We start from the raw sequence: 115,343 nt of genomic DNA on the forward strand, positions 1-115,343 counted from the left end.
GGGTTTGTCTACGTTCTGAAGCATGCTCTCTAAAATAGAGAACATGCTTTCATTTTTATATTTATCTTCTTCTATTACGACTGCGGTTACGCAAGAAAGTTGGAATATCAAGCGTATCTGAATCAGCATTCGTGTAAGAGGTATTTCTTGATTCTTGGCTCTCTTCACGAGTTTGCCCTTGTTGAGACTGACTTTGCGGTTGAGATTGAGTTTGAGAAGAATGAGACGTATTAGAAGTAGGAGCTTGCTGCATTCTAGGGCGTTCAGCTCTTTGTTGGTTATTAACCATCTTCTCCGTTTCATCAAATCCAGTCGCAATAACTGTAACTAGGATCTCATCTTTTAGTTCTTCGTTAATTACGGAACCAAAGATCATGTTTACTTCAGGATCTGAAGCAGATGAAACGATATCTGCTGCTTCGTTCACTTCATAAAGACTCAAGTTAGCTCCACCTGTAATGTTCATCAATACACCTTTTGCTCCATCAATAGATGTTTCAAGAAGTGGAGATGAAATAGCTTTCTTTGCAGCTTCAGCGGCACGATTCTCACCAGTACCTACACCGATACCCATAAGTGCAGATCCACGTTCAGTCATGATTGTTTTTACATCGGCAAAGTCAAGGTTGATCAATCCTGGTACAGCGATTAGATCCGAAATACCTTGTACACCTTGGCGAAGAACATTATCCGCTTCACGGAAAGCTTCTAGCATCGGAGTATTTTTATCAACGATTTCAAGCAATCGATCATTTGGGATTACAATTAAAGTATCCACTTTCTCTTTTAATACAGAAATTCCACCAACTGCTTGAGTAGAACGTTTACGTCCTTCAAAAGTGAATGGTCTTGTAACAACTCCTACTGTAAGTGCGCCAAGATCTTTAGCGATCTCTGCAACTACAGGAGCAGCACCAGTCCCTGTACCGCCGCCCATTCCAGCTGTTACGAAAACCATATCAGCACCGCTAAGCGCTTCTTCGATCTGTTCACGGCTTTCTTCAGCTGCTTTTTTACCGATATCAGGGTTTGCACCCGCCCCAAGTCCTCGTGTTAATTTCGTTCCGATCTGCATTTTCACAGGTGCTTTAGAAAGATTCAAGGCTTGAGCATCTGTATTTACACAGATGAATTCTACACCTTGTACACCGTGTTCGATCATACGGTTAACGGCGTTGCTTCCGCCGCCACCAACACCAATAACTTTAATTGTCGCCAATTGATCCATATTCATATCAAACTCTAACATGAGCGTTCCTCCTAATGACTAGTTCCTTAATGTTATTCGAAAAATAAACCAAACCAGTCTTTGACTTTTGATTTCATGCCACCGGATTGTTTTTCTTGGCCCGATTTTTGGCTGGATTGTTGTTTCTTTTTAGGTAAAGGTTCTCCAGCGTTATCAACTAACGCAGTGGCAACTTCTTTTCCTTGAACTTTAATATTTTTGTGAGTGAATTGGATTAATCCAACCCCTGCTGTAAACTTTGGTTCTCTAACTCCGATATAATCTGGCAATGAAACGCGTACGTTCTGCTGGAAGATATCTTGAGCGAGTTCAAGTACTCCTGGAATTGCAGCAACACCGCCTGTAATAACAAATCCGCCAGGCAGTTCGGAATATCCACGCTGATGCAATTCATCATCAATCATCTCAAATATTTCAGCCATACGAGCTTCAATAATTAATGAGAGCTCGTACTGCGAGATTTCTTGTTCTTGTGAAGATCCAATTTGCGATACAGTAAATGTCTCATCTTTTGACGCATAATCCACGAAAGAATGACCATGCTTCAGCTTGATCTTTTCTGCATCTTCAGCAGATGTTCTTAACCCGATCGAAATATCTTTTGTTATAAAGTCTCCACCAATCGGAAGGACTGAAGTTAATTGCATCGTGCCTTGGTCAAATACAGAGAGTGTAGTAGAACCGCCACCAATATCAATAAGGGCTACACCAAGCTCCATCTCATCACGTGAAAGTGCAATCGATGATGTTGCCAATGGCTCTAAACAGATGTCTGCAACTGTAAGTCCAGCTCTTTCTACGCATCGTAATAAATTATGTAAGATTGTTTTGGAACCTGTTATCACTGTTCCTTCCATCTCAAGGCGGACACCTAACATACCTCGTGGATCAATAATCTCATCTGTACCGTCAACAATAAATTGTCGTGGGATCACATCGATAATTTCGCGTTCTGGAGGCACTGACATAACCTGAGCTGCCTCTATTACTCTAGCAATGTCATCATCACCAATTTCTCGGTCTTCTTTTGATACCGCAACTACACCGTGGCATGGCTGAAGTTGAATATGGTTTCCTTTTACACCTACAATTACTGCATTTATAGGAATACCTAACATTCTTTCTGCTTGCTCTACGGCTTTTCTTATGGAACGAACAGTTTCGTCAATATCTACAATGGAACCTTTTCTGATCCCAGCTGATTTTGCATGGCCAACACCAATAACATTAAAGGACTCACTAGTCATTTCTCCAATGATCACTTTAATATTGGATGTACCGATGTCTAAACTTACATAAATTTCATTGCTGTTCATTCTGTGGCACCTCCTTACCTTTCATCCAATAAATCTTCTTAAATTTTTAAAAATCCCTTAATTTGCACTTAATTATGGAATAAATTCCACAAACAACGGGTTATCCCTCTTTTTTTTTACCGTTTTTTCAAATTTTTTAGGCCTTTTTGCGCGAATCTGACCATTTAGAAATCATTAAGCGTCTAATAACTGCAATATTATTAAACAACCTAACACCAAATGCAAAAATTGCAGCTAGATACAGGTCAATACCAAGGTGTACCCCTAAGTATGCGAGCCCTGCAGCCAATAAAATGTTAAAGAAAAAACCTGTAATGAACACTTTATCTTCAAAACTGCCTTGAAGATGTGCACGTATACCTCCGAATAAGGTATCCAGTGCAGCTAAGACAGCGATTGATAGATAGTTTGCATATTCTGGAGGGACCCGAATATCAGACATGAATCCTAATAGTAGACCTAATAATAGTCCAAGTACCGGCAACCACATCTTACGTTTCCTCCTTTGCCGGTTTCATAAACTTCACCTTCATATCTTTATCGAAAGCTGGCAAAATAACTTTAGCTGTTTGTTTAGATTCGACAAGAAAATTTTCACGGATAAACTCCTCTACAGCTGGTGAAGCAATAATCTTTTGATGCAGTTTTTCATTGTTTTTTGCCAAAACTCTGATTTCAATCGGAAATGATGAAACAGGCTCATTGTTTATGTATATGTTTCCATTCACTTCACGGATTGGAGTTTTGGATACGACACGTTGTCCATCTATGCTGATCTCGTTTGCATCGTATCGGTTTAATTCATTTACAAGTCTTCTAAGCATATCAGGATCTATTTTAGGAACAGGTTGATCTACTCCAATTAGCTCTTCATTAAAAGGTTCGATCGTTATTACGATTCCTTGTCCGCTAATCGTGGTTAATCCTGCCTGTTTTTTTAAATCCCATAGCGCTTTTTCCATTGCTTGGATTTTTTCGTCTTTCCCGTCACCTTTATATTGGTTTAGGAGTTCACTATAGCGTTCAAATTCCTCATTAAGCTCCTGCTGACGCTGTTTTTCTTTTTCCAAATCGGCTCTTAATTCCCATAAATCTCTTGTATCCCGAACAACAGGATTGTTTGTGGTCTCAAATTGGATCGCCAGCATTCCGCCAAGTATGAGGGCAATTGATGCGAACATGAATTGTCTTTCTTTCAACTGACTCATCCCTCTTCTGTAATAAATGGCTCCATCTCGATCGCGCTTTCTTGCTCCACTCTTACTTCTACTCCATCATTGACAATTTTATCAACGATATATAGATTCAAAGATTTCTCTAGGGTTGTGGAATTCCCGATTGCTGTTATAACAAAGGGCGCAGGATATTGGTTACCATCCACAGAAACGACAGGTCCGATACAAGCGATATACGTATCATGAGAGATCCTTTGTCCGTTTATCGCAATTGCTTCTGCGCCTGATACGTGAAGTTCGTCTATGACACTTCTTATATGTTCTTCATGGACGATATAATCGTTAGGGTTCTCCCCTTCCGGTATATAGGAGGAGTCTTGAAGAGTAACTTCTACCCCCTCCCCTTTCACTTTTACGTTTCCTACTACCATTCTGAGCTCTTTTAAATCTTCTACTAGTTTAGAAGATATCTCCTCTTGATCTGCTAGCTTATTTTCTTTCTTCTCAACATTTTGCTGCAGACTTTGAAGGTCGCCTGCTATTTCTCTATTGGTTTTTTGAAGATTTAATATTTGGCTTCGCAATGAATCTTCTTTTTTCCATTCATTGTTCTGCACAACATTTTGCTTTTCGATCTGTGCTCTCTGATAGGAGAAAGATAATATGAACCCGGTAACGAGAAGGATTAAAGATAGAAAAAGATGCGTCCCTTTAATTTTGCTCATTACTTTCCTCCACTTGGTTGTATCGTTCAAAACGTGTGCTGATTCCTAAATAAAAAGTTCCCTTTTCGTCAGACTTTAGCTCGCTCACTAAAGATGGATAAGCTGTCAGCCTTTCTGAGAACTTTGAGATCGTTGTTACCACTTTGTTTCCATCCGTCATAAACAACGTTAGTTGGTTTGGACTATTGGATGAAGGTGTATGTGTGATCTCTGAAATACGATGAATGATTCCTTCAGGCAGCTTTTGCAGTTCCTGAGCCATCACCTCTAGTTGTTCTGGATCCCTCCAGCTGACAATTACAGGTGCATTTACAGGTCTCTCATTTTTCTTAAGAGGTTCTAACATCTTCCCGTTCTGAAGCATTGGGTAATATATGTTCTCTTTCCTGAAATAGCCGACACGTTGATATTCACTCACTTTTATTACAACTTGGTTAAAAAATTTCTTTTGGATGGATACGGAACTAACTTCAGAGATACCTTCTAGACGCTCCATGATTTCATCCTCAGATACATTTAAATACTTTGTACTTGTTGAGATTTTACTTTTTTCAAGAATCTCATTGTTGGTTACAAAATAGTTGCCTGAGACGGTAATTTTCTTCACATGACTAAGATCAGATTGAAAATAAACGACGACCAACAATAACAGGAAGAAAAAGGACAAGTAATAAATAAGACGACGATTTGCTTTTTGTTTGCGATGTTCTTTCAGCTTCGGAATTCGGTCCTCAATCTTGACAACCTTTACCTTGTCCATCCTCTTCCTCCGTTTTATAAGTTAGTACAAGAAGCATTAACAGTTGACAGAAATAAAAGAACTTGGCTGTTAGACGCCAAGTCTTCAAAAGGTACTGATAACAGTCCAACTGTCAGAAGATAACGAAATGTATGGTTCGTTTAAACGTCAAAAGTTAATTTTTTCTTGTTCTTTGTATTATAGCACGGATAAGCCGCAATTCAGCACTATTTATCCAATTTTTTGTTAATCATTTCTACCAATGATCTCAACTTCTGTATGAAGCTCAACCCCATGCTTCTCTTTGATCGTTTTTTGTATAAAGCTAATTAGATCCAGCACGTCTTTTGCTTTTGCATCTCCAGTATTCACAATAAAATTAGCATGCATCTCAGAAACTTGTGCACCGCCTACTTTAGTTCCTTTAAGCCCTGATGTCTCAATAAGATGTCCTGCATAATTTGGTAGCGGATTACGGAACACACTTCCACAGCATGGAAAGTTCCAAGGCTGAGTGTTTCTGCGATAATCTTTATTCTTTTTAAGCTCTGCCATAATGGTCTCTTTATCACCTTTATCCAAAACGAGGATAACTTCTACACAGATCCCACCTGTTTCTTGAAGGATAGAAGTTCGATAAGAGAAGTTCAGTTCTTCGTTAGAAAGCCATTTAAGCTCACCGTCTGGTAATAAAATCAAAGCCTTCTCAACAATCTTTGACATATCAGAGCCATGAGCACCTGCATTCATGAATACAGCGCCACCAACTGATCCTGGTATACCTGCCGCAAATTCAAGACCTGTATATGCTTCACGTGACATTAAAGTCGCAAGCGGTATAAGCGAATATCCTCCGCCGACTCTTATCGTGTTATCATCTTTTTCAAGGTGGTTGATCCCCTCCCCTACTTTAATGACAACACCTTCTATTCCTCCATCAGCAACAAGAAGGTTAGATCCTCTTCCGATTGCACGTATCGGTGCGTTCGCTTCTTTTATAAAACTTAATGCTTTCTTTAGACTTTCAATATCTTTCGGTTCATAAAAGAGATCAGCCGGTCCTCCAATTTTTAATGTAGTGTGATTTTTTAATGGTTCATTTACAAGGACAGTCCCTAGATCTTCACTTTTTAATTTCTCAGCTAATTGGCTATACATGATTAAAAACCCCCTACGTTCATACGCATCGTTCTATTTATATGCTATGCGTTAATCTTTTCCATGTTTTCATTGTCCTTAAACATCGACAAAGTAGTATTCGTCAGAACTAACGATTTTGTTTCTTATTTTTGAAAAACGACGTCTGATTACCGTTGTCGTTCTTGAATGTGGTTGATTTCCGTTACAGGATGCTCGCTTTCCGCGGGGCAGGCGGTGAGCCACATTCGTACGATTCTCGTATAAGTGTCTCACCTGCCTAGTTGCAGTGGCTAGCCCCTCGAGGTCAAAAGCTAATTGGTCCACAAGGCAAAGTACGCCTTGCTAGCCCATTCACCATTTGCTGGTCGGGGCTAACGAGCCACTTTCACTTTTAGGACTGCCCGCCTGTCCCGCAGGAGTCTCGGATCCTTGCACTACAATCAACTGTCTTTGGAGACAAGAATTTAAGAGCAGAGACTAGAGTATAAGAAACAATTACATTAAAAAACAAATACAGAAAAAGAAGTTACCCTGCCATAATTGACAGGGTAACGTCTTTAAATCGCTATTTTTAGAATAAGAGAATTTCCTTTGAAACTCAAGTATTAATACCTTGAATAACGGCTAATATTGAGGATTACTCCAATTGAAGCAAGCATCAGAGTTAATGAAGATCCTCCATAACTTAAAAACGGCAACGTAATTCCAGTTACGGGCATCAAACCTGTTACAACCCCGATATTAATCATTACCTGTATGGCGACCATCCCTATAATTCCTATCGCTAAAAAGCTACCGAAAAGATCTGGGGCACCTAAGGCAATTCTAATTCCACGCCATAAGAGAAGGCTAAACAAAATCAATACAAAAACAGCACCGATAAAACCGAGCTCCTCAGAGAGAATCGCAAATATAAAATCCGTTTGGGGCTCAGGTAGGTAACCGAACTTTTGTCTACTTTGCCCTAAACCTAATCCAAGCAATCCACCTGGTCCGAGTGAATAAAGAGATTGGATAATTTGAAATCCGCTTCCTAATGGGTCACTCCATGGATCGAGGAATGAAGTAATCCTCTTCATACGGTATGGAGCAGAAATAATTAATCCTGCAAGTCCGATAACACCGATTAAAGCCATACCTACAAAATGAGAGATTCGGGCACCTGCAACAAAAACCATCACGATACTTGTTCCGACCATCACGGCTCCTGTTCCTAGATCTGGCTGAAGCATGATCATGCCAAATGCAATCATCACTAATCCGAGAGTAGGTACTAAACCTTTTTTCAGGGAAGTGATCTTTTTCTGATGCTCTGATAGATACTTAGCTAAAAATGTGATCATGGCTAATTTCATAAATTCAGACGGCTGAATGGAAAAAGCACCTACACCAATCCAGCTTCTCGCACCGCCTCGAACCATTCCAATACCAGGGACAAGTACAGCGATCAATAAAACAAAACAAATAATCAGGAGAATCTTTGACCAGACTCTCCACGTCATATAATTGATGTTCATGATAAAAAACATCGCTGCAATACCTACACCGGCAAATAACAGTTGTCGCTTTGCAAAAAAGAACGCATCATTAAACTTGTATAGTCCTAAATCTGCACTTGCGCTATAAACCATTATGATACCAATCGATAACAACATTAGCGTAACTACGATCATAATAATATCAGGGGTTGATCTCGTTGCAGGCAATGGGAAACACCTCAACTCTTCTTATTTGTACAAACCTTATTTAAGTTTATGCACAGAGTTGATAAACATGTCCCCTCTTTGTTCGAATGTCTTATATTGATCCCAGCTTGCACATGCAGGGGATAATAAGATAACGTCTTCTTCGTCTGATAGACTATACGCAAGGGGAACAGCATCTTCCACATTATCAGCACGTTTTATCGTTTGTATTCCTGCTTGTTTCGCTGTTTCCGCTAATTTTTCTGCTGTTTGACCAAAAGTAACGATAGCTTTTACATTTTTGAGTGACGGAAGCAGGTCATCAAAAGAATTTCCACGATCAAGTCCCCCAGCTAGTAAGACGACTGGTTGTTCAAATGCAGACAACGCTGCATTCGTTGCTAATATATTCGTAGCTTTCGAATCATTGTAGAAACGTCTTCCGCTAAATTCTCCCACATATTGGAGACGGTGTTTAACCCCAGGAAACGAAGTTAGAACCTGATGAATTTGTTTTAAAGTAGCACCGGCCAATAGTGAAGCTGCTACTGCTGCCATAATGTTAGAGAGATTGTGTTTGCCGGGTAACACGATTTCACTCAACTCAATAACTTTTTGCTGTTGAAAATACAGCGCACCTTCTTCAACATAAACGCCATCCTCATATTTCTCTTTTACAGAAAAAGGTACATGTTGAGCCTTAGAATCCTTCATTAAACGAAAGACACGTTCATCATCTGCATTGTAGATCACATAATCAGAGGGATCTTGGTTTTCAGTAATTTTAGCTTTTGCTTTTCCATACTCATCAAGTGAACCGTGGTAATCTAAATGTGCTTCAAATAGGTTCAGAAAGACAGCAATCTGTGGCTTAAAACGCTCTGTACCCATTAATTGAAAACTCGAAAGTTCAGCTACTAATATATCATTCACTGTAGACTTTGCGGCAACCTCAGAGAACACCGTACCTATATTTCCAGCTACGATTGGTGTTTTATCACTGTTTTTTAACATATCACCGATTAAGGTTGTGGTTGTTGTCTTGCCGTTTGAACCTGTAATTGCAATAATTGATGCTTCAGAAATCATACCTGCTATTTCCACTTCTGTATAAACAGGAATGTTTCGTTTAACCGCTTCATCAATCAATGGGTTCTGATAAGGAATTCCTGGATTCTTAACAACGAAATCTAACTGGTCGTCTAGTAATGCCAACGGATGTTCTCCACAAACTACTTTAATTCCAAGCTCTTCAAGTTTTTCTGCTTCAACATTTCCTTCTCTAGGACTCTTGTCGTTCACCGTTAAATGTGCTCCAAAAGAATGAAGCAGTTTTGCACCAGCAAAACCGCTCTTGGCTAATCCTACGATTAATATCTTCTTATCATTAAAAAATGTAGTGTCTTTCATCTATACCCACACCTCTAAATAAATTCCTAATGCTGCAAATACCAATCCTACAAGCCAAAATGTAACGACAATACGCCATTCACTCCAGCCTGACAGTTCATAGTGATGATGAAGCGGGCTCATCTTAAACACACGCTTACGAGTTAGCTTGAATGATGCTACTTGAATCATTACAGAAAGCGTTTCGATTACAAAAACTCCACCAATGATAACAAGTAAAATCTCAAGCTTTGTTAAGATTGCGACCGCGCTAATAGCACCACCTAATGCGAGTGAACCAGTGTCTCCCATAAACACTTTCGCAGGGTGTGCATTAAAAACTAAAAAGCCAAGTACAGCACCAACTACAGCCACACAGAAAATAGCAGCTTCAAATTGGAGAATAGTAGAAGATAACACTGCAAATGCACCAAATGCAATAGCAGCTGTACCTGCTAACAATCCGTCCAATCCATCCGTAAGGTTTACCGCATTAGAAGCTCCGATTAACATGAATACTACTAATACTGGATAAAACCATCCTAGATCAAACGAAAAATCTGTCCCGGGAACTGAAATTTCAGTTGAGAAATCAATGGCTCTTAAACCAAAGAAGAAAAGAGCTGCAATTATCAATTGACCTACTAACTTCTGTTTAGATGTTAACCCAAGATTTCGTTTCTTAACTACTTTAATAAAGTCATCTAAAAATCCAATAAGTCCGTATCCTAAAGTAACAAGGATAAGTAAATGGGTTTCTGCTGTAACTGCAAAAAACTTCGCAGTCATCGCATATGTTGCGATTACAAGGGCTAAGACGATTACGATCCCGCCCATAGTGGGTGTACCTTGCTTTTTTTGGTGAGATTTTGGACCTTCATCACGTATGCTCTGTCCAAATTTTAATCTTCTTAAAAACGGTATAAAAAATGGTGAACTTAATACCGCGATTAAAAAGGAAGCAACTAACGTAAATAATAAGACTTGCTCAATCATTTTTTCGACTCCTGTTCTTCTTCTAAAAATTTCGAGACAAGGGTTTCTAATACCATCCCTCTTGATGCTTTAAAAAGAATAGCAGTGTCTTTTGATAATAAACTAGATATTGGTTCTTCCGCTTCTTCTTTTGTTAGACATTGAATAACTTCAAGGTCTTTACGTTTATGTTTTTTTAATTCATCTGCAATCCAAGCACCTTTTTGTCCCACACATATTACGTGTGAGATCGCATCGTCCACATGCTTAGCCATGTTACGATGCATTTCTTCCTCATTCGAACCTAATTCATACATATCCCCAAGAACAGCGACTTTTTGAGAATAATCCTTTAGTTCACCAAGTGTTTCTAAAGCAGCGATCATACTAGTAGGACTAGCATTATAGGCATCGTTGATAAGAAGAGTATCGTTCTTGCCACTTTTCATTTCAAGCCTCATGGATGTAACCTTAAGACTCTCAAGACCTTCTAATATTTTATTTTCTTCTATGTTCAAATAATGACCTACAGCTATGGCATATGCTGCATTTTTAATATTATGACGTCCTAGCATCGGAATGCGATAAACGGTTGTACCTTCTTCTAAAGTAAACGTTACTCCATTTACATCTGTCTTAAGGTTTGATAGCTTCAGTGTATTTGAATCACCGAATCCAACTTGCAACACGTTCTCACCTTTAACATGTGAAAGCAGCGGTTCATCACCATCGATGATAAACAACCCGCCTTGCTTTAGACCATCTGCAATCTCAAGTTTAGCTTTAGCGATTCCTTCACGACTACCAAGTTGTTCAAGATGACTTTCACCGATATTCGTGATAACAGCAACATCTGGCTCTGCGATCTTACTCAAAAGAGAAATCTCTCCATAATCACTCATACCCATTTCCAGGATTAGTACTTCTGTATTTTCTTCCATCGCAAGAATAGTTAGAGGCATTCCAATATGATTATTGTAGTTTCCCTGTGTTTTAAATGTCATAAAGTTTGCTGACGAAACACTTTCTATCATATCTTTTGTGGTTGTTTTTCCGTTACTGCCTGTTACAGCTACAACTACAGGGTTGATCTTCTTCAAGTAATATTTTGATATTTCTTGTAAAAACTTCACAGTGTCTGTTGTGTATAGAACTGGAAAATCCTCTGGTAATCCTTCTGGAAGGTCTTTACCTTCCTGCCAGACTGTGGCTGTACATCCTTGCTGAATCGCATTTAGTAAAAAATCATGACCATCAAATCGCTCGCCAGCTATAGGCAGGTATAATGCATTCTCACTCTTAAATCTTGTATCTTTTGAAACACCTTCTAATATAAGGTTCTCATACTTTCCACTCGTCCGATCTGCTAATGAGACCAGCTCTTTAAAATCTAACTTCATTTTTTCACCGCCTTAATTGCTTCCCTTGCTACGACTCTATCATCAAATTCTAATATGTCTTTACCTATAATCTGATATGTTTCGTGTCCTTTACCGGCTATAAGTATAACATCGTTTTCTCTAGCCTGTTCAACTGCATGTTCAATTGCTTTTTTACGGTCAGGAATGGTCACATAATTTCCTCCATCCACTCCCTCTTCCATATCTTTTAAGATTTGAAGAGGATCTTCTGTTCGCGGATTATCACTTGTGAAGATAGCTTGATCAGCTAAATTAGCTGCAATTCCTGCCATAATTGGCCGCTTTGTCTTATCACGGTCACCACCACACCCAACGATCGCCGTAATTTTTCCTGTAGCAAATTCTTTAATGGTTCGTAACACATTTTCTAAACTGTCTGGCGTGTGTGCGTAATCAACGATAACAGTAAAATCTTGACCTGCTATTACGGGTTCGAATCTGCCTGAAACTCCAGATACTTCTTTTAGACTTGTAAGAATTTGATCCAAATCTAATCCAGATAACAAACATGCTGTTGTTGCTGCAAGCACATTATAAACGGAGAACTTTCCGATCAGCTTCAAAGTAACATCTCTTGATCCGACCGGTGTATGGAGCTTAAACGTAGTCCCTTGAGAACCGATCGTTATATCGGTCGCTCGAACGTCGCTATCATTATCAATTCCATAAGAAATAACCTGTGCCGATGTTACTCTTTCAAACATTCTTGAAGCTGGATCATCGTTATTAAGAACAGCGACTTTACGATCTGATTTGTTATAAGTATTACCCATTTGAGAAAACAGAAGACTCTTTGCAAATTGGTATTCTTCCATATTTTTATGGTAGTCCAAATGATCTTGTGTCAAGTTTGTAAATACAGCGATATCAAAGTCACATCCCCATACTCTTCCTTGAACAAGAGCATGAGAAGAAACCTCCATAACAGCTGCCTCTACTTTTTCTTCGGTCATCTGATAAAAGGCATTTTGCAAGAATAATGAATCAGGTGTAGTATTAGCTACCTTAAAGCTTTGATCTTTTATTTTCATTTCAATCGTACCGATCATTCCGGTGCATTTCCCGGCATCGCTTAGCACTTTTTCAATGAGATGTGAAGTTGTTGTCTTCCCATTCGTACCAGTAATTCCGATCAAATGCAGTTTCTGAGAAGGATGTCCATAAAAGGCATCCGCTAAAACCGCGAGTGCTTTTTTTGTGTTTTTTACTTTGATAACAGGAATGTTAACATCGATATCTTTCTCTGCTAGAATAGCGGCAGCTCCGTTATTTGCTACTGTTTTGGCAAAATCATGTCCATCAAACAGAAGTCCTTCCATACACACAAAAAGACAGCCTTTCCCAGCTTTTCTGGAATCCATTTCAACGGAGGTAATTTCAGGATTGGCTTGGATATCCATTTCATAGTTCACTAAATATGTAAGAAGTTCTTTTAATTCCATTAATCCTGATCTCTCCTCTAATCATCGTTATGCCTATAATTTTAAAAAAGCGTTGTTATCGCATATGCTGTTGCTCATAGAAAAGGGCAATTCACCGTGTTAACTTCATTGGCTTTAAAGGGCTGAACGTAAGACCTTTCTAGAAAAGAGCTATAAATATGCATCTTTAAAGAAAATAAGCCAAGGCAAGAATCCGCGCTTGGCTATGTGTACACTCTTTATTTTAATCTTCCACTTCTTTTTTGTCACCCAAAAATAAACGGATCGTCTTGCCAGCTTCTAGCTTCACGCCAGCTTTTGGAGCTTGCTGTACGATATAATTCCCTTTTCCGGAAGTTTCAATCTTAAGATTATACAGCAAATTCGTTAATTCCTTCGTTTGTTTACCAACTAAATTCGGAACGACTACTTCAGGAGCATCAAGCCATGTTTTCTCTTTTTCAATCTGATCTTTTTGCTTTTTGACACCCATAGCAGAAAGACTGTCCTCTATAATATTTCCTACGATTGGTGCTGCGACTATTCCACCAAACTGAAGAGTTTCTTTTGGATTATCTATAGCCACATAAACTACGATCTCTGGATTATTTGCAGGAGCCATACCTATAAAGGATACGATATGGTTGTTCTTTAAATAAACGCCACCTTCTGCCTTCTGAGCAGTCCCTGTTTTCCCTCCGACACGATAACCATCTACGAATGCATTCTTACCAGTACCTTGAGCTACAACACTTTCAAGTGCTCGTCTAACTTCCTTAGACGTTTCTTCAGAGATCACTTTTCTCTTAAGTTTAGGTGTCTGCTTACTTACTACTTCTCCCGTGAGAGGATCAACTAATTCTTTAGCTATATATGGTTCGTACAAATAACCTCCGTTTACGGCCGCAGACACAGCAGCTACTTGTTGAATCGGAGTCACAGAAACACCTTGTCCAAACGCCGTTGTTGCAAGTTCCAGCGGTCCAACACGATCTAAGGAGAACAAGATTCCTTTTCCTTCACCCGCCAAATCAACACCTGTCTTTTCTCCAAACCCAAAATCTTTTATATACTCAAAAAGTTTATCCTTCCCTAAACGTTGACCAAGGATTACGAAACCGGGGTTGCAAGAGTTTTGTACGCCTTCTAAAAAGGTCTGACTACCATGCCCTCCTGCTTTCCAGCATTTGAGCTTCCTCCCTGCAACTTCGATAGAGCCAGGATCGTGAAAATGATCTTTATCTAAGTCAACTTTATCTTCCTCGAGTGCGGCTGCAAGCGTAATAATCTTGAAGGTGGAGCCTGGCTCATATTGAGCCCACACTGGCAGATTCCGATTGTATACTTCTGGTGAAACACGCTTGTACTCTTCTGGATCAAAATCTGGCCGAGAGCTCATTCCAAGAATTTCTCCAGTATTCGGATTCATAGCTATAGCTATCGCGCCATCAGGATCATAAGTAGCTTGAGCGATATCGAGCTCTCTTTCGATAATCGTTTGAACACGTGAGTCTGTCGTTAATCGAAGATCATATCCATCTTTCGGTTTTTCGTACTTGTCCGATAACGATGGCATTCTGCGCCCTCTTGCATCTGAGAAGAAGGATATATGGCCTTTTTCACCATTTAGTTGTTCATCGTAATAAAGCTCTAGACCTGTGAGTCCTTGACTGTCAATTCCTGCAAAGCCTAATACATGAGAAAGGTAAGATCCGTATGGATAATGCCTTTTGCTGTCTTCTGCAACAAAAACACCTGGCAGATTTAACGCTTCAACTTCTTTTGCTTTCGTATTGCTGATTTTCCGTCCACCGTTATCAATTCTAACGATGGAAGCTTTTTTAGTAAGCCTCTGGTACACTTCTGTTTTTGATATATTTAACAAGGCTGCCAACTTTTCAGCTGTTTCATTAGGTTCTTTAATCTGTCTTGGAACGACAAAAACGGTCGGAGCACTAATATTTGTAGCAAGTACCACATCATTACGGTCTAAGATCTTCCCTCTTTTTGGTTCAAAGGGAATGTCTCTGCTCCAAGAATCAAGAGCTTTGTCTGTCAACATATCTCCAAGCACAAATTGGACGTAGCCGAGTCTTAAAGAAATAACAAAAAAGAAAGCTATTCCAAAAACAAAAACAAAAATTAAGCGCCTGCGTACAGTTACATTCGAAACTCGCACACACAATACCTCCCTTGTATGTCTCGTTTCAAATATATGCTTGTACACAAGCGCCTAGAACATTTAGTCTGTTACCGGCAGATCTTCATCTTGGGACTTTTCTTCTGTAGATCCCGTTCCTTCCACATCCTCATCAACTTCGGAATCTGTTTCTGATTCTGTTACTTTAGGAGGTTCTAGTTGAACAACAAAGAAATCTCCTTCTTTAACGGGGTTACCAGGTTTAATGCTTTGCTTAACTGCAAATCCACTTCCCGTTATGGTTTCTTTCAACCCGAGAAGCTTACTGATTCTTAAGATATCCATGTAAGACCAGTCTTTTACATCAGGCATCTTAGCATCACCAGACGTTTTTAATATGACTCTTTCACCTTTCATCACGTAAGCACCCTCATAAGGTTCTTGGTTCGTTATTTCGTTACCTGAACCGATGACTGAAACTTCCATGCCGAGTTTTTCTAAGTCACTTTTTGCTTTCTCAGCAGACTGACCGGTGTAATTCGGCAATTCTTTACCGTAAGATTTTTTTACTTTTGTAGACTTATCTTTCACTTGGGCTTCAGGTTGGATATTTAAATATTGCAGCCCACTTTTCATAACGCTTGTAAAAATATTAGCAACAGGTGTAGAACCCATCTCAGGGAATTCAACCTTTGGGCGTTCAACAGCCACATAGACTAACAGTTTAGGATCATCTTTAGGCGCCATTCCTAAGAAAGAGAAAACATTCTCTCCCCAACCAGAAATGTACTTGCCGTCTTTTCCAACGATCTGGGCAGTTCCTGTCTTTCCGGCTACACTATACCCGTCAATCATATAAGGTTTACCTGTTCCATCTGTCACTACCGTTTCTAAAATATCTCTAACTTGTTTTGCAGTTTCTTCTGAAATCGGCTTGCCTGCAATTTTCGGTTCATTTGAAAGCACCGTTTTCTTCGTTTCTGGATCCATGATCTTATCAATCACGTATGGTCTCATCATCTTACCACCATTCGCAATAGCTGTAGCCGCTTGAATCTGTTGAATTGGTGTAATCGTTGTTCCTTGTCCGAACGCAGTCGTTACTTTTTCTATCTCATAGTTATATAGAATGGAACCGCTCTTCTCATTCGGCAAATCAATATTCGTCTTTTGGTCTAAACCAAATTTTGAGAGATAACTTCTATATTTCTCATACCCTAGCTTTTCGCGTACAAGTTTTGAGAAGGCAACGTTAGAAGAGTTTTGAACCCCTTCGTTATAAGTGATTGGTCCCCATCCTCTTTTATTATGGTCGTAGATCGGTCTTCCGATGTTCGGAAGCTTATACGATCCAGATTGGAACACTTCATTACCGTTATATTTACCTTCCTCAATGGCAGCTGCTAAAGTAAAGATCTTCATCGTCGATCCCGGTTCAAACGGATAAGAAACAGCAAAGTTAGTATAGTTTTTTATATCTTTTTTGTTCGGATTAAAACTAGGCGAATTACTCATCGCTAGAATTCTTCCCGTTTTCGGATCAGCAACAATTCCGGTAATCTTTTCAGGTTTATATTTCTTAGCAGCTTCTTGAACCGCTTCATCTAAATAAAGCTGAATCTTCTCATCTAACGTTAAATAGACATCTTGTCCATGCTTTGGTGGTGTGATTGATTCTTTATTTGCTGGAATTGCTCGGCTGAACGCATCACCAACAAAGGAGATCTTGCCATCCTTTTCTTGCAAATACTTGTCTAAAGATTTTTCAAGTCCCATCAGACCAGTCTGAACACCTTCTTCACCGTTCCCGGTGTACCCTAATACATGTGCAGCAAAACTTTGGTTAGGATAATATCTTCTAGATTCTCTTAAAAAATCAACTCCAGGAATCTTCATCTTTTCAATTTGTTCTTTTTTACGATAGGAAACCTTTCTACCAGCAGGAACCTCTACTTGAAACCTGTCTTCTTTACTCAAAAGCTCTTCTAAGTCTTCTTTGTCAGTATCCAGAACTTTTGATAGTTTTTCTGCAGCCTCTTCTGGGTCTTTAATATGGTTTGGATACTTTTTATCAAGGATCGCTATCACGCTGTATGATGGGATATCTTGAGCGATCACTTCTCCGTTCCGATCAAACATCGTTCCGCGCTTTGCATCTAAAACATCACTCTTCAACCATTTTCTTTTCCCGTATTCAATTAGGTCTACTCCTTCTGCTGACTGAGAAGAAGCCACGAGAAAGAATTTACTCGTTAATACAAAAAAGAGCAAGGTAAACACGACCATCAGAATACCTGCTCCAACGTTTTTTCTTTTTAACTTCATAACAGCACCTGCTTAGTCCTGAACCACTTTTACGTTCTTATCATCAAAGATGAATCCTTGTTTCTTTGCCAACTTCATAATGCGTTCAGGGTTGCTTAGTTCTGTCACTTGAAGGTGATAATCTTCAACGATTTTCGTTTCTGCTGTAAGGTCTTTTTGAATGCTCTCAACTTCAGCAGTAGCCTGATAAACAGATGCGTATAGAGAAATGAGCCAAATTAATCCTGCAATTAAGACGACCCCCATAGCTCCCCACAATACGACTTCACCTTTTGTAAATAATTTTCGGGATGAGTGTTGTACCGGCTTTGGGTTTCTTTCTGGCTGTAACTGAACTTGTTGTTTTTGAACTTGATAGGCTAAATTGCTCACTTTAGCTCTCCTCTCTATTTTTGTTTTTCAGCGACCCTTAATTTTGCTGAGCGTGATCTTCTGTTTTCGTCAAGCTCGTTGTCTGTTGGTACGATTGGTTTTCTTGTGATGAGTTTTAATTCTGGTTTGTATTCTTCTGGTATAACCGGCAGTCCTGGAGGGAGTTCCGGACCTGTACTTGCTTTTTTTAGTATATTTTTACACGCACGATCTTCTAAAGAATGAAATGTGATAACCGCAATCCTGCCACCGACATCTAATAGTTCAATGGAATCTTGCAGTGCATCTTCAAAAGCGTTCAATTCATCATTTACAGCAATACGAATGGCTTGGAACGTCCTTTTTGCAGGATGACCTCCTGTTCTTCTTGCAGGAGCAGGAATAGCATCCTTAATTATTTCGACAAGTTCTCCAGTTGTTTGAATATTTTTTTTCTCACGAGCCGCTTCAATCTTTCTAGCGATCTGTTTAGCGAATTTTTCTTCGCCATACCTCGAGATAATCTTCATCAACTCATTGAACGACCATTCATTCACAACTTCTTTTGCTGTAAGATCACTTGATTGATCCATTCGCATATCAAGTTCAGCATCATGCTGATAGCTAAACCCTCTATCCGCTTCATCTAGCTGCGGAGATGAGACACCTAAGTCAAAAAGGATGCCATCCACTTTATGTATGCCGCGTTTAGAAAGCTCTTCTTTTATATGGCGGAAATTGCTGCGAATAATCGTATACTTTCCTTCATGTTCCTTTAGTACCTGACGAGCGTTTTCAATAGCTATGTCATCTTGATCAAATGCATATAGATGGCCAGTTTCTAGTTGGGACAGGATTAATGCACTATGACCTGCACCACCTAACGTACAATCAACATAAATTCCATCTGGTCTCACGTGTAAAGCATCTACTGATTCTTGTTTTAAAACGGTTATATGGTCAAACATGGAAAATTCCTCTCTGCAATAAACTTAAGGGTTATAAATCAAAGTCCATCAGACTTTCTGCAATTTCTCCAAACGAGTCTTCTGATTTTGAGAAGTATTCTTCCCAAATTGATTTACTCCAAATTTCAATTCTATTCGACACACCTATCACTACGCAATCCTTTTCTAGTTTTGCATAGTCTCTGAGCGGAGAAGCAATGTTCACTCTTCCCTGTTTATCTAACTGACATTCAGCAGCTCCAGAAAAGAAAAAACGAGTAAATGCACGTGCATCCTTTTTAGTGAATGGCAAACTTTTCAGCTTTTCTTCGATGACCTTCCACTCATTTAAAGGATATCCGAATACACATTGATCCAATCCGCGAGTTAAGATAAACTCTGTGCCTAGTTCTTCACGAAATTTAGAGGGGATGATCATACGTCCTTTTTCGTCGATGCTGTGCTGATACTCTCCCATGAACATATGATCACCCCACTTTCTCCCCTAAATCTACCACAACGCTCCACTTTTCACCACTACAAGTATTATTCGTGTACAAAAAAAAAAATCCTGCTGTAGCACAGGATTTTTTCTAAAATATTTTATCGATATTATAAGTACACAATCTTATGTTTTCCGTTGAAATGATAAGGGTATTGTACAAGTTTATTTACAAGATCAGAACCTTCTTCATTTACAAACTGGTAGATGTTCCAAACCCTTTCTTGTAAAATCTCAGTCGGTTTTAATTGGAGCATGATCTCATCAAATTCAGCAAGTGGTTCTTTTACTTTTTTCCGAACTCTCTGTTCTAATTTGTTCTCCATATAGTCGATCTCTGAAAGAATTCTTTTTATATTTTGGTCTGCAACGGGAAGAAGCTTTGAATCAATATCTACTGCTAACTTTATCAGCTTATCATAAGAAGAAATGAATTCTGCTCTTACGGATTGAAATGTTTCAAAAGTCTCGATCGGCCGGTTTAAAGCAAACCACTCGCGTTTATATCCAGCGGTTCCATTCTCTAAAACTTGCTGTACCGTTATTTTCTTCGATTGAAGTAGTTCGTTTACTTGGTTGGTTACAAGTGTAAAGGATAGCCTTGGCGTCAAAATAGGCATCATTCTATTAAATCGACTGAAAACCTTTCCAAGTACTGCCCAGTATGCGATTTCACCAGGACCCGCAACAAAAGATAAAACAGGTAAAAGAAACTCTTGCATCAATGGCCTTGTCACTACATTATTGCTGAATTTTTCTGGGTGTTTAACCACTTCTTCAAGAAGTTCTGATTCAGAAATCGTAAAGTCTTTCTCTTTTGAAGAAAAACCATTTTCATCGCGATACAATAAGATCCGTTCTTGATTGTTTGTATAAAATAGATGAGCATTGTTTGCTTGAACTTCTATCGGTGCAGAATAACCACCTTGGCACAGTTCTTCTGTTCGATCATTAAATGCCTTATCAATCTCGCTGTTATGAACGATCATCTCTTTTAATATCGTGGATTGTAGTTTTTTATACTCTGGATCTCCAGAATCTAATAGGATTAGCCCCTCTTCATAAAACCATTTTGAAAGAAGCTTTGCGAAGAACGTGACGATAGAATCTGATTCGTCTAAGATACGTTCCGTTTCTGCGAGTAGATCACTTGTAAAAGCTGTTTCACCAAATGAACGAAATACATCCTTTAACCAAGGCTGAACATCATCTTTGTTCCATTTCCAAAGTGATGCTGAAGATTTAACACTGCTCGCTGACTTTAATGAAACTTTTTTAGCAGTATTATTTTTAGGGAGCATAACGTGGTTGATCTCATCCATATCGTGATCTTCACCAGCTATCCAAAAAATGGGTACAACAGGAACATTTAATTCTTTTTGTGCTTGTTTTGCTAGCTGAATCGTACTGATGCACTTATAGATCACTAAAAGCGGTCCGGTTAAAAGTCCCGCTTGCTGACCACCAACGACAGCTAAGCTATCATCTGCATTCAGCTTTTGAATATTTTTAATTGTTTTAGTTGAGGAACCAATTCTTTGATTATAAGAAGTCAGATATTCCGTAAGACCCTTTCTAGGAAACGAATAACGCTTCAATTCCTGTTGTCTTTTAGCCCATTCCTGTTTATCGTAGGGGGATTTATAATCAAAAAAACGGACAACCTCCGCATCTCCGTTGGAGTACCCTTCTATAAAAGGCGATGTATGAAGCTGCATTTCCTCCAGTCTCATTTATGAACTTCCTTTCTACGTATCAATTACATCCTTAACGAGTATAGCAAAGAAAGAATGAAGAGCATAAAAAATATGCTCTAAATGTCCAAAATCCGTGAAGTGATACCATATGTCAACAATGAAAAGTAACCGATTGACAAAACAAGGAACTGTAATCGCCAATTTAACCTAAGTATCTTCCTGATAGATAGATCCAGTTCCTTTTTCCAAATCACATAAGTAAATAGCAAACATCCCGATAAAAACAACAGCAGCAGAATCCAATAATAAGATTGTCCCCATATCTCAACTGTCATTCTTTCAATAGCAAGAAATAAAAAAAACGTTGTACAATCAACACCCGCCTTAAAGGCCTTTCTTCTTTTCTTCGTGAGCTTTAACAAACTCTTATTAACAAGAAAAAAAACAATATAAGGAACGGTTATTAGTGTAGCAATAATCGCACCTACAACACTAGCCAAGCATTCATCCTCTCCAATCCAATGAACTGATTGCTTCATAAGCAAAACGAGAATAAGGGGTTTCGATCTTCAATTCAATTCCTCGCTTAATGATCTCTCCCGTAATACTCTCAATCTCAGTTTGCTTTCCGCTCTCTACGCTCTTTAACATAGAAGATCGGTTTAATGAAGTATTTCTGCACAGGACTAACAATTCCTTCCATAATACTTCGCGCTGTTCTGTCATATTCAATACGGAAACAGCTTCTTCAAAAAGTTCTTTCATCATAGATAGTGCATGTGGATTCGTTAAAAGTTCTCCATTTGTTATTCTTAACAAAGCTGTAAGTGGATTGATGGATGCATTCATAATTAGTTTTTCATAAACCATTCGTTCCCACTCTTCCTCTATTAAAATTGGAAAACGAGTTGAATGAAGAAGATCGCACCATGTATGTTCAGAATCCCCTCTATAGGAAGAGATTTTAATCCTACCTTCTCCTAGATGATGAACTGTCGTAAATCCTTTTTTAATCGCTCCGTGCTCAACAACACCAATACTTATCTGTTTTTGTGGCATGCTTTTCAAAAAAGAGAGATGACTGATTCCATTTTGTAAAAAGAGAGAAGAAACTTCATTATATTTAATCAATCCCGTCAATTCCTTCATCGCAGTTTGTTTCACGGCAATAATACAGATTGACTCTTCAGCATTATATACAGCAAAAGGTTTAGCCTCGACCATTATGGTTGTCTCTGAACCTTTCATATCAATGTAAGTGAGTCCAGACTTACTTAGTTCCTCTGCTTGAGATAAGCTTCTTGTATAAATAACAGGTTCATTCCCATTCTGTTTTAAAAAATATGAAATCAATAACCCTATTGCACCGCCGCCAATGACACTTATTTTCATAATTAAGCTCACCTCTTAAATGTATAGCTCGATCTTATCATATTCTTAATCATACTAAAAAAACCTCCCAAGTTAGGGAGGTTCAAGCATTAGACAGGATAAACAGGGTGCTTGCGTTCACTGAATATCATTTCTTTGTTTTCATAGAATGCAAAACGGTTAGCAAGTTCATCTCTTAATGCTGAAGGTGAAACAATATCGTCGATAATCATTTCAGAAGCAAGCTTATAAATATCAATATGTTCTTTATATTCTTGCTGTTTTTGCTGAACAAATTGAATACGCTCTTTCACATCTTCAATCTCATTAATCTTATTAGAATATACTGCGTTCACTGCTGCTTCCGGACCCATAACCGCAATCTGCGCTGTTGGCAACGCAATGCAACAATCAGGTTCAAAGGCAGGACCAGCCATCGCATATAGACCAGCACCGTAAGCTTTTCGAACGATTACTGAGATCTTTGGAACCGTTACATCACTCATCGCTGCTATTAACTTTGCTCCATGTCGTATAATCCCAGCTCTCTCTACTTTCGTTCCAATCATAAATCCGGGAACATCTGATAAGAAAAGAAGAGGAATTGAAAATGCATCACAAAGTGTGATGAAACGTGCTGCTTTATCCGCAGAATCTACAAACAGTACGCCCCCTTTAACTTTCGGCTGATTTGCGATAATCCCAACTGGTTTTCCATCAATACGTCCAAAACCAGTCACGATTTCTTGTGCGAATAGTTTTTTCATCTCAAAAAAACTACCCTCATCAATGAGTCCTTCAATAAACTCATACATATCAAACGGGACATTTTGATTTTCTGGTACGATTGCTTCTAACTCTCTTCCCGCTTTAGGAGCCATAGCATCAGCAACCGGCGCTTTTAATTTATAGTTACTCGGGAAATAGGATAGATATCTTTTTGCTTCTTCGATGGCTTCTGTTTCATCCGCTGCCAAAACGTCACCGCATCCACTTACAGAGCAATGCATTCTTGCTCCACCCATTTCTTCAAGCGTCACTTTTTCACCAATTACTTTTTCAGCCATTCGTGGACTACCTAAGTACATCGATGCATTTTGATCGACCATGATCACGATATCACAAAATGCTGGGATATACGCTCCACCTGCCGCTGATGGACCAAAAAGTATACAAACTTGTGGAATCATTCCAGACATTTTTACTTGATTGTAAAAAATCTTACCCGCTCCGCGGCGGTTCGGAAACATATCAATCTGATCGGTTATTCTAGCACCTGCAGAATCGACAAGATAAAGCATCGGAACTTTCAACTTTTGTGCGGTCTCTTGTATGCGAATAATCTTCTCTACTGTTCTAGCTCCCCAAGATCCAGCTTTTACAGTTGAATCATTCGCCATAACGCATACTGTTTTCCCGCCAAGTTTTCCTATTGCAGTCACAACTCCATCTGCTGGTAGGTCTCCTGCTTGATTGTTTGCAAATTTAGCATCCTCTACACGGTATTCACCATTATCAAAAAGAAGTCTCAGACGGTCGCGGACGAACATCTTATTTTGAGAACTATTCTTCTCATGATATTTCTGTGCACCACCAGCTTCAATCTGGTCGATTTTTTCTTTTAATTGGCTTTCTAATTTTGCTACCATGATATACCTCCTTCAAGAGAGTGAGCGCTCGTTCAGATTGTTTGCATGTAAATTTTATTTCAGTGTAACGAGTACGTCTCCCTCATTCACAAAGTCTCCGGATGCAAACTTAATATTATCTACCGTTCCTGCATCAACAGCGTCAACGGGTATTTCCATTTTCATAGATTCTAAGATAATAACGGTTTGTCCTGCTGTTACCTCGTCACCTTCGCTAACCAATACTTGCCAAACTGTGCCTGCCATAGATGCTGTAATTTCTTTCATTTCTCTCTCTCCTTTGTTTGATTAGGGTTTTGAAACTTTTCTCTTACTTAAATAGCTAGTGGTATAGTCACCTTTTATAAAATCCTCTTCTTTTAAGATCATTTGAAAAAGCGGTGTATTCGTTTTTAGTCCGTTTATCGCTAAGCTATCAAAGAATTGAACCGCATTCTTAATACATCCCTCACGATTGGAATCGCTTACAATTATCTTCGCAATCATAGGATCATAAAAAGGTGTTACGGTGTTTCCACTTTCATAACCTGAATCAATCCTTACATTCTCAGATCTCGGCCAATTTAGCCCTTCAATTTTTCCTGGTGAAGGGAAGAATGTGATCGGGTCTTCTGCATATAATCTAAACTCTATCGCATGACCTTTACTCATAATCTCTTCTTGAGTCAATGGCAGCTTCTCACCTCTTGCTACTTGTATCTGCCATCTTACAAGATCCAGTCCCGTGATACTCTCTGTAACTGGATGTTCAACTTGAAGTCTTGTATTCATCTCTAGAAAATAGAAATCTCCGTTCTCGCTTACAACAAATTCAACGGTTCCCGCATTTACATAGTTAACAGCTTCAGCTGCTTTAACTGCCGAATCAGTAATTTTAGAACGAAGGCTTTCTGTTAGAAATGGTGACGGTGACTCTTCTACGACCTTTTGATTTCTTCGCTGAACGCTGCAATCCCTCTCAAAGAGATGTACGATATTTCCATGAGCATCACCCATGATTTGAACTTCTATATGCCTAGCATTCTCGATACATTTTTCGATAAACATTCTGCCCGATCCAAAATAGTTCTTAGCGCGCTGTTGAGATGAAACGAAATGTTTACGAAGATCATCACTGTTATCGCATTTTACCATTCCAATTCCGCCACCACCGCTGCTTGCTTTCAGCATTACAGGGTACCCGATTTGTTCGGCTAGTTTTACACCTTCTTCAACATCTTCAATCGGCTCGATTGTTCCAGGTACGATTGGAACACCCGCTTGCTGCATTGTTTTTCTTGCCATGATCTTATCGCCCATCCACTCGATGGTTTGAGGCGCTGGACCAATAAAAGCTATTCCAGCTTTCTCTATCTTTTTGGCAAAGTCATCATTCTCTGATAAAAGTCCATAACCCGGATGGATAGCGTCTACCTTATGTTTGAGAGCAACTTCTAGAATCACTTCACTCTGCAGATAGGATTTCGCTACTGGAGGTTCACCAATATGTACTGCTTCATCAGCAGCTTTTACAAAAGGGAGGTCTTTGTCTGCTTCAGAATATACTGCAACCGTTAGAATGTCCATTTCCTTACACGTTTTAATAATACGTAGTGCGATCTCACCACGATTGGCGATTAATATTTTTTTCATGTTCATCCTCCTTCCTGTTGTCAACATTACCTTTTTCGACATAAAAACCAAAAATCCTTTTTTGAAAGCGTAAACTAAACGAATATTTTATTTTTAAAGAATTTTTTGCATAATTAGTATATACTATAAATATAGAGAAAAGTACAGAAAGACTGGGGGAGATCATATGTTAAAGTATGAAGTAAAAAAATTATTAGTTAACTATAAAACGCTCGAAGAATTTAAGCAGTTCAAGGAGTACGGCGTACAAGAATTGTCAATGCTCGAGGATCTTCAGGAAAATATGATCGAAAACGACAGTGAGTCTCCGTTCTATGGAATTTATTATGGTGATAAACTAGTAGCACGCATGAGCTTATATCAGATTGAAGCTGCTTATGATCAATATTTTGATCCTCCACAAGATTATTTAGAGCTTTGGAAACTTGAAGTATTGCCTTACCATCAGACAAAAGGGCTTGGAAAAGCTTTAGTAGAGTTCGCTAAAACATTCCGACTACCTATCAAGACAAACGGCAGACAACAATCTGGCGGTTTTTGGGAGAAGATGGGCTTTGAAGCTGTAACATATAATCAAGACCGTGATCGTGGTCAGAATCCTTATGTATGGTATCCAACAGGCGTAAGTGAACAACGTCTTGCATAAAAAATAAAAAAGATGGCATCTGCCATCTTTTTTTAATTTCTCACAGGAACTTCTACTAATTTCCTCGCCCTGTCCATGATCTGCAATACATCTTTATAATCACGGTACACTGCCTCATATTCTTTGTTAACTTTGCTAAGTTTACTTTTCAGTGTTCCGTTTTCTTTTTTAAGGTTTTGGAGTTTCAATAACAAAGCTTTATTTTCAGCTTCTAAGTTCTTCGAAACCGGTTTTTCTGCTTGAAGTTGCTGTAAAAACAGGATGATATCATTTAAAGAGAGAGGTGTATCGTTTTTCGAGCTGTATGAAGGAGTATCGTGAAGTACCTCATTATGATTCTCAATGATTGAAGCAAACTGTTTAACTTTTCGCTTATTTCGCTCTTTACGTACTTTTTTAGCCTCTGTTATTGCTTTATCGTATTGTTTACGAATGAGTGAGTTCCACCTGAATCCACAGGCTGCTGGTGTTCTCGTCAGCTTCTCTCCTACCTCTTCAAAGGCAACCAGCTGTGTACTACCTTCTCTTATATGCCTGAGTGTTACCTCAGCAAGAATAGCATCTTCATCTTTTGTCCAGGCATCCTGGCGCAAATTTGTCATTTAGATCCCCCCATTTTAGTGGTTTGTAATATGAATATGCTAGTGCTAGATAAGATAGACTTTTTATTCTACTAAAATGGGGAAAACTTATTTATTTAAGAATGCCTCTACCCTTCTATGATGTTCATCTGACGCCCATAACTTTGCGCAGCGTTCGATCTCATTTTGCACGCTCTGCTTCACTCTCGCCTTATCGAATTGTTCAAGCTGAAGAGCTTTATAAGACTCGATGACACCAAGTGGTTGAGAGGTAAACCTACTCACATAGCGTTCAGTTTCTTTCAAGCCGTTTCCTTTAATGACGTATTGGATGAATCCGTAATCCATACCTTGCTTAGCTGTAACTGGAGTGGAACTATACAAGAGATCCATCGCTCTCGTAAGGTTTATTCTTTCTAAGAGGTAAGTTCCTCCTCCCCAACCCGTTGTAATGCCTAAACGACCTTGGATAAACCCTACTTTTGCTTCTGCTCGAGCAAGTCTGATATCACACGCTGATGCTATCTCACATCCGCCTCCAACTGCTGATCCATTTAAAAGAGCGACAGTAGGTTTTGGAAAAAAGAATAGATCATGAAGAATGTTTCCCATTTTTGATAACATGCCGTACGCTTGATCTTCAGTCTTTAAAGAATGAAAAGCACTGAGATCACCACCAGAGCAAAATGCTTTCGTACCAGCTCCTGTTATGATAAGAACTTTTACCTCTTCGTCCTTTTTTGCCAATTTTAAAAGAGCAGATAAATTCTTCATCACATCGTAATTAATGGCGTTACGAACAGAAGGGCGATTTAACGTTATCCAGCCTACCCCATTCTTTTTCTCCCATAATACAGGTTGCTCGTTCACTATATACACCTCCGATACATAAGAAAACGCTTTATTTATGTATATGAAAAAACAGGAAGCCTATAGCTTCCTGTTTCTCATTACTTGCTAACTACTTCTTTTCCTTTGTAAGATCCACACTCACGGCAAACGCGGTGAGATAACTTGTATTCTCCGCACTGTGGACACTTTACCATACCAGGCATGGAAAGCTTGTAGTGTGTACGACGCTTCGCTTGGCGAGTTTGAGAAGTTCTGCGAAAAGGTACTGCCATTTGTATCCACCTCCTTAAAGGTTCTAGAAAGAATCATTATAACCTATTCTTTCACTTTTTGTCTTCGTCAAAAAATTTAGCCAGACCTTCCAAACGCGGATCTATCCGGTTCTTCATGTCTTCGTCCGTAACCCTCTGCCATCCTTTTCCTTCTTTAGGAGCTGGACCATCTGTCACATCAGCAGCCGTAATTTTTAACGGTTTTTCAAGCAAAATATGCTCTTCGATGACAGGGAGAAGGTCAACGTAATGTCCTTCGACTTTGTGAAGGCTCTCTTCATCTTCGTATTCCGTATAGTTCGGATCGAAAATAAAAATTTCCGTCGTTTTTACCGAGAATGGAAATTCCACATCTACCAATGTGTTGGCACATGGCAACACCATTTTTCCTTTTATGTTTAAGTAAAAAGTGGCTTTTTGCTGAGTTACATCTGCATGTCCTTCTACGTGAACAGGATCAACGCTTCTGATCTCCGGGTCTTTTTCCATCACTCCGCTCGCATCAACATTTTGTTCAAACGTTAACGGTTTACGGTAAAAATTTTTAATTTCTTGTAGTGACCATTTCATGTCTTTATCACCTCAAGGCAACAGTAGTAATTATATCGGTCATCAAATAAAATGTCAATATTTTATCTTTACACTGATACTTTTGATTCTAAACTCTTTTTAGTACAATGTAAACAAGTATAATGTAACGTTTAAAAGGAAGTGGAACAGTTGAGAGCAACTGGTGTTGTTGTAGAATATAATCCGTTTCACAATGGACATTATTATCATTTACAAGAAACGAAAAAAGCTACAGGTGCAGATTGTGTAATCGCCGTGATGAGCGGTAATTTCCTTCAACGAGGAGAACCCGCTCTATTGTCAAAATGGAAAAGAACAAAGATGGCGCTATTAGGTGGAGCAGATATGGTCATTGAACTTCCTTATTCATTTGCCACGAGCCATGCGCCCCGATTTGCATTTGGTAGCATTTTTTTGCTGCAGTCCATAGGGGCAGAGACTTTTTGTTTTGGAAGTGAATCTGGTGATGCTGAACTTTTCAGCAATACTCATGAATCGGTTAACGCACAACAGGAAACCTACCAGGAATTTGTTCGTTCGTTTATGAGCAAAGGTCTATCCTATCCTTCAGCTGCTTCAAGAGCATACGAATCCCTTAATATTCCGTTAGCTCTCGATCTCAGTAAACCGAATAACATTTTAGGTTTTGAGTACGTAAGAGCAAGTCGTGAGTTAGGTTCTCATATCCGGCCATTGACGATAAAGAGAAAAAATGCTGATTATCATGATGTAAAGCTAGGAGAAGGTAATATCGCAAGCGCAACAGCGATTCGAGAAGCTATTTTCACAAAAGATCCTAGGCAAGCAGCATCTTATATGCCCAGGTATACACTTGAGTTATTAGATGAAGAACAAAGTGAAAAAGGTACTCTTATGAATTGGGAACGCTTCTATCCTCTTCTTCGTTATCAACTATTATCTACAAGTCCTAGTGAAATAAACCGCTATTATGAAGTTGAAGAGGGTTTAGAATATAGGATGATTGAAGCGATGAAGAGATCTGACTCATTTGAAACTTTCATGAAACATTTAAAAACTAAACGTTATACATGGACAAGACTGCAACGCGCGTGTTTACACGTTTTAAATAAGGTGCAGAAAGAGGAGATGTTGACTATTTTAGATTCATCCCCCTCTTACATTCGCGTGTTAGGGATGACAGCTACGGGCAGAAATTATTTAAGTACTGTTAAAAAATCTCTAGACCTACCTCTCGTTACCACTGTCTCTAAGCATGATTATGCTGGTTTGAAGATGGAAGCGAAGACATCTTTAGTCTATGCCCAAGGTGCAGCCCGGGATATTCTACGAGCTGAAAAAGAAGAATTTAATACTCCACCAGTCATGATAAGGTGATTGGAAGCTAGTACACGGAGACAGCGCTCGTATTTTTCATATGGCGCTCGTAGTAGCGAGCTTACAGCCGCTACGACAAGCAAAAAAGGATGCAGAAGCCAAATATGGCTTCTGCATCCTTTTTCTCTACAACTTTTCCAAATACCTCAGTGCATCGTTCAGTGTTTTAACAGGTACGATCTTCATTTTGGAGCCTATATCCTTCTGAGCCTTCACAGCATCAGTGTAATTATCTCCATCTACAGGGGCAAAAAAGATTTCAGCACCTGCTTCATCAGCTGCAACAATCTTTTGTTGTATGCCTCCGATCGGTCCTACATTCTTTTGAAGATCCATTGTTCCTGTTCCTGCAATTTTCTTTCCATGTGTAAGATCATCTGGTGTTAACTGATCCATAATTTCTAACGTGAACATTAACCCAGCTGAAGGTCCTCCGATCTGTGAAGTATCAATCTTCACTTTCGGGTTTGTTACGATTGATACATCTGCTACAGGAGAAGTGATGCCAAGTCCAGCTTTGGGTCCTTGATCTTGAACATATTTCTTTGGAAACTCCTCAATATTTATATTAACATTCAGCTTTTTATCGCCACGAAGTATTGTTAAATCTACCGCATCCCCTGCTTTTTTTGGTGCGAGAGTATCAAGAAGTTTCTTTGTTTCCATAACCGGATTACGGTCAACAGCAATAATTTTATCTCCAACTTTTAACTTTTTTTCTGCAGGCATTCCCGACATGATCCCGGTAACATAAACACCATGATATTCAATGTCTACTTTCTTTCCTGCCTCTTGAAAAGCAACAATCGTAGCAGCGTGCTGTGAATCTTCCATCATCTGAAGTTGTCTTTGGTTGTATTCTTCATCAGTCTCATCTTCTCCTCTGATCTGATCAGCAGGGATGACTTCACGATAATCACTCAGTTTTGCCCATATGTATTGTGGAATGTTTGCTGTACCTACGGATACTGTTGTCAGCATGAACACACCCTTATCGTCATCTCCTCCCTCTACGCTAATGATTGGATCTAATACTCTGGCATCACCAGGAGAGGTAATGTAGTAAGGGAGCGGATAGAATGCTATAAAAGCAAACACCAGTAAAAAAAGAATAATGAATTTATTTTTCGAGAAAAAGTTTTTTCGTTTCGTTGTTTTTTCAGCTGTCATGCATAGACTCCTTCCAGTTGTCGATCTTCTCTAAAATTTTTGGTATCTGTTTTCTTCCAGCTTCTTCTCCTATAGCAATTATATCATTTACATCTTTAAAAGCTGTAGAACTGAACTGTTCAACCATAGGTCGAATCATAATATCTGCAGAAATTTCATGCCAGCGAACCATTTCGCGCTGCATAATATCAATACTTTGAATGATAACATCAAAAATTGATGAAACTTGAAGCTCTGCTTTAAAATGAGAAATGTCTACTGCGATTACAAGGTCTGCTCCCATCTCCCTTGCAACAGAAACAGGTACACGGTCAATGACTCCACCGTCTACTAATAGTTTACCATCTATTTTTTCAGGAACTAATATACCAGGAATCGAGATACTTGCACGTACTGCATCTGCAATAGGACCGGTTCTGAAAACCACTTTTTCTCCTAGCATTAAATCTGTTGCCACGATCGCCAAAGGTATCTCCGTTTGTTCAATGTGTTTTTGTTTTGTGAGCAGCCTTACGAGTTCTTTAATTTTCTTCCCTGTAATAAATCCCATCTTAGGGACTGTGTAATCCATATAATATTTACGTTTGAAGAGTGTTGCCATACGGTAAAGGTTCTCATCGCTATGCCCCATACATACCATTGCACCGACCAAAGAGCCCATGCTGCTTCCGGCTATCATATCTATAGGAATCCCCGCATCTCTTATTGCTTTAACAACACCAAGATGAGCAAATCCTCTAGCACCTCCAGATCCTAGAGCAAGTCCGATTTTCGGTTCTTTCATGTTTTGCTCCTCCTTTAGAAGCACCGTCTTTTTTTAACATATGGTCTAAAGAGTTAGGCTATACGTATAAATAAGGATGAGGACAAGTAAGTTTAGTGGAATTTATGTGAGAGGAGCGCTCCCCTTATGAACAAAGCCTATTTCAAAACACTTCTACTGTCTGCATCAGCTATTATCATAGCAATATCAATAATAATATACCCAAAAGAAACATATATGGCATCAGTAAACGGATTGAAAATGTGGTGGGACGTTGTTTTCCCATCTTTAATGCCATTTTTTATATTATCAGAAGTATTGATGGGGTTTGGAGTCGTACATCTTATAGGTGTTTTGTTTGAACCTCTTATGAGACCGCTTTTCCGGGTACCGGGTGCAGGGGGATTCGTTTGGGCCATGGGCATTTCTTCAGGATTTCCTGCTGGCGCTAAGCTGACGGCACGATTATGGCACCAAAAACAGATCACGACCCTAGAAGCAGAACGCCTCGTATCTTTTACGAATTGTTCAAACCCTTTATTCATGTTCAGCGCGATTGCAGTAGGTTTTTTTCATAACGCTGCTCTCGGTATCGTTCTCGCTGTAAGTCACTATGTGGGCAACATTTTCGTTGGACTTATCATGAGGTTTCATGGCTGGAAAAAGGAACCTGTTAATAAGGAAGATCGCTATAGAGGAAAAGGACTGACCAATGCGTTCAAACATATGCATGAAGCTAGATTAGCAGACAATCGTCCCATCGGACAGCTTCTAGGAGATGCTGTTCAGCAATCTACAAAAACACTGCTTATGATTGGTGGGTTTATTATTCTCTTCTCTGTATTAAGTAAGATGATGGATCTTCTTCATGTGGCGGAACTTCTCTCAAGCTTTATCAATTATTTATTTATCATACTTTCCCTATCTGAACAATTAAGTCTTCCTCTGATTAAAGGAATCTTTGAGATCACTTTAGGAAGCAATTTAACGAGTCTCGCACAATCACCCCTTTTACAGCAAGCTGTTATCGTAAGTTTTATATTAGCTTTTAGCGGTTTTTCTGTTCAAGCACAAGTTGCTAGTATACTTGCTGATACAGATATCAAGTTCAAGCCTTTCTTTTTCGCAAGAATACTTCATGGATTTTTATCTGCGACTCTTTGTCTGTTAGTATTCCCTTATTTGTATCACGTTAAAAGCACTACTGCTCCAGCGTTTACATTTATTACTGAGAAAACCGTGCACATTAGTGAAATTGGAATGTTAGCCCTCATGCACAGCCATTATGTCACACTTGGATTCTTAATTCTTTCAATCCTGTTGTGGAATAGAAGCCTTACGAAAAAAAACAGCCTCCGTACTTAACGGGGGCTGTTGTATTTTTCTTTTAAAGCTTCTTCCACAACTTCCGGAACAAGATCTGAAACATTCGCATGATACTTTGCTGCTTCTTTAACGATGCTTGAACTCAGAAAAGAATATTGATTGTTTGTCATCATAAAAAATGTTTCGACTTCGTCATCTAATTTTTTGTTGATCGAAGCAATTTTCATCTCGTATTCAAAATCTGATACAGCACGTAATCCTCTAAGTATTACGTTTGCACCGATATTTTTTACGTAATCGATCAGAAGGCCATTAAACGAGTCTACTTTTACATTAGGAAACTGTTTCGTAACTTCCTTTAATAGCACGATTCTTTCATCAACTGTAAACAAAGGATCTTTGCTTTGATTATTTGCTACCACTACAATTACTTCGTCAAATACTGTTGCTCCACGTTTAATAATGTCCAGGTGACCACGAGTTACGGGGTCAAAGCTACCAGGACAGACTGCAGTTGCTGGCATTTTTTTCACCTCATACTTAATGTTAATCGCGTTTGTAGATTGTTATTGTAGTTGTCTTTCCGTACGTTTCTTGTCTGACTTGATAAAAGTTTCCGATCTCCTCAGGTAGTGTTACATCTGTACCATGTTCAGTCACTATACTTCCATTAGGAGAGAGAAGTTCCAGCTTGTCAATTTCCTCCATGTCTTTTAATAACATCTGTCTCGCATAAGGAGGATCAAGAAAAATCAGATCGAATTGCATCTCTCTTTTATGAAGCGCTTTCAATGCTCTTTTTGCATCGTTTCGAAAGACTTCTGTTTTGTCTTCGTAGTTGCATTGTTTGATATTTTCTTTAATTGTATGTATAGCTTTTTGATCCTTGTCAATGAAAATGAAGTGCTCCATGCCCCTGCTTAATGCTTCAAGACCCAATCCACCGCTTCCACCATATAAGTCGAGACCCGTTCCTCCTTCAAAAAAAGGGCCGATCATGTTAAATATAGATTCTTTTATCTTATCAGTTGTGGGTCTTGTGTTCATACCTGGCACAGCTTTAAGTGGTCTTCCTTTACATTCTCCAGCTATTACTCTCACGTTCTTCACTCAATTCTTTATCCGTTTTCCCTTACTTATCCTATCACAAGTATTCCTGTATTCAAACATCAAATCTTTTTCTTATAAGTATAAGTCAAATTAAATGCGGCCATACTATTTATAACAACATCAACGAACGATGTTGTTGCCAACCGCGGAGAAGACTTACTCCCCATAAGTTCTTCATCCGGTTTCTCCTCTCCCATCGCCTTTAAACAGAAGTGATTTTGTTTTAAAGGCAACCTGCAGTTTTTGCTGCAGGTTTTTTTTCATGTTTAAAAGCCTTTAAGCAGATACATGAATGTGCTACATTGGTGTATAGAAAGGGGATTGACCGATGATTCAACGATTTATTGAGCTTGGAGAAGGATATTCAGATCTTTATGAACTTCTTGAGATCATGGAAACAAACAAAGACCGTATTTCACAGTTATTATGTTTAAAAGTTAAGAAAGAAGATAAGATGTATGCGTCTCTAGTTGCGGTATTGCACCCTGCTTTAGAGGGGAAATTTCAGCCTTTATACATTTGCCGAGAAGGAGTACCCTATCCTTCTAAACGAATTGATCTATTCGAGGCAAAAGCCGCAGAATTAAATAAAGAAGTGATTACATTTGACGTAAAGCCATCCACTGATTTTGCTGAAACAGAACTCTTTTTCCACTATCTAACAGGGATTCTTCGATTAAATTATCTGATCCCTCCATTATCTTAGTTGGAAATAGCATAAAGAAAACAGGCAGCTATTTTTATTAGCGGCCTGTCTCTTAAATCCCCATCTTATAGTCATACTCTTTAGCTTTATCAACGATTTTACTTTCATATTCTGTTTTGATCTCTTGTTTATGAGACCTTTTTACTTCTTTTACGAAGTGCAAAGATTCAAGCTTTGCTGCGATTTCGTCTATCTTGTTTCCATCACAGTACAGAACAGCATATTTCAACCTTCTAGAAACATAATGTACATTACCATAGCGTCTTAACTGTTTTGAAAATTTTAATGAATGGAGAAAAACAGATAGCCCACGACGATTACCTATCATATATAAAGCCCCTTTTATATACTAAAATTAAACAAATAAATGAATACTCCCTATTAGGAAGTGATGTAGATTGGACTTAAACAACGTTTGGGAACAATTTTTGGATCGAATGAAACAAGATGCTTCAATCACTAATGTTGAAAAGAAAATAATGGCCGGAATCCCTTTCATATATGTAACGGTTTCTTCGCAGTTTTCAATCGATCACACAACTGATTCTGTAAAAAAACATGCCGTAAAAGCTATGAAAGGGAAACGGCTAACATTGAACCTTACATTTGTAAGATCAGAAGAAAATCTTCATGTGTACCGAATGCGTTTTTTAGTACCGCAAGAAAAAATGTTCTGTTGTGGAAACTTATGTTTTGACTGCATTCGGTTTAGAGATTGAGCTTATGCACAGCCACAGGATCCACCTGAACCGCACCCACCGCTACAAGAGCTCTCATCAAAGAACGGATTACCTGTAGGAACTTTAATCTGCTCAGATACGCTGTATGCGATGATTTTGCTGCATTCCATCAATAAATTTTCAAGTTCTTTTTCCGCTTTCTTAAATCGAGCTATATTTTCATGAAAATCAAGCTCTCTTTTAAGTGTTCGAACTTGTGTTGAAACGGTATGAAAATCAGGATGATATTTTCCAAATCGCTGTACTTCTTCATACTGATCTTTCATTTTAGAGAAACGAGCAATCATTTTTTGTGCTTCTACATCTTGCTCTAGGTTATATTTTGACTCTCTATATGCTATTGCAACACTGGAATCAGCTACCATCTCTGCTAATACTAACGATTCTTCCAGCAATGTACTTTGGTCTAAACTCATACGTCACACCTCCCTTTAGGTATGAGGTTTCTAATCTATTATAGCGGATATTGATTGGACTTAAAAGCATAGCAGACTTCTTACAAAAAATAAAACTCTTCATAAATTGAAGAGTTATCGAACTTGAACGACTATATTTTTCTTTAATCCGTAATTTGATCCATCCTTTTTCTTCAGCTGCAATGTGATCTTATGCTTACCAGGATTCATATTTTTTAAGATGAACATAGATTGATTAGCATTCATCTTCCACTTATTGTTTACAAAAACAGCAATATACCCATCCTTAGTTCCTGGTGTCTTCGTAAGACCGCCTTGGAAAGAAAACCTTGTAATAATATTTTCAAAATAGATTCGCTGCTTTTTCACATGATAATTGACTGCCCAGTCTTTATCCATTAAGGGATATGAAGCAGATACCTCTAATGCACTCGGTTCTTGTAGTTTGGACTCAGAAATTCCTTCGTAATATTTGGAAATCATAAATAGGGTGAGCACTGTTAGTACTAATAGACCACCTGCATAGATTCTTCTGTTTCTTTTTTTCATAAAAAAACCACTCCTTATAGAAGTAGTTTTTTCCTATTTAATTCTTATTATCCCTCAACCGTTGTTCAACGAGTCTGGCATCGGCTGAAAATCATTTGGTATCGGAGCATCGCTTCCCTTTACTTCATCACCCATTACAGAGATCAATTCCATTAACAAGCCAAAATTTTGTACCTGTTGATGAAATCGATCTACCCTTTGCCCGAAAGTACGTCCGTAGAACACTTTAGCACCCTCTTCCAGCTCTGAAACTGAAAAAGGGTTTCTGCTTAATTTTCTATACCACTCTGGTTTCTCCCTAATATAATATTTCAAGTCAGGTCTTGTATTTAAGTATTCGAGAATTTCTCTTCGCACACCGCACACATCCTTTTAATCCCTATAAGAAGGATAATCATTCATTCTATTTTCCGGCAGCTGGTTCGATCTGTCAGACTGATTGTTAAATTGTTGTAATAGTTCTTGAACCGCATCCATTAGACTACCAAATTGAGATAAATATTTTTGTACATCAGTGATTTGAAGTTTGCTTAAACCAGCAACAATATCCCCCACTGTAAGTTCTGTTCTTATCTTCTCAGATTTAGATTTCGCTCGATCTTCTTGTTTATTATTTTTATCCTTGTCTTTTGCATACTGATTCCAACTTTCATGTTCTTCTCCCAAAACAATCCAATCCTGATAAACTTCTTTCCAAGGCCTTTTATTCTTCTTCACTTCCTTAATTAATTCAGGATGTTTATGAACGAACTCCTTGAAACTTTCAATATCAGTCTTCACCACAGAATCCACCCCCAGCCATCCAAAGACGAATGATGTTTACTACATGATACATAAGTGCCCATAAATTGGTGCGCCCATTTTTTAAAATTTATGGCAAAGTTAATTCTGTTTACTTTATTCTCATCCGCCCAAAAAGGTACAATAAAAAGAAAAAAAGATCGAGGGAGAGACTATTGAATATAAAGGACGAGTGGAACGAGTTTTTTGAGACAAGTACTGAACAAGAGCAACAGATCATGAAACTTTTCTTGAACAGTTTAAAAACAAAAAGAGAAAAGCAGCATATAACACACATTGCTTCTTTATTAGATTTTAAAACGACCAGAATTAATGATCATACGCTAGAAATGGAGATGCCCAATACTCCCCTGCTTGATAATGCAATCGGAATTTTACACGGCGGCTTAACAGCAACTCTTTTAGATACGGCAATGGGCACAATGGCAAGTCTTGCTCCAGGTAACAAAAGAGGTGCTGTAACAGTTGAACTAAAAGTAGATTATTTAACACCTGGTGTTGGAGAGTTGTTCATATGTCGAGCAGAAGTTGTACATAATGGCAGACAACTGGTTCGTTTGGATGGAAAAGTACGTAACGAAAAAGGTACTCTAATCGCTTCAGCATCAGGGACGTTCTTTAAACTTGCCGACTAACAGAAAGTCACCTAAAAAAGGGCTGAACCTATCACTAAGGTTCAGCCCTACTAACTTCTATTTACTTCAAAGGAACTAAAAAATTCTGTGTGTAATACTTATTATCTACGCCTACTCCTAAATGAGTATATTCATTGTTTAACAGCGTATTCCTATGTCCTTCACTATTCATCCAGCCTTCTACTGCTGCTATACCATCCGTATAATTTGCGGCTATATTTTCTCCTGCTTGCAAGAACTTTACGTCTTTTTGCTTCAGCCTGTCTGAGAGTGTTCTTCCATCCTTACTCTCATGTGAAAAATATTGCTGATCTAACATATCCTTTGAATGCAAAAACGCTACTTCTGAAGTTTTATCATCCCATTCTAACGGATTTTTGTCGTATTTAAGTCGTATGATATTCGTTAACTCAAAAACTTGTTGTTCTTCAGATTGATCCACTTTATTCTGTTCCTCATCGCTTAATTGACCAAGCGGTGGAAGATCACCTCGATACACGATTGAATATGGTCTCTGTTTTAACAATACATCTGAAGTGGTATAACGTACACTTGAAAGCTTATTCGTAAACTTATCAAAATAAAGCTGTACCCAGACACTATTATTCAATTTAATAAGCGGACGTAGCATAACCTCTTGCTCAGACAGTTCAAATCTAAAGAAATCTTCGCCATCATTTATTGTGATGTCACTCTCGATCGGAAACTTCTGTATGATCGTGTTTGAATTTTCTCCGATTGTAAATGGTGAGGTGTTCACATCAGATCCAATGACGAACAACGTAACTACTTTACCGTTTTCAACACCTGCTTGAAGGTAACCTTTCGGGCTTTTGTTTCCATAAATATACCATTCATAGCCATAACTAGATGGATCGATCCTTTCAGGTTCTCCCCATTGCTTCTTAAATGCTGCTACATCTTTACCGATCCAGTTAGAAACAGCATCATCAGGAATCTTTAATGTTTCTTCTATGTACTCTACTTTTGTATCTGGCTTTTCTTTCTCGACCGTAAATTCTGGCAGAACATCATAAAAAAACAAACCAATCAAAATAAAAACGGATAGGAAAAAAGTAACCAATCCTCGCATAATGGTTCCCCCTATATCTTTCTTCTCTTCTTAGTTTAGCATAGAGGGTATGTGTTTGGATGACCGTTTAAAAAATAAAACAGCTCCACTTTATATGGAACTGTTTATACAATCAGTATCATTTATTGAATTTGATCTCGATGCTCTGAAACTTGTGTAAGGGTATGTCCTGCAGCAGAGTCACTCTCTTTAGCAAGCGATAGATCTCCTAAAGAAATAATTCCTACAAGCTTATTGTTCTCAACGATTGGGAGCCTTCTAATTTGCTTATCTGCCATAAGATCTGCAGCTTCTTCTGCTGTCATATCTAGAGAACCTGTATACAGCTTATCGCTCATAACATCTGTTACTTTTGTAGAGCCTGGACGTTTTTCAGCAACTCCACGAATGACAATATCTCGGTCTGTGATGACTCCAATGATCTGATCATTTTCACAAACAGGAATAACACCTACATTGTCCTGCTTCATTTTTACGGCTACTTCGAAAACATTGTCTAACGGTGTTACATAATCCACATTCCTCGTCATGATGTCACTTACCTTTTTCAAAAACATTACCTCCTTGTTAATGGGAATCTATTCTTCATTATGCTTTACGAAAGAAAAACAAATATACGCACTTCTGACAATGATTGCATCTTTAGCGCTTTCATAATATCATTAAGAAGTGATTATTATTTTTTTATTGAATTCCTAGGAGGTTTCACAATGAAATTTGAAGAAAGCGGCTTAAACGGGAAGGTTGTAGAGTTTTCACTTTTAGAACATGTGATGGAAAACCATAGCATGATCCGTGCTGGTCAATGGGATTATGAACGTATTACATATGATTACAAATTTGAAGACATGACCAACGGTGACGTTTACTACTTCCGTTTCCCTTGTCATGTTATTGAAGCAGAAACTGAAACTCCACATGCTAAAGTTGAACTTGGAACACCTTATGTTGGAAAGCATTATTACCCACACGGTGTAGAATACGACGAAGTATTTCCAAAACACGTTGTTAATCAATGCAACAAATTGATCGAAGCACTTCATACTGAATTGCACGTTTAAAAAAACCCCTCTATCATGAGGGGTTTTTTTCTTATTCAGCAGCTCTTTCTGGAGATTGAGACGAATACCCTTCAAATAGCCTGCCACCATATGGAGCAATCACTTCGTCAACGAATGTGATAACTTTTGATTTGGTACGATTGGAATAATAATCATCAAATACAGAGGCAAATTGTTCTGCAAAAGGTTCGCTATATTCTTTTAAAGCACGAAGAATCCATTTCCCTTCACCGATCCAGTGCCCATTTACACGTAATACAAATTCGTGTGTTCGATCTGCAAGCTTTGAAACGATAAATAAATCCTCTAATGCGTTAGTAGAACCTTCTAGGTCGTTTAATAGATCTGTTAAGAAATATCGTGCTTGCTCGATCTCAATTGTTTTCCAAGGTGTTGGCCCTGCTTTTAATAACTGTAATGCTTCATTCTTAATTCGAGAAGCTTGGCCGGTATCACGTAGAATGATTCCTTCAGCACACATTTGTGGAAGAGAGGGTCTTGCTCGATCAATATTCTGCTTAAAAAAATGTTTGTAAGTAAACATGTTGTGAACAAAAACCTCAATTGGCCAATCATACTCGGTTAGTGATTCTCGATAAGATTCACTAACCGAACTGTCGATAATGATTATATCTAGATCAGAGCTCTCTGTTTCTTCTCCCCTAACTACGCTACCTGCCAAATAGGCAACATCACAGTTTGGATAATAAGACTCTATAAATTTTTTAGCGGCTTGTCTGGCTCCGATTCTCATGATTTTTTCTTTCCTTTCTATTCAGCTTTCTTAATAATTCGACATCACTAGGGCAATTTCTTCTTTTTTAAAGTGTTTTTATTCCTCTATTGTAAGCTTTATTATTGCTAGGGATTGCTTGATGTACATACTAGATATTCACGTACTATGTAAGCAATAACAGCCATTTAAGGTCTAACGTGTGCTTTCTAAACAGCCTTAATCACGGTTTGCGACAAAAAAAATAACCTGCAATATGCCGGTTACTTTAATTCAGGGTTTAGTTGATTATTTTGTCTTTTTATTAACTCCAAGTCTGCTTTATCACGCAGTCGCTCTTTTTTTACCCATCTTGTGAAAATCAAACCGAGTACAAATGCGTAGATAATTTCCTGGAAGATTTTCATTGTGACTCCGCCTACGTGTTGATCTTCTTTCGGGGTCATCGTTTCAAACAATTGTGGTACGTTTCTGTAAGTTTCATATAACTGGAAATCAGCAAACATGATCAACGCACATGCTGGAGTCATTAGTACACCATTAGCAAACACGTATCCGATCTTTTTAATGTCTGACAACGTATCAAGCTCTCTAACCGGACAAAGAACCGGCCACCACATCGTATAAGCTGTTATTAATAATAAAGCATGATACCCATAATGAATAACAGGGTTTGAAACGGCTGCATCAAACACTAAAGGAATATGATACAAAGAAAATACTGCGTTAAAGATAAGCAATGCTAGCAACGGTTTAGTAAGGAAATGAAAAATCCGAGTAAGGATTGTTTTCTTACTTAACCAACTTTTCCATCTCACCTCAGGAATCCCAAGTATCATAAGAGGTGCGATCATTAAATAAAGAACAGCCATCTGTACCATGTGAACACTGAATAAATAATTATGTCCTAAAACCTGAACAGGCGTACCTTTTATAATGATCATCAACAAAAGTGAAGCGATCATTGAAGTCTGCTGCCATTTCGTCGCAAGCTTCTTACCCTGTTTATCTCTCGCAACAAACCTAAAATAAACGAACGCAAGAATGATGGCTAAAACATATATCGAAGGCGGAAAAAGCTCGTACCAGTTATAATCACTTAAACTAGTATGATGAACATGATGATTATGATGCATGTCTGTCATCTCCTTTATAAAAGTACCCATGAATACTATATCAATCCTAGCTGGTACTTGTACGGAATAATAGTGACAATTCTTAATATTGTAACAAATAAAAAGGGCTGCATACGAGATGCAGCCCTTCCTTGATTACGATGTCCAAATAAGTCCCATTAAGGAAGCTACTGTAATAGCTGCAACCAATATACCACTTGCCATACCCCAGATTGGGAAGTCATGTCCTTTGTGGCTTAAGTGCATCCAAACATATAGCTGGAAGAAAACTTGAACAACTGCCAGTGTTAGGATAAACAAAACAGCAAATGAATCACTAATTTTGTCACTCCAGATCGCAAAGAATGCAACGATCGTTAAAAGAATCATCATGACAAAAGAAACGTTATGATGCTTACGCTCCTCTTTCAAGGCAAGCTTACGCTGAATCTCTTCGTGACGATGAACGGTAGTTTCAGGGTTTTGTGTGTGATTAGCCATGAGTTTAGCCTACCTTTCCCATTAGATAAACAACGGTAAAAATGAATACCCATACAACATCGACAAAGTGCCAATATAGAGCAAACAAATAATATTTTGGAGCATTAGATAATGTAATCCCTCTGTTCCAGTTTCTTGCTAACAATGTTGTGATCCAAAGGATTCCAAACAATACGTGTGCTCCGTGGAAACCTACTAACGTATAGAAAGCTGAACCAAACGCAGAGCTTGTAAACGTATGTCCTTCGTGAACATAATGTATAAACTCATAAATCTCTAGACCTAAGAATCCAAGACCTAATAATAATGTTACGAGGAACCAGCCTTGCAATGAACGTACTTTGTTCTGCTTTAAAGAAAGTACTGCGTACACACTCGTAAGTGAACTAGTTAGTAGCAACATTGTAGCTAGAAATACTAATGGCAGTGAAAATAGTTCTTCCCCAGAAGGGCCGTCTAAATGCATATTTCTAAGACCAAGATATGTTCCAAAAAGCGTTGCAAATAATACCGTTTCTCCACCAAGGAATAACCAGAATCCTAAAAATTTGTTCTTACCTTCAAGGGTAGCTTTTTCAGGATGAGCAGGGAAATTCGCATCTGTTAAACGTTCTCCAGCATTCATTAAGCTCTACCCCCTTTAATGTCTGCTTCAACTTCTTCTTTATGAATATGATACCCGTGATCATCAATAATAGAACGTAAGAACATGGTGATCAATACAAGCCCTAGACCTGCTCCTGCTACGTACCAGTTCGAGTAGATAAAACCAAAACCAGAAATGAACATTCCTAAAGATAAAATGAACGGTAAAATTGATCCATTTGGCATATGAATTTCTCCTACAGGTTCTGCAGGTGTCATATCTCCATTACCAGCTGTCTTCTCAACATACAATGCATCTAGACCTCGTACTAGTGGTGTTTGAGCGAAATTGTATTCTGGTGTTGGAACTGGCATAGCCCATTCTAGTGTACGGCCATCCCATGGATCTTTTGTTGTTGCATATTTAGATGATGCAGAAATGATGATGTTGATTAAAAGTACAATGGTACCTGCACCCATAAGAATCGCACCGATCGTACTTACAAAGTTTGCTCCATCAAGATCTTGTCCAGACATATATGTATAAACACGTCTAGGCATACCCATTAGTCCTAACCAGTGCTGAGGGAAGAACGTTAAATGGAAACCGATAAAGAACAACCAGAAATTCCACTTACCAAGTGTTTCATTCAATACGCGGTTAAACATTCTAGGGTACCAATAGTATAACCCTGAGAACAATCCTAAAATCAAACCACCAACGATTACATAATGGAAGTGAGCTACTACGAAATAACTGTCATGATATTGGTAGTCAGCAGCAGGTACAGAAAGCATTACACCAGTAACTCCACCCATTACGAAAGTTGGAACAAATCCAACTGCGAAAAGCATAGCTGTAGAGAAACGAATCTGTCCGCCCCACATCGTGAAGATCCAGTTAAAGATCTTAACACCAGTTGGAATCGCGATTGCCATAGTTGCTACAGCAAAGATTGAGTTTGCTACAGGTCCTAAACCAACAGTGAACATGTGGTGAACCCAAACCATGAATCCTAAGAATCCGATAAGCACTGTTGCAAATACCATTGCGCTATAACCAAACAAGCGCTTATTTGAGAATGTAGAAATAACTTCAGAGATAATACCGAATGCTGGAAGAATTAAGATATATACTTCCGGGTGACCAAAAATCCAGAAAATGTGTTCCCAGATCAAAATGTTACCACCCATATCTGGATTAAAGAAATTAGCATCAAATACACGTTCGAACATCAGTAAGAAGAAGCCTACTGTAAGTGCAGGGAATGCGAAAAGAATAAGCCCAGAAGTAACAAATGAAGCCCATGTGAACAATGGCATACGCATAAATGTCATACCAGGTGCACGCATGTTGATAATCGTTACAAGGAAGTTAATTCCTCCTGCAAGAGTACCAGCTCCGGCAATTTGAAGACCAAGTACATAAAAGTCAACACCTGTATCTTCTGCTACAGTTGATAGCGGAGCATATGCTGTCCATCCAGCTTCAGGAGCTCCGCCTAAGAACCAACTTAAGTTCAATAGCACTCCTCCAAAGAAGAATAGCCAGAACCCGACTGCGTTTACATAAGGAAACGCTACGTCACGAGCTCCTAACTGTAAAGGAACGATCGCATTCATGAAACCAAAGATAATCGGCATGGCTGCCAAGAAGATCATCGTTGTTCCATGCATCGTTAATAATTGATTATAAAGTTCACCAGTGAAAATCTTGCTGTCTGGTTCCATAAGTTGAATACGCATTAAAACTGCTTCAAGTCCTCCGATTAAGAAGAAGAAGCCACCAGCCAAAAGATACAGAATACCGATCTTTTTATGGTCAACGGTAGTGAGCCAATCCATTAACCCACTTCTCTTTTTGTGACTTTCGTGAGTTGCCACGGTGTAACCTCCTTTTTTGCAATGCTTAAGACTATTTCAATTTAAGACCTAACAAGTAATCCGAAACGGCATCAATTTCCTCGTCAGAAAGATTTACTTTAGGCATGTTGTTGCCTGGTTTAACTTCTTGAGGGTCCTTAATCCACTTTTTCAGATTTTCTTTATCATGTTCTAAGATACCTGCTACACGGTCTTTATCCCCAAAACCAGTTAAGCTAGGTCCTGTGTTCCCGCCGTTTTGTCCAACAGCGTGACAAGATAAACAGTTCTTTTCAAAGACTTGTTGTCCATCAGCATTAGCAGAAGATTTATCGTCAGCCGCTTTATAGCCCGCAACCCAGTTCTTATAGTCTTCTTTAGAAACAACTCTTACTTTAAAGTCCATCAAAGCATGGGATGCACCGCAAAGCTCAGCACATTTCCCTTTGTACACTACATCTGTCTTACTTCCCGTATCAAACCACATGTAGTTCTTGTTTTTATCACCAGGGTTCGTATCAGTCTTACCTGCTAGTGAAGGAATCCAGAAAGAGTGAATAACATCAGCAGATGATAATTCAACATGTACTTTCGTATCCGCCGGAAGAACCAATTCCTGAGAAGTGATCAATTCTTCTTTCGGATATTCAAACTCCCACCAATATTGATGTCCAGTAACCTTAATGCTTAACTCGTTCTTTGAAGCTGGTTTCGCATCCGCAGAGAATTCAAACGTTCTCATTACAGTTGGTACAGCTAAGATGATAAGCAAAAGAATAGGAATAACTGTCCATAATAGTTCAAGCATGTGGTTACCTTCCACTTGCTTAGGTGTAGATTCGTCACCTTTTTTCTTTCTAAACTTTAATAATACGAATGCATAAAGAACGAAAACTACCACAAGTACCAGAATCATAATACTAATAGAGATCAGCATCAGCTGGAACTGTTTGTCAGCAACTTCACCTTGCGGAATTAAAGTTGATAGAGTCGGATCTCCGCACCCCATCAAAAGAAGAGCCAACATGGCAAATAAGGAAAGAAAACGCCCTTTTTGTAGCCATTTTTTCATCACTACATATACCCCACTTTCTCGTTGTAGTCTGTTTTGACTGAATGTTCTATCTATTCAATTCAAATAAATATGTTATTTGAATGGAAATAGCAAAAAGTAGATCTTACAAAATAAAACTTAACTTTTTTCTTTATACTACTAGGTGTTTCACTCTTAAGAGTGATTACAAAGATTTAGGCTTCATCTATACTTTTTTTATGAAAGCCCTTTTATGTAAAGGCGATTATAGGAACAGCACAATCGCGCTGTTCCAGTATAAAATCTATATGTTCACTAAGATCATCGCAACAAACATAATGGTCATATAATTCAAGGAATAAACGAACATCATACGAGCCCACTTCATGTCATCCTTTGTCTTTAACCCTGATAATGCTAGAATCAGCCATCCTGTTCCCAACACAGCTGCCAAGATCAAGTAGACGATTCCAAATTCAAACAGGTAAAGTGACACAGGAAGTAATGCGGCTACGTACCAGATCATCTGACGTTTCGTTAATGCGAAACCAGATACAACTGGAAGCATAGGAATTCCAGCTTTTCGATAATCTTCACACCTTTTCATAGCAAGCGCCAAAAAGTGTGGAGGTTGCCAAAGAAACATGATTAGGAATAAGATCCAAGCAACCCAATGCAGGTTTGCATCTACAGCTGCCCAACCAATTAACGGCGGTACTGCCCCAGAAATGCCTCCTACTACAGTATTAATAGAGTGCGTTCGTTTGAGCCACATCGTGTAAACGACAACATATACGAAAAGTCCAATCAATCCCATTACCGCTGCCGTTAAGGTAGTCATTGCAAGCATTACTGTTCCGATTGCGGAAAGAATAATACCTACCCAAAGTACTTGATTCGCACTGATCCTGCCGGTAACTGTCGGGCGCTCAATCGTACGTTCCATCAGCTGGTCTATATCTCTATCAATATAGTTATTCAAGCAGCAACCACCTGCGATAACTAATGCAGCACCTAAAATACAAAGAACTAAATCACCAATCTTGTCAGAAAACAAAAGATTGTTATATTTTAAAGCTAGAAAGAATCCAGCAAATGTCGTAATCAAGTTGCTCATAACGATTCCAAGTTTAGCGATGGTCAAAAAATCTTTCCAGGTGCCTGTAGGGTTCGCTTCAGATAGAGGTCCAGGTTCCATTACTTTGTTAGCGACTTCATATGCAGTTGGAGTTTTGCTCAACAGATACACCTCCTTTTAGAGTAAAATGTTCCAATTCTTGCTTTTGCTGTTATTTAAGCCCTCATTCATTCTATATGGGCTTGACTCTAAAATCAACGGTAAAAAAACGTCTTCATCTGTTCACAATATGTAAAGTAGAACGTTTTACCTATATGATAGGATAGTGATATATAAAGAAAATGTCCTTTAACATTATAAAACAAATCAAGTGCTTTGTATACTTCGACTAATATAGACACTATCTTATATTATTTGTACGATGGGATTGTCTGGAATACTTGTTGAAAATATTACAAATTTGTGAACGGTTATAGGACAAAAAAAGCAGGTGATTGAATTGAAAAGATTTTATCAGATTTATTCTATTATTACTTCACTAGGTATGTTGCTTGTATTACTGATGGGAGCTGTTGTAACAAAAACAGGCTCAGGAGATGGATGCGGTAACTCATGGCCACTCTGCTATGGAGAGATTTTGCCCACTGCGCCTAAACTAGAAACAATTATCGAAGTGAGTCACCGATTTGTGTCAGCATGGCTCGGCCTTCTCGTCATCATACTCGCTATTTGGGCTTGGAGAAGAGAACCACATAGAAAAGATATAAAGATCTTGGCTGGATCAGCTGTATTCTTTATTATCCTTCAAGGTCTTTTAGGAGCAGCTGCCGTTGTTTGGAGCCAATCTTCAGCCGTTCTTGCATCTCATTTCGGCTTTTCACTCGTTTCGTTCGCGAGTGTTCTCTTAATAGCGATTCTTTCTTTTGAAGATCCTGATCGTCCTTTTATCGCAAAAGTCTCACCCGCATTTAAAAAAAACATCTATTGGTTATTCACGTATCTGTATGCGGTTGTATACACAGGTGCACTTGTAAGGCATACAGGCTCGAGCATGGGGTGTGGTCCGGAGTTTCCTTTATGTAATGGGACCATTTTCGCAACGATAGGATCTCAAGCAAGCATTCATCTATTGCATCGTATAGCTGCTATCGTCCTGTTTATTTGGATCGTGTATGCTTGGTACCACGCTCGAAAATACTATAGCGATCAAAAAGTAGTAACAAAAGGTTTTCAGTTTGCTCTACTTTTCGTCATTCTCCAAGGTGTGTCTGGAGCATTGATCGTATATTCCAACTTAAATCTATTCGTTGCCCTAGGTCACGGATTGATCATTTCCTTCCTGTTTGGAACGTTAAGCTATCTAGCGCTGATCGTATATCGAAAATAAATAAAACCAAGGTGCTACTTTTGCACCTTGGTTTTATTATTTTGCTCTTTTCTAAATGATTGTTGCTTTTAACTTCTTGTCACCTTTGACAATTGATTGGAGTGGAAGGTGAGACACTTAAGAGTGAAACGTACGAATGTTGCTCACCGCCTGCCCCGTGGAAAGCGAGCATCCTGTAACGGAAATCAACACTTCCAAAAGCAAGAAAGTTTACGAAAACAGCCTTTTATTTTTACTTAATCAACTCTATTAAAAGATCACCAGCAGCGATTCCTTCTCCGTTTTGAACAGAGATCTCTTTAACGGTTCCATCGAATGGAGCTTGAACAGTTGTCTCCATCTTCATGGCTTCAGTAATCATCAGATGATCACCTTTTTTAACCTTTTCTCCTTTTTCAACTAAAACCTTGATCACAGTCCCTGGCATACTTGCACCAATTTGAGTAGGGTTTGAAGGATCTACTTTTTGTTTTGCAGAAACGGTTACTTTTGCACTTTCATCGATAACCACGATTTCACGAGATTGACCGTTAAGTTCAAAGTAAAGTACCCTAGATCCATCATTCTGTGCTTCACCGATTGAAACGAGCTTCACGATTAAAGTCTTTCCTTGTTCGATTTCGACTTCAATCTCTTCTCCTAGCTTCATTCCATAGAAGAATGTTGGTGTATCAAGAACGGAGATATCACCGAATTGTGAATACATTTTTTCACGATCTAAGAATACCTTCGGATATAGTGCATACGCCAAAACATCAAAACTTGTTACTTGGCGATTGATCTTATGGAATAACGTTTCCTTAATATCATTAAAATCAGCAGCTTCTAAGAGCTCTCCAGGCCTCACTGTCAGAGGTTCTCTTCCTTTTAAGATGATACGCTGCAACTCTCTAGGAAAACCTTCGTACGGCTGTCCTAGATACCCTTGAAAGAATTCTACAACAGAGTCAGGAAAATCCAAGGAATCTCCTCGATCATAAACATTGTCTTCCGTTAAGTTGTTTTGGACCATATATAGAGCCATGTCGCCCACGACTTTTGATGATGGAGTTACTTTAACCACATCGCCAAACATATCATTCACTCTGCGATACATCTGTTTCACTTCATCCCAACGGTCACCAAGACCAACTGCCTTTGCTTGTTGCTGAAGATTACTAAACTGCCCGCCTGGCATCTCATGCTCATATACTTCCGGATCTGGTGCAGCGGAATTACTTTCGAACCCTGAGTAGTATTTTCTGATATCTTCCCAATAAGAAGATAGGTCTTTAACATGATCAATGTTCAATTCAGGCTGTCTTTCGTTCCCTGCTAACGCATAATAAAGTGAATTTGCACTCGGCTGAGATGTTTGACCGGCCATTGAACTTACAGCAACGTCTACGATATCCACACCTGCTTCAGCTGCTTTCGCGTAAGTATAGATTCCGTTTCCACTTGTATCATGCGTATGAAGATGGATCGGGATATCAACCGATTCTTTAAGCGCTGAAACTAGGTCATATGCAGCTTGAGGTTTTAATAGTCCTGCCATATCTTTAATCGCTAGTATATGCGCCCCTTCTGCTTCAAGCTCTTTTGCTAGATTCACATAATAATTTAAATCATATTTTGTACGATTTGGATCTAAAATATCTCCTGTATAGCAGATAGCTGCTTCGGCGATCTTTCCTGTCTCACGAACAGCTCTGATAGCAACTTTCATACCTTCAACCCAGTTTAAGCTATCAAAGATTCGGAAAACATCTATTCCTGCCATAGCTGATTTTTTAACGAACTCTTCTACTACGTTATCTGGATAGTTTTTGTATCCTACCGCATTAGACGCTCTGAGTAACATTTGGAACAACACATTTGGAGCTTTTTCTCTCAGCTTAATTAAGCGGTCCCATGGATCTTCATTTAGGAATCGATAAGAAACATCAAACGTTGCTCCTCCCCACATCTCAAGAGAGAACATTTCCGGCCACAATCTTGCAGTCGGTTCAGCAATATGAAGAAGGTCGTTCGTACGAACACGGGTTGCTAGCAATGATTGGTGACCATCGCGGAACGTTGTATCCGTTAGTAAGAGTTTCTTTTGGTCCTTTATCCAGCGAGAGACTGCTTCTGGTCCTTCAGCATCTAACAATTGTTTTGTTCCGTTAGGGATTGGCTCAGACTGTTTGATCTTAGGAATCCTTGGTTTTGCAAAATTAGGTTTATCCTGCTTAGCAAGTCCAGGGAATCCATTGATTGTTGTCGCACCAATATACGAGAGCATCTTCGTACCTCTATCTTTTCGCTTAGGAAAGACGAAGAGCTCACTGCTTGTATCAATGAAAGAGGTGTCATAATCACCTGACAAAAACTTTTGGTGCGTTACAACGTTCTCAAGGAAAGCAATGTTTGTTTTAATACCACGAATACGAAACTCTTTTAAGTTTCTAAGCATTTTAGATGCAGCTTGCTCATATGATAATGCCCACGTTGAAACTTTAACGAGTAAGGAATCATAAAAAGGCGTGATTATTGCACCTTGAAACCCATTTCCGGCATCTAATCGAACACCAAAGCCTCCACCAGAACGATATGCCATGATTTTACCTGTGTCAGGCATGAACTGATTAGAAGGATCTTCTGTCGTTACACGTGATTGGATCGCATAACCGTGACAATAAATATCTTCCTGCTTTGGAATTCCAATCTCTTTCCCGTGCAACGGGTACCCTTCCGCGATTAGGATTTGTGATTGGACGATATCGATCCCAGTTACCATCTCAGTTATCGTGTGTTCTACCTGAACACGCGGATTCACTTCAATGAAATAGAATTTGCCGTCTGGCGTGACTAGATACTCAACTGTACCTGCATTGATATAGCCTACATGTTCCATCAAGGATACAGCTGATTCACAGATATCATGACGAAGCTTATCTGATAGCGAAACACTTGGCGCAACTTCAACAACTTTTTGATGTCTTCTTTGTACAGAACAATCACGCTCGTATAAATGCACTAGGTTTCCTTCATGATCTCCGAGGATCTGTACTTCAATATGTTTTGGGTTTTCTACAAATTTTTCAACATACACTTCGTCTTTACCAAAAGCCGCTTTAGCCTCTGATTTTGCACGATCATAGCTTTCTGCAAGGGAGTTTTCACTTCTGACGATACGCATTCCACGTCCACCGCCACCCATAGATGCCTTGATTATGATTGGAAAACCATTGCTCAGAGCAAAGTCTCTCACTTCTGAAAGACTGTTAACAGGTCCATCACTGCCTGGAATTACAGGGATGTTAGCATCAATAGCCGTTTGTCTAGCTTTGACTTTATCGCCGAAAACATCGAGGTGTTTTTGATTTGGACCGATAAAAATGATTCCTTCTTCATGACAACGCTCTGCAAATTCTTTGTTTTCCGACAAAAAACCATATCCAGGATGAACCGCGTCAACACCATTCGTTTTAGCGATCTCAATAATACCTTCAATATCCAGATAGGCATCGATCGGTTTCTTACCTTCACCTACAAGATAGGCTTCATCTGCTTTATAACGATGATAAGATCCCGTATCTTCTTTTGAATAAATAGCTACTGTTCGTATATCTAGTTCGGTACAAGCTCTGAAAATTCGAATTGCAATTTCTCCACGGTTTGCTACTAAGACTTTGCTGATTTTTCTACTCATTCAAGTTCCTCTCCTTTTACCGTTACATGATAGCTTTTATCTTTCTGTTTACTTCGGGCTTTCTATCTGGCACTTTTTTGTTCAGATTTACTTTTGCAGAAATATTTATAAGAATCCCCATCGATGTTAGAAACAAAAGAAGGGATGAGCCCCCATACGAAATAAATGGTAACGGAACACCAGTAATCGGTAATAACCCTACTGCTGCACCTAGGTTGACCACTGTTTGAATACCTATCATTCCAGCGATACCAAATGCTAATAAGCTTGAATATGTATCATTACTTTGCATGCCAATATAAAATCCTTTTAAAACGATATATCCTAACAAGGCGATAATTGAGAATACGCCAATAAAACCAAGCTCTTCTGCGATGATGGCAATTATAAAATCAGTGTGGGGTTCTGGGAGGAATCCATATTTCTGAATACTCTCACCTAATCCTGATCCTGTTATTCCACCTGCAGCGATTGAGATATATCCATTAACTAGCTGATAACCGTCGCCCGCAGGATCTTTAAACGGTGCAAATGCTGCGTCAAAACGGGAAAGTTGTTCTGGTGTCAAACGAAGGAATATACCTAAACCTACGATACCCGCTAATGCTGCCATTGAAAATATATGTTTGAATTTAATTCCAGAACAGAACAGGATAACTCCAGCAACACCTGAAACGATAATGCCTGTCCCTAAATCTGGCTGTCTCAAAATCAATAGAAACATAATGGCGAAAATCGTTAGTGGAGGAATAACACCTTTTTTGAAATCCTGCATCTTCCCTTGTTTCTTTGAATAGATTGCGGCTAAGTAGATAGCTAATGTTAGCTTAATAAATTCTGCAGGCTGAATACCGATCGGACCTATGTATAGCCAGCTTTTTGCGTTGTTCACTTCTCGTCCGAACAATAGGACAAATATCAATATGAGAATTGAAAAGACGACGATAGGCATCATTAACTTTTTGTAGATTTGAACATTGAATCTCATGGTAAAATACATGAGTCCTATCCCAACTAGCAGAAAGACAAGTTGTCTTGTAAAGAAAAAGCTACTGCTATAGTCGTATTTATTGATCGTTACCCCTATACTCGCGCTGTAGATCATGACTAATCCAGCACTGCACAATAATAGTACGGCTACTATCAAAGAATAGTCATAGGGTCTTACTGCTTTTTTCACGTTGTTCACCTTTCTCCTCTCTTAAGAAGTCTTGAAACTGCATCTTTATAATTATTAGATATTGTAACACATAAACCTTTTTTATTTATGATACAACACTACAGCTTCAGCTTCTTATAGTATTTCGAAGGATGTGTCGGCTTTTTGATGAACATCCTCTCATAATTGTAAATGTCATTCCTGAAATCCGGATCTTGTAAAAGAGATCAACTTTCACAAGAACATGCAATCAAATGTATGTATATAAAAAAATCCAGTCCAATTTACATTCTCGGACTGGGTGTCGATCATTTTTTCATTGAGGCATCGTGCAAAGCAGTTAGCTGCTTTTCAAGTGATTCTAACAATTTCTTACCTGCTTCTTCTTCAACCAGGTTTAAACGGACTGCAAAATCTATTTCACGGGATAAACCAAACATTTGCGTATCCAATACTTCCTCATAGAGGGGACATTGTGGCATTGTTAAGTTTTCCATTTGAACTTCAATTAGTTTCAGGATTTTGTCTGCATCTGCTTTTAATAAATCAAATGCCCTTTCCCGATGTCCAGTTGCCATCTCAGCTGACAATGATCATCCCTCCGTTCAACACGATTTCTACCTTTAAATATAAAGGTTTGCATAAAAAAAATCAACATATTACAGTATTCTTATAATCGTGCTATGCTTTTTATAGCGTTTTCAAATTCAAGGAGGTTTATATGGAATTCATCGTTGCATTAAACGGAAAAGTAAACTATCCCCTTACATTAGATCCAGGTGTATGGATTTTTGATGATAGAAAAGAGGATTTACACACATTGTTCGATTTAGATAAATCGCAGGAGAACGAGCAAGAAAAATACTTAAAAGAAGTTTCGGCACACTGGGACCGAGAACTACAAGAAGGCGCTGTTCCCCCTTCAGAACAAAAGAAACAAAGTTCAAAAGCGACATTAAAAGAAACATTGTTAACAAGTTCATTCGCGATCTCTCTATCCTATTTTATCTATAATGCACAACCGCACCCTGACGCTGAAAGAGTTAGGATAGAATCAGGGGACGGTAGCGTTGAAATCACACTTGAGGAAGCACAAAACGGTTACTTCGCTTTTTCTAACAACGGAAAACCGCTTAAGGAAGACGGACCTGTTCATTTTTATTACGGTGATGGTCGTAACAAAGAAAATCCGATAAGACACATTTCAGCAGTTACGATTCTTTAATCGATAATGTAGACAGCTCACAATGGGGCTGTCTTTTTTTTGTCGACTTTACGATGCTTATAATAGATCAGCAGCAATCTGAGCAAGTGATGAACGTTCTCCTTTTTCTAAGCGAACATGCCCACTCAATGCTTGATCTTTAAATTTCTCTACTACATACGTTAATCCATTCGTAAACTCATCTAGATACGGATGGTCGATCTGTTGAGGATCTCCTAAGAGAACGATCTTACTGCCTTCTCCGACACGTGTTAAAATGGTCTTAACTTCATGCTTCGTTAAATTTTGCGCTTCATCTATGATGATAAATTGGTCCGGCAAACTTCTTCCTCGAATATAAGTCAGTGCTTCAACATGAATCGAACCTATTCCCGCAAGGATTTTTTCAAGTTCACCTGATTTTTTTGTATTAAACAAGTATTCTAAGTTGTCATAGACAGGTTGCATCCACGGTTTTAATTTCTCTTCTTTTTCCCCAGGTAAGTATCCAATATCTTTCCCCACCGGAACGATCGGTCGCGCGATAAAAAGCTTTATATAATCCTTTAAGTCTTCTGTTTGAAGCAGCGCTGCCGCGAGCGTTATCAGTGTTTTTCCTGTTCCGGCTTTACCGATCAACGTCACGAGTGGCAAATCTTTTCTGAGAAGTAACTCAAACGCCATCTTTTGCTGAACATTTCTTGCTCGAATTCCCCATATTTGTTCTGAATCATATCGAAGCGGCTTTAACGTCTTACCGAATTCATCAACTTTTCCAAGAGCAGAAACCGAAGATCTGAACACATCTTTTAAGATTACAAATTGGTGAGGATGGAAGGAGTGTCCTGTCAACTCGATCAGTTGAAGTTCATTTTTTTCATAAAATTTATTCAACAGATCACCTTGTACATAAATTTCTTTATAGCCTGTATACGTTTGATCATTCTTGTCGATCACTCGATCGCTCAAAAAATCTTCTGCTTCAATTCCAAGTGCATCTGCCTTTACTCGAACGAGCACATCTTTAGAAACAAGAATAACTTTTATACCGCTTTTCTTCTCTTCTTCTTCTTGTTTTAAGTTTAAGGTAACGGCTAGTATTCGGTTATCGTTTGTCTGTTCAACAAAGGTTTCCTGAAGCCTTTTAAATGATTTATGATTGAGTTCCACTCGGAGCGTACCTCCGTTCTCTAGAGGAACTCCTTTATGAAGCTTGCCCTTTTGTCTTACTCTATCGATCAAGCGAGAAACTTCACGAGCATTTCTTCCAATTTCGTCCATGTAACGTTTTTTTGAATCGACTTCTTCTAACACGACTGCAGGAATGATTACTTCACTATCACCAAAAGATTGTATGGAATATGGGTCCTGCAACAGCACGTTCGTATCTAGGACGTATCGTTTATTCAACATTCAGCCTCCTGACTTAATGTGTTTTAGTCATTGTTCATTTAGCGTCTTTATGGACTGCCTATTAAAAATGTATGTACAAAGGAATAAAGTTAGAAGAATGTACAAAAAATAACGAAAATGAACTGGAAGGATGAATGTCATTGAAAACATTTCGTATAGTAGCCGTTCTTAGTGCAATTTTTGTATTGTTCGGCTGCATGAATAATGATAACGCTCAAAATGATCAGAACACTCCAAGGCTAACAAAAGTGAACCAAACGGCAAACAGTAAGAAGCCTCACCAGCCAAAAGGATCTCAAGAAATATCGAGACACCTAGTAGGACTCGCAACAGGTATTCCAGGCGTTGAAGATGCAACTGCAGTAGTATTAGGCCCATATGCAGTAGTAGGGATAGATGTAGATCGCAAGCTTGATAATTCAAAGGTTGGTTCTATAAAGTATTCTGTAGCAGAATCTCTAAAAAACGATCCAAATGGAAAGAATGCACTCGTTACAGCTGATCCTGATACGGTAGAAAGACTTCGTCAGATGGGCAAACAAATCCGACAAGGTCATCCAATCGGCGGAATTATGAAGGAGCTTGCAGGGATCGTTGGACGTCTGATGCCACAAGTACCTCACAGTATACAAACGAAAAAGCCATCTCCAACAGAAACAAACGATAGTCAATTATCAGAAAGAGAACAACAAGAGCTTAAAAACCAACAACAAAAACAAGAAAAATCAGATAAAAATCAGCCTCAACGATTGAATGAAACGTGATTTTTTGAGATATGTAAAAAAGACTCATGGCGCCTTAGCTCATGAGTCTTCTTTACACTTGTTAAACACAGATGTTTTTGTCGAAAATCGGATAAAAAATTTTATACTCGTAATTAATCAGAATTACCTCGTAATTAAGATAGCTTTCTACGGATAAAATACAAATTACCTCGTAAAAAACAATATGTGTTCGCTATAGAAAGACACTCGGTTAATTTTGTTCACCCCAGGGTTACGTACATTGCATTTTATCAAAAACGATCCGTTACATTACTCTCTACTCGCATCCCAAGCATCGTTCGTTTAATTTTCCAATTTCTTTATGGTATACTATTTGAAAGAGGTGAAATACGATGCGTGTAAAATGCGTATTATGCGATACGATCGAAGTAATTGAAAATGAATGCTCACTTGCAAAAAAATTAAGAAACCGTCCCATACACACGTTTATGTGCGAATCTTGCAGAGAACGCATAACGCGAAAAACCGCTCAGCGTGAAGCTACCGGTAATTTCACATTATATCGAAGTCCGGATACAAACAATGATTGGTAATAACATAAAAATTTTTTCATGGATTTTATTTGGAACCATTGCCGGCATTCTGCTGGCTTGTTTTTTTTACATTCCAGAAGTGTTTTTTGAAATCAAACTTTACACATTTTTATTAAATATTGACTTCCTTCCTCTTCCCGATTTTGTTATCTATAATGAACCTTTCCAATTTGTTCTTCACATTATTATCGCGATTTTTCTTGTTGCGTTCGTAGATTTGTTCTGTAAGATATATAAGCATCCGTATCAGATTTCGTTAATCATCAATGGAATCATGTCTTTAACTTTTTTTCCTCTATATAAATTAGCTGTTATAAAGCCATTTTCAGCCCCACTAACTATACCTTTTTTCATCTGGCTACTTGGCCACCTATTCTTCGGGATAATTATTGCATATTTCGTTACATTCCTAAACAAAAAAAAGGAGTACTGATTGATCAGTACTCCTCGTTAAATCTCGGTTCACTTTGAATTCCTTCGTATAAAGCATCAATACTATCGATAAAAAACTTTTCGGAGTTTTCAATGCCGTTAACTTCATACAAAACGACATAAAATGGACCCGAAGTCGATACAGTAGAGATGTTTACATGATGATCCTCTGTGAGAATCTCAGTAAAAAACTCAAAAGTCTCCTTAGCTGCTTGGTCTCGGGGTCTCTCTTCATGTACTTTCTTAATGCTCAACCAATTGGATAGAGCGTCAACAAGTTGCATAATGAACCCCCTATCAGCTTTTTTCTTTCTTGCTCTGATGAAGCCGGACTTTATAGATGATCAAGATGAGTGCGGCTACCATCAAACCTTCAGCAACAGGTAAACCGATGCCGAAAAATGCTAGTGGCAGACATCCGATAATCAAAAACAAATAGATGACTATCGCTTTTAGCGGCGGCAGTTTTTTTGCAAAACCTAACTTAAAAACAATGATACTTAACACTGTTATGATGAAATATAACAGCAGAAAAGCTCTGACAGGGTCGTTTTCAATTCCTAGCAGCAATGCCATGGAGGATGAATCTTCCCCTGTCGCTTTCATGATTTCTTGTTCCTCCACGATTCCCACTCCCGATCGTTTTGTTAAGAAATACGTTTAGCCTTGAGCAAGTTTCTTTTTCTTTTCTACTCTTTCACGCTCGTTCTTATCAAGTACTTTTTTACGAAGACGAATGCTTTCAGGTGTTACTTCACAATACTCGTCATCGTTCAAGTATTCTAACGCTTCTTCTAATGACATGATACGAGGCTTCTTCATGCTAACCGTTTGGTCTTTGTTCGCAGAACGCATATTTGTCATCTGCTTCACTTTTACGATGTTAACCGTAATATCATTCTCACGAGTGTGTTCCCCAACGATCATACCCATGTATACTTCTGTTCCTGGCTCAATAAAGATCGTACCACGGTCTTCAACACCCATGATTCCGTATTGAGATGCTTTTCCGTTTTCCATTGAAACCAGTACACCTTGACGACGTCCACCAACGTTTCCAGCAACCATAGGCTGATAGCTGTCGAACGTGTGGTTTAGGATTCCGTATCCGCGTGTTTGTGTTAAGAATTCAGTCGTATAACCGATCAAACCACGAGCAGGTACCATGAACTCAAGACGCACTTGACCAGAACCGTTGTTCACCATGTTCTTCATTTCACCTTTACGGTCTCCTAAAGATTCCATGATCGCACCTGTGTACTCTTCAGGAATGTCAATTTGAACATGTTCAACTGGCTCACATTTAACGCCATCAATTTCACGAACGATTACTTCTGGCTTTGATACTTGAAGTTCAAATCCTTCACGGCGAAGGTTTTCAATCAAGATTGAAAGGTGAAGTTCACCACGACCCGAAACTGTCCAAACATCTGGAGAATCCGTGTTTTCAACACGAAGACTTACATCAGTTTCAAGCTCAGACATTAAGCGCTCTTCAATTTTACGGCTTGTTACATATTTTCCTTCACGACCAGCGAACGGTGAGTTGTTAACTAAGAAAGTCATCTTCAATGTTGGCTCATCGATACGAAGAACAGGAAGTGCTTCTTCTTGACCTTCAGGACAAACTGTTTCCCCAACGTTGATCTCTTCCATTCCAGATACAGCGATTAAGTCTCCAGCTTTTGCTTCATTGATCTCAATACGTTTCAAACCTAAGAAACCAAACAACTTTGTAACACGGAACTTTTTAACTGATCCATCAAGCTTCATTAATGAAACGGCTTGACCCACTTTAATCGTTCCACGGAATACACGACCAATACCGATACGTCCAAGGTAGTCGTTGTAATCAAGCATCGTAACTTGGAACTGAAGTGGCTCAGCGCTGTTATCTTCTGGAGCAGGAATCGTGTCAATAATTGTATCAAGAAGAGCTGTCATATCTTCATCTTGCTTGCTAGGATCCATTGAAGCTGTTCCTTTAAGTGCAGATGCATAAACAACAGGGAATTCTAATTGATCTTCTTCAGCACCTAGTTCAATGAATAGATCGATTACTTCGTCTACTACTTCTTCTGGGCGTGCAAAGTCACGGTCAATTTTGTTTACAACTACGATTGGCGTTAACTTTTGCTCTAGTGCTTTTTTCAAAACAAAACGCGTTTGCGGCATACAACCTTCATATGCATCTACAACAAGTAGAACACCATCAACCATTTTCATGATACGTTCTACTTCACCACCGAAATCGGCATGTCCTGGAGTGTCCATGATGTTAATGCGTTTCTCGTTATAATTAATCGCTGTATTTTTAGCTAGAATTGTAATTCCACGCTCACGTTCTAAAGCATTGGAATCCATAGCACGTTCATTAACTTGTTCATTGTCACGGAAAGTTCCTGACTGATGTAGCAATTTGTCCACCAATGTCGTTTTACCATGGTCAACGTGGGCAATAATTGCTATATTGCGTAAATCATCTCTTCTATTCAAGTGTATTCTCTCCTTATATCCTATCTCTTTTTCTTATCATTTTTTGTTCAACTTGACTATTATATCACAAATTTACAGAAAGGCTTTTTCTTTTTATGTAAATTCGGTACACTTATACAGTATAGACAAGTTTTTGGCTTGGAGGTCATCATGAATATCATTTTCTTTTTTATAGCTCTACTAACGGCATTTGCAATATGTGGCATTGGAATAGCTATTGGTGAAAAAAGCTGGTTGATCTTTCTTATATCGACCGTTTCTGTATTTTTTCTTATGGGATACGGGTTTACTCTTAAAAAGAAGCAAAGAGAACGTTCCTAATCGGACGTCCTCTTTTTTGCGTTGCGCTTTATAATAAGTGGTCTAATATTTCTTTATGCAACCCTGGCTTTGCAGCGAGAATACTGTTTTGTTCAAGAAGCTGTACAGGTTCTCCATCCGTTCTGCTTACAATCCCACCTACTTCATTTAAAAGAATTAAACCTGCTGCGAAATCCCACGGGGAAAGTCGAAGTGTCATATAGGCATCGAGTCTTCCTGATGCAACATAAGCAAGTTCAATTGCAGCAGAGCCGTATGATCGGGTCCCTCTAGATTTTCTGATGATCTGTTGGACATGCTCATGATTGATTCGTCTGTTCGGACCAGCCCATGTTGCATTAACACCAACAACAGATTCTGATAATGTGACTTCCTCTAATTTCGGTAATTTCTTATCGTTTAAATAAGCACCTTCACCATCTTTAGCAAAATAAAGGTTACTTCCCTCCACATCGTATATCAGTCCTAGTTTTCCGATTCCATCTTTATAAACTCCAATTGAAATCGCAAAGTTAGCTTGCTGATGAATAAAATTTGTTGTCCCATCGATCGGATCAATAATCCAAATTACGCCTTTGGAGTTCCCTTTTATCTCATCTCCAAAGCCTTCTTCTCCAAGTACTTTATGTTCTGGAAAAGTTTGTTGTATCTTATTAATAAAAAATTTCTCAATACTCTTATCCATATCCGTGACTAGATCTGCGATATGAGATTTATATGTAATCGTTAATGTGCTCTGAAAAGAATCTTTTAAGAGCTGTGCGGCTTCAAGTGTCCATGTCTTCATGTGTTTCTCTATGGTTATCATTTCTTCGTTCGTCATGTTTTCACTCCTTACCTTTACTATAGTATAAGGCAATTTCATTCTCTTCACAAAAAAACGAACCATCCGTTCATGATGGATTCGTTTTTGTTATCCGCTATCAGCTTGGATCATGCTTCTAATCTCACGAGCTCCAGCCTTAATCGTTCGAGCTTACGCTTCGATTCGTTGATCTGTTTCTGATCTTTCGCTTTTAAAGCATCAAACAAAGTAGCTAGTTCATAATCAATCTCAAGTTTTAATACTGGAATTCTTCTTTCTGCATCCGTTCTTTTTAAAGTGTTCATTACTTGTTTCATTTCACGGGCACATCCTTTCTTTTCGTTTTCTTCTTTTCTTCATTTTATGAAGCAACCATGTATATGGAAACGGCACTTTGCGGAATCTAATGCAAACATTTTTTTATAAAGCTTTTCGTATGGTAAAATTCTTTGTAGCACTTGATCATCAGGAGGATTTTTCAAATGACATTTAACGGATTTAATGATTCAGACTTTAATGTTTTCCAAACGCAAGGTCTTGATGAGCGTATGGAGCAAATCATCAGCCAGATTCGGCCAAAACTTGAAGCCTTAGGAAATAAATATGCAGAAGAACTTACTGTTCTTACTGGAGAAGAAATGTTCTTTCATGTAGCAAAACATGCAAGAAGGACAGTAAATCCTCCAAAGGATACTTGGGTAGCCTTTGCCCCTAACAAAAGAGGCTATAAGATGTTGCCACATTTTCAAATAGGACTTTGGGAAACACATGTATTTCTATGGTTCGCTCTCATTTACGAAGCACCAATAAAGGATGCATATGGACAAATACTCCTTAAGAACCTAAACAAGATCAAGAAGAATATTCCTAACGATTTCGTATGGTCTGATGATCATATGAAGCCTGAAAGTTTTCCACATCGTGAGGTTAAAAAGGAACGACTAGAAGAAATGGCAACCCGTCTTAGCACTGTAAAAAAAGCAGAGTTGCTTTGTGGTGTTCGCATTGAAAGAGATGAAGCATCAAACATGAGTGAGAATAATTGGTATGAACGAATTGATGAAACGTTTAAAACACTTTTACCTCTATACGAACTAAAGAAAAAACTATAAAAAAAAGTGGCAGGAAGCAGAAGATGCGCTGCTTCTTACCACTAGTATATTGCCGTACAACATAAATGTATGGGTAAGTATCATCATTGTTAGAAAAGTGTTAGAAAAGGTTGTTTAATTTTTGTTTAATGATTTCAGCTTCCGTATTCATCCTACATAATAATTCTTCTACTGAAGACACATCGTTAATCTTTCTAATGATTTGTCCCGGCCCTTCCAAATCTTTTGATTGGCCACGCCACTAATGGAATCTTATATTTGATCGTATGTTCCACTAAAGCTTTCTTCTTAAATATTGAATGTGAAATCTGTTCGTAGCGTTCCTTTAATAATCACTGCAAGTCCTCCTAACATGATTAAGAGAGTTTATATGTAATCGTTCTGTTAGCCTAGTTTTCATTTCATTTCCTCTTTGAAAATTAAATCATTTACTTACATCTTCATGCATTTTCTGTTATACTTCTTTTGTTTTATAAAAAATAAAATTCATTATAAGTTAACGATAGATGAGGTGTAGAATACATTGTCTCAACACGAAACTCCTTTATTTACTGGTTTGCGCGAACATGCAAACAAGAACCCATTACAGTTTCATATTCCTGGTCATAAAAAAGGGCAAGGAATGGATGACGAATTTAAAGATTTTATTGGCCCAAACGCATTATCAATTGACCTTATTAACATTACACCACTAGATGACCTGCATCATCCAAAAGGTATGATTAAGAAAGCACAAGCGCTTGCAGCACAAGCATTTGGTGCGGACCACACTTTCTTTTCTGTACAAGGTACAAGCGGTGCTATCATGACGATGATCATGTCTGTTGTGTCACCTGGAGATAAGATACTTGTTCCGCGAAACGTACACAAATCCATCATGACTGCAATCGTGTTTTCAGGTGCAACGCCGATCTTTATCCATCCTGAGATTGATCCTGAATTAGGGATTTCACATGGTATAACGCCAGACAGTGTAGAAAAAGCATTACATCAGCATCCTGACGCAAAAGCAGTACTTGTTATAAACCCTACTTATTTTGGCTTTGCTGCTGACTTAAAAGGAATTGTAGATATTGCCCACCGCTTTGACGTTCCAGTACTTGTAGATGAAGCACACGGTGTTTTAATACACTTTCATGATCACATGCCACTATCTGCAATGCAAGCTGGGGCAGACATGGCAGCAACGAGCGTCCATAAACTAGGCGGATCATTAACTGGAAGTTCCATTTTAAACGTCAAAGAAGGTCTTGTTTCACCAGAACGAGTGCAAACCATTCTTAGTATGATGACCACGACATCTACATCCTATATCCTTCTTGCTTCACTCGACGCGGCTCGTCGCCGACTTGCTACTGAAGGGTATACACTAATCGAAAAAACAATTCGCCTTGCTAATGAAACAAGAGCAAAGATCAATGATATTCCTAACCTATACTGTGTTGGTGAAGAAAAACTTGGCACTTCTGCAACTTTTGATTATGATCCATCGAAGCTTTTAATCTCAGTAAAAGACCTTGGTATTACAGGATATGAAGCTGAAACTTGGCTTCGTCAGAACTTTAATATTGAGGTTGAGTTATCTGATCTTTACAACATCTTATGTTTGATAACAACGGCTGATCATGAAAAAGATACTATGGTTCTTGTTCAAGCGTTATCTCAACTCTCTGATGAGTTAAGCCATTTAAAGAATGAAGAGATCAAATCGATACCTGTACACGTTCCAGATATTCCTGTGCTTGCACTTTCACCACGTGATGCTTTTTACGCAAATACAGAAAGTGTTCCGTTTGAAGAATCTGCAGGAAGAATCATCGCAGAGTTCGTAATGGTCTATCCGCCAGGAATTCCGATTTTCATTCCTGGTGAAATTATCACTAAAGAAAACTTAGATTATATTAAAGAGAACCTTGAAGCCGGTCTACCCGTTCAAGGTCCAGAAAATGCAGATTTAAAGTATTTGAAGGTTATTCAAGAACAAGTTGCCATTCGATAAACCCATAAAAAAAGAAGACCAACGAGGTCTTCTTTTTTTTCTTAGTTATCTAAGTTCGTTTGCTCATGACAATGAGGGCATGTGTTTGAATATAAAGTCGTCACTTTTTCCTCTTCAAAGTGTTCAATTGTTGTTTCACACGTTTGGCAAATGATTACTCCCATCCGTTCCATCTCCCTTCACATTTTGAAAGCGCTTACGTTTGTACTCTTATATTATTATGTCACATTAACTTTGTCAACACATTTAGTATAACACATTAAAAAAATATGTTATTTAATCATATTGCTCAATAGTATGGATATTTGGTACAGCTTCTTCAAAAAACAGTGCTAAATCTTCAGCTTCTTTAAGCGTTTTAATATGGAAAACCTGTTTGATGTATTCAAGGTTCCTCATATCGTTTGAATCTAATAAAGCAGATCTCCCCGTTTGCATACATACTACTAATGGCTTACCGAAGAACATATTCGTATAAACAATGCCAAAATCATACCTGACAGTATCAGTTGTAAAACCTACAAACCTGACATTAACGGATTCACTCTCGTCATACAATTTTTCAAACCATTCCATATTACCCCTCCTCGTATGATTACCTCGTTCATCGATCGGGTCGTCAATTACTGGAATTAAATAAGTTATACTATTAAAAGTGTCATTAAGTGTAAGAGTAATTCCCTTATTTAAGAAGCTTTAAACTCAATTTGTCAAAATCTTCTTAAAATATGATATACTATTATTATGTTTGAACGATGTTAAAAATTACAAATTGGAGTGGATTACATGTCTCAAAGCGCCTATGTTAAGCTTGTTCCCGCATCTGAAAAACAAGTAATCACAATAGATGAACTAAAAGACCTCCTGCTATATTACCGTTCCATCACCACTAAAACTGGCGAACAATTATCATGGGGCTACGCTGATGCGGCGTTTCCTTACACGATTGAAGAAAAGGAAGAAGCTGCAGGACAATGGTTTTATTTAAAAGGTATAGATCAAAGAAAAAATAAATATATTTTAGTTGGATTAGGAACTGAAAAAGACGCAAATGTAGACCACGATATTAATTACATACAGGTAACTTTAACTGAAGTCTCAACTCATGGGGATAAGGGTAAGGCTAATGAATTCTGTAAGTTTATCGCTTCAAAACTTAAAGGTGAACTTCACCTTTTTAACGGCAGAGTGATGTATTATTATCCAAAAAAGTAAAGTGGATTAAGGCGTTTCTTTATAGGAAGTCCAATCATATGATTGGACTTCCTATTTTATTTTTACTACAATGTAAACTTTCGGGCCCTTGGGGAAAAATAAAATGAATACATATCATGAAAGGATGTGAAGAAATGAAAAAACAACCAAATATTGTTTTTATCGTTTCATTAATAATTTCTGTCGTTTTTGTTATCATAGGAAGTTTATTTCCTACCGCATTCCAAGCTAAGGCAACCGTCATTCAAAATTTCTTACAAGAGAAATTCGGCTGGTTCTATTTGCTTTCTGCTACAAGCTTTTTAATTTTTGTGCTTTATTTAGCTTTTAGTAAGTACGGAAAAATTAAACTTGGAGAACCAGATGATAAGCCTGAGTACTCTACTGTCACTTGGTTTGCTATGCTGTTTAGCGCGGGCATGGGTATAGGGCTTGTATTTTGGGGTGTAGCTGAACCGATCAGCCACTTTTACACTCCTCCATCAGGAGAAGGAGGAAATGCCGCCTCAGCTCAAGCTGCGCTTCGATACAGCTTCTTTCATTGGGGGTTGCATCCTTGGGGAATTTACACGTTAATTGGATTGTCACTTGCCTATTTTAAATTTAGAAAAGGTGCACCTGGATTGATTAGTGCAATCTTTACTCCACTTTTAGGTGATAAAGTACATGGACCTATTGGGAAAACGATTGATATTATTGCAGTATTTGCTACAATCTTTGGTGTTGCTACATCTTTAGGACTTGGTGCCGTTCAAATTAGTGGTGGTATTTCTTATTTATCTGACATTGCAAATAACTTTACCACACAGTTAATTATTATCGCGATTGTGACCGTTCTATTCACACTTTCCGCTCAAACAGGATTAAACAAAGGGATTAAATATTTAAGTAACCTGAATATCATAATAGCCGTTCTTTTAATGGCCTTTTTGCTTTTTGCGTCATCAACCAACTTCATTATGGATGTATTCGTACAATCTCTTGGGAACTATCTGCAGTACCTTCCAAGTATGAGCTTAAAACTTAGTCCGTTCAGACCTAGTGAAGCAGGCTGGATTCAAGGTTGGACAGTCTTCTATTGGGCTTGGTGGATCGCATGGGCACCATTCGTAGGAACATTTATCGCTCGTGTATCAAAAGGTAGAACTATCCGTGAATTTATCATGGGTGTACTACTTGTACCAACCGTTTTTGGCGCACTTTGGTTCTCTATTTTTGGCGGAGCAGCATTACATTTAGAAATCTTTAATAATGTTGGTCTAAACAAGGTTATTGCTGACAAAGGTACAGAGGTAGCTCTTTTCGCACTCTTTGAACATCTTCCATTCGGAACGATTATGTCTGTATTAGCTATTTTCCTAATCAGTACATTCTTTATAACATCTGCTGATTCAGCTACGTTTGTATTAGGCATGCAGACAAGTAATGGTCGATTGAATCCTTCTTCTATGACAAAATTCATTTGGGGCATTGTTATTGCAGCTTCTGCATCCATCCTATTGTACACAGGCGGATTAGAAGGATTGCAAACAGCATCGATCATTGCAGCCTTTCCGTTTGCATTCGTATTGATCTTTATGATGATTTCTCTAAAAAAGGCACTTTCTGAAGAGACAAAATTAAAATAAGATTGTTATCCAATCATCATTTTACCTGTAACATAAATAAGTGTTAATGATATTGTCATGTTTAAAGCAATTGATTTGTTTATGTTCAAACGCTGCGCTACCAGAAAGTTGAAATACCCAAAAATCAACAATAAGATGGTTTCAAAAAAATTATGGTCGTGATGTGAGAGAAACAATACGATAGAATAACCACACCACATAATAATCTGAATGAAAGTGCATAATAAAACTCTCATCGCTTCCTCCATTGTATTTATATTCATTAATTTGATATAAGCTTAATCAAATTACAAATAACTGCTGTCTAATTTCATTCTTTTAGACAAGTGCTTCTAAATAAAGATTATGATGCGTTTCTTTATATATGATTGAACAGAAAAAACCCCTTGTGAGCTGTAAAACAGTCACAAGGGGTTTCATTTGTTTAATTACTTTACAATGTGTACAGGAAGTCCGATCGCAACTTCAGCTGCTTCCATAGAAATTTCTCCGAAAGTCGGATGAGCGTGAATAGTCATAGCAATATCTTCAGCAGTCATACCCGCTTCAATAGCTAATCCTATTTCCGCGATCATATCTGATGCATTTCCACCAGCAATTTGAGCTCCTAGTACAAGTCCATCTTCTTTGCGAGTGATTAGTTTCATGAAACCATCTGTCTCGTTCATAGATAGAGCACGACCATTTGCTGCAAATGGGAATTTAGAAGCTTTCACTTCATATCCTGCTTCTTTAGCTGATTTTTCATCATAACCAACAGAAGCTAGTTCTGGGTCTGTGAAAACTACAGCTGGAATCGCTAAGTAATCAATTTCTGCTGCATGACCTGAGATTACTTCTGCTGCTACTTTACCTTCATAAGAAGCCTTATGAGCAAGAGCTGGACCTTCTACTACATCACCGATTGCATAGATGCCGTTAACACTTGTTTGAGCTTTCTTATTGATTTTGATAAGACCGCGTTCAGTCATTTCAACACCAACTTGCTCAAGACCAAGTTCTTCAGTGTTTGGACGACGTCCTACAGTAACTAGAACATAGTCAGCTTCAAATGTCTTAGACTCACCTTTGATTTCAGCTGTTACAGTAACTCCGTCTTTTGTTTCTTCAACGCCTTTAGCCATAGCCTCTGTAAATACTTCTACATTGCCTTTTTTCTTTAAACGTTTTGAAACGACTTGGCTCATTTGCTTTTCAAAACCTGGAAGGATCTGTTTTCCACCTTCAAGGATTGTTACTTCAGTACCGAAGTTCGCATAAGCTGTTCCAAGCTCCATACCGATATAACCGCCACCGATAACTACCATCTTCTTAGGAATTTCTTTAAGAGCAAGAGCGCCTGTAGAAGAGATAATACGGTCACTCCATTTGAAACCTGGAATTTCAATTGGACGTGAACCAGTAGCGATGATTGCATTTTTAAACGTGTATGTTTGAGAGTTCTTCTCATCCATGATACGTACTGTGTTTTCATTAACGAAATAAGCTTCACCACGAATGATTTCTACTTTATTTCCTTTTAAAAGTCCTTCTACTCCACCAGTAAGCTTTTTAACGATGCCTGCTTTCCAGTCTTGAACTTTGCTGAAATCAACTGTTACGTTATCAACAGTAATCCCCATATCTTCAGAGTGATTAGCATGTTCTACACGGTGACCTGCATTAATTAAAGCTTTTGATGGAATACAACCAACGTTCAAACAAACGCCGCCCATTTCTGCCTTTTCCGCAATAGCCACTTTTTGTCCTAACTGTGCTGCACGAATTGCTGCAACATATCCCCCAGGACCTGAACCTATGACAAGTGTGTCTAACTCAATTGGAAAATCTCCTACTACCATCGAATTACGCCTCCATTACTAATAGTTGTGGATCGTTCAATAAACGCTTAATGTGATTCAATGCATTTTGAGCTGTTGCACCATCGATCAGACGGTGGTCAAAGCTAAGAGATAAAGCTAAAACAGGAGCTACTACTACTTCTCCGTCTTTAACAACTGCTTTTTCAGCAATACGGCCGATACCTAAGATCGCTACTTCTGGGTGGTTGATTACTGGAGTGAACCATTGACCGCCTGCAGAACCGATATTTGTAATCGTACAAGATCCGCCCTTCATCTCTTCACCAGAAAGCTTACCATCACGTGCTTTAGTAGCTAGTTCATTGATTTCAGAAGAGATTTTGAAGATGGATTTACGATCAGCATCTTTAACAACTGGTACCATTAGTCCGTTATCTGTATCTGCCGCAATACCGATGTTGTAATAGTGCTTGTATACGATTTCTTCGTTCGCATCGTCGATAGATGCATTAAGCACAGGGTATTCACGCAATGCAGAAGTTAATGCTTTTACCACGTATGGAAGATAAGTAAGCTTGATGCCTTTATCTGCAGCAACTTGCTTAAATTTCTTACGGTGTGCAACAAGATCAGTAACGTCCACTTCATCCATTAGTGTAACATGCGGAGCTGTATGTTTGGAGTTAACCATCGCTTTTGAGATCGCTTTTCTAATACCTTTGATCTTTTCACGAGTTTCCATTTCTCCAGCAGGAATTGCTTTAGGGGCTTCTTTCTTCGCTTCAGCTTTTGGAGCTGCTTCGGTTTCAGTAGCTTGTGGTGCTGCTTCAGCTGCTCCGCCGCCGCTTACGAATTTGTCGATGTCTTCTTTAAGTACACGTCCGTTATCTCCAGAACCTTGTACTTTACGAATATCAACTTCTTTTTCACGCGCATATTTACGAACAGAAGGCATTGCGATTACACGCTTAGATTCGTCTGCTGGTTCTTCTTTAGCTGTATCTTCCGTTTTATCTGTTTTAGCTTCTGATTTGTCAGCTTCTTTAGCTTGATCAGCAGTTACGTTCTTTTCTTCTTCAGCTTTAGGTTGTTCTGGAGCTTCCTCGCCACCACCATGAGCATCAGCAGGAATTTCACCTTCTGCTTCAATTGTTACTAGAACATCACCAACAACAGATACTGTTCCTTCGTCTACTTTTAGTTCAAGAATTTTACCGTCTACAGGTGATGGAATTTCAACTACAGCTTTATCGTTTTGTACTTCAAGCAGGATATCGTCTTCTTTAACTTCATCCCCTGCTTTTACAAACCACTTTACAATTTCACCTTCGTGAATTCCTTCTCCAATATCGGGAAGCTTAAATTCAAATGCCACGATTAACGCCTCCTATTTTATAACAATCTTTTTCATCACTGATGTGAAAGAGCTGAAAGAAACAGTCTTGTACAGACTTCTCTTTCAGCCAACATTCATTTTTTTAGAAATTGTAGACTTTCTTTGCTTTATCTACAATATCACGATGATCTGGAATCCAAACATCTTCTGCAGAAGCATATGGGAACACTGTGTCTGGTGCAGTTACACGCAGTACAGGTGCTTCTAAGTGAAGAATTGCACGATCGTTGATTTCAGCTACAACGAACGCTCCAATACCTGCTTGTTTCTGTGCTTCTTGTACAACAATCGCTCGTCCTGTTTTTTCAACAGATGCCATGATCGTTTCGATATCAAGGGGGCTGATTGTACGAAGGTCGATAACTTCAGCAGAGATGCCTTCTTTTTCTAATTCTTCAGCAGCTTTTAGTGATGCGTGAACCATAGCTCCGTAAGTGATGATAGAAACATCTTTACCTTCACGCTTCACGTCTGCTTTTCCTAGTTCGATTGTGTATTCTTCCTCTGGCACTTCACCACGGAAAGAACGATAAAGTTTCATGTGCTCCAGATATACTACTGGGTCATTATCACGGATAGCAGAGATTAACAGACCTTTTGCATCATATGGAGTCGAAGGAATAACAACTTTGATACCAGGAGTTTGATACATTAAACCTTCAAGGCTGTCTGCGTGAAGCTCAGGTGTTTTAACCCCTCCACCAAATGGTGAACGAATCGTTACTGGAGAAGTGTACACTCCACCCGAACGGTATCTCATACGACCCATTTGTGCAGCCACTGAATCAAAAACTTCAAAAACAAAACCGAAGAACTGAATCTCCATTACTGGACGGAAACCTGTAAGCCCAAGACCTATTGCAAGTCCCCCAATTCCAGACTCAGCTAGCGGTGTATCAAATACACGATCTTCTCCAAATTCTTTTTGAAGTCCTTCGGTAGCACGGAAAACTCCGCCGTTTTGACCTACGTCTTCACCGAAAACAAGAACTTGTTCATTGTTTTTCAATTCGTTACGCATAGCGTCTGTAATTGCTTGAATCATAGTCATTTGAGCCATATTATTTCGACTCCTTTGCTGTATATTCTTCTAACTGCTCACGAAGGTTGAACGGAAGGTCTTCAAACATGAACCCGATTAGGTCAGTAACCTTTTGCTTAGGTGCTCCGTCTGCTTTCTTGATCGCAGCTTTAATATCTTCTTTCGCTTCTTCTACAACTTTATTTTCTTGCTCTTCAGACCAAAGGTTCTTCTTTTCCAAGAACTTACGGAAACGAACAAGTGGATCTTTCTTTTCCCATTCGTTATCAAGATCTTTTGTACGGTAACGAGTAGGATCATCTCCTGCCATCGTATGTGGTCCATAACGATACGTCAGAGTTTCAATCAATGTAGGACCTTCACCAGCAACGGCACGCTCACGAGCTTGTTGAGTCGCTGCATAAACTGCAAGAACATCCATACCATCAACTTGAATGCCTTCAATACCAGCTGCAACTGCTTTTTGAGCGATTGTTTTTGCTGCAGATTGCTTTTCAACTGGAACTGAGATAGCAAAACGGTTGTTTTGAACAACAAAGATCGTATTAGCTTGATAAGCTCCAGCAAAGTTTAATCCTTCATAGAAGTCACCTTGTGATGCTCCACCGTCACCAGTGTAAGTGATACATACGTTCTTTTTACCTTGTTTCTTAAGTCCGAAACCAACACCAGCAGCTTGAATAATTTGAGCTCCGATGATAATTTGAGGCATCAATACGTTAACACCTTCAGGAATCTGTCCACCTTGGAAGTGTCCACGAGACCATAAGAATGCTTGCGTTAATGGAAAGCCGTGGAAAACCATTTGAGGGATATCACGGTATCCTGGAAGAATCCAATCTTCTTTATCTAACGCATAGTGTGTTCCTAGCATTGAAGCTTCTTGTCCTGCTACTGGAGCATAAAAACCAAGACGCCCTTGTCTGTTTAAAGAGATTGCACGCTGATCCCAAATTCGAGTGTAAACCATGCGGCGCATTAGTTCTTGCAGATCTTCATCAGACAATTTCGGCATTGCCGATTCGTTAACAACTTCTCCGTCTTCAGAAAGAATCTGGAACGTTTCAAATTGATCTTGAACTGCATCAATTGTTTTCGTCATGAAAAGTCACCTCTTCCTTTCTTTTACCCTGTCAATTTTCCCTGATCTTAAAAACGTACACATATTTAACAGGTTGCCCAAAGTGATACATTTTTAAGACAGGTTTATATTTTTAAAAGGCTTTGTAGGTATGCCTTCCGTATACCCATTGAAGTTTTCCCTTGTATCAAAGAGCTAAACCATCTTGCGGCATCCTAACTGTATTACTATTTTATGTAACTAGAGTAACACAACAATCCTTTTCACGTAAATTAGTTTACACCACTGCACATACACAGTCAATCTATAGGTTGTATATAGTTACCTCATCTTAAAGACTTCATTCTTCTGACGTTCAACAACTTTCTTTTCTATAACTGTTTCATAATATTTTTTATGCTGTATCAGTCTTAATAAACCTGTATTGTCACCCTTAAAATGAAGGTTAAAATACGACATAGAACAAAATATTTTATTTCCGTTCTTTTTTATTAAAAATCCTCTATGTTATGATAAGGAGAAATTAAACTAACTTAAAAGTATATCGGCACGGAGGTTTTGCTTGTGTTAACGATGAAAGATGTTATAAGAGAAGGTCACCCAAAGCTGAGAGAAAAAGCAGTTGAGGTACCTTACCCATTTTCTGATGAAGATATTAAAATAGCTAACCAGCTTCTTGAATTTGTTAAGAACAGCCAAGATCCTGAAATTGCAGCAAAGTACAATCTAAGACCTGGTATCGGAATAGCTGCTCCTCAAATTGGAATCTCTAAACGAATTTTTGCTTTTCATGTATCAGATGAAAACGGAAACTTATACAGTTATGCACTGTTAAATCCGAAAATAATTAGTCATTCAGTTCAAATGACATATTTAGACGGAGGAGAAGGATGTCTTTCTGTAGACAGAGAAGTACCTGGACTTGTACCTCGATATGCTAAAGTTACTGTAAAAGGATTTTCACCTGATGGAAGAGAGGTAAACTTAAAACTAAAAGGACTTCCTGGTATTTGTTTTCAACATGAACTTGACCATTTAGACGGTATCATGTTCTATGACCGAATCAATGACAAACAGCCATTTGAACCTCCTGCAAATTCTGTTGTTATCAGATAACGAATAACCAAAAAACTCACTAAGCTTACATATCAGCTTAGTGAGTTTTTGTGTTTATACATAACTTAATACCGAACTTTACGCTCGCATTAGTGCGATGATCATCTTAAATACAAGTTTTATTATGCCGCATCGCGATCATCATCAACGAGCCTTGCATCTTCATCGCTTGTTTTACTTCGAATGAATAAAATTGATACAAGCACAGTCGTTATTGTAGCAATCGTGTAGGATATTCCTCTCGATAACCCAATACCTATAGGTGCATTACAAATGTAAGTAACTGTCACCATCGTCATAAAGATTGCGGGTAGCGTTGCGATCCAATGATTTTTTCTCGATCTTTTTAAATACATAGCCCCTACCCAAAGAGCCAGCATTGCAGTAGATTGGTTTGCCCAAGAAAAATAACGCCATAGTAATGTAAAATCAATTTTTGTTAGTAAAAATGAAAGAACGAACATTGGTATAGCAATCCAAAGTCTTGAAGATAGTCTCTTTTGACCGATATTGAAATAATCAGCTAGTATCATTCTAGCACTTCTGAATGAAGTATCTCCTGAAGTGATTGGTAAGATGATAACACCAATGACCGCAAGCGTCCCTCCGATTGCTCCAAGCATCGTTACTGACACTTCACTTACTACTGCAGCAGGTCCACCTTCAGCAATAATTCCAGATAAAGATTTCCCATCAAACAAACTCATCGCAGCCGCTGCCCATATCATTGCGATTATTGCTTCTGCTATCATCATGCCATAAAAGATTTTTCTACCTTCTTTTTCATTTTTAGTTGTGCGAGAAATGATAGGAGATTGTGTAGCATGAAATCCTGAAAGTGCTCCGCATGAAATCGTCAAGAATAAGAGCGGAAATATTGGGACATTATCTGGATGCATATTTTCAAATGAGAGTTCAGGAATTGGTGCCCCTGTTACTACTAGACCCCCACCTATCCCAATAGCACTTATGACAAGCAAAGCGCCAAATATTGGATAGACACGGCCGATAATCTTATCGATTGGTAAGAGAGTTGCTAAAATATAATAAACAAAGATCAGACCAATGATAAGACTTAAACTTAACCAGTCACCCGTAAGATCATGAATCAGTGCTGCTGGAGCACTGACAAAAACAGTTCCCACTAATAACAAGAGCAGAAGAGTAAAACCATTAACAACATGTCTCATCGCATTTCCTAAAAACTTGCCTGCTAGTTGTGGTAAATGCGCCCCTCGATTACGAATGGATATCATTCCGGTTAAATAATCGTGAACAGCTCCTGCAAAAATAGCCCCTAGTACAATCCAAAGAAACGCTACCGGACCGTATAGTGCTCCCATTATGGGGCCGAAAATAGGACCCACTCCAGCAATGTTTAATAATTGTATAAGAGAATTCGTTTTTGTACCCATCGGAACATAATCAATGCCATCTTCTTGCGCAAAAGCTGGAGTCTTTCTTTTCTGCTTAACTCCAAAGACTTTTTCAACGTATTTTCCATACGTAAAATAACCGACGATCAATAACACAATTGAAACTAAGAATGTAACCAACCAGATTCCTCCTCACGTTGTATACGCTTACATTCTACACGAAATGAAAAAAACACTCAATTTTAAATTGAATGTTTTTAGGCTGTTCTGTCATGCTGAAGATGTAAAGGGGCCTTTTTCTTCCCCCTCTTACCTGTTAAATAGACTCCTGTAAAAATAAGCAACAAGCCCCAAAATGCACTTGGATGGATTTTTTCATCTAACAAGACACTTCCCCATATTACAGCTGACACTGGGACTAAGTAAGTAACAAGTGTAGCGAACTCCGCTGAACCAGCAGTTATCATATAATAATAAAGCAAGTATGCTATTCCTGATCCAAAGACGCCAAGACCGATAACTGATAATAAAGAATTGTAATTTAAGGTTTCTTCAGGTAGATGCCATCCATCCGTAAATAGCATCATCATGGCACTTAAGATCATACCTGCAAAAAGTGTAGAAGAGGCAGTAATCCAAACTGTCGTATCTTGCAGATGCTTTTTTGCGTACTGTGAACTATATCCATAGCAACACGTTGCAACTAACATTAAGACAATTCCTAAGCCTAGTTGACTCTTAGTCAATCCAGGAGCATCAATATCCATTAACAATAGAATACCAACAAAACCTACTATTACACCTATCCATTGTTTCCATCGCAATGAAATGGAAAAAAAGAACACACCCATCATGGCCGTCCAGATCGGCGTAGTAGCGTTTAATATAGCCGTATACCCGCTATCTAAAAAAGTTTCGCTCCAAGCAATCAGTCCCCAAGGAAGACCAGCATTCAAGAAACCAACTAGAAGTAATTTCTTCATGGGAAGTGTTTTCCAGGTAACAGTCTGCCTGCTTATCATGAACAAAGGGATAATCGTCAATATTCCTAGCAAACAACGAAGGAATACAATTTGCCAAGGATCAAATATACCAAGCAAGATCTTAATAAATAAGAAAGACATTCCCCATATTAAACTTAGAACAAAAAGTGCCGAATATAATTTCATTAGTTAACCCCTACTCATATAAAATAGTAATAAAGAAATGTAACAATTTCCCTCTAAAAATATCAATTTAACTACACATACTAGTAATAAAAAAAGCCATGGAGGGTAATAAATGAAAATGAGAACGCGCTTATTAAAAAAATTAAGGAAATGGGTAAGACAACAAAATAATAACGGAAAATTAATTCTTAACTAGGTTAAGTTTTTCTTTTAACTAAAGTAATTATATAGGATAATGCCTAGAACATAACAGTTATTATTTGAATATTTTTGTGGTTTTCCAAGATTGCAATATGAAAAAACATGAAAAACATGTCACTTTCCTTTATAATAGGACGAAGAAACTCAAAAACTAAAGACCGGTAAGGAGACATGAAATATGATTTACAAAGTATTTTTTCAAACTAGCTTAACAGAGGTTCCTGTTCGTGAACACACTCAAACAGTATACGTAGAAGCAGAAACGATCAACGATGTACGTAAAAAGCTTGCTGATCGCAAATACAATATTGAGTACATACAAGAAATTAACGGTAAATTTCTTGAGTATGAAAAAGACACGAATTCATTGAAATTGGAGAATGTATAATTTATGAAATTTGTAAAAAATCATCAAGCCGCCGTTTTTGCTCTTGGTGGCCTAGGAGAAATCGGTAAAAATACGTATGCCGTTCAATTTCAAGATGAGATTATCCTTATCGATGCAGGAATTAAATTTCCAGAAGATGAACTCCTGGGAATTGATTACGTAATACCAGATTACACGTATCTTGTTAAGAACGAAGAAAAGATCAAAGGCTTATTTATCACACATGGACACGAAGATCATATTGGCGGTATTCCTTATCTTTTAAGACAAGTGAACATCCCTATCTATGGTGGTAAACTCGCGCTTGCTCTGATTAAGAACAAGCTAGAAGAACACGGTTTGCTTCGTCGTGCACAATTACATGAAATCACTGAGGACGATGTGATTAAATTCCGCAAAACATCAGTAAGTTTCTTTAGAACAACTCACAGTATTCCAGATTCATATGGATTAGTAGTAAAAACACCACCAGGTAACATCGTTCATACAGGTGACTTTAAGTTTGATTTCACTCCTGTTGGTGAACCTGCTAACTTAACAAAAATGGCTGAAATCGGAAAAGAAGGTGTACTCTGCTTACTTTCTGATTCAACAAACAGTGAAGTTCCTGGATTTACACTTTCTGAGAGACGAGTCGGCGAAAGCATTCAAGACATCTTCAGAAAAATGGAAGGCCGTGTAATCTTTGCTACTTTTGCTTCGAACATTCATAGATTGCAGCAAGTAGTTGAAGCTTCTGTTGCAAACAATAGAAAGATTGCTGTGTTTGGTCGCAGTATGGATTCCGCCATTACCGTTGGACAAGAGCTCGGATTCATTAAAGCACCTAAAAATACGTTTGTTGATGCTAATCAGATCAACCGTCTGCCCGATAACCAAGTTACGATTTTATGTACAGGTAGCCAAGGTGAACCAATGGCCGCTCTCTCAAGAATCGCCAATGGGACACATAGACAGATTCAAATCATCCCTGGAGACACGGTTGTCTTCTCATCCTCACCGATTCCAGGTAATGCATTAAGCGTTAGTAAGACGATCAACCAGTTGTACCGTGCAGGTGCAGAAGTGATTCATGGATCTTTAAACGATATCCATACTTCCGGTCATGGTGGACAACAAGAACAAAAGCTGATGTTACGTCTTATGAAGCCTAAATTCTTTATGCCGATTCATGGTGAATATAGAATGCTTAAGATGCATACGAAGCTTGCTTCTGATTGTGATGTTCCTTCTCAGAATTCATTTGTAATGGATAATGGCGAAGTCTTAGCTCTTTCACAAAATGAAGCTATGGTCGCAGGAAAGATTCCTTCAGGTTCGGTCTATGTAGATGGTAGTGGAATTGGTGATATCGGGAACATCGTACTTCGAGATCGAAAAATTCTCTCAGAAGAAGGTCTTGTAGTCGTTGTCGTAAGCATGGACATGAAAGAGTTTAAAATAGAAGCAGGACCTGATATCATTTCACGAGGTTTTGTTTATATGCGTGAGTCTGGAGACTTGATTCACGATGCTCAAAGTCTTCTTAGCAAACATTTAGAAACGATCATGAACGAGAAAAGAACCACACAGTGGTCTGAGATCAAGAATGAAATCACAGATACGTTGGCTCCTTTCTTATATGAAAAAACAAAGAGACGTCCAATGATCCTTCCTATCATCATGGAAATTTAGTTTTCAAAGTAAAAACCGTTCCCTTTTCAAGGGTAACGGTTTTTTTATTCTTCATTAGCCATTTGTTTTTCTAATCGATTGATGTCCTTATCTCCACCGATTACAATCAATACATCTCCTTGGTGAATATTTTGATCAGCTTGTGGAGAAACGAAGATGTCTTTTCCTCTTTTAACAGCTACAACGTTACAGCCATACTTTGCCCGAATGTCTAACTCAATCAAAGTTTTATTGTTCATCTTCTTACTTGCTACCAATTCAACGATGCTATGTTCATCGGATAGTTCTAAATAATCAAGAACATTATTAGAGACGATTTGATGAGCAATTCTAACACCCATGTCTCGCTCAGGGTGAATAATTTTATCTGCTCCAATCTTTCTTAACACCTTTTCATGGTAATCATTTTGAGCTTTAACCGTAATCTTTTCTACACCCATCTCTTTTAAAATCAGTGTTGTAAGAATGGACGACTGAAGATTGTCACCAATTGCTACCACTACATGCTGAAAATTTCTTATTCCAAGACTTTTCAATACACCTTCATCTGTAGAATCTGCAATTACAGCGTGTGTAACAACGTTTGAAAACTCATTCACGCGATCTTCATCAATATCAATCGCTAGAACTTCCATTCCTTGATCGGCCAATGCTTTACACATACTACCGCCAAAACGACCTAGTCCGATTACAGCATATTGCTTTTTCAAAGTCACTCACTCCAATCTCTCGCGGTATAGCCTTATTTTACCACATTATTTGTTGATCAATATCTAACTAATACCTCTTATGTAAAAATACAGAATATGTTCGCGTTTTCATTATTTATTACAAAAATAACCCAAGAACAACGTCTTGGGTTATGGAATGTAAACTATTTAACGATTAAAGAGTCTTTTGACCAGGCTTCCAGTTTGCCGGGCAAAGTCCACCAGTTTGAAGTGCTTGTAGTACACGCAATGTTTCATCAACATCACGGCCAATGTTGTTATGGTTAACAACAGAGTACATTAACTCACCCTCTGGAGAGATGATGAATAAACCACGAAGAGCAATACCTTCTTCTTCGATTAATACACCATAATCACGAGCTACAGTGTGGTTAGTATCAGCTGCTAGAGAATATTTTAACTCACCAAGACCATTCATATCACGTGGTGTGTTAATCCAAGCTTTGTGAGTGTGGATTGTATCTGTAGAAACACCAATTACATCAGCATCTAAATCTTCGAACTCGTCAAAACGATCGCTAAGTGATGTAATTTCTGTAGGACAAACGAAAGTGAAGTCCATCGGATAGAAGAAAAGAACAGTCCACTTGTCGTTCTTCATGTTTTCTTCTAAGCTAACTTTTCCAAATTCTTTGTTTGGTAATACTGCATCCATTTCAAATCTAGGTGCTTGTTTTGCTACCATACGTTCTGCCATAGGTGTAAATCCCTCCAAAAAAACTGTTTTATTTACATGGGTAATTATAGTACAGTCCTTATTTTTAGTCAATGTTAAATAATAATTAATTTAAATAAGGAAAGTTGTTCCCACTTCTTAATTTCTCCTTAATCATAGCAACTTAAACTAAAAATGTGAAATTATCCGCTCATTTAAGGTAGTTTTCATTCTCAATAAAGAGTTTATATTGAGGAATCGCGGGAACTATTTATCGTAAAGGAGGTGTAAATATGCCGTATGATTCACTTAAAGATCTTCCTGAAGGAGTAAGAGAGCATCTCCCCCACCACGGTCAAGAAATCTATAAAGAGGCATTTAATTCTGCACTCCAAGAGTACAAGGAAGAAGAAACAGCCCATAAGGTAGCATGGAGCGCCGTCAAACACAAATACGTAAAAACAGCAAACGGAAAATGGAAAAGCAAAGACTCCTAAAACATCGTTTAGGAGTCTTTATCTGTAACAGAACCTTCTTCTTCTGATATTTTTTCAATCCCGATTTTTTTTATTTGTTTCCCATCCAGTTCTAAAATCGTAAAACGATAACTCTCGTAATTAAACGAGTGATGGGTTTCTAAATCAACTGATCTTGTTAGAACCCACCCTCCAATTGTATCGATTTCACTGTTATCAATATCTAATGCGAATAATTCATTTATTTGAGAGATAAGCACTTTTCCATCCACAATTGTTTGATTTTGATCAACCCGTTGAATCTCTGGTTCTTCGTCGACATCAAATTCATCTCGTATTTCCCCAACGATCTCTTCCAAAATATCTTCAACTGTTACAATTCCGGCAGTTCCTCCGTACTCGTCTACGAGCACCGCCATATGCGTCTGATCTTTTTGCATTTTGACTAGAAGTTTTTGAATTGGAATAGATTCATGGACGGTAATAATGGGACGAATATAATTATTTAGATCAAAATTTTCTTTGCTAAAGTTTTCGTTAAAGAACTCCTTTATGTTTACAATACCTACAATATGATCCTTATCATCATGGCCAACTGGATATCTTGTGAATTTTTCTTCGCGCATGATCGCCATATTTTGTTCACACGTATTCTCTAAGAATAAACATACCATTTCAGTTCGAGGAATCATAATCTCTTTTGCTACACGGTCGTCAAATTCAAAAATTCTGTTCACATAACGGTATTCTGATTGATTGATCTCTCCACCCTGTAAACTTTCTGAAAGGATAAGACGTAACTCTTCTTCCGTATGTACGACCTCATGTTCGCTAGCTGGGCTAATACCAAAGACTCGTGTCAGAAGATTAGCTGAACCATTTAGTAAGAATATAAAGGGATACATCACCTTATAAAACAGGATAATTGGTTTTGCAGTAGCCAATGAAACCATTTCAGCTTTTTGAATCGCAACTGTTTTAGGTGCCAATTCGCCTAGTACCACGTGTAAGAACGTAATTAGGAAAAAGGCGATTGAAAACGAGAGAGTATGGGTTAGTCCTTCATTCAAACCAGCATTTTCAAATAATGGCCTTAAAAAGATCTCAACAGTCGGTTCACCCAACCAACCGAGACCTAGTGCTGTAATGGTAATCCCTAACTGACATGCTGACAAATAGCCGTCAAGATTGCCGATTACTTTTTGTGCCGCAATCGCTTTACTATTACCTTCGGAAGCTAAATGGTCTATTCGCGTCCTACGTACTTTAACAATGGCAAATTCAGTGACTACAAAAAATGCGGTTAATACGATAAGTAAAATAATCATGATTACATTAAAGATTGGCATATAGACCTCCCCATCTGCTGCTAAACAACATTTTTTATGATTGGTCAATTAATTCCCTGTTAAAACGTGCGTTAAACAGAAATAAAGGGGCAGCATGGCTGTCCCCAGGAGTGTTATGCTTGTAATCTGCTTTCAACAGCCTGACATATTTCATCTGCTGACATACCATGAGCGTTTAATACAGATCCTTGTGTTGCTGCATTTTGAATGCCCATAACGTTCTGATCCTGTCCGGAAATTACACAGCAATCACAGCCGTTAGCGTCTTGTTCTTGTCGAAGCTCTACTACATCATGTCCCATTGAACGTAAAGCATCTGAAACGTTTGATAAAGATTGTTCTACACCAATTCTAGCCATATTCCCACCTCCTTACCATTCTTAATATTTCCAACTCATAATGGGAATATGTAAATCGCAATTGAAGTGTTTCTCTAAGCACATATGTCGATATATGATGAAACGTGTCGATTCGTGGATAAATCATAAAAACTTGTGGATTGAGCACCGAAACTTGTGGATTGAGCACCGAAACTTGTGGATTGATGTTAACTTTCTGTGGACTTTTCCCCACATAACCTTTCACACATTTAAAAAAACAAAAAAAAAACGGCCACAGTGACCGTTTTCCTAAATTCTATTCCCTTTAAAGATGAAATATTGAACTAAAAGATCTACCGCATGCTCAATCGCTTCTTCTTGCGGCTTTAATTTTGAATGATGAAGACCGTATGGGGTATCAACTCCTAGCCAGAACATGAAACCAGGAATTTTCTCTAAGAAATATCCATAGTCTTCCCCTGTCATAGCTTCTTTGCATTCAATTAGATTCACAGTTCCTTGCTGTTTAGCGAAGTCCATGAATTCTTTAGTTAAGATTGGCTCGTTATCTACTTGGCGATAATTAGAACCGTAATCAATCACCGTCTCACATTCAAATCCATGAGAAATACCTTCAACCAACGCTTCGATTCTCTTTTTAACCTTATCCATTGCTTCTGGAGATAAAGTTCGAATAGTGCCTTCGAGTCTTGCTTTTTCGGCAATAATATTTTGTTTCGTTCCACCAGTGATCTTGCCGATAGTAACAACGCTTGAATCCAGTGGATCAATATTTCGTGATACGATCGACTGCATCTGTGTTACAAGATGGCTTGCTGCGACTACCATGTCATTACTTAAATGCGGATAAGCAGCATGGCCGCCTTTTCCGATCAGATCAATAAAAAGTTCGGATGTATTTGCAAATAACAAACCTTCTTTTACAGCTATCGTGCCGACCGGATATTCCGGAGCAATGTGAAGCGCGGTGATCATGTCAGGTTTCAACTGCTGAAACAGCTCGCTCTCTCGCATCGGAAGAGCTCCCCCTGGTCCTTCTTCAGCAGGCTGAAAGATAAATAACAGATGGTCATCTATTGGGTTCTCTGCAAAATGAGACAATAAACCGATGGCAATCGTCATATGAAGATCGTGTCCGCAGGCATGCATCATTCCTTCATGAAGAGATGAAAACTCATAGCCGGTTTCTTCACTGATAGGTAGACCATCCATATCTGTTCGATAAGCTATCGTTTTAGATGGATCTCTTCCGATTACTTTGACATATATGCCCGTTTTCCACGTATGAATTTCTAGATGATTCTGAGGAAAGGTGGAGATGAGATCAAGGATATATCTCTGAGTTTTAAACTCTAAAAATCCTGGCTCCGGTATGCGGTGCAAGTCTTTTCTTATCTCAAGCAACGATTTCATCTTCTCTCATCCCCTACACTAAAATTAGTCGTTTAACTGACGAAGCTCTTGTCTGATTTCTGTTTTTGATTTTGTTTTTTCGTCGATTTTCTTTAATACACGAGCTGGAGTTCCGCCGACAACAGTGTATGGTTCTACATCTTCGATCACAATGGCACCTGCTGCAACGACTGCGCCCTTACCTACTGTAACACCTTCAAGAACCACTACGTTAGCTCCAATGACTACATCATCTTCTACAACAACTGGCTTTGCTGAAGGTGGTTCGATTACACCTGCAAGCACAGTTCCTGCACCGATGTGGCAGTTCTTTCCTACAGTAGCTCGTCCTCCAAGTACTACGTTCATATCAATCATCGTTCCTTCACCGATTACTGCTCCAATGTTAATAGAAGCACCCATCATGATTACGGCATTGTCACCGATCTCAACTTGGTCACGAATGATCGCACCTGGTTCAATACGAGCTTTAATGTTTTTCATATCTAACAATGGAATCGCCGAGTTGCGACGATCATTTTCAATCACGTAGTCATCAATGTTGCTTTCGTTTGCTTTTAGAGCAGCTTCAATATCTTTCCACTCGCCGAATAAAACAGCCGTGTTGCCTGAAGGGAACACTTTCGTTTCTTGGCCAAAATCGATATTTTCAAGATTTCCTTTTACGTAAACTTTTACAGGTGTAGATTTTGTAGCGTTTTGGATAAATGAGATAATTTCGTTTGCATCCATCATTTTCATGTTTGGTAGTTCCTCCTTAAAAGTCATTCTGTATTGTATTAAACCACTAAATATAGAAAGATTCAAACCTTATTCATTCGTTAGTTTTTGAATCAAATCCATAAACACATTCACTTGTTTTAGTTCCGATCCTGTACCGTGATGAATGAGCCAAGTGTCCCGTTTAATGGCATTACCCTTTTTATCTGTTAATGGAATCTTATAAATATCGTCCTCTGGCCGAAGACTGATCGATGGGAGAATCGCATAACCAATTCCATTTAGAGCCATCTGCTTACACGTTTCGATCTGATCAACAACGATCGTTTTTTGTGGTGTCGTCTTAAAATGAGTATGCCACCAGTCTTGGATTTCTTGGTAATACGTTGAGTGACTTTTAAATTGTATAAACGGCTTACTAGTATCAGATAGTTCATCAATGGTTGAGATTGTCGTGTCGACCAAATATAAATGATCAGATAATATATGTTCTTTACTTCCACGCCACTCGGGGTTGCCTCTAACAATGCCAAGATGTATTTTGTCTTCGTACAAATGCTTTATGATCTCAGAGCTCCATCCCGTTATAAGTGAAATGTTTACATGGGGGTATAGATTTACATATTCTTTTAAAACATGGGGCAGCCAGTACTGGCCGATGATAGAAGCTACCGCAAGCTTCAACGTTCCGTGAACGTGTTCTGAGAGGGATTGTAGTTCTTCTTTTACAAGCTCCTCTTTCTGAAGAACTTCCGTCACAAAAGCTAGAATCTTTTCTCCAGAAGGAGTTAAATTCAATCCCTTTTGAGAACGAATAAAAATGATGGTACCCCAATTATTTTCTATCGTTTGAAGTCGCTGACTAAGAGCTGGTTGAGATACATAAAGCCGCTCAGATGCTTTCCTCATGTTTAATTCTTCAGCAAGAACTTTTAAAATACGAAACTCAGATAACTGCATCATTTCTCCTTCTTTTTCTATGATAAGTTTTACTTATTGAAAAATATCTAATTTATGTAATTTATTTTAAGTATACCTTAACATAGGATAGATATGTAAAGTGAAAATGAAAGGATGTGAAAACACTGTATATCCTCATATTCGTCGGGTTTATTGCAACTTTTATCGGCACCCTTTCTGGAAGTGGCGGCATGATTAATTTTCCGATCATGTTATTGTTAGGAGTTCCCGTCCACTCAGCAATCGCAGCGAATAAATTTGCCAATATGTTTAGTTCGTTTTCTAGCTTTTTTATCCTAATCAGAAAAAATGATACGAAACTTACCCCTTATTTAATCTCAGGCGTTATCAGTTTACTAGGAGGAATAGCGGGCGGTTTGACAGCTTCCTCAATCTCTAGAGAAAACTTAACAATTATTGCTCTTTTCTTACTCACAGGTGCACTCTTCTTAACCTTTTTAAAAACAAAAAAAGAAGCAGATCCTAACCATGAGATCAAACAGCTCCCACCAAGTAAATATCCTTACCTATTTGGTATCGGAGCTTATGACGGTTTATTCGGACCAGGTCAAGGGACCTTACAGATGCAGCTATTTTTACGAAACGGATTTACCTATATAAGAACCGTTTCGTTTACACGATTTAATACGTTCTTAAGCTGTACAGGGGCTGTATTCACTTATTTATGGGCTGGTCATTATATGTGGAGTGTGGCCATACCGCTTACGATTGGAAGTATTTGCGGAGCACAAGCTGCTGTTAAGCTTGCACCTCGATTAAGAACAAAACAAGTTACAATCCTCATGCGGACTGTAACTGTTCTGCTTATTCTTCAATTAATCATTCAATGGAGGTAACAAACATGAAAATAACAGGCATTCATCATGTCCAAATATGTATACCGAGAGGCAAGGAAGATGAAGCTAGAGCTTTTTATAGTGGTCTGCTTCAACTTCAAGAAATTTCAAAACCAGAAGCTCTTCGAAAAAATGGTGGTATGTGGTTCCAATTCGGTCATCAGCAACTTCACATCGGAGTGGAAGATCAGGTCTACAAAGGTAAACATCATCCAGCATTTTTAGTTGATGATCTCTCAACCTTCCATGATCACTTGGCTATTCACCAAATACAGATACAAGAAGAACTGCCGATTCCGGGGTTTAAACGTTTTACGATACGAGATCCCTTCGAAAATCGGATAGAATTCATTCAGCCTTCTTCACTTTAATGGGTTACCTTTGTGTTTCCCGTCCTCTGGTTCAACGTGCACTTGTATACTTTCAACATTGTAAGCTTCTTTAATGGTGTCTTCTATCTTTTCTGTGATCTCATGACTCTCCACTACATTTAGGGAAGGATCAACTTTAATCGTAACATCAATAATAGCTCGATTACCGTGTTTTCGAGCTTTCAGGTCTCCCACATTTTCTACACCTTCAACATCTAGAATCTTGTGCTCCATTTCTTTGCCTTCTTCATAATCAAAGCCATCTGAGAGGTTATGGGAGGTTTCAGTAAAAATCTCCCACCCTGTTTTAATGATGATTAGGCCAACAAGAACTGCTGCTGCAGGATCTAACCACGGCAAACCGATCTGAGCACCAAGAATTCCAACTGCTGCTCCAATACTGACAAATGCGTCTGAACGGTTATCAAGAGCGGCTGCTTTTAGCCCTTGACTGTCTGTTTCTTTTGCTATTTTTATATTATATAAATAAACAATTATCATCACGGCTGCACCGAACAGAGCGATCAAAGCAGCCGTAAGAGAAGGCTCGGTTTCCACTCCTCTAAACATCTTCTTGATGGACGAAATCAACACTTCAATACCAATAACTACCATAATAAAGGAAGCAACCATTGATGCGATCGTTTCTGCACGCAAGTGCCCATAAGGATGGTCTTCATCTGCTGGTTTTCTAGAAATTTTCAGACCGATTAATACTGCTATAGAAGCGATTATATCTGTAGCATTGTTTAATCCGTCCGCAACTAATGCATCAGAACTATAAAAAATACCTGACACAAGTTTAACAATGGATAGAAAAATATATGCTCCTAAACTAAGATAAACACCGCGTTCCACTCTTTTTTGCTGATCAGATTGCATTCTCTATTCTCCTTCAATTAAATAATACCTTTTACATCATAAAGAATGGTTTCTGGGTGGGTCTAGAGCAATCTTTTTCCCTAAAGGAAACATTAATGTTCATAGACCATTTTTCTTGTCATCCCGCCATCAATTGTAATATTTTCTCCTGTTATAAAATTATTGTCAGACTGCGCTAAAAATAAGCATGCTCGTGAAATATCGGATGGCATGCCCACTCTTTTCGAGAGATGCTGCTCATGATCAATTTCACGCAGCTCCTTATAATCTCCTGTATGAATCCAGCCGGGGCTAATAGAATTTACGGTAATAAAATCTTCAGAGAACGATGCAGCTAAGGCGTGAGTTAAAGCAACAATTCCGCCTTTAGTCGCTGCGTAAGCTTCAGAGTGTGGTTCGGACATAAAAGCTCTTGTGGACGCCATATTAATGATAGAACCTCCACCAGATGTAGACATGTACTTTGCTACTTCTCTTGAAAAAAGAAATACGCTTCTTAGGTTAGTGTTTAATATGTCATCCCATTCATCAACTGATAAATCATATGGCGATTTCCATTTTGAAAGACCCGCATTATTGATCAAACAATGAATATCACCCAATTTATCATGTGTTTCAGCAACTGCGTGTATGATCTCATTCGGATTCTTAACGTCACATGTTATAGCGATTGCTTTCTCTTGAATCGTTGTAACTTCATACAAGGTTGATTCAAGTTCATTCTTATCGAAATCTATTAATGAAGGGATATAACCCGCTCTGGCAAAATCGATTGCAATTTGCTTTCCTATCCCCGTCGCTGCTCCTGTAATGATTACCACTTTTGTAACACTGCTCATTTTACGTAACCTCCAAAATATAATATGTACTATTCTATTCATTCCCTATACGGTTTTATTTTCACACAAATTCCTTGAAAAAAAGAAAAGAAAAACTGCCGACAATGTCGACAGCTTCACTATTACTTCTTTCTCCAAGGACCGCATGGGCCACATGGAGGCGGGCATGGTGGGGGACAAGGTGCCATGATTGGTTGGACCGTTCCATAAAGGTTTTGCTGCGTTGCTTGGTTTAATACGTTCGTGTTCTGTGGGAAGTAATGTACATATTTGTAGTTCATCTGATTGACTTGAGTCGTTTGAGTTGGATGAATCATCGGAACATATACATCTTGTTGATTATATTGAACTTGTTGATTCGTAGGACTAAACTGTGCAGGCAAAACTTGTGGAGGATAATATTGAGACGGTGAAACAGCTGGGTATCCACTTCCACCCATCTGAGGCATTTGTTGCATAGCTCCCATCGTAGGTCCCATCTGTCCCATAGCTCCCATCGTAGGTCCCATCTGACCCATTGCTCCCATTGTAGGTCCCATCTGACCCATGTTAGGAACCATTCCCTTTTTGGCAAAAATGCCAGGGCGTTTAAATAAAGCCAAAAAAATGTTCTCCTTTCAAAAACCTTAAATCCTATTTCTCTATATTTTATGTAGGACGACTTAAAAAGTTCGTCCATTTATCAATAAGTATTAAAAGGATTTTGTAGATTTTAAATCGAACTGTACTTGAAATACATAATATCTAAATAACATTAATGAGGAGAGGAAGAAGAAAGTTGAAACTACTAATTTCGTTTTCAAACAGATTTATGCAAAGGTACATGCCCGATCCCTTTTTGTTGGTTATCTTACTGACGTTCTTCGTTTGTGGTCTAGCTCTATTTGCTACAGATAGCACCCCGGTGCAAATCGTCAATTATTGGGGTACAGGTTTTTGGAGTTTACTAACGTTTTCCATGCAAATGGTGTTAATTTTAGTAACCGGTCACGTGATGGCAAGCTCACCTCTTTTTAAGAAACTATTGAGCTCTTTAGCAAAATTACCAAAAACACCAGGACAAGCTATCATACTCGTAACGTTAGTCGCACTCGTTGCATGCTGGATCAATTGGGGATTCGGTTTAATAATAGGTGCTTTATTCGCGAAGGAGATCGCGATAAAAGTAAAAGGAGTGGACTATCGATTATTAATCGCAAGTGCTTATAGTGGTTTTATCATATGGAGTGGAGGTCTATCAGGTTCTGTAGTTTTAACAATCGCTACACCGGGACATTTTACCGAAAATATTATGGGCGTTGTTCCAACGAGTGAAACAATCTTTTCATCTTTCAACTTTATTATTCTAGCAGGCTTATTTGTATTGGTACCGATCATCAACAGATTAATGGTCCCTCCGAGTGAAAAAGCATTTGTAATCGATCCCGCTTTGTTAGAAGGAAAAGATTCTCTTGAAGCAGCAAGTAAAGAAGAAAACCTTCAAACACCTGCTGATCGACTTGAAAATAGTCAGTTATTATCCATCCTCATAGGGCTATTAGGAATCTCATATCTATTTTATTATTTCACGAAAAATGGGTTTTCCTTAAATCTGGATATCGTAAACTTTTTATTCCTATTTATCGGTATCATCTTACATAAAACACCACTTTTATTTTTGAGAGCGGTTACGGACGCTGTAAAAAATGCGAGCGGCATTATTATTCAGTTCCCTTTTTATGCAGGACTTATGGGTATCGTAACTTCATCAGGACTAGTGGCTGTTCTATCCAATTTGCTTATATCCTTTTCAAACGAACATACTTTTCATTTATTTACTTTATGGAGTGCAGGTCTCGTTAACTTTTTTGTTCCTTCAGGCGGTGGACAATGGGCGGTTCAAGGACCTGTTATGTTAGAAGCGGCACAGAACTTAGGCGTCTCTTTATCAAAAACTGCAATGGCAGTGGCTTGGGGTGATGCATGGACAAACATGATCCAACCTTTTTATGCACTTCCCGCTTTAGCTATTGCTGGATTAAAAGCAAAAGACATTATGGGTTACGGTCTTGTTATGATGATCATTACAGGGGTCTTTATTTCTGGAGTGTTTTTGCTGCTGTAATATTTAATAATAAATGAGTGAACAAAAAACCTCCTTATCGCTAAGGAGGTTTACTTATTATGTATGGTGACTCGAGAGGGGTTCGAACCCCCGACCTCTACCCTGTCAAGGTAGCGCTCTCCCAGCTGAGCTATCGAATCAGTCTCTTTTTCTAACAAAATTTATTATATATGCTTTTTAAGAGATTTGACAACCCTTTTTTTGGACCTCTCAAGGAAAATCAAAAAAGACATCTTCAATGGATGAAATGTCTTTTTTGATTTTGTTATCCGATCTTCTCTTCTTCATCACGCATTTTTATCTCTTCTGTATCTAAACGCTCCTGCTTATCTCGAAGTCTGTGTGCGAGTCGGCTAGAGGCGTTCGCAGCAATACTAGCAACAAGGTCATCTAAAAATGTATGCACTTTACCATTTGCTATCTTTGTATCTAATTTTTGTATAATACCCATCTTAAATTTATCGAGGTGACCAAAAGTTGTAACAGCTATGGATCCATATCCGAATACAGCACCAAGTGCGATTGTTTCATCAACTCCAAACAACCCTTCATCTTGTTCAACGATACTTTGAAGAGGTTCAGATAATTTCCTTTGTTCAGCAAGTATATCAAGTTCTACTCCGACAAGAATAGCATGCTGAATCTCACGCTTCATGAGAACAGCATCGACGCTCTCTATACATTCTTCTTTCGTTAAGCCAGGTGAAAATGGTATCTGCATTTCATAAACAATCTCAGCGATTTCAGGAATTGTGACGCCTCTTTCATTCAAAAGTCTTCTTGCAGCTGCTTCAACTTCTCGACTGTGCACTCTATTATTCAACAGACTTCACCTCTTCTTAATGTTCGATCTCTATTGTGCAAAACGAATTGATTCTTTCATTATATCATTATGTGATACAATAATACGAGTTGAATGAAAACGCTTATAATTTTAGATCAGTCAGCATAGGAGGTACTTTTTTATGGCCATACTTAAAGGTTCTATTACAGATGATAAAATATACAGCAACTACTTGGATGAGGAAATCGACTTGCTCATCTATTTGCCTTCTAAGTTTACTCCACTCGTAAAATACCCTATTTTAATTGCACAAGATGGCAGAGACTACTTTCAGTTAGGAAAGCTTGCTAAAACCGCCGATCGATTGATGGAAGAAGAAAATTTACAGAGCTGTATCATTGTTGGTGTTAATCATAAAGGGATAGAAGATCGAAAAGCAAAATATGACCCATCAGGAGAAAAGCATGAAAATTACATTCGATTCATGGCTTTCGAACTCACCTCTTACCTTAATGAGAAATTTAACACGCTCCAACTAGGTGCTGGTATGGGGTTGATCGGAGATTCTCTAGGTGGTTACATAGCATTTAAGCTGAGTATTCTGTATCCAAATACGTTTGGAAAAGTTATCGTACAGTCTCCTTACGTTCCTGAGAGCCTTATTGAGACCGTTGAGTCCATAGAGCAGATGCAAACGTTGACCATTTATCATTCAATCGGTGATGAAGAAGAACAGTTTATTAATCCTGAAGGAATAACTAAAGATTTTTTAACTCCAAACAGAAAGCTTAGTAAACTTTTGAACAATTTAGCTCTCGATTATGAATATGCTGAGTTTCAAGGAAATCATCTCTGGGTAAATTGGCAGAAAGACTTAATTCCCGCTTTAAGGTTTCTTTACAGCGACCAGTAACTGTGGGAAATAAATAGAATATTTGGTATACTAGTTCAAAAGATGAGGGAGGAAGAAATATGAAATACGGCATTGCAATTTTTCCATCAAAAAATTTACAAGATAAAGTGAATTCCTACCGAAAGCGTTATGATCCGCATTATGCCCTTATCGCACCTCATATCACACTTAAGGAGCCTTATGAGGCTACCGAGGAAGAAATACAAGAGCATATCTCTTACATTTCATCTGTTGCAAAGAATATAGATCCGTTTTCAATCATGATTAATAAAGTAGGATCTTTCCACCCTGTTAATAATGTTATCTTTTTAAAAGTGAATGAAGCGGATGAGATAAAATCGTTGCATGAGCAGTTATATTCAGGTCCACTTGAACACCAGCAACCATACAACTTCGTACCGCATTTAACACTTGGACAAAAGCTATCGGATGAAGAACATTCGGACGTTCTAGAACGTTTGCGTATGATTGATATTGAACATGAAGAACGTATCGATCGTTTCCAATTGCTCTATCAACTTGATAACGGGTCTTGGACGGTCTATGAAACATTTCGACTTGGAAAAGGAGTTTAACTAGATTGATTAAAACGTATTCAACGAGTGAACAAGGCTTTAAAGATGCTCTAGCTGTTAGAAAAGATGTTTTTGTTCGTGAACAGCAGATTGATGAAAAAGAAGAAATTGACAATAACGAAGATGTCTCCCTGCATTTTGTTCTTTACGACCATGAGAAACCAATTGGTGCAGCTAGGCTTCGTGAAGTAAACGGAGAGGGAAAAGTAGAACGAGTCTGTATATTGTCTTCACATCGAAAAAAGGGATTAGGAGAAGAACTAATGAAAGCAATGGAAGCAGTAGCTATCGAACGTTCTTTACCAAGCCTTATATTATATGCACAAACTCAAGCAGAAGACTTTTATAAAAAACTAGGGTACTTCACAACATCAAAAGAACCCTTTCTAGACGCTAACATCCCACATGTAGCAATGAAAAAAGCATTGAAATCGTCGTAGTGGCGAATTCCATGCTTTTTTGTTTATAACTGTCTAATCTCGTCAAAACTGTACAATAAAACGTTCGTTTGAGGAGACTAAGGTTGATGGACATTCACGTTGGGCAATTGACGACCGAACTTATCATAGGATTTATCGCTCTTTTTTTATTAACAAAAGTATTAGGAAAAACTCAGATCTCACAGATAACGCCATTTGATTTTATATCCTCTATTTTCCTAGGTGAATTAGTTGGTAATGCTATGTATGATGATGAGACTTCTATATTCGTCATCTTATATGCCATTGTGATATGGGGCTCGATGGTTTATGTAGTTGAGATTATTTCTCAAAAATTTAAAGGAACTCGACAGTTTCTAGAAGGTGCGCCTACTATCGTCATTCGAAACGGACTGATTGATCGTGACATGCTTAAAAAGAGTAAATTGGATATCAACCAACTTCAAAACTTAGTTAGGCAAAAAGGGTTTTTTGGACTAAGAGAAGTAGAATATGCCATCCTCGAATCTAATGGATCATTAAGCATATTACCAAAATACCAATACGGCCCTCCAAACAGACAGGATTTGAACCTAAGCTCAGAAGAACAACCTGAACTCCCCGTTACGCTTATACTAGACGGAGAACTTAACCATGATAACCTTTCAACAGCCGGACTCTCAAAAAGTGAATTATACGAGCTTCTACAGAAACAAGGCTACTCCAAAGTGGAAGGTATTGTTTATGCGGAATTCTCAGAAGGTGAACTGTTAGTCATGCCTTGTACGAAGCCGAAAAAATAATCGGCCGTCCGTTTGTAATCTTATACGCCGCACTTCCGTTCTCTAGCAGTTGAATAATATGTGCCGAGATTGCCGTTCGAAATAATGAATATGCCCCTAAGTTGGGAGGTTTAACTTCATATTTCGTCAGCATGACAGCGACTAAATTCTCTAATGATATTCCAGATCTACTTGATTGTATGATCTCCTCAAGTACTGTTGATGTGATGGTTTCATGTATATGTATGTTATCTGAAATTACATTCTGATACTCAGTAACATAACTTCCATGCCCAGGAACCATCCCTTCCACATCGAGCTTCTTGAGCTTTTTTAAGGTTGCCATGTTTTCACTTGCGTCAACGATAAAAGGTATCTTATGCTTCGCGAGTACATCTATACCTAAAAAAGCGTCTGCAGCATATAAAATACCGTGGAATAGAATGCCATGTTGATTATAACTATGACCTGGAAGATGAATAACTTGAACGTCAGAAAATAGTTCTAGACACCCTTGTGAGCATATCTCATCTACACGTATTGCTGGTGCTTCTAAAAATTTATTCCGCATTTCTTTTAACGGGAAATTTCCTTGTGATAAATAGATCGGTTCTAGTAGAGGATTCCTCATGATTGCTTCCTCTATTGCCGGGGCAATTGTATATACATCTTCTTTTTGTTGTATATATTGAGCTCCTCCAAAATGGTCCGCATGTGCATGAGTAATAAACAAATGGGTCAACGGAAGCTTTTCTTTCTGAAGTTGCTTTATCACTTTTTTGGCTGCTGATGTTTCCAAACCAGCATCTATTAACATTCCTTTGCTATTATCATCATTTACGATATACCCAATATTAACGGCACTCTTGAAATAAAAACAGCCCCTCGAAAGTTCAATAAATTCCATAATTAACACTCCAAACCTTTGTGATCATTAATGTATATACTTGTCTACTCTATTACGTATCCTTATTTCTTTAAAAAGGCATCAGCGAGAAGTCGATTGACGTGTACGATGGGTGACTCATAGGGCACCGCACGGCCCCGGAAAGCGAGCGCTTGAAACGTAGCAACCACCTTCTGGTAAAGCATTGTATAAAAATCGTTCTAAACAAAAAAAAGAAACCATCCATCATATGGTTTCGTTAATTATATTCCCTTTACCTTCCATTTCACTTAAGATCTGATCAAAAGAATTTTTCCCTTCAAATGTTAATCTCTTCTTATTCTGAAAAGAGCGTACGTCTTCATTTTGTATTGGAGGAACACTAGCAACAATAGGCAAACCTCTTTCAGCTTTTTCCATCCGACTAGCATATTGCAACTGCTGAATTGGTAGGTACGGCAAGATATAACCCATAGGTATCCTCTCCTTTATCATTACTTCTTTATTTCTTACCCTTTTCCTTCTAAAAATATGTTTTTTTAGTTGGTATTCAAAAAAAAAGAGCACTCTGTTCTGAGTACTCATAGAAAACATTCGGATTGCTTAAATCCAAGGATCATAGTGGCAGCCATTGCTTGAACTTGAACTTGAGCTGGAACTAGAGCTAGAAGAAGATTCATACTTTGAAGAAGACTCATGCTTTGAGCTGGATTCGTGTTTATGACTAGATTCATGTTTAGAAGATGACTCGTGCTTATGGCTAGATTCATGTTTATGACTAGACTCATGTTTATGACTAGACTCATGTTTATGACTAGACTCATGTTTATGACTAGACTCGCATTTGCTAGAGCTTGATTCGCACTCTATCTTCTTCTCATGAATAATAACTTTGTCTGCTTTAATGATTACTTTATCAGCATAAACCTTCTTATGTTTTTTATGCTTCTTCTTCCTTTTACAATAATAACAATCTTCCATGTTTCAACCTCCTCGTATACTACATCATATGCAAGTCTAACGAGTTGGTTATAGGCTGTCTCACTAAAAGTTAATCGCTATATGGTTAACTGCTTTTGTTCGATAGTTTTGTTTATGAAAATATACGAACGCTTCTACCGTAATATTTTCATCGATACCACTCTTAAAAGGAATTTTGAAATCATCCAAAGAAAGTTTGTCACCACTTTTAAACTTGGTTTCACGTAATGGACAGATCCACATCTCTCCCCGTTCTTTTGCTTTTTCCGCCCATTCATTATCCATGTACATCCAAATAGACTGAGTCATTTCTTCCTGTGAAGGTGATGCGATTAATGATATGATTTTCCCTTTTAAAGCACAAGCTTCTGCAGGTTGAAATCGGAAACAAATATAAGGATTTTCCAATGTCTCTGTCCCAGTATTTTCGATAAAGAATGAGCCTCTAATAAACCCCTTCTTATCTTTTGTGAAAATTACCGAATAGTCGAAATAGCACGCACTGTTTAAGCCTTCTTTCTTCTGTGGTTCTGCGTTTTGTTCCGTATCAAGCTCTTCAAGAACCGGTTCAGACGTACGATTTAAGTTAATCCTTTTTTCCATACTTTTGATGCGCTGTTGATACAGATTGATCTGTTGATCTTTATCGTTCATTTCATCTTGAATACTTTTTAATAATTCTTCATAACTCTGCATTCTTTTTTCCATTTCATGTTCTTCTAACCGTTTTAGTTTTCTTGTAAGTTCTTCAACTTGTTTTCTTAATCCTTGGAGTTCTTTCTCATTCTCTTCGATTATTTTAAGGGATCGATCATTATTCGTTTCACTTTCCAGCTTTTCTATGGTTTCTTCAGCAAATACAAGCTTCTTTTCAAGATCAAGTGCCTTATCTTTGTAATAATCAACTCTAGAAATGAGCCGCTCATAACTTAATTTATCCTTCGTCCCCATGCATCTTCCCCCTTGCATAATTAGGCTCTTTCCCTATTGTATGTAAGCCATAACCATTCGTTCACATTTTTTTCATGAACAAGAAAGACCTGCAGGTAAGTGCCGCAGGTCTTCTTTTCTTCAGATCCAATTATTATTGATGTTGCAAACAGTTTTCTATAACGATTTCTCCTGAATCTGCTTTTACAACACCTGTAGAAAATATTTTCGTTCCTGCTCTGTCAATAAGTTCTACCTCAAATTGATTTCCTTCTTCTGTCTCAACGATAGCAAGGTTAAATTGATACTGTTCTCCTGAAGCATCCATTGTCCCTCTACCTGAAACAGTCAACCTTGTTCCACCAGCATATTCATCACAGCAAAGTGTATCTTGTGTGAATTCTGTAGCTGTATATCCAGAATCATTTAGAGATAATTGAAATCTGCTTCCTGATAGGTTGTAATTCGGACAGATCTCAACGGATATTGTTGCTCTGCCAGTTTCTGTTGCACCATCATCTTCTGACGTTAATCCGTTAGCAGTTCCTCGTGATCTACACAGGCAGCCTGGCCTGGGATATATGTCCGGGCATTGTTGTGGAAACACTACCTCTGGACACATTTCTCCCTCGCTTTCCTCTGCATTTAGATCATTTTCACGAGGTGAGCAGAACTTCGCTAATACCTCTAGTTTAACTTCAGCTTCTACTTGGATATCAACACAGAACGTAATGTCTACCACGAATGAAGTTGGTGATGGACTATTTAACAATACAGTGCCTGAAGGGATGCGAGCAAAGATCTTAGTAATACGACAGTATAAGTCTGTTCCATCTGGATAACACAAGACGAATGACTCAAATACTGATGCGTTTACCATCTGCTCTACTACGATTACCCCGTTACGATCTACAACTTGAACTTTAATATCCGTTGTAAAAAGTAGCTCTACTAGCTGCGCTTCAGCAAAACCTCCGTTAAGTGCTACTGTTACATCTCTTTTATCTCCAACTTGCTCGCATAGATAAAGTTCAGGGCATGCTTCGTTTGTTTCACCTGTTAGCGGGAATGCTGGAGGAGTTTTAGGTACTTTCGTAACATGTCTTAACGGTCTGCGTGAAGGATCATCCAATGCTTCTTCTATAGCTTTAATTTGTTCAGGAGTAAAAGAAACGGTCTTTCTTACGTTTAGTGTATCTGTCACCCAGTCGTAAACTTTCTGAACGCGGATACACTCATCCTGCAAGTGTTTATGATTATTTCCCATTGTTTCCCTTCCTTTCCTCATCATGATCTGAAGATTCCATACATACTATGGAAATAGAGTGGGTAATGACACAGAAACGAAAGCCTATTTTTATAGATAAGCGTTAAGGAGGAAGCTATCATGAGACCAATCTGGTATCAAGATAAGAAGGTATGTGAGTTATCATCTATAGAATATGAGGCTTTATGTCTTTTATTGCCTTATTGGGGATTAAAGATCTCAGATGATGGAGAAACGATTACAGAAGCTCTTTCGACATTTATGTTTGGTATTCAAGGGCTAACACAGAAGAAAGTTAAAGAATTAGAGCAGCACTTAAGCCATACAGGAATTAGAATTACAACAGATGATCATGTAAAATGTGACCACCGTTTTTATGTAGATTTCCATAGCGGTCATCCTATGCCACTTGCTCTGAATACACCTGAGAAACAACTGTATTATTTAAACCCTACACCTATTTTCAGATTGCCTGTTCAAGCCGGTATACACAAAGGCATAACACTAAAAAGAAAAGACGGCCCTCTCTTCCTAGCTGTTCAACCCTCGTATGAAGCACAAATTGTAGAGTGGATCAGCTATTTAGTCATCCAAACCTTTTTACGTGTTTCATTTGAATCCCTTTCATCTGTATCAGAAGCAACATTCTTTTCATGTGCGAACAAAGTCTTAAAACCTATTAATTCATATTTTGCAGCCGTTCAAATCCCGGTAAAGAGCGAAGTTGTAGAAACACTAAACGTAGAATATCAACAGAAGCCAATAACCTCTTCTTCTCCTGTACAAAACAAGAAAGAAGATCTTTTTTATGAAGCACCCTTACCGCAGCCTGTTAATAAAAGATTAGATGCACCAAAAGCAACTGTTCCACAAATTCGACCTTTCTCATCAGCTGGAGCGCTCATTACAAATCAGATCCCAAAACCCTATGAGCAAAGCAAACTATTAACAAGAAATGCAAGTCCAATCAGCCCTTTTAAATCTAACAGCCCAACTGAAAAAACGATTCAACCCTTTAAAAGGAGTACTTCCGATTCAAAGAAAACATCAGTCATTCGTCCATTTCAGCCGAATAAAAACACCCCGTCCTCCGATTGAGAATATAATGGCAATGCGCCGAGATATTCAATTAAGAGGAGAGATCAGAAGTGAATAAAGACGATTTACAAAAGCTTTATGCGGAGATTAAAACAAAGAAATTGAACAACGCAGGAAAGAATCAGTCTTTAATTAATCCCCCTGTAAAGAAAGGCTGCAGTTCATGTGGTAAAGTAACGTGGAAACCTAAAAAATCTAATTAAAAAGCTGTCCCCTTAAGGGTGCAGCTTTTTCTTTATGAGATATATTTTTTTTCCACCAAATAATTTATGACTAGTTCGGCACACTCTTTTACTCCAAGACGCTCTGTTTTTACAATGATCTCAGGAGAAGCCGGGGCTTCGTAAGGATCAGAGATACCCGTAAAATTGGTGATCAATCCTTCTCTTACCTTTTTATATAGCCCTTTTGGATCTCGTTTTTCACATTCTAAAAGACTGCAATCTATATAGACCTCTACAAATTCTTCACTAGACAACAAACTCCTAACTGCATCTCGATCTGCAGCAATAGGAGAAATAGCTGCAACTAAAACGATCGAACCACCTTCAACAAATAACTTGGTTACTTCTCCAATTCTTCTGATGTTCTCCGTTCTTGCTTCTTTAGAGAAAGTTAGATCTTGATTCAATCCGTGTCTAACATTATCACCGTCAAGTAACATGGTACTGTGATTTCTTTTGTATAACATTTTTTCGACTTCGGAAGCTATCGTTGATTTTCCGGAACCAGAAAGACCTGTAAACCAAAGTACAAAGCTCTTATGACCATGAAGTTTCTGTCTCATTTCCTTGGTCACATTATGCTGTTGCCATGTTATATTTTTATCATCTAGACTCAATTCTTTAGCCTCCATAACTTTTTATTAAGCATAATAATCGCGTAATATAGAGATGACTTCACTCCTGCTAAAATTGGTTGAAATCGGTTCGTTATTTTTAAGCATCTCTCTCACTTTTGTTCCTGATAATGTAAGTCTGTCCATTTCGTCATGAGGACACGTTTTAATAGTCGCCATAGCTCCACATTTCGTGCAATAAAAACTATTCTCAAAGAAAATAGGTGTTATTCCTAACTCCTCCTTACTAAACTCTGCAAAAATATGCTGCGCATCATAAGGACCATAAAAATTTCCGACTCCGGCATGATCTCTTCCTATTATAATATGGCTGCATCCATAATTTTTTCTTATGATGGAATGAAAGATCGCCTCACGTGGACCCGCGTATCTCATCGATCCAGGAAACGCACTCAACAGAACACGATTTTTCGGATAATATTGCTGAAGAAGTGCTTCATAAGACTTCATCCTAACCTCTGCAGGTATGTCATCTTTTTTAGTCTCGCCTACTAAAGGATGTAATAAGAGCCCGTCCATTTGTTCTAAAGCTGTTTTTTGTAAATATTCGTGCGCACGATGAATCGGATTTCTGGTTTGAAAACCAACAATCTTTTCCCACCCATTCTTATTAAATTGCTCCCTTGTTTCTTTAGGATCTAAATAATAAGAAGAATTAACTTTTCGGTGGGGATTGTTCACCAAAGTAACACGTCCTCCTACGTACCAGCTTCCTCTATTCATTACATTGCGTACCCCTGGATGCGTTTGATCCTCCGTACGATAGACATTTCTCACTTCTAGAAGTTTGTCAGGTTTAAAGATATCCTTTATTTCTAATTTTCCATAAATCGTATTTTCATAAATCAATAAAGCTTCATGCTGTTTTGTTAATTGTTTAGCTTTGTCTTCAGTGACAGGTAACGTTATTGGAACACTCCAAGGAATTCCGTTGGATAACCTCATATGATGTACAACAGCCTCGTAATCAGCCTTGTTCATAAAAGAATCAAGTGGACTAAACGCACCGTTAGAAAGACATTCTAAATCGGATAAGCTGATTGGATCTAATTCAATTTTTATTTGGTTTTGATTGTAATCGTCATTGGCATTCTGTCTATATACTAAACTTCCACCATGAGGAAGAAGGAGCATGGATTTCACCTCAACTATTAATTCATTAGCCGTTGCTAATCATTCTAGTGTATGAAGGTTAGACAAGTTTTGTGAGTATATCATTAATGCTACAAAAGTAATTTCTCATTAGGTCCTTAGTTTCTTGTACTTCCCTGACAAGTTGATTGGAGTGTAAGGTACGAGACTCCAGCAGGACGAGCCGGACAGGTGAGACTTCAAAAGATGCAATGCATCAGAAGGCCCGCCGCACGCCCTGCGGAAAGCGAGTATCCTGAAATCAACTACATTCAAGAGCTACTGAGAATTCCTACAGCATCTACTTTAAAATAAATCTTAATAGAGAAAATTTATTTACCAAAATAACCAGTCCGATTCATAGATAGATGAATAGAATGCTTGTATCGCACTATGACATTACCATTCATAGAGTAATTGAAATTTAGGAGGAACTTTAGTGAAAGTAGGCGTTGTACTCCCCGTATATCATCAGGAAAGGGAGTATATTTTTGAATGTATACAATCAATGGAAAAACAAACTTTTCGTGATTATAAACTTGTAATTGTTCTTGATGGACCTAATGATGAAACGGTCACCGCTATAAAAGAGGCAAGCAAGCTTTTAACCATCCCATATGAAATCGTGGATCGAAAGGTGAATCTTGGAATTTCTCCTTCTTTAAATGAGGGCTTTGAACTTGTAAAAGATTGTCCTTATCTGACATGGATATCAAGTGATAACAGGCATGATCCAAACTTTTTAGAGCGATTAGTTCAAACGATGGATCAAGCCTCAAAGGAAACGGTATTAGTGTATTCCTTTTATAGACGTATTGATCAACATGGAACACCAATCACCTATACAAAAGCATGGTACGAATATGTCGAGCATTTTATGACAAGGAAAAAAGAAGAGATATTCCAGAATTGTTTTATTGGAGCATCATTCTTGTTTACGAGTGAAGCTTTCTCAAAAGCTGGAGGCTATCGGGTAGATTTCCCTAACGTACAAGACCATGATTTTTGGATTCGCTTGCTTTTGCATGGTGATTTTGTTCTGCTGCCAGAATATATAATGGAATATCGCTTTAATGGACGATTTGCACTAACTACAAACATCCCACCTGAACAACTGACGATGGAGAGTATGGCTAGCAGTATTGATATTCAAAAGAGTATTGGAAAGTTGCCAAAAGTAAGTGTTGTCCTCTATTCTCACAATCATGTAAAAACGATTAATCTTGCATTAAACAGCATTCTTCAGCAAACATTAACCGATTTTCAGATTGTTATTGTGGATGATGGTTCCACCGATTTAACTCCTGATTCTATTCATCGAACACACGACTTCAGAATGATTCCACTGCTTTTAAATCATCGCGGAAAAACAGGATCGATTGAAATTGCTCTTGATTATTGCATCGGAGAGTATGTTCTTTTTATGACAGGTGAAGACTGGCTTGATCCACAAGCGCTCCAGCAGATGGTGACAAAGATGGAATCCTTACCTCTTAAAACAGATATGTTGGTAACAAATCATAAAATTTGGTATGACCGTCGAGGACGATTGACTTCAGGACCCATTATAAATGGTACTCAATACGGAAAATTATTGTTAAACAAAACCATGCAACCATACGCAGTAATGTATCGATTAAGTTCTCTCCATAAAAGTTTGAGTGGTGTCTTAAGCAATCAAGTTGAAACTCACTTTTATAGTCAGCATATAAAGCCTGGAAATACGCATTGGATGAATATGGCTCTATACCATAAACGAATAAAATAAATAGAGCGTCCCCGTAATTTAGGGACGCTCTATTTAGTGTAATAACTTGTTTTATTAACCAATGGATCTGTAGTAAGAAAGAATATGTTGGATTGAAATTTCTATTGGATATTTTTTTTGCCATTGAAGCTCTTGTAATAGCCTTGAATTGGTAACATGAGGACTTTTATCTGGTGAATCGGTTTTCTCTAAAAAAGTAAGCCTTTCTTTCGTTAACGTTTGGAAGATATCAGCGACCTCTAACAATGTTGTCATCTTTCCTGACCCTAATTCGTATGTCTTTCTTTTAGTACCTCTTTTCAACAGAACTTCATAACCTGATATCGCATCTCTAACATCCAAGAATTCCCGCTCATTTTGAAGGTGGCTGATGCTTATCGCACTATGATTACCTGACGATTCCATTTGAATAATACGATTTGCTAAAAAAGAAACGAAACCAGGTGATTTGCCTGGTCCGATTAAATTACATGGTTTTGCTACGATAAGTTGAAGATCAAATAGATGGGCCCAGTCCATCACGAGTTCTTCTTGATGTTTTTTACTTACACCATAAGGATGATCTATTCCTGAAAGTGCTGAGCTTACAATAACTGTACGGCACAATGGAACAGCTTTACGTATAGCTTCAAGTAAATAAAGGGTACCGAGTACGTTAGCTTCGATTGTTGTTGTTGGATTATCCCATGATAAGGGTACCGAATTCACACCTGCTAGATGCAGACAGAAGTCAGGTTTATACATATTAAAGACCTCAGACACTTTTTCTTTGTCTAATAGATCACAGGTAACAACATGAAATTTCAGATTAGACAGGAAACTCCTTGCGATTCCTATCACTTCATATCCTTTATCTGCAAAATGTTGACACGCGTGATTTCCTGTAAATCCTGCTGCACCCGTAATTACAATTCTTTTTTTCATTTCAACCAATCTTTTAAATCTTGCACCTGTTTTTCATAAGATGCCACTTTAAATTCTGAATCTAACCTCGTGTTATAGAGTGTTCGATCAAGACGTGGCTCGGTATGCGGAATAATATCAACGTCATTCTTTTGATAGATATCCTTGATAATCATCAAAAGATCATACTTTGAAAGAACCTCAGGAGCAGTTAAGTGGTAAAGGCCGGTAATCGGATTACTGATAGTATGATCTATAAATTTTGCAAGTTCTAATGTAGTCACACCATTCCATTTTACATGAGTAAATCCTTTTATAATTCCTTTTTGTTGGATAAACCAATGGAAAAGACCGATACCATTCTTTAACTCAGGACCAATAATAGATGTTCGAATCGTTAGATGTGGCTGTGTTTTTATTTCTCCAAGCTGTTTTGTTTTGGCATACATCGTTAGTCCATCTGGTATAGATTGTTCATTATAGTTCCCTTGATGACCACTAAACACGCAATCTGTACTAATGTGGATCAGTTTGCCTCCATAAACATTTAGCTGCTTAGCTAACTCGTGAGGAAGTAAACTATTTACAAGTATTGCATCTCTTTGATGAATGGCAGCGTACTCGTTTAATAGACCGATGCAGTTAATAATTAGATCCGGCTTATGATGCTGCACAACTTCAGCAATCTGCGTTAAATCCGTCGCATCAAGCTGGATATGGCCTTGTGTACCATCTCTAGAAGTCAGCAGAAGATGATGCGTTGTATTTTTTTTGAAATAGGATGCGATCATATGACCAGCCATCCCATTCGCACCTAGAATCATAATCTTCAAGTCAGAAATCCACCTTCAACAAGCATCTGATGAATCTCTTTCTTATTCATTAAGTCCGTCTCAGAACTATAGCTTTCAAGCTCTACTTTATCAAAAGACGCATAGTGCTCATTCAATCCTTCAATATCAATAGTAGGTAGAATAACAAAGTATTCGTTATCAAAAAGAACGGTTGTTGCACTTTCGTATTCAGACAACAGGATCTCATGAAGCTTCTCTCCTGGACGTTTTCCTAGTTCGATCATCTTTACTCCTTTTTCTCCTGAAGCATCAATGAGAACTTGTGCTAAATCTGTAATTTTACACGTAGGCATCTTCATAACAAAGATCTCACCGCCTACACTTTCATATGTGGCTTTAAACAGTAAAGAGATCGCTTCTTCTAATGTTAAAAAGAACCGTGTCATTTCAAAGTCAGTAATCCCTACTTGCCCTTTGTTCTTAATCTGACTTTTAAAAACGTGAATAACACTACCATTCGTGCCTAAGACATTTCCACCTCTTACACAAACGAATCTTGTATGTTTGCTTAGTAGGTTTGCATGGATGATTAACTTTTCACCGATCGCTTTTGTCATTCCGTAAAGGTTAGAAGGATTAGCTGCTTTATCAGTTGATATATAGATCACTTTTGTTACCTTATGATGAATGGCTGTTTCAATTACGTTTTGTGTTCCTTGAATATTGCTCTTTAGTGCCTCATATGGCTGAAGCTCACAAATTGGCACATGCTTCAATGCTGCAAGATGATAGATATAATCTATACCTTCACTGGCTCTCAACAAGGAATCTTTATCTCTAATATCACCAATCATAAATGTTAGCTTTGGATTATAATCAAACTGTCTTTGCATAGCTACTTGGCTTGCTTCATTACGGGAGAGAACGATAATCTCTTTTGGTTCTTTAGGCAGAAGCTGTTTAACTAGCTCATGACCCCAAGACCCAGTACCTCCCGTAATTAAAATTCTTTTATTAAACAATACTATTTCCTCCTAAAATAAACTTTACGACTCGATCTGAAACATCTAAATCTCCATAGCCTTCTGGAATGGACCATTGCTTCTTCTGATTTGTCATTACTTTTACTGAAGCCAAAATCTGCATGGCCGAAACACCTGATACACAGTTACTACCACACTCGACGGTTTCCGGTCGTTCGGTACTATTCCTCATCGTTACGGTTGGCACTTGGAACAAACAACATTCCTCCTGAACGGTCCCGCTATCTGTTAGCGCACAAAATGCGTGCTTTTCTAACTTTACAAAGTCAAAAAATCCAAAGGGTTCATGAAATTGTACCAATGAGTTCATCTGTACCGTGCTCATTTCTAGAATCCTTGATTTGGTGCGTGGGTGGATAGAGCAGATAACCGGCATTTTAAAATGTTCAGCAACTAAATTTAGACCAGTTAATATTTCATTTAAATGAACTTGATTGTCCACGTTTTCAGCACGATGGGCCGTTACCAACATATAATTTCTTTTTGAAACATTTAATTTTTCTAGAATATTGCTATTATCAATCTGTTCTTTAAATTGAGTTAACACTTCATAGATCGGGTTACCTGAAACCATAATCCGATTAACAGGAACACCTTCTCTTATTAAGTTTTCTCTGCTGTATTTGGTATACGGCAGATTAAAAGTAGAGATGGCGTCAATTACTTTTCTGTTTTTTTCTTCTGGTACGTTTAGATCAAAACATCGGTTACCCGCTTCCATATGAACAACCGGTATATTTAACCTTTCTGTTACGATAGAAGATAGAGCACTGTTCGTGTCACCTAGAACCAAAACTTTGTCAGGTTTCTCTTGCAACAAAATTTTCTCTAGCTCTGAAAACAGATGTGCAATTTGATTTCCGAAAGAAAATTGTTGTTTCATTAAAATATAGTCTGGCTGTCTAAGTTGAAACTCTTGGAAAAACACATCGTTTAATGAAGGTGTGAAATTTTGTCCCGTGTGTATTAAAACATGTTGATCTGCTAAATGATCTAGCTTTTTAATGATCAAACTTAGTCGTATAATCTCCGGACGTGTTCCAAGGATAGTTACTATTTTCAATGAAACTCTCCTTCCTTATTTATAATAATTCTTTATATTAAACTATGATTGTGTTCCCAATGTGGACTAGACCTCTACCCGTATAATTGAAAAAAGGCGCACTTTCAAAGGACGTGCTTAGAACAACTTTGCCAATCATTCATACAATGGCTTATAAGGATTTAAAGGAGCTAGAGTATGGTAAAAGCTAAAATTCTATTTGTTTTTTATTTACCTAGTGGCGGGATGGAAACATTGAACCGTCAACGTTGTAAAGCATTATCCTCTCAAGATGTTGAGTGCCACTTACTGTATATGCAAAACGGTACGGGCATGCAAAACATTTCACGAATCCCTACTTATATTACAAATAATGATGCTGAAATTAAGCAGATTTTAACTCATAACTTTGATGCGATCTTTGTCAGCTCGGACATGTTCATGCTTAAAAGAATTCGAGATCTTGGATATAAAGGAAAGTTGATTTACGAAGTTCAAGGACTGGGGAGTTACAAAAGTGCAGAGAAAATACTAAATCAAGCGAAACCGTTTCTAATCAATTATTCAAATGGCATCCTTTACCCTAAGACACCTCACCTCATGAGTTTAATAGATACACTATATCCAACTCTTCCAAGATATTGTTTTCATAACTGTTTTGATCTATCTGATTTTGGATACCGTTCATTAGCACCAGTGCCTTATCCAGTTGTAGGCTGGGTAGGAAGATTAGAGTTGAATAAAAACTGGGATGAGTTTCTTATGTTTGCCACTAGATTCATTAAACAAAAGCCAAACGCAAAGTTCTGGTTTTTTATTGACGATACCATTGGAAATCCTCAAGAGAAAACAAGATTCTATAAATTACTAGAACGATATAAATTAGCAAACTCTGTTGTGGTTCACGCAAACATTCCTCACAAACAGATGGCAGATTATTTTTCAATAATAGGTGATAGCGGAGGTTTATTATTATCTACATCCAAGGTAGAAGGGTTTGGATATGCGGTTATTGAAGCGATGAGCTGTAAATGTCCTGTCCTTACTTCTGATTCAGATGGTGTAAAGGCATTTATTAATCACAATATTACAGGTAAGTTCTACAAAAATGGTAATATCGGTTCCGCAGTTAGAGAAGCCATTGAGCTAACTGATCATAAAGAATTAAGAAATCAGATCATTCATAATGCGTTAGATCATTTATCTCAATTTAACTTAGAGATCTATGCTGCTGAATTCATGAAAATATTAAGATAAAAAAGCCGCTTTTCTTAAAGTGGCTTTTCTTATTTATGAATGTATATTATTTTTGGAGAGCATTCTTAATTAATTCATTCATCTTAAACCTGTGTTTCTTTGTTGTTATGACCAATTCTTTTCTTATTTCCAACTTATGCTGTTTGGTACCCATATTTTTATGAATTCTGTAATTCACAAGTGGTTCAGGATAATAAACAAAATTATATCTTGATAGAATCCTTAGCCAGTAATCATAATCTTGTGTATAGAGTAACGTTTCATCAAACAAACCAAACTCCCTAAATACGTCCATTTTTAACATGACTGTACAGCCATTTATTACACAGCCTCTGCTCATTCTTTTTAAAAAGTCTGCCTCGGTTTGATACCCCACACCCTGTGGCGAAGAAATAATATGGGATAACTCATTGATTAAATAAAAGTTTGAATACGTAGCTTCTGCACGAACAGTTTTCATAAAATGAAGCTGCTTCTCAATTTTCTCTGGATGAAAAATATCATCAGAGCTTAGCCAAGCAAAGTAGTCGCCGGTTGCATGCTTAATCCCCATATTTAAAGCTGACGCTGTCCCACCATTCTTTTTTTCAAAGTACCTTATCTTTGTTAAATAAGCTGATACTTTTTCATTGTGAATCGTTGAGCCATCGTTTACGACTATGATTTCAATATTTTTATATGATTGATTAAGAGCACTTTCAATTGCTTGATTAATATACGTGCAATTATAAAAAGGAATAATAATAGTTACTTTGTCCAAAAGTAAAGACCTCCTTTACATTTGATGTAAGTAGTTAAGGATAGAATCAACCATTTGTTTCGCTCTTATTTCAGTGGTGTGTCTTTCTTGAATTAATGATTGGCCATTGTTAACAATTTGGTTACGCAGGACCTCATTTTCCAAGTAATAATCTATTTTTTCTTGAAAGTTTACCTCGTCTATTTGAACAAACGTTTTGCCATCAATAAATCCTAATTCAGATAATTCTTGAGAACCAGATCCTGCAAGAAGCGTTCCACAAGCAAGTACTTCAAAATACTTTAATAACGGAAAATGATGTATAGAATCACAAGTTAAAAAGATTTTTGCCCTGCTGATTTCTCTAGCATAACTTTCACCCGATAGCCCTAATTTCACTTCTCCATAACCAGGGTGAGAATGCAGGACAAATCGAGGATCCCTATTATACTGTTGTAGTAACTTATGTCTGAAAGGATATATATGCGGAAAAGTGGCACCTATTAATAGAAGCGGAATATCTTTTGTAACATCATTACGATGGAAAATATCAAGAGGAACATGATGAGGAAACCAAACAAGTCGGTCAATATGATCAGGCAGCCACTTTTTAAATGCGTCTCTATAATGACAGAATATGAGAGCTGGCTTTTCTTGCCCTATCAAGAAATTCCTCTTTGAAAGTTTATAGTGTAAATCATGCATTAGAATGCCGTGTGGAATCGTCAATTCTTTCAAACCCCTTATATAAGGGCTGTATTCAGGTTTGTAATCATTTATAAGAATAAAATCTGGTTTGACTACCTGTTGATTAAGAATTGTAGAAATGTGACCGTCTTTATACCATTTAGTGAGATTTGTGATTTTTTCCAGTTCTCTTTCTAAATAATAACTACTTCGCTCAAGCTGTTGTGAACGGTCTTTCGTTATAAAAAGCAAATTAAGTCTTTTCATCTAACTCTCCCATAACGATATAAATAGCTCCATGCATTAGCATGGAGCTTTCATTTTATAGAGTATCAGTAGCTAAATCAATCAGTAGGATTCTATCAAGGTTTACAATATATGTTGTACCACCAAAAGAACCATCTTGTGAAAACGCTACATAGTCCTGTCCTACTTCTATAACTCTAACACCTGTTAAATCTGGTGTTCCTTGAGGTTGGTTTGAATTTTGAAGAAACACTTCTGAAATTAATCTGTTTTGATGAAAATATCTTGTTAATAAGTTGCTGTACGTAAAAACTGAAGTTGCCAATTAATAAGCACCCCTTTGAATTTTTCTGGCTATAAAAGCCGTACTTTATGTATATGTACATTTCAATTGATGGCTTGGACTTATGTCACTTTAGTAAAAATTAAATATGCGTGTCTAACCTATTTTAAGAAAATTAGTTATATGTCCTATAGCATTTTGTCCAACTATCCATATATTGTTATTAACCTGATAAACGAAGAAGAAATCAGGTACATGTATCTATTTCAAAGGAGGAAATACATTGAGTTTATTTAATGGCTCATGTTGTGGTCACGCAGCTGGAACGACACATAAAAAATCTAAGTGCGGTGGCGCTGTGTGCGAAATGCTAGAAAAGCTTGCTCGTCGTGCAAACAATTTTGATTTTTGTAACGGTACGCAAGCGATCGCTAGACGACCTGAAGTTCGAGTAATTTCTAGAGGAGATGCTAGACCGTTAGCACTTAGCGCAACTGATGCAGATGGTGGATTAGGAACAATCTTACAATTGATTGATTTTGATGCTGAAACTGGTTACGCATTGTTTGGTTATGTAGCAGCTGGTACAGCTCTACCTGGAATCACTCCAACAGCAACTATTTTGTTAGATTGCCGCTGCTTGTGCGGAATTATTTGTGTAACACCTACTGACGCTGACTGATCGGCTGCTGAGTAAAGGATACAGCCACAACTTTTAAACAGGACTGATGAGAATAGGATACAGTCCGAGAAGCGAAAAAACCCCTCAAAGCCCAATGTGAGCCTTTGAGGGGTTTTCTATTTATCGAGCAATTGTGTTGTATCCACTATCCACGTGTAAAATTTCACCTGTAATACCACGAGCCAAGTCACTCATTAGGAACAACGCAGCATCGCCAACTTCTTCTTGCGTATTTGCTTTACGAAGCGGTGATCTTTCTTCGATCTCTTTTAGTACAGAGTTAAAGTCACCGATACCTTTTGCAGCAAGTGTACGAATTGGTCCTGCTGAAATGGCATTAACGCGAATGCCGTCTTTACCGACGTCACTTGCAAGATATTTTACGCTTGCGTCTAGTGAAGCTTTTGCCACACCCATAACGTTATAGTTGGAAACTACTCTTTCTCCACCGAGATAAGTCAACGTCACGATGCTTCCGCCTTCTGTCATAAGAGGACGAGCTTCTTTTACTACAGCCGTTAGTGAATACGATGAAATATTGTGAGCTAGAAGGAAGCCTTCACGCGTCGTGTTTAAATACTCGCCTTTTAATTCTTCCGTGTTAGCAAAAGCGATACAATGAGCGAGTCCGTGGATCACACCAACTTCTTCTTTTAATGTAGCGAAAGTTTTTTTAATTTCCTCATCATTCGTAATATCACAAGGAAGGACGATTGAATCATTTCTTCTTAGTGATTCTGCAAGATCTCGAACGTTCTTCTCTAATCTTTCACCTGCATATGTAAATACTAGGCGCGCACCTGCATTTGATAGAGACTGTGCGATTCCCCAAGCAATACTTCTTTTATTCGCAACACCCATAACAACAAATGTTTTGTTTTCTAATGAAAGATTATACATATAAATTTTCCTCCCCATCGTTCTGTTCATTTTGTATTAATTAGTATTTGTTATTAGTACCAAGTCCTAATTAGTATAACAGAAGTTTATAGGAAATTCACTATTAACCTTTACTAGTCTGAATGTCTTTCACTTCATAACCGCATGAATCACAGCGATAAATCACATTTTGATTCGATTGAGCGATTAAAACCTCATGACCTAATGCATGGTCTTTTCCGCATTTTGGACAATGAACAACTGGCATCATAACATTTCAACTCCCTATTTTTTTTTATTTACTTCTAGCATGCTCATTTTTCTAATAAATTAGGCTTTATCTTTCTTTTTTTGGCAAACAAAAAGCACTGGCACTTCAGCCAGTACTTTTAGAATTCAACTCAATATTTGCCTCATCTGGAGCACTTGTTGCTTACTTCCTGTCACGACCATTTTATCTCCTAACAAGATTTCCGTGTCACCATGCGGAACGATCGACTCTTTTCCTCGGTAGATCCGAACAATGATGCTATCACCAAGGAAAGGAAAGTTTCTTAAAGCCGTTCTGTGATAGGCACTGTTTTCAACGAGAATCTCATTCAAGCTATTATCAGACGTTGTCAGAATATCCACTACTGCTGGATTCTCTATCAACGCTTTTAACAACACTTGAGAAGAAAAGTAAACAGAATAAACTTCAATACCTTTGTCTTTAAGTGCATCCCTTTTTAATGGATCTTCAATTCGAGCAACAACTCTTTCCACACCTTCATCCTTTGCAAAGAGAGCAAGCCTTTCATTTGTTTCATCCTTTCCTGTAGCAAATACAATAATATCTGTATCAAAAACATTTGCCTGCATTAGAGTTGTTGTCTCGTAATCATCAAGCTCTTGAATTTTAAAGCTATCCAATTGTTTTTGATCTTTTTCTTCTTGTTTCGTGTGATAAAGGCGATATTCAAAACGAGTTTGATCAAGCTCTGTCGTCAACGGTAGCGTGAATTGATTTGCTCCAACAAAAACAAGCTGTTCCTTACCCGCTTCTGCTTCCTCTTTTTTCGGAAACAGCTTTTTAAAGAATATTGGTGTAATGATCGCACTAATAACAGCTGTTAAAATTAATGCTGATGATGTTCGAGCATCGATCACATTGATTCGTTCACCAATCTTTGCAGCAGCTATCACCAATGAAAGTGTAGAAGTTAATAAGAATCCTGCTGCCGTCACCGTTTTCCAGTCATACCATTTTCGAAGGTACAATATAGGCAAAAACTTAGAAATAAGTAACGCGATCAACAATAGAGGGATAAGTGCTAATGCTTTTGGATCAGCAAATATCGAACGAATATCCAGCTCAACCCCTACCATTACAAAAAAGATTGGAATTAGAAATCCATAGCCAAAAGAATCGAGTTTATGAACAAGTTGTTTATTAGGTGAAAGAAGAGAAACGAGAACTCCAGCTAAGAAAGCACCTAATATGTTCTCTGCCCCTACAGATTCTGACAAACCTACTAAGACGATAATCAATGTGAAAACTGCTCTTGTATCAAGTTGAATCGTTCCTTTAGACATCGTGTCAAGAAAGGATCTGTGTCTCATCTGTTTTCCTACAAAATATAAAAGAATACCTGCCGCAAATAGTATAAGTAACAGCCACATTCTGCTCGGGTCACCTGATTCCATGGAAACAAATAAAGCGAGGAGAATCATGGTTACTAGATCTGCAATAACCGCCACAAGTAAGATGATCTGACCAATGGTCGTCTTCGATAACTTTTCTTCTTTCAATGTAGGTACAACTACTCCTAGTGATATCGTTGAGATAACTAGCGTCATAAAGAACGCACTCTCTGTAAATCCACCCCACACAAAAAGAAGCGATAATCCATATGAGAGGATCAGTATAAAGAGAAAGATAATACTCGAAACGAGAATGCGATTCGGTTCCCTTTTCTCTTCTTTCTTTTTCTTAGAACTAGACTCACCCGCAAAGATACTAAAATCAATTTCAAGACCACTTAAGAACATTAAGAAAATAAAGCCCAGAACCGATAAGATTTCAAGCCATGCGTCAGAATGAACGACATCAAAACCGCTCTTTCCTAAGATAATTCCGACGATTATTTCCGCTACAACAACAGGTATGACTCGCAGCCGAAATTTGTTTAGCAGAATAGGAACAAAGAATGCTGTAAGGATAACTAATATTAATGAAGTAAACGATGCATGTTCTTCCATAAAACCTCCGTCGTTTCTTTATATTATTGGTTTACTATAGTAAAGCAGAAAAAGAAATGTCAAACGATTATACTCAAAATGATTTGCAAACCCTTTGTTTTTAGGTAAGATAATACATGTTATTGTTTTACTTTAAGGAGTCGATCTACATGCAGAATAACCACAAGTCACCATGGCAACAACTCGATTATAATCTTTTGTTTCTTTTGTTCTTAATGGTCATCACGAGCTGTGTTGCCATCTATAGCGCGCAGATGATGGATCAATACGGTAGCAACTTCGTCATAAAGCAACTCGTTTGGTACTTTATCGGTGGAATCGCTGTAGTCGGCGTAATGGTATTAGATTTTGATCAGTTTAGAAAATTATCTTGGTACGTATACGGGTTTGGTATCCTGTTACTGCTCGGTATTATTGTCGCTCCAGAGAGCATCGTTCCAAACATTAACGGTGCACAGAGCTGGTACAGATTTGGTCCTTTCGCCTTGCAGCCTTCAGAACTTGTAAAAGTAGCTCTGGTTATTGCCATCGCTAATACAATCGCTACTCACAATGAAAAGTATATTGTTCGCACAATGCATGAAGACCTATTATTGCTTGGGAAAATAGCGTTAATTGCTGGTTTCCCTACACTTCTTGTCCTGATGCAGCCTGACCTTGGTACAAGTCTTGTATTTATGGCTATCACAGGTAGTCTTCTACTTGTATCAGGAATTAGATGGAGAATTATCGTTATCCTTATTCTTTCCTTTATTTTGTTCATATCAATCCTAGTTTGGATATATTTTACCTTTCCACAATTTTTCGTGGATCATATCCTCGATCAATATCAGCTTAATCGCTTCTACGCTTGGCTTGAACCGTATGAACATAAAGATGCCGGATATCATACAAGAAACGCACTACTTGCGATCGGCAGCGGAATGCTGTTCGGTAAAGGATTTACGGAAGGTTCAGTTTATCTGCCCGAAGCACAAACTGATTTTATATTCTCGATCATCGGTGAAGAATTTGGTTTCTTCGGAACAAGTATCGTTATTTCTCTATTCTTCTTGATGGTATACAGAATGATCAATACCGCTCTTGAGAGTAATGAAGCTTTTGGAAGTTATTTATGCGCAGGAGTAATTGGTATGCTTACTTTCCAAGTATTCCAGAACATTGGAATGAACATTCAAGTAATGCCGATCACAGGTATCCCCTTACCGTTTATCAGTTACGGAGGAAGTTCGATACTCGCATACATGATTGCTTTTGGTCTTGTATTAAACGTTCGATCGAGAACGACCAAATATATGTTTGAATAGCACCTGATATTTCTCAGGTGTTTTTCTTTTGTCTTTGAAGTATCCTAATGTTTATGAGGTGAAGAACATGAAATATGATATTATCGGTGACATTCATGGATGTTTTAAGGAATACGAAGAACTTGTAACGGAGCTAGGATATGAATGGAGAAATAATCTTCCTGTTCATATAGACAACCGAAGACTCGTTTTTTTAGGTGATTTGATGGATCGTGGCCCAGAATCAATAAAAGTAATGGAACATGTCTATGAACTTGTACAAAATGATCTAGCCCTATATTCACCAGGTAATCATTGTAACAAGCTGTATCGATATTTTTTAGGACGCAACGTTC

Annotated in this window: 125 protein-coding genes and 1 tRNA gene (1 of these 126 running past the window's edge); 34 read left to right on the plus strand and 92 right to left on the minus strand. The window is 38.2% G+C overall.

Annotated features, from left to right (window positions below; translation table 11 throughout):
* Nucleotides 1–61 precede the first annotated feature (61 nt).
* The 24 genes from ftsZ to P4V41_RS04560 form a co-directional block, all read right to left on the minus strand.
* A complete protein-coding gene (gene ftsZ / locus P4V41_RS04450) occupies nucleotides 62–1,249 on the minus strand; it encodes a cell division protein FtsZ (protein WP_328083593.1) in 1,188 nt (395 codons plus the stop codon).
* Nucleotides 1,250–1,281: 32 nt separating this feature from the next.
* Nucleotides 1,282–2,565 carry a cell division protein FtsA gene (gene ftsA / locus P4V41_RS04455; RefSeq protein ID WP_328083594.1) on the minus strand — a complete coding sequence of 428 codons (1,284 nt, stop codon included), beginning with the start codon at nucleotides 2,563–2,565 and terminating at the stop codon, nucleotides 1,282–1,284.
* A gap of 136 nt (nucleotides 2,566–2,701) precedes the next feature.
* Nucleotides 2,702–3,055 (minus strand): small basic family protein, encoded by a 354-nt coding sequence (locus tag P4V41_RS04460; protein WP_328083595.1) that lies wholly within the window; start codon nucleotides 3,053–3,055, stop codon nucleotides 2,702–2,704.
* A gap of 1 nt (nucleotide 3,056) precedes the next feature.
* Complete coding sequence (locus tag P4V41_RS04465; protein WP_328083596.1) at nucleotides 3,057–3,764, minus strand: DUF881 domain-containing protein; 708 nt, start codon at nucleotides 3,762–3,764, stop codon at nucleotides 3,057–3,059.
* 5 nt (nucleotides 3,765–3,769) lie between these two features.
* A complete protein-coding gene (locus P4V41_RS04470; RefSeq protein ID WP_328083597.1) occupies nucleotides 3,770–4,465 on the minus strand; it encodes a DUF881 domain-containing protein in 696 nt (231 codons plus the stop codon).
* Nucleotides 4,452–5,225: a cell division protein FtsQ/DivIB gene (locus P4V41_RS04475; RefSeq protein WP_328083598.1), complete on the minus strand. Its 774-nt coding sequence runs from the start codon at nucleotides 5,223–5,225 to the stop codon at nucleotides 4,452–4,454. The genes P4V41_RS04470 and P4V41_RS04475 overlap by 14 nt, the downstream gene beginning before the upstream one ends.
* A 225-nt stretch (nucleotides 5,226–5,450) precedes the next feature.
* Entirely contained in the window at nucleotides 5,451–6,362 is a 912-nt protein-coding gene (gene murB, locus P4V41_RS04480) for a UDP-N-acetylmuramate dehydrogenase (RefSeq protein WP_328083599.1), read from the minus strand.
* Nucleotides 6,363–6,440: 78 nt separating this feature from the next.
* A complete protein-coding gene (locus P4V41_RS04485; RefSeq protein ID WP_328083600.1) occupies nucleotides 6,441–6,668 on the minus strand; it encodes a hypothetical protein in 228 nt (75 codons plus the stop codon).
* A 281-nt stretch (nucleotides 6,669–6,949) separates the two neighbouring features.
* A complete protein-coding gene (spoVE, locus tag P4V41_RS04490; RefSeq protein WP_419181288.1) occupies nucleotides 6,950–8,017 on the minus strand; it encodes a stage V sporulation protein E in 1,068 nt (355 codons plus the stop codon).
* Between the two features lie 69 nt (nucleotides 8,018–8,086).
* Nucleotides 8,087–9,439, minus strand: a complete 1,353-nt coding sequence (gene murD / locus P4V41_RS04495) for a UDP-N-acetylmuramoyl-L-alanine--D-glutamate ligase (protein WP_328083602.1) — start codon at nucleotides 9,437–9,439, stop codon at nucleotides 8,087–8,089.
* Nucleotides 9,440–10,414 (minus strand): phospho-N-acetylmuramoyl-pentapeptide-transferase, encoded by a 975-nt coding sequence (mraY, locus tag P4V41_RS04500; RefSeq protein ID WP_197127651.1) that lies wholly within the window; start codon nucleotides 10,412–10,414, stop codon nucleotides 9,440–9,442.
* The gene (locus tag P4V41_RS04505) at nucleotides 10,411–11,793 is read right to left on the minus strand and encodes a UDP-N-acetylmuramoyl-tripeptide--D-alanyl-D-alanine ligase (protein WP_328083603.1); all 1,383 of its coding nucleotides are present in this window, start codon (nucleotides 11,791–11,793) and stop codon (nucleotides 10,411–10,413) included. The genes mraY and P4V41_RS04505 overlap by 4 nt, the downstream gene beginning before the upstream one ends.
* Nucleotides 11,790–13,256: a UDP-N-acetylmuramoyl-L-alanyl-D-glutamate--2,6-diaminopimelate ligase gene (locus P4V41_RS04510; protein WP_328083604.1), complete on the minus strand. Its 1,467-nt coding sequence runs from the start codon at nucleotides 13,254–13,256 to the stop codon at nucleotides 11,790–11,792. The genes P4V41_RS04505 and P4V41_RS04510 overlap by 4 nt, the downstream gene beginning before the upstream one ends.
* 223 nt (nucleotides 13,257–13,479) lie before the next feature.
* A complete protein-coding gene (locus P4V41_RS04515) occupies nucleotides 13,480–15,414 on the minus strand; it encodes a stage V sporulation protein D (protein ID WP_328083605.1) in 1,935 nt (644 codons plus the stop codon).
* 63 nt (nucleotides 15,415–15,477) lie between these two features.
* On the minus strand, nucleotides 15,478–17,700 hold the full coding sequence (locus tag P4V41_RS04520; RefSeq protein WP_328083606.1) for a penicillin-binding protein: 2,223 nt from the start codon (nucleotides 17,698–17,700) through the stop codon (nucleotides 15,478–15,480).
* Between the two features lie 12 nt (nucleotides 17,701–17,712).
* On the minus strand, nucleotides 17,713–18,072 hold the full coding sequence (gene ftsL, locus P4V41_RS04525; protein ID WP_328083607.1) for a cell division protein FtsL: 360 nt from the start codon (nucleotides 18,070–18,072) through the stop codon (nucleotides 17,713–17,715).
* 14 nt (nucleotides 18,073–18,086) lie between these two features.
* Nucleotides 18,087–19,019 carry a 16S rRNA (cytosine(1402)-N(4))-methyltransferase RsmH gene (gene rsmH, locus P4V41_RS04530; RefSeq protein WP_328083608.1) on the minus strand — a complete coding sequence of 311 codons (933 nt, stop codon included), beginning with the start codon at nucleotides 19,017–19,019 and terminating at the stop codon, nucleotides 18,087–18,089.
* 31 nt (nucleotides 19,020–19,050) lie between these two features.
* On the minus strand, nucleotides 19,051–19,482 hold the full coding sequence (mraZ, locus tag P4V41_RS04535) for a division/cell wall cluster transcriptional repressor MraZ (protein WP_066393436.1): 432 nt from the start codon (nucleotides 19,480–19,482) through the stop codon (nucleotides 19,051–19,053).
* A 128-nt stretch (nucleotides 19,483–19,610) separates the two neighbouring features.
* The gene (gene bshC, locus P4V41_RS04540) at nucleotides 19,611–21,233 is read right to left on the minus strand and encodes a bacillithiol biosynthesis cysteine-adding enzyme BshC (protein WP_328083609.1); all 1,623 of its coding nucleotides are present in this window, start codon (nucleotides 21,231–21,233) and stop codon (nucleotides 19,611–19,613) included.
* A gap of 80 nt (nucleotides 21,234–21,313) precedes the next feature.
* Entirely contained in the window at nucleotides 21,314–21,736 is a 423-nt protein-coding gene (locus P4V41_RS21625; protein WP_419181283.1) for a DUF3397 domain-containing protein, read from the minus strand.
* Nucleotides 21,702–22,589: a 2-dehydropantoate 2-reductase gene (locus tag P4V41_RS04545; protein ID WP_328083610.1), complete on the minus strand. Its 888-nt coding sequence runs from the start codon at nucleotides 22,587–22,589 to the stop codon at nucleotides 21,702–21,704. Before P4V41_RS04545 ends, P4V41_RS21625 begins: the two co-directional genes overlap by 35 nt.
* Before the next feature lie 89 nt (nucleotides 22,590–22,678).
* Nucleotides 22,679–24,217, minus strand: a complete 1,539-nt coding sequence (locus P4V41_RS04550) for an acyl-CoA carboxylase subunit beta (protein WP_328083611.1) — start codon at nucleotides 24,215–24,217, stop codon at nucleotides 22,679–22,681.
* Nucleotides 24,218–24,271: 54 nt separating this feature from the next.
* Nucleotides 24,272–24,484: an acetyl-CoA carboxylase biotin carboxyl carrier protein subunit gene (locus P4V41_RS04555; protein WP_197127640.1), complete on the minus strand. Its 213-nt coding sequence runs from the start codon at nucleotides 24,482–24,484 to the stop codon at nucleotides 24,272–24,274.
* A 21-nt stretch (nucleotides 24,485–24,505) separates the two neighbouring features.
* Nucleotides 24,506–25,849 (minus strand): acetyl-CoA carboxylase biotin carboxylase subunit, encoded by a 1,344-nt coding sequence (locus P4V41_RS04560; protein ID WP_328083612.1) that lies wholly within the window; start codon nucleotides 25,847–25,849, stop codon nucleotides 24,506–24,508.
* Between the two features lie 166 nt (nucleotides 25,850–26,015).
* Here P4V41_RS04560 and P4V41_RS04565 point away from each other — a divergent pair, with 166 nt between their 5' ends.
* The gene (locus P4V41_RS04565; RefSeq protein ID WP_328083613.1) at nucleotides 26,016–26,495 is read left to right on the plus strand and encodes an N-acetyltransferase; all 480 of its coding nucleotides are present in this window, start codon (nucleotides 26,016–26,018) and stop codon (nucleotides 26,493–26,495) included.
* Between the two features lie 32 nt (nucleotides 26,496–26,527).
* Here the strand turns inward: P4V41_RS04565 and P4V41_RS04570 are convergent, their stop codons facing one another.
* From P4V41_RS04570 to P4V41_RS04585, 4 genes are all read right to left on the minus strand, one after another.
* Nucleotides 26,528–27,097, minus strand: a complete 570-nt coding sequence (locus tag P4V41_RS04570) for an RsfA family transcriptional regulator (RefSeq protein WP_328083614.1) — start codon at nucleotides 27,095–27,097, stop codon at nucleotides 26,528–26,530.
* An 87-nt stretch (nucleotides 27,098–27,184) separates the two neighbouring features.
* Entirely contained in the window at nucleotides 27,185–27,946 is a 762-nt protein-coding gene (locus P4V41_RS04575; protein WP_328083615.1) for an enoyl-CoA hydratase/isomerase family protein, read from the minus strand.
* An 80-nt stretch (nucleotides 27,947–28,026) separates the two neighbouring features.
* Complete coding sequence (gene rpmF / locus P4V41_RS04580) at nucleotides 28,027–28,200, minus strand: 50S ribosomal protein L32 (RefSeq protein WP_066240492.1); 174 nt, start codon at nucleotides 28,198–28,200, stop codon at nucleotides 28,027–28,029.
* Between the two features lie 51 nt (nucleotides 28,201–28,251).
* Nucleotides 28,252–28,770, minus strand: a complete 519-nt coding sequence (locus tag P4V41_RS04585) for a YceD family protein (RefSeq protein WP_328083616.1) — start codon at nucleotides 28,768–28,770, stop codon at nucleotides 28,252–28,254.
* Nucleotides 28,771–28,920: 150 nt separating this feature from the next.
* Here P4V41_RS04585 and P4V41_RS04590 point away from each other — a divergent pair, with 150 nt between their 5' ends.
* The gene (locus P4V41_RS04590; RefSeq protein WP_328083617.1) at nucleotides 28,921–30,126 is read left to right on the plus strand and encodes a nucleotidyltransferase; all 1,206 of its coding nucleotides are present in this window, start codon (nucleotides 28,921–28,923) and stop codon (nucleotides 30,124–30,126) included.
* 126 nt (nucleotides 30,127–30,252) lie between these two features.
* Here P4V41_RS04590 and P4V41_RS04595 read toward each other — a convergent pair whose 3' ends face one another.
* Together P4V41_RS04595 and P4V41_RS04600 are read right to left on the minus strand one after the other, a co-directional pair.
* Nucleotides 30,253–31,296, minus strand: a complete 1,044-nt coding sequence (locus P4V41_RS04595; protein WP_328083618.1) for a SepM family pheromone-processing serine protease — start codon at nucleotides 31,294–31,296, stop codon at nucleotides 30,253–30,255.
* A complete protein-coding gene (locus tag P4V41_RS04600; protein ID WP_328083620.1) occupies nucleotides 31,286–32,080 on the minus strand; it encodes a patatin-like phospholipase family protein in 795 nt (264 codons plus the stop codon). The genes P4V41_RS04595 and P4V41_RS04600 overlap by 11 nt, the downstream gene beginning before the upstream one ends.
* 126 nt (nucleotides 32,081–32,206) lie before the next feature.
* On the opposite strand from P4V41_RS04600, the gene ylbJ reads away from it, so the two are divergent.
* Nucleotides 32,207–33,424, plus strand: coding sequence for a sporulation integral membrane protein YlbJ (gene ylbJ / locus P4V41_RS04605; protein WP_328083622.1), 1,218 nt, complete (start codon nucleotides 32,207–32,209; stop codon nucleotides 33,422–33,424).
* On the opposite strand, the gene coaD is transcribed toward ylbJ, so the two are convergent.
* Together coaD and rsmD are read right to left on the minus strand one after the other, a co-directional pair.
* Nucleotides 33,421–33,909: a pantetheine-phosphate adenylyltransferase gene (coaD, locus tag P4V41_RS04610; RefSeq protein ID WP_197127631.1), complete on the minus strand. Its 489-nt coding sequence runs from the start codon at nucleotides 33,907–33,909 to the stop codon at nucleotides 33,421–33,423. The two genes, ylbJ and coaD, sit on opposite strands and share 4 nt — an antisense overlap.
* Nucleotides 33,910–33,931: 22 nt before the next feature.
* Nucleotides 33,932–34,486: a 16S rRNA (guanine(966)-N(2))-methyltransferase RsmD gene (gene rsmD / locus P4V41_RS04615; RefSeq protein ID WP_328084027.1), complete on the minus strand. Its 555-nt coding sequence runs from the start codon at nucleotides 34,484–34,486 to the stop codon at nucleotides 33,932–33,934.
* 337 nt (nucleotides 34,487–34,823) lie between these two features.
* On the opposite strand from rsmD, the gene P4V41_RS04620 reads away from it, so the two are divergent.
* Nucleotides 34,824–35,201 carry a DUF7147 family protein gene (locus P4V41_RS04620; RefSeq protein ID WP_328083623.1) on the plus strand — a complete coding sequence of 126 codons (378 nt, stop codon included), beginning with the start codon at nucleotides 34,824–34,826 and terminating at the stop codon, nucleotides 35,199–35,201.
* A gap of 52 nt (nucleotides 35,202–35,253) precedes the next feature.
* Here P4V41_RS04620 and P4V41_RS04625 read toward each other — a convergent pair whose 3' ends face one another.
* Nucleotides 35,254–35,529, minus strand: coding sequence for a YlbG family protein (locus tag P4V41_RS04625; protein WP_066245799.1), 276 nt, complete (start codon nucleotides 35,527–35,529; stop codon nucleotides 35,254–35,256).
* 70 nt (nucleotides 35,530–35,599) lie between these two features.
* Here P4V41_RS04625 and P4V41_RS04630 point away from each other — a divergent pair, with 70 nt between their 5' ends.
* Nucleotides 35,600–35,920, plus strand: a complete 321-nt coding sequence (locus tag P4V41_RS04630) for a hypothetical protein (protein WP_328083625.1) — start codon at nucleotides 35,600–35,602, stop codon at nucleotides 35,918–35,920.
* Between the two features lie 2 nt (nucleotides 35,921–35,922).
* Here P4V41_RS04630 and P4V41_RS04635 read toward each other — a convergent pair whose 3' ends face one another.
* The 4 genes from P4V41_RS04635 to ylbD all read right to left on the minus strand — a co-directional run bounded on the left by P4V41_RS04635 (nucleotide 35,923) and on the right by ylbD (nucleotide 37,689).
* Nucleotides 35,923–36,357, minus strand: a complete 435-nt coding sequence (locus tag P4V41_RS04635) for a YlbF family regulator (RefSeq protein WP_328083627.1) — start codon at nucleotides 36,355–36,357, stop codon at nucleotides 35,923–35,925.
* Between the two features lie 114 nt (nucleotides 36,358–36,471).
* Nucleotides 36,472–36,906, minus strand: a complete 435-nt coding sequence (locus P4V41_RS04640; RefSeq protein ID WP_328083629.1) for a hypothetical protein — start codon at nucleotides 36,904–36,906, stop codon at nucleotides 36,472–36,474.
* Between the two features lie 54 nt (nucleotides 36,907–36,960).
* Nucleotides 36,961–37,263, minus strand: coding sequence for a YlbE-like family protein (locus P4V41_RS04645; RefSeq protein ID WP_328083630.1), 303 nt, complete (start codon nucleotides 37,261–37,263; stop codon nucleotides 36,961–36,963).
* Between the two features lie 15 nt (nucleotides 37,264–37,278).
* Complete coding sequence (gene ylbD / locus P4V41_RS04650; protein WP_328083631.1) at nucleotides 37,279–37,689, minus strand: spore coat protein YlbD; 411 nt, start codon at nucleotides 37,687–37,689, stop codon at nucleotides 37,279–37,281.
* 173 nt (nucleotides 37,690–37,862) lie between these two features.
* On the opposite strand from ylbD, the gene P4V41_RS04655 reads away from it, so the two are divergent.
* Nucleotides 37,863–38,342, plus strand: a complete 480-nt coding sequence (locus P4V41_RS04655) for a PaaI family thioesterase (protein WP_328083632.1) — start codon at nucleotides 37,863–37,865, stop codon at nucleotides 38,340–38,342.
* A 61-nt stretch (nucleotides 38,343–38,403) separates the two neighbouring features.
* On the opposite strand, the gene P4V41_RS04660 is transcribed toward P4V41_RS04655, so the two are convergent.
* Nucleotides 38,404–39,435: a CAP domain-containing protein gene (locus P4V41_RS04660; protein ID WP_328083633.1), complete on the minus strand. Its 1,032-nt coding sequence runs from the start codon at nucleotides 39,433–39,435 to the stop codon at nucleotides 38,404–38,406.
* 122 nt (nucleotides 39,436–39,557) lie between these two features.
* Nucleotides 39,558–39,986: a CBS domain-containing protein gene (locus P4V41_RS04665; RefSeq protein WP_328083634.1), complete on the minus strand. Its 429-nt coding sequence runs from the start codon at nucleotides 39,984–39,986 to the stop codon at nucleotides 39,558–39,560.
* 159 nt (nucleotides 39,987–40,145) lie between these two features.
* Between P4V41_RS04665 and P4V41_RS04670 the strand changes: the two genes are divergently transcribed.
* On the plus strand, nucleotides 40,146–40,496 hold the full coding sequence (locus P4V41_RS04670) for a YugN family protein (RefSeq protein ID WP_328083635.1): 351 nt from the start codon (nucleotides 40,146–40,148) through the stop codon (nucleotides 40,494–40,496).
* Between the two features lie 31 nt (nucleotides 40,497–40,527).
* Here P4V41_RS04670 and P4V41_RS04675 read toward each other — a convergent pair whose 3' ends face one another.
* The 7 genes from P4V41_RS04675 to cyoE all read right to left on the minus strand — a co-directional run bounded on the left by P4V41_RS04675 (nucleotide 40,528) and on the right by cyoE (nucleotide 47,524).
* Nucleotides 40,528–41,250 carry a nucleotidyltransferase domain-containing protein gene (locus P4V41_RS04675; RefSeq protein ID WP_328083636.1) on the minus strand — a complete coding sequence of 241 codons (723 nt, stop codon included), beginning with the start codon at nucleotides 41,248–41,250 and terminating at the stop codon, nucleotides 40,528–40,530.
* Between the two features lie 242 nt (nucleotides 41,251–41,492).
* Complete coding sequence (locus P4V41_RS04680) at nucleotides 41,493–42,365, minus strand: cytochrome c oxidase assembly protein (RefSeq protein WP_328083637.1); 873 nt, start codon at nucleotides 42,363–42,365, stop codon at nucleotides 41,493–41,495.
* 135 nt (nucleotides 42,366–42,500) lie between these two features.
* Entirely contained in the window at nucleotides 42,501–42,845 is a 345-nt protein-coding gene (locus P4V41_RS04685) for a cytochrome C oxidase subunit IV family protein (protein WP_066393364.1), read from the minus strand.
* Between the two features lie 4 nt (nucleotides 42,846–42,849).
* Nucleotides 42,850–43,470: a cytochrome c oxidase subunit 3 gene (locus P4V41_RS04690; RefSeq protein ID WP_066393359.1), complete on the minus strand. Its 621-nt coding sequence runs from the start codon at nucleotides 43,468–43,470 to the stop codon at nucleotides 42,850–42,852.
* On the minus strand, nucleotides 43,470–45,314 hold the full coding sequence (ctaD, locus tag P4V41_RS04695; RefSeq protein ID WP_312035128.1) for a cytochrome c oxidase subunit I: 1,845 nt from the start codon (nucleotides 45,312–45,314) through the stop codon (nucleotides 43,470–43,472). The genes P4V41_RS04690 and ctaD overlap by 1 nt, the downstream gene beginning before the upstream one ends.
* Nucleotides 45,315–45,345: 31 nt before the next feature.
* On the minus strand, nucleotides 45,346–46,365 hold the full coding sequence (gene coxB, locus P4V41_RS04700) for a cytochrome c oxidase subunit II (RefSeq protein WP_328083638.1): 1,020 nt from the start codon (nucleotides 46,363–46,365) through the stop codon (nucleotides 45,346–45,348).
* Between the two features lie 265 nt (nucleotides 46,366–46,630).
* On the minus strand, nucleotides 46,631–47,524 hold the full coding sequence (gene cyoE, locus P4V41_RS04705) for a heme o synthase (protein ID WP_066399927.1): 894 nt from the start codon (nucleotides 47,522–47,524) through the stop codon (nucleotides 46,631–46,633).
* A gap of 379 nt (nucleotides 47,525–47,903) precedes the next feature.
* Between cyoE and P4V41_RS04710 the strand changes: the two genes are divergently transcribed.
* Nucleotides 47,904–48,791, plus strand: a complete 888-nt coding sequence (locus tag P4V41_RS04710; protein ID WP_328083639.1) for a heme A synthase — start codon at nucleotides 47,904–47,906, stop codon at nucleotides 48,789–48,791.
* Nucleotides 48,792–49,023: 232 nt separating this feature from the next.
* Here P4V41_RS04710 and pyc read toward each other — a convergent pair whose 3' ends face one another.
* The 3 genes from pyc to P4V41_RS04725 form a co-directional block, all read right to left on the minus strand.
* Entirely contained in the window at nucleotides 49,024–52,467 is a 3,444-nt protein-coding gene (gene pyc, locus P4V41_RS04715; protein WP_328083640.1) for a pyruvate carboxylase, read from the minus strand.
* Nucleotides 52,468–52,489: 22 nt separating this feature from the next.
* Nucleotides 52,490–53,656 carry a putative lipid II flippase FtsW gene (ftsW, locus tag P4V41_RS04720; RefSeq protein ID WP_328083641.1) on the minus strand — a complete coding sequence of 389 codons (1,167 nt, stop codon included), beginning with the start codon at nucleotides 53,654–53,656 and terminating at the stop codon, nucleotides 52,490–52,492.
* A gap of 278 nt (nucleotides 53,657–53,934) precedes the next feature.
* A complete protein-coding gene (locus tag P4V41_RS04725; RefSeq protein ID WP_419181289.1) occupies nucleotides 53,935–54,204 on the minus strand; it encodes a DUF1507 family protein in 270 nt (89 codons plus the stop codon).
* 143 nt (nucleotides 54,205–54,347) lie between these two features.
* On the opposite strand from P4V41_RS04725, the gene P4V41_RS04730 reads away from it, so the two are divergent.
* Nucleotides 54,348–54,851 carry a peptidyl-prolyl cis-trans isomerase gene (locus P4V41_RS04730; RefSeq protein WP_328083643.1) on the plus strand — a complete coding sequence of 168 codons (504 nt, stop codon included), beginning with the start codon at nucleotides 54,348–54,350 and terminating at the stop codon, nucleotides 54,849–54,851.
* A gap of 57 nt (nucleotides 54,852–54,908) precedes the next feature.
* On the opposite strand, the gene P4V41_RS04735 is transcribed toward P4V41_RS04730, so the two are convergent.
* Nucleotides 54,909–56,243 (minus strand): PhoH family protein, encoded by a 1,335-nt coding sequence (locus P4V41_RS04735; RefSeq protein ID WP_328083644.1) that lies wholly within the window; start codon nucleotides 56,241–56,243, stop codon nucleotides 54,909–54,911.
* A 140-nt stretch (nucleotides 56,244–56,383) separates the two neighbouring features.
* On the opposite strand from P4V41_RS04735, the gene P4V41_RS04740 reads away from it, so the two are divergent.
* The gene (locus P4V41_RS04740) at nucleotides 56,384–57,007 is read left to right on the plus strand and encodes a YhcN/YlaJ family sporulation lipoprotein (RefSeq protein WP_328083645.1); all 624 of its coding nucleotides are present in this window, start codon (nucleotides 56,384–56,386) and stop codon (nucleotides 57,005–57,007) included.
* A 353-nt stretch (nucleotides 57,008–57,360) separates the two neighbouring features.
* Entirely contained in the window at nucleotides 57,361–57,561 is a 201-nt protein-coding gene (locus P4V41_RS04745; protein ID WP_197127614.1) for a YlaI family protein, read from the plus strand.
* A gap of 437 nt (nucleotides 57,562–57,998) precedes the next feature.
* Here P4V41_RS04745 and P4V41_RS04750 read toward each other — a convergent pair whose 3' ends face one another.
* The 3 genes from P4V41_RS04750 to typA all read right to left on the minus strand — a co-directional run bounded on the left by P4V41_RS04750 (nucleotide 57,999) and on the right by typA (nucleotide 60,489).
* Nucleotides 57,999–58,277, minus strand: a complete 279-nt coding sequence (locus P4V41_RS04750) for a hypothetical protein (protein WP_197127612.1) — start codon at nucleotides 58,275–58,277, stop codon at nucleotides 57,999–58,001.
* 13 nt (nucleotides 58,278–58,290) lie between these two features.
* The gene (locus P4V41_RS04755; RefSeq protein ID WP_328084028.1) at nucleotides 58,291–58,569 is read right to left on the minus strand and encodes a YlaH-like family protein; all 279 of its coding nucleotides are present in this window, start codon (nucleotides 58,567–58,569) and stop codon (nucleotides 58,291–58,293) included.
* Between the two features lie 84 nt (nucleotides 58,570–58,653).
* The gene (gene typA / locus P4V41_RS04760) at nucleotides 58,654–60,489 is read right to left on the minus strand and encodes a translational GTPase TypA (RefSeq protein WP_197194509.1); all 1,836 of its coding nucleotides are present in this window, start codon (nucleotides 60,487–60,489) and stop codon (nucleotides 58,654–58,656) included.
* Between the two features lie 150 nt (nucleotides 60,490–60,639).
* On the opposite strand from typA, the gene P4V41_RS04765 reads away from it, so the two are divergent.
* On the plus strand, nucleotides 60,640–60,810 hold the full coding sequence (locus tag P4V41_RS04765; RefSeq protein WP_231618129.1) for a DUF5325 family protein: 171 nt from the start codon (nucleotides 60,640–60,642) through the stop codon (nucleotides 60,808–60,810).
* Between the two features lie 28 nt (nucleotides 60,811–60,838).
* Here P4V41_RS04765 and P4V41_RS04770 read toward each other — a convergent pair whose 3' ends face one another.
* Nucleotides 60,839–61,633: an inositol monophosphatase family protein gene (locus P4V41_RS04770; RefSeq protein ID WP_328083646.1), complete on the minus strand. Its 795-nt coding sequence runs from the start codon at nucleotides 61,631–61,633 to the stop codon at nucleotides 60,839–60,841.
* Nucleotides 61,634–61,743: 110 nt separating this feature from the next.
* The gene (locus P4V41_RS04775; RefSeq protein WP_066393326.1) at nucleotides 61,744–61,932 is read right to left on the minus strand and encodes a hypothetical protein; all 189 of its coding nucleotides are present in this window, start codon (nucleotides 61,930–61,932) and stop codon (nucleotides 61,744–61,746) included.
* 165 nt (nucleotides 61,933–62,097) lie between these two features.
* Between P4V41_RS04775 and P4V41_RS04780 the strand changes: the two genes are divergently transcribed.
* Nucleotides 62,098–62,727: a DUF1054 domain-containing protein gene (locus P4V41_RS04780; RefSeq protein WP_328083647.1), complete on the plus strand. Its 630-nt coding sequence runs from the start codon at nucleotides 62,098–62,100 to the stop codon at nucleotides 62,725–62,727.
* 523 nt (nucleotides 62,728–63,250) lie between these two features.
* Nucleotides 63,251–64,726: an aminotransferase class I/II-fold pyridoxal phosphate-dependent enzyme gene (locus tag P4V41_RS04785; RefSeq protein ID WP_328083648.1), complete on the plus strand. Its 1,476-nt coding sequence runs from the start codon at nucleotides 63,251–63,253 to the stop codon at nucleotides 64,724–64,726.
* A gap of 41 nt (nucleotides 64,727–64,767) precedes the next feature.
* Here P4V41_RS04785 and P4V41_RS04790 read toward each other — a convergent pair whose 3' ends face one another.
* Nucleotides 64,768–64,890, minus strand: a complete 123-nt coding sequence (locus P4V41_RS04790) for a GapA-binding peptide SR1P (protein ID WP_328083649.1) — start codon at nucleotides 64,888–64,890, stop codon at nucleotides 64,768–64,770.
* A gap of 112 nt (nucleotides 64,891–65,002) precedes the next feature.
* Nucleotides 65,003–65,302, minus strand: coding sequence for a DUF3055 domain-containing protein (locus tag P4V41_RS04795; protein WP_197127608.1), 300 nt, complete (start codon nucleotides 65,300–65,302; stop codon nucleotides 65,003–65,005).
* A 210-nt stretch (nucleotides 65,303–65,512) separates the two neighbouring features.
* Between P4V41_RS04795 and P4V41_RS04800 the strand changes: the two genes are divergently transcribed.
* Nucleotides 65,513–65,941 carry a DUF1885 family protein gene (locus P4V41_RS04800; protein WP_328083650.1) on the plus strand — a complete coding sequence of 143 codons (429 nt, stop codon included), beginning with the start codon at nucleotides 65,513–65,515 and terminating at the stop codon, nucleotides 65,939–65,941.
* A gap of 134 nt (nucleotides 65,942–66,075) precedes the next feature.
* Nucleotides 66,076–67,569, plus strand: coding sequence for a glycine betaine uptake BCCT transporter (locus P4V41_RS04805; protein ID WP_328083651.1), 1,494 nt, complete (start codon nucleotides 66,076–66,078; stop codon nucleotides 67,567–67,569).
* 428 nt (nucleotides 67,570–67,997) lie between these two features.
* Here P4V41_RS04805 and lpdA read toward each other — a convergent pair whose 3' ends face one another.
* The 4 genes from lpdA to pdhA all read right to left on the minus strand — a co-directional run bounded on the left by lpdA (nucleotide 67,998) and on the right by pdhA (nucleotide 72,911).
* Nucleotides 67,998–69,410, minus strand: coding sequence for a dihydrolipoyl dehydrogenase (gene lpdA / locus P4V41_RS04810; RefSeq protein WP_328083652.1), 1,413 nt, complete (start codon nucleotides 69,408–69,410; stop codon nucleotides 67,998–68,000).
* Nucleotides 69,411–69,414: 4 nt separating this feature from the next.
* The gene (locus P4V41_RS04815; RefSeq protein WP_197191220.1) at nucleotides 69,415–70,746 is read right to left on the minus strand and encodes a dihydrolipoamide acetyltransferase family protein; all 1,332 of its coding nucleotides are present in this window, start codon (nucleotides 70,744–70,746) and stop codon (nucleotides 69,415–69,417) included.
* A 103-nt stretch (nucleotides 70,747–70,849) separates the two neighbouring features.
* Nucleotides 70,850–71,827: an alpha-ketoacid dehydrogenase subunit beta gene (locus P4V41_RS04820; RefSeq protein ID WP_066393282.1), complete on the minus strand. Its 978-nt coding sequence runs from the start codon at nucleotides 71,825–71,827 to the stop codon at nucleotides 70,850–70,852.
* A gap of 1 nt (nucleotide 71,828) precedes the next feature.
* Nucleotides 71,829–72,911: a pyruvate dehydrogenase (acetyl-transferring) E1 component subunit alpha gene (pdhA, locus tag P4V41_RS04825; protein ID WP_328083654.1), complete on the minus strand. Its 1,083-nt coding sequence runs from the start codon at nucleotides 72,909–72,911 to the stop codon at nucleotides 71,829–71,831.
* Nucleotides 72,912–73,454: 543 nt separating this feature from the next.
* Between pdhA and def the strand changes: the two genes are divergently transcribed.
* Nucleotides 73,455–74,006, plus strand: coding sequence for a peptide deformylase (def, locus tag P4V41_RS04830; protein WP_328083655.1), 552 nt, complete (start codon nucleotides 73,455–73,457; stop codon nucleotides 74,004–74,006).
* Between the two features lie 122 nt (nucleotides 74,007–74,128).
* On the opposite strand, the gene P4V41_RS04835 is transcribed toward def, so the two are convergent.
* Together P4V41_RS04835 and P4V41_RS04840 are read right to left on the minus strand one after the other, a co-directional pair.
* On the minus strand, nucleotides 74,129–75,562 hold the full coding sequence (locus P4V41_RS04835; protein WP_328083656.1) for a carbon starvation CstA family protein: 1,434 nt from the start codon (nucleotides 75,560–75,562) through the stop codon (nucleotides 74,129–74,131).
* 77 nt (nucleotides 75,563–75,639) lie between these two features.
* On the minus strand, nucleotides 75,640–76,551 hold the full coding sequence (locus tag P4V41_RS04840) for a DMT family transporter (protein WP_328083657.1): 912 nt from the start codon (nucleotides 76,549–76,551) through the stop codon (nucleotides 75,640–75,642).
* Nucleotides 76,552–76,930: 379 nt separating this feature from the next.
* Here P4V41_RS04840 and P4V41_RS04845 point away from each other — a divergent pair, with 379 nt between their 5' ends.
* Both P4V41_RS04845 and rnjA read left to right on the plus strand, forming a co-directional pair.
* Nucleotides 76,931–77,140, plus strand: coding sequence for a DNA-dependent RNA polymerase subunit epsilon (locus tag P4V41_RS04845; RefSeq protein WP_328083658.1), 210 nt, complete (start codon nucleotides 76,931–76,933; stop codon nucleotides 77,138–77,140).
* A gap of 3 nt (nucleotides 77,141–77,143) precedes the next feature.
* The gene (rnjA, locus tag P4V41_RS04850; RefSeq protein ID WP_328083660.1) at nucleotides 77,144–78,814 is read left to right on the plus strand and encodes a ribonuclease J1; all 1,671 of its coding nucleotides are present in this window, start codon (nucleotides 77,144–77,146) and stop codon (nucleotides 78,812–78,814) included.
* A gap of 44 nt (nucleotides 78,815–78,858) precedes the next feature.
* Here rnjA and P4V41_RS04855 read toward each other — a convergent pair whose 3' ends face one another.
* Together P4V41_RS04855 and P4V41_RS04860 are read right to left on the minus strand one after the other, a co-directional pair.
* On the minus strand, nucleotides 78,859–79,524 hold the full coding sequence (locus P4V41_RS04855; protein ID WP_328083662.1) for a TrkA family potassium uptake protein: 666 nt from the start codon (nucleotides 79,522–79,524) through the stop codon (nucleotides 78,859–78,861).
* Between the two features lie 175 nt (nucleotides 79,525–79,699).
* On the minus strand, nucleotides 79,700–80,242 hold the full coding sequence (locus P4V41_RS04860; RefSeq protein ID WP_066393264.1) for a peroxiredoxin: 543 nt from the start codon (nucleotides 80,240–80,242) through the stop codon (nucleotides 79,700–79,702).
* Between the two features lie 251 nt (nucleotides 80,243–80,493).
* On the opposite strand from P4V41_RS04860, the gene P4V41_RS04865 reads away from it, so the two are divergent.
* A complete protein-coding gene (locus P4V41_RS04865) occupies nucleotides 80,494–80,697 on the plus strand; it encodes a ChaB family protein (protein WP_328083663.1) in 204 nt (67 codons plus the stop codon).
* 8 nt (nucleotides 80,698–80,705) lie between these two features.
* On the opposite strand, the gene P4V41_RS04870 is transcribed toward P4V41_RS04865, so the two are convergent.
* The 5 genes from P4V41_RS04870 to P4V41_RS04890 all read right to left on the minus strand — a co-directional run bounded on the left by P4V41_RS04870 (nucleotide 80,706) and on the right by P4V41_RS04890 (nucleotide 85,459).
* A complete protein-coding gene (locus P4V41_RS04870) occupies nucleotides 80,706–82,025 on the minus strand; it encodes a hemolysin family protein (RefSeq protein WP_328083664.1) in 1,320 nt (439 codons plus the stop codon).
* Nucleotides 82,026–82,138: 113 nt separating this feature from the next.
* Nucleotides 82,139–82,384 (minus strand): YkuS family protein, encoded by a 246-nt coding sequence (locus tag P4V41_RS04875; protein ID WP_328083665.1) that lies wholly within the window; start codon nucleotides 82,382–82,384, stop codon nucleotides 82,139–82,141.
* A 270-nt stretch (nucleotides 82,385–82,654) separates the two neighbouring features.
* Nucleotides 82,655–83,779 carry an N-acetyldiaminopimelate deacetylase gene (locus P4V41_RS04880; RefSeq protein WP_328083666.1) on the minus strand — a complete coding sequence of 375 codons (1,125 nt, stop codon included), beginning with the start codon at nucleotides 83,777–83,779 and terminating at the stop codon, nucleotides 82,655–82,657.
* A 24-nt stretch (nucleotides 83,780–83,803) separates the two neighbouring features.
* On the minus strand, nucleotides 83,804–84,520 hold the full coding sequence (gene dapD, locus P4V41_RS04885) for a 2,3,4,5-tetrahydropyridine-2,6-dicarboxylate N-acetyltransferase (RefSeq protein ID WP_328083667.1): 717 nt from the start codon (nucleotides 84,518–84,520) through the stop codon (nucleotides 83,804–83,806).
* A 69-nt stretch (nucleotides 84,521–84,589) separates the two neighbouring features.
* Entirely contained in the window at nucleotides 84,590–85,459 is an 870-nt protein-coding gene (locus tag P4V41_RS04890; RefSeq protein WP_328084029.1) for a LysR family transcriptional regulator, read from the minus strand.
* A 116-nt stretch (nucleotides 85,460–85,575) separates the two neighbouring features.
* On the opposite strand from P4V41_RS04890, the gene P4V41_RS04895 reads away from it, so the two are divergent.
* The gene (locus P4V41_RS04895; protein WP_328083668.1) at nucleotides 85,576–86,316 is read left to right on the plus strand and encodes a sulfite exporter TauE/SafE family protein; all 741 of its coding nucleotides are present in this window, start codon (nucleotides 85,576–85,578) and stop codon (nucleotides 86,314–86,316) included.
* A 5-nt stretch (nucleotides 86,317–86,321) separates the two neighbouring features.
* On the plus strand, nucleotides 86,322–86,687 hold the full coding sequence (locus P4V41_RS04900; protein WP_328083669.1) for a VOC family protein: 366 nt from the start codon (nucleotides 86,322–86,324) through the stop codon (nucleotides 86,685–86,687).
* Here the strand turns inward: P4V41_RS04900 and P4V41_RS04905 are convergent.
* The 3 genes from P4V41_RS04905 to P4V41_RS04915 form a co-directional block, all read right to left on the minus strand.
* A complete protein-coding gene (locus P4V41_RS04905; protein WP_328083670.1) occupies nucleotides 86,679–87,569 on the minus strand; it encodes a cation diffusion facilitator family transporter in 891 nt (296 codons plus the stop codon). The two genes, P4V41_RS04900 and P4V41_RS04905, sit on opposite strands and share 9 nt — an antisense overlap.
* A gap of 92 nt (nucleotides 87,570–87,661) precedes the next feature.
* Entirely contained in the window at nucleotides 87,662–88,408 is a 747-nt protein-coding gene (locus P4V41_RS04910; RefSeq protein WP_328083671.1) for an SDR family NAD(P)-dependent oxidoreductase, read from the minus strand.
* 122 nt (nucleotides 88,409–88,530) lie between these two features.
* The gene (locus tag P4V41_RS04915) at nucleotides 88,531–89,010 is read right to left on the minus strand and encodes a CotD family spore coat protein (RefSeq protein ID WP_328083672.1); all 480 of its coding nucleotides are present in this window, start codon (nucleotides 89,008–89,010) and stop codon (nucleotides 88,531–88,533) included.
* A gap of 176 nt (nucleotides 89,011–89,186) precedes the next feature.
* Between P4V41_RS04915 and P4V41_RS04920 the strand changes: the two genes are divergently transcribed.
* Nucleotides 89,187–90,512: a short-chain fatty acid transporter gene (locus P4V41_RS04920; RefSeq protein WP_328083674.1), complete on the plus strand. Its 1,326-nt coding sequence runs from the start codon at nucleotides 89,187–89,189 to the stop codon at nucleotides 90,510–90,512.
* A 64-nt stretch (nucleotides 90,513–90,576) separates the two neighbouring features.
* On the opposite strand, the gene P4V41_RS04925 is transcribed toward P4V41_RS04920, so the two are convergent.
* Nucleotides 90,577–90,652 (minus strand) — tRNA-Val (locus tag P4V41_RS04925).
* Between the two features lie 125 nt (nucleotides 90,653–90,777).
* Nucleotides 90,778–91,335, minus strand: coding sequence for a phosphatidylglycerophosphatase A family protein (locus P4V41_RS04930; protein WP_153238641.1), 558 nt, complete (start codon nucleotides 91,333–91,335; stop codon nucleotides 90,778–90,780).
* A gap of 142 nt (nucleotides 91,336–91,477) precedes the next feature.
* Here P4V41_RS04930 and P4V41_RS04935 point away from each other — a divergent pair, with 142 nt between their 5' ends.
* The 4 genes from P4V41_RS04935 to P4V41_RS04950 all read left to right on the plus strand — a co-directional run bounded on the left by P4V41_RS04935 (nucleotide 91,478) and on the right by P4V41_RS04950 (nucleotide 94,006).
* Nucleotides 91,478–92,209, plus strand: a complete 732-nt coding sequence (locus P4V41_RS04935) for an alpha/beta hydrolase (protein WP_328083675.1) — start codon at nucleotides 91,478–91,480, stop codon at nucleotides 92,207–92,209.
* Between the two features lie 59 nt (nucleotides 92,210–92,268).
* Nucleotides 92,269–92,784, plus strand: coding sequence for a YjcG family protein (locus P4V41_RS04940; protein WP_328083676.1), 516 nt, complete (start codon nucleotides 92,269–92,271; stop codon nucleotides 92,782–92,784).
* Nucleotides 92,785–92,789: 5 nt separating this feature from the next.
* Complete coding sequence (locus tag P4V41_RS04945; RefSeq protein WP_328083677.1) at nucleotides 92,790–93,224, plus strand: GNAT family N-acetyltransferase; 435 nt, start codon at nucleotides 92,790–92,792, stop codon at nucleotides 93,222–93,224.
* Nucleotides 93,225–93,310: 86 nt separating this feature from the next.
* Nucleotides 93,311–94,006 (plus strand): DUF421 domain-containing protein, encoded by a 696-nt coding sequence (locus P4V41_RS04950; RefSeq protein ID WP_328083678.1) that lies wholly within the window; start codon nucleotides 93,311–93,313, stop codon nucleotides 94,004–94,006.
* On the opposite strand, the gene P4V41_RS04955 is transcribed toward P4V41_RS04950, so the two are convergent.
* From P4V41_RS04955 to P4V41_RS04975, 5 genes are all read right to left on the minus strand, one after another.
* Nucleotides 93,978–94,892 carry an MBL fold metallo-hydrolase gene (locus P4V41_RS04955; protein WP_328083679.1) on the minus strand — a complete coding sequence of 305 codons (915 nt, stop codon included), beginning with the start codon at nucleotides 94,890–94,892 and terminating at the stop codon, nucleotides 93,978–93,980. The two genes, P4V41_RS04950 and P4V41_RS04955, sit on opposite strands and share 29 nt — an antisense overlap.
* 225 nt (nucleotides 94,893–95,117) lie before the next feature.
* Nucleotides 95,118–95,345, minus strand: coding sequence for a hypothetical protein (locus P4V41_RS04960; protein ID WP_328083680.1), 228 nt, complete (start codon nucleotides 95,343–95,345; stop codon nucleotides 95,118–95,120).
* 129 nt (nucleotides 95,346–95,474) lie between these two features.
* Nucleotides 95,475–95,852, minus strand: a complete 378-nt coding sequence (locus P4V41_RS04965) for a hypothetical protein (protein ID WP_328083681.1) — start codon at nucleotides 95,850–95,852, stop codon at nucleotides 95,475–95,477.
* Nucleotides 95,853–95,915: 63 nt separating this feature from the next.
* Nucleotides 95,916–96,803 (minus strand): hypothetical protein, encoded by an 888-nt coding sequence (locus tag P4V41_RS04970; protein ID WP_328083682.1) that lies wholly within the window; start codon nucleotides 96,801–96,803, stop codon nucleotides 95,916–95,918.
* A gap of 133 nt (nucleotides 96,804–96,936) precedes the next feature.
* Nucleotides 96,937–98,049: a hypothetical protein gene (locus tag P4V41_RS04975; RefSeq protein ID WP_328083683.1), complete on the minus strand. Its 1,113-nt coding sequence runs from the start codon at nucleotides 98,047–98,049 to the stop codon at nucleotides 96,937–96,939.
* Between the two features lie 120 nt (nucleotides 98,050–98,169).
* On the opposite strand from P4V41_RS04975, the gene P4V41_RS04980 reads away from it, so the two are divergent.
* A complete protein-coding gene (locus P4V41_RS04980) occupies nucleotides 98,170–99,147 on the plus strand; it encodes a hypothetical protein (protein WP_328083684.1) in 978 nt (325 codons plus the stop codon).
* Between the two features lie 50 nt (nucleotides 99,148–99,197).
* A complete protein-coding gene (locus tag P4V41_RS04985) occupies nucleotides 99,198–99,350 on the plus strand; it encodes a hypothetical protein (RefSeq protein WP_328083685.1) in 153 nt (50 codons plus the stop codon).
* Nucleotides 99,351–99,382: 32 nt separating this feature from the next.
* Here the strand turns inward: P4V41_RS04985 and cysC are convergent, their stop codons facing one another.
* Both cysC and sat read right to left on the minus strand, forming a co-directional pair.
* Nucleotides 99,383–99,988, minus strand: coding sequence for an adenylyl-sulfate kinase (gene cysC / locus P4V41_RS04990; RefSeq protein ID WP_328083686.1), 606 nt, complete (start codon nucleotides 99,986–99,988; stop codon nucleotides 99,383–99,385).
* A 24-nt stretch (nucleotides 99,989–100,012) separates the two neighbouring features.
* Complete coding sequence (gene sat, locus P4V41_RS04995) at nucleotides 100,013–101,140, minus strand: sulfate adenylyltransferase (protein WP_328083687.1); 1,128 nt, start codon at nucleotides 101,138–101,140, stop codon at nucleotides 100,013–100,015.
* A 436-nt stretch (nucleotides 101,141–101,576) separates the two neighbouring features.
* Between sat and P4V41_RS05000 the strand changes: the two genes are divergently transcribed.
* Nucleotides 101,577–102,905, plus strand: a complete 1,329-nt coding sequence (locus P4V41_RS05000) for a glycosyltransferase family 2 protein (protein ID WP_328083688.1) — start codon at nucleotides 101,577–101,579, stop codon at nucleotides 102,903–102,905.
* A 54-nt stretch (nucleotides 102,906–102,959) separates the two neighbouring features.
* Here P4V41_RS05000 and P4V41_RS05005 read toward each other — a convergent pair whose 3' ends face one another.
* Genes P4V41_RS05005 through wecB form a run of 4 tightly spaced genes read right to left on the minus strand, consistent with a single transcriptional unit; the run spans nucleotide 102,960 to nucleotide 106,708 of the window.
* On the minus strand, nucleotides 102,960–103,829 hold the full coding sequence (locus P4V41_RS05005) for an NAD-dependent epimerase/dehydratase family protein (RefSeq protein WP_328083689.1): 870 nt from the start codon (nucleotides 103,827–103,829) through the stop codon (nucleotides 102,960–102,962).
* Entirely contained in the window at nucleotides 103,826–104,632 is an 807-nt protein-coding gene (locus P4V41_RS05010; protein ID WP_328084030.1) for an SDR family oxidoreductase, read from the minus strand. Before P4V41_RS05010 ends, P4V41_RS05005 begins: the two co-directional genes overlap by 4 nt.
* Nucleotides 104,633–104,637: 5 nt before the next feature.
* Nucleotides 104,638–105,624, minus strand: a complete 987-nt coding sequence (locus tag P4V41_RS05015; RefSeq protein WP_328083690.1) for a polysaccharide biosynthesis protein — start codon at nucleotides 105,622–105,624, stop codon at nucleotides 104,638–104,640.
* A complete protein-coding gene (wecB, locus tag P4V41_RS05020; RefSeq protein ID WP_328083691.1) occupies nucleotides 105,617–106,708 on the minus strand; it encodes a non-hydrolyzing UDP-N-acetylglucosamine 2-epimerase in 1,092 nt (363 codons plus the stop codon). Before wecB ends, P4V41_RS05015 begins: the two co-directional genes overlap by 8 nt.
* A 177-nt stretch (nucleotides 106,709–106,885) precedes the next feature.
* Here wecB and P4V41_RS05025 point away from each other — a divergent pair, with 177 nt between their 5' ends.
* Nucleotides 106,886–107,944: a glycosyltransferase family 4 protein gene (locus tag P4V41_RS05025; protein WP_328083692.1), complete on the plus strand. Its 1,059-nt coding sequence runs from the start codon at nucleotides 106,886–106,888 to the stop codon at nucleotides 107,942–107,944.
* Between the two features lie 46 nt (nucleotides 107,945–107,990).
* On the opposite strand, the gene P4V41_RS05030 is transcribed toward P4V41_RS05025, so the two are convergent.
* The 3 genes from P4V41_RS05030 to P4V41_RS05040 are packed head-to-tail and all read right to left on the minus strand — an operon-like array spanning nucleotide 107,991 to nucleotide 109,941.
* Complete coding sequence (locus P4V41_RS05030; RefSeq protein WP_328083693.1) at nucleotides 107,991–108,704, minus strand: glycosyltransferase family A protein; 714 nt, start codon at nucleotides 108,702–108,704, stop codon at nucleotides 107,991–107,993.
* Between the two features lie 15 nt (nucleotides 108,705–108,719).
* A complete protein-coding gene (locus P4V41_RS05035) occupies nucleotides 108,720–109,637 on the minus strand; it encodes a glycosyltransferase (protein ID WP_328083694.1) in 918 nt (305 codons plus the stop codon).
* Between the two features lie 55 nt (nucleotides 109,638–109,692).
* Entirely contained in the window at nucleotides 109,693–109,941 is a 249-nt protein-coding gene (locus P4V41_RS05040; protein ID WP_328083695.1) for a hypothetical protein, read from the minus strand.
* Between the two features lie 241 nt (nucleotides 109,942–110,182).
* Here P4V41_RS05040 and P4V41_RS05045 point away from each other — a divergent pair, with 241 nt between their 5' ends.
* Entirely contained in the window at nucleotides 110,183–110,581 is a 399-nt protein-coding gene (locus P4V41_RS05045) for a hypothetical protein (protein WP_328083696.1), read from the plus strand.
* A gap of 120 nt (nucleotides 110,582–110,701) precedes the next feature.
* Here the strand turns inward: P4V41_RS05045 and fabI are convergent, their stop codons facing one another.
* The 3 genes from fabI to P4V41_RS05060 all read right to left on the minus strand — a co-directional run bounded on the left by fabI (nucleotide 110,702) and on the right by P4V41_RS05060 (nucleotide 113,701).
* Nucleotides 110,702–111,481, minus strand: coding sequence for an enoyl-ACP reductase FabI (gene fabI, locus P4V41_RS05050; protein ID WP_328083697.1), 780 nt, complete (start codon nucleotides 111,479–111,481; stop codon nucleotides 110,702–110,704).
* Between the two features lie 103 nt (nucleotides 111,482–111,584).
* A complete protein-coding gene (locus P4V41_RS05055) occupies nucleotides 111,585–111,731 on the minus strand; it encodes a hypothetical protein (protein ID WP_328083698.1) in 147 nt (48 codons plus the stop codon).
* A gap of 125 nt (nucleotides 111,732–111,856) precedes the next feature.
* Nucleotides 111,857–113,701: a monovalent cation:proton antiporter family protein gene (locus P4V41_RS05060; RefSeq protein ID WP_328083699.1), complete on the minus strand. Its 1,845-nt coding sequence runs from the start codon at nucleotides 113,699–113,701 to the stop codon at nucleotides 111,857–111,859.
* Nucleotides 113,702–113,850: 149 nt separating this feature from the next.
* Here P4V41_RS05060 and P4V41_RS05065 point away from each other — a divergent pair, with 149 nt between their 5' ends.
* Complete coding sequence (locus P4V41_RS05065) at nucleotides 113,851–115,008, plus strand: FtsW/RodA/SpoVE family cell cycle protein (protein WP_328083700.1); 1,158 nt, start codon at nucleotides 113,851–113,853, stop codon at nucleotides 115,006–115,008.
* 67 nt (nucleotides 115,009–115,075) lie between these two features.
* Nucleotides 115,076–115,343 carry the 5' end (the start) of a bis(5'-nucleosyl)-tetraphosphatase PrpE gene (gene prpE / locus P4V41_RS05070; RefSeq protein WP_328083701.1) on the plus strand. The gene runs 473 nt beyond the window's last position, so only the first 268 of its 741 coding nucleotides appear in the window; its start codon is at nucleotides 115,076–115,078; its stop codon lies off the right edge, out of view.

Source organism: Fictibacillus nanhaiensis, from assembly GCF_036213205.1.
Classification (GTDB): domain Bacteria; phylum Bacillota; class Bacilli; order Bacillales; family Fictibacillaceae; genus Fictibacillus; species Fictibacillus nanhaiensis_E.

Coding starts and splice junctions, on each gene's coding strand:
- ftsZ (WP_328083593.1), bottom strand. CDS start 1,249: ATGTTAGAGTTTGATATGAATATGGATCAATTGGCGACAATTAAAGTT.
- ftsA (WP_328083594.1), bottom strand. CDS start 2,565: ATGAACAGCAATGAAATTTATGTAAGTTTAGACATCGGTACATCCAAT.
- P4V41_RS04460 (WP_328083595.1), bottom strand. CDS start 3,055: ATGTGGTTGCCGGTACTTGGACTATTATTAGGTCTACTATTAGGATTC.
- P4V41_RS04470 (WP_328083597.1), bottom strand. CDS start 4,465: ATGAGCAAAATTAAAGGGACGCATCTTTTTCTATCTTTAATCCTTCTC.
- P4V41_RS04475 (WP_328083598.1), bottom strand. CDS start 5,225: ATGGACAAGGTAAAGGTTGTCAAGATTGAGGACCGAATTCCGAAGCTG.
- murB (WP_328083599.1), bottom strand. CDS start 6,362: ATGTATAGCCAATTAGCTGAGAAATTAAAAAGTGAAGATCTAGGGACT.
- spoVE (WP_419181288.1), bottom strand. CDS start 8,017: ATGATCGTAGTTACGCTAATGTTGTTATCGATTGGTATCATAATGGTT.
- murD (WP_328083602.1), bottom strand. CDS start 9,439: ATGAAAGACACTACATTTTTTAATGATAAGAAGATATTAATCGTAGGA.
- mraY (WP_197127651.1), bottom strand. CDS start 10,414: ATGATTGAGCAAGTCTTATTATTTACGTTAGTTGCTTCCTTTTTAATC.
- P4V41_RS04505 (WP_328083603.1), bottom strand. CDS start 11,793: ATGAAGTTAGATTTTAAAGAGCTGGTCTCATTAGCAGATCGGACGAGT.
- P4V41_RS04510 (WP_328083604.1), bottom strand. CDS start 13,256: ATGGAATTAAAAGAACTTCTTACATATTTAGTGAACTATGAAATGGAT.
- P4V41_RS04520 (WP_328083606.1), bottom strand. CDS start 17,700: ATGAAGTTAAAAAGAAAAAACGTTGGAGCAGGTATTCTGATGGTCGTG.
- rsmH (WP_328083608.1), bottom strand. CDS start 19,019: ATGTTTGACCATATAACCGTTTTAAAACAAGAATCAGTAGATGCTTTA.
- mraZ (WP_066393436.1), bottom strand. CDS start 19,482: ATGTTCATGGGAGAGTATCAGCACAGCATCGACGAAAAAGGACGTATG.
- bshC (WP_328083609.1), bottom strand. CDS start 21,233: ATGAGACTGGAGGAAATGCAGCTTCATACATCGCCTTTTATAGAAGGG.
- P4V41_RS21625 (WP_419181283.1), bottom strand. CDS start 21,736: ATGAAGCAATCAGTTCATTGGATTGGAGAGGATGAATGCTTGGCTAGT.
- P4V41_RS04545 (WP_328083610.1), bottom strand. CDS start 22,589: ATGAAAATAAGTGTCATTGGCGGCGGTGCAATAGGGTTATTGATTTCA.
- P4V41_RS04550 (WP_328083611.1), bottom strand. CDS start 24,217: ATGGTAGCAAAATTAGAAAGCCAATTAAAAGAAAAAATCGACCAGATT.
- P4V41_RS04555 (WP_197127640.1), bottom strand. CDS start 24,484: ATGAAAGAAATTACAGCATCTATGGCAGGCACAGTTTGGCAAGTATTG.
- P4V41_RS04560 (WP_328083612.1), bottom strand. CDS start 25,849: ATGAAAAAAATATTAATCGCCAATCGTGGTGAGATCGCACTACGTATT.
- P4V41_RS04565 (WP_328083613.1), top strand. CDS start 26,016: ATGTTAAAGTATGAAGTAAAAAAATTATTAGTTAACTATAAAACGCTC.
- P4V41_RS04570 (WP_328083614.1), bottom strand. CDS start 27,097: ATGACAAATTTGCGCCAGGATGCCTGGACAAAAGATGAAGATGCTATT.
- rpmF (WP_066240492.1), bottom strand. CDS start 28,200: ATGGCAGTACCTTTTCGCAGAACTTCTCAAACTCGCCAAGCGAAGCGT.
- P4V41_RS04585 (WP_328083616.1), bottom strand. CDS start 28,770: ATGAAATGGTCACTACAAGAAATTAAAAATTTTTACCGTAAACCGTTA.
- P4V41_RS04595 (WP_328083618.1), bottom strand. CDS start 31,296: ATGACAGCTGAAAAAACAACGAAACGAAAAAACTTTTTCTCGAAAAAT.
- P4V41_RS04600 (WP_328083620.1), bottom strand. CDS start 32,080: ATGAAAGAACCGAAAATCGGACTTGCTCTAGGATCTGGAGGTGCTAGA.
- ylbJ (WP_328083622.1), top strand. CDS start 32,207: ATGAACAAAGCCTATTTCAAAACACTTCTACTGTCTGCATCAGCTATT.
- coaD (WP_197127631.1), bottom strand. CDS start 33,909: ATGCCAGCAACTGCAGTCTGTCCTGGTAGCTTTGACCCCGTAACTCGT.
- P4V41_RS04620 (WP_328083623.1), top strand. CDS start 34,824: ATGATTCAACGATTTATTGAGCTTGGAGAAGGATATTCAGATCTTTAT.
- P4V41_RS04625 (WP_066245799.1), bottom strand. CDS start 35,529: ATGATAGGTAATCGTCGTGGGCTATCTGTTTTTCTCCATTCATTAAAA.
- P4V41_RS04635 (WP_328083627.1), bottom strand. CDS start 36,357: ATGAGTTTAGACCAAAGTACATTGCTGGAAGAATCGTTAGTATTAGCA.
- P4V41_RS04640 (WP_328083629.1), bottom strand. CDS start 36,906: ATGAAAAAAAGAAACAGAAGAATCTATGCAGGTGGTCTATTAGTACTA.
- P4V41_RS04660 (WP_328083633.1), bottom strand. CDS start 39,435: ATGCGAGGATTGGTTACTTTTTTCCTATCCGTTTTTATTTTGATTGGT.
- P4V41_RS04670 (WP_328083635.1), top strand. CDS start 40,146: ATGAAATTTGAAGAAAGCGGCTTAAACGGGAAGGTTGTAGAGTTTTCA.
- P4V41_RS04675 (WP_328083636.1), bottom strand. CDS start 41,250: ATGAGAATCGGAGCCAGACAAGCCGCTAAAAAATTTATAGAGTCTTAT.
- P4V41_RS04680 (WP_328083637.1), bottom strand. CDS start 42,365: ATGCATCATAATCATCATGTTCATCATACTAGTTTAAGTGATTATAAC.
- P4V41_RS04685 (WP_066393364.1), bottom strand. CDS start 42,845: ATGGCTAATCACACACAAAACCCTGAAACTACCGTTCATCGTCACGAA.
- P4V41_RS04690 (WP_066393359.1), bottom strand. CDS start 43,470: ATGAATGCTGGAGAACGTTTAACAGATGCGAATTTCCCTGCTCATCCT.
- coxB (WP_328083638.1), bottom strand. CDS start 46,365: ATGAAAAAATGGCTACAAAAAGGGCGTTTTCTTTCCTTATTTGCCATG.
- cyoE (WP_066399927.1), bottom strand. CDS start 47,524: ATGGAACCTGGACCTCTATCTGAAGCGAACCCTACAGGCACCTGGAAA.
- pyc (WP_328083640.1), bottom strand. CDS start 52,467: ATGAGTAGAAAAATCAGCAAAGTCTTAGTAGCAAACCGTGGAGAAATT.
- P4V41_RS04725 (WP_419181289.1), bottom strand. CDS start 54,204: ATGGCAACTGGACATCGGGAAAGGGCATTTGATTTATTAAAAGCAGAT.
- P4V41_RS04730 (WP_328083643.1), top strand. CDS start 54,348: ATGGAATTCATCGTTGCATTAAACGGAAAAGTAAACTATCCCCTTACA.
- P4V41_RS04735 (WP_328083644.1), bottom strand. CDS start 56,243: ATGTTGAATAAACGATACGTCCTAGATACGAACGTGCTGTTGCAGGAC.
- P4V41_RS04745 (WP_197127614.1), top strand. CDS start 57,361: ATGCGTGTAAAATGCGTATTATGCGATACGATCGAAGTAATTGAAAAT.
- P4V41_RS04750 (WP_197127612.1), bottom strand. CDS start 58,277: ATGCAACTTGTTGACGCTCTATCCAATTGGTTGAGCATTAAGAAAGTA.
- P4V41_RS04755 (WP_328084028.1), bottom strand. CDS start 58,569: ATGGCATTGCTGCTAGGAATTGAAAACGACCCTGTCAGAGCTTTTCTG.
- P4V41_RS04765 (WP_231618129.1), top strand. CDS start 60,640: ATGAATATCATTTTCTTTTTTATAGCTCTACTAACGGCATTTGCAATA.
- P4V41_RS04770 (WP_328083646.1), bottom strand. CDS start 61,633: ATGACGAACGAAGAAATGATAACCATAGAGAAACACATGAAGACATGG.
- P4V41_RS04775 (WP_066393326.1), bottom strand. CDS start 61,932: ATGAAACAAGTAATGAACACTTTAAAAAGAACGGATGCAGAAAGAAGA.
- P4V41_RS04780 (WP_328083647.1), top strand. CDS start 62,098: ATGACATTTAACGGATTTAATGATTCAGACTTTAATGTTTTCCAAACG.
- P4V41_RS04790 (WP_328083649.1), bottom strand. CDS start 64,890: ATGGGAGTAATCATTTGCCAAACGTGTGAAACAACAATTGAACACTTT.
- P4V41_RS04795 (WP_197127608.1), bottom strand. CDS start 65,302: ATGGAATGGTTTGAAAAATTGTATGACGAGAGTGAATCCGTTAATGTC.
- P4V41_RS04800 (WP_328083650.1), top strand. CDS start 65,513: ATGTCTCAAAGCGCCTATGTTAAGCTTGTTCCCGCATCTGAAAAACAA.
- P4V41_RS04805 (WP_328083651.1), top strand. CDS start 66,076: ATGAAAAAACAACCAAATATTGTTTTTATCGTTTCATTAATAATTTCT.
- lpdA (WP_328083652.1), bottom strand. CDS start 69,410: ATGGTAGTAGGAGATTTTCCAATTGAGTTAGACACACTTGTCATAGGT.
- P4V41_RS04820 (WP_066393282.1), bottom strand. CDS start 71,827: ATGGCTCAAATGACTATGATTCAAGCAATTACAGACGCTATGCGTAAC.
- pdhA (WP_328083654.1), bottom strand. CDS start 72,911: ATGACGAAAACAATTGATGCAGTTCAAGATCAATTTGAAACGTTCCAG.
- P4V41_RS04840 (WP_328083657.1), bottom strand. CDS start 76,551: ATGAAATTATATTCGGCACTTTTTGTTCTAAGTTTAATATGGGGAATG.
- P4V41_RS04845 (WP_328083658.1), top strand. CDS start 76,931: ATGATTTACAAAGTATTTTTTCAAACTAGCTTAACAGAGGTTCCTGTT.
- rnjA (WP_328083660.1), top strand. CDS start 77,144: ATGAAATTTGTAAAAAATCATCAAGCCGCCGTTTTTGCTCTTGGTGGC.
- P4V41_RS04860 (WP_066393264.1), bottom strand. CDS start 80,242: ATGGCAGAACGTATGGTAGCAAAACAAGCACCTAGATTTGAAATGGAT.
- P4V41_RS04865 (WP_328083663.1), top strand. CDS start 80,494: ATGCCGTATGATTCACTTAAAGATCTTCCTGAAGGAGTAAGAGAGCAT.
- P4V41_RS04870 (WP_328083664.1), bottom strand. CDS start 82,025: ATGCCAATCTTTAATGTAATCATGATTATTTTACTTATCGTATTAACC.
- P4V41_RS04875 (WP_328083665.1), bottom strand. CDS start 82,384: ATGGCTAGAATTGGTGTAGAACAATCTTTATCAAACGTTTCAGATGCT.
- P4V41_RS04880 (WP_328083666.1), bottom strand. CDS start 83,779: ATGAAATCGTTGCTTGAGATAAGAAAAGACTTGCACCGCATACCGGAG.
- dapD (WP_328083667.1), bottom strand. CDS start 84,520: ATGAAAATGATGGATGCAAACGAAATTATCTCATTTATCCAAAACGCT.
- P4V41_RS04890 (WP_328084029.1), bottom strand. CDS start 85,459: ATGCAGTTATCTGAGTTTCGTATTTTAAAAGTTCTTGCTGAAGAATTA.
- P4V41_RS04900 (WP_328083669.1), top strand. CDS start 86,322: ATGAAAATAACAGGCATTCATCATGTCCAAATATGTATACCGAGAGGC.
- P4V41_RS04905 (WP_328083670.1), bottom strand. CDS start 87,569: ATGCAATCTGATCAGCAAAAAAGAGTGGAACGCGGTGTTTATCTTAGT.
- P4V41_RS04910 (WP_328083671.1), bottom strand. CDS start 88,408: ATGAGCAGTGTTACAAAAGTGGTAATCATTACAGGAGCAGCGACGGGG.
- P4V41_RS04935 (WP_328083675.1), top strand. CDS start 91,478: ATGGCCATACTTAAAGGTTCTATTACAGATGATAAAATATACAGCAAC.
- P4V41_RS04940 (WP_328083676.1), top strand. CDS start 92,269: ATGAAATACGGCATTGCAATTTTTCCATCAAAAAATTTACAAGATAAA.
- P4V41_RS04950 (WP_328083678.1), top strand. CDS start 93,311: ATGGACATTCACGTTGGGCAATTGACGACCGAACTTATCATAGGATTT.
- P4V41_RS04955 (WP_328083679.1), bottom strand. CDS start 94,892: ATGGAATTTATTGAACTTTCGAGGGGCTGTTTTTATTTCAAGAGTGCC.
- P4V41_RS04960 (WP_328083680.1), bottom strand. CDS start 95,345: ATGGGTTATATCTTGCCGTACCTACCAATTCAGCAGTTGCAATATGCT.
- P4V41_RS04965 (WP_328083681.1), bottom strand. CDS start 95,852: ATGGAAGATTGTTATTATTGTAAAAGGAAGAAGAAGCATAAAAAACAT.
- P4V41_RS04970 (WP_328083682.1), bottom strand. CDS start 96,803: ATGGGGACGAAGGATAAATTAAGTTATGAGCGGCTCATTTCTAGAGTT.
- P4V41_RS04975 (WP_328083683.1), bottom strand. CDS start 98,049: ATGGGAAATAATCATAAACACTTGCAGGATGAGTGTATCCGCGTTCAG.
- P4V41_RS04980 (WP_328083684.1), top strand. CDS start 98,170: ATGAGACCAATCTGGTATCAAGATAAGAAGGTATGTGAGTTATCATCT.
- sat (WP_328083687.1), bottom strand. CDS start 101,140: ATGCTCCTTCTTCCTCATGGTGGAAGTTTAGTATATAGACAGAATGCC.
- P4V41_RS05005 (WP_328083689.1), bottom strand. CDS start 103,829: ATGAAAAAAAGAATTGTAATTACGGGTGCAGCAGGATTTACAGGAAAT.
- P4V41_RS05010 (WP_328084030.1), bottom strand. CDS start 104,632: ATGATTCTAGGTGCGAATGGGATGGCTGGTCATATGATCGCATCCTAT.
- P4V41_RS05025 (WP_328083692.1), top strand. CDS start 106,886: ATGGTAAAAGCTAAAATTCTATTTGTTTTTTATTTACCTAGTGGCGGG.
- P4V41_RS05035 (WP_328083694.1), bottom strand. CDS start 109,637: ATGAAAAGACTTAATTTGCTTTTTATAACGAAAGACCGTTCACAACAG.
- fabI (WP_328083697.1), bottom strand. CDS start 111,481: ATGTATAATCTTTCATTAGAAAACAAAACATTTGTTGTTATGGGTGTT.
- P4V41_RS05055 (WP_328083698.1), bottom strand. CDS start 111,731: ATGATGCCAGTTGTTCATTGTCCAAAATGCGGAAAAGACCATGCATTA.
- P4V41_RS05060 (WP_328083699.1), bottom strand. CDS start 113,701: ATGGAAGAACATGCATCGTTTACTTCATTAATATTAGTTATCCTTACA.
- P4V41_RS05065 (WP_328083700.1), top strand. CDS start 113,851: ATGCAGAATAACCACAAGTCACCATGGCAACAACTCGATTATAATCTT.